General features: G+C 62.4%; 116 protein-coding genes, 11 pseudogenes and 2 riboswitches (1 of these 129 only partly in view). Of the genes and pseudogenes, 67 read left to right on the forward strand and 60 right to left on the reverse strand.

Going from position 1 to position 111578, the window contains the following annotated elements; genetic code table 11:
• Positions 1-256 precede the first annotated feature (256 nt).
• The 8 genes and pseudogenes from QNJ43_RS04320 to QNJ43_RS04355 all read left to right on the forward strand — a co-directional run bounded on the left by QNJ43_RS04320 (position 257) and on the right by QNJ43_RS04355 (position 5418).
• Positions 257-928, forward strand: a complete 672-nt coding sequence (locus QNJ43_RS04320) for a DNA-3-methyladenine glycosylase I (RefSeq protein ID WP_300467948.1) — start codon at positions 257-259, stop codon at positions 926-928.
• A gap of 291 nt (positions 929-1219) precedes the next feature.
• Positions 1220-1768 (forward strand): annotated as a pseudogene (gene dctP, locus QNJ43_RS04325) (TRAP transporter substrate-binding protein DctP).
• Positions 1747-2121, forward strand: coding sequence for a hypothetical protein (locus QNJ43_RS04330; protein WP_300467662.1), 375 nt, complete (start codon positions 1747-1749; stop codon positions 2119-2121). The pseudogene dctP and the gene QNJ43_RS04330 overlap by 22 nt, the downstream one beginning before the upstream one ends.
• Before the next feature lie 213 nt (positions 2122-2334).
• Complete coding sequence (locus tag QNJ43_RS04335; RefSeq protein WP_300467664.1) at positions 2335-2652, forward strand: TRAP transporter small permease subunit; 318 nt, start codon at positions 2335-2337, stop codon at positions 2650-2652.
• A 24-nt stretch (positions 2653-2676) separates the two neighbouring features.
• Positions 2677-2844, forward strand: coding sequence for a hypothetical protein (locus tag QNJ43_RS04340; protein ID WP_300467666.1), 168 nt, complete (start codon positions 2677-2679; stop codon positions 2842-2844).
• A gap of 103 nt (positions 2845-2947) precedes the next feature.
• The gene (locus QNJ43_RS04345) at positions 2948-3610 is read left to right on the forward strand and encodes a TRAP transporter large permease subunit (RefSeq protein WP_300467668.1); all 663 of its coding nucleotides are present in this window, start codon (positions 2948-2950) and stop codon (positions 3608-3610) included.
• Positions 3611-3618: 8 nt separating this feature from the next.
• Positions 3619-4146, forward strand: a complete 528-nt coding sequence (locus QNJ43_RS04350) for a TRAP transporter large permease subunit (RefSeq protein WP_300467670.1) — start codon at positions 3619-3621, stop codon at positions 4144-4146.
• Between the two features lie 390 nt (positions 4147-4536).
• Positions 4537-5418, forward strand: a pseudogene (locus QNJ43_RS04355) (isocitrate lyase/PEP mutase family protein).
• A gap of 113 nt (positions 5419-5531) precedes the next feature.
• Here the strand turns inward: QNJ43_RS04355 and QNJ43_RS04360 are convergent.
• Positions 5532-6125, reverse strand: coding sequence for a hypothetical protein (locus QNJ43_RS04360; RefSeq protein WP_346432853.1), 594 nt, complete (start codon positions 6123-6125; stop codon positions 5532-5534).
• A gap of 275 nt (positions 6126-6400) precedes the next feature.
• Here QNJ43_RS04360 and QNJ43_RS04365 point away from each other — a divergent pair, with 275 nt between their 5' ends.
• From QNJ43_RS04365 to QNJ43_RS04380, 4 genes and pseudogenes are all read left to right on the forward strand, one after another.
• Complete coding sequence (locus QNJ43_RS04365; RefSeq protein WP_300467672.1) at positions 6401-6874, forward strand: hypothetical protein; 474 nt, start codon at positions 6401-6403, stop codon at positions 6872-6874.
• 15 nt (positions 6875-6889) lie between these two features.
• Positions 6890-7207: pseudogene (locus QNJ43_RS04370) on the forward strand (HAD-IC family P-type ATPase); the annotation flags it as partial.
• The gene (locus tag QNJ43_RS04375) at positions 7193-8203 is read left to right on the forward strand and encodes a hypothetical protein (RefSeq protein ID WP_300467950.1); all 1011 of its coding nucleotides are present in this window, start codon (positions 7193-7195) and stop codon (positions 8201-8203) included. The pseudogene QNJ43_RS04370 and the gene QNJ43_RS04375, both read left to right, overlap by 15 nt.
• 76 nt (positions 8204-8279) lie before the next feature.
• On the forward strand, positions 8280-8714 hold the full coding sequence (locus QNJ43_RS04380; protein WP_300467674.1) for a cation-translocating P-type ATPase C-terminal domain-containing protein: 435 nt from the start codon (positions 8280-8282) through the stop codon (positions 8712-8714).
• Positions 8715-8831: 117 nt separating this feature from the next.
• Here QNJ43_RS04380 and hisG read toward each other — a convergent pair whose 3' ends face one another.
• From hisG to QNJ43_RS04410, 6 genes are all read right to left on the reverse strand, one after another.
• Positions 8832-9806 carry an ATP phosphoribosyltransferase gene (gene hisG, locus QNJ43_RS04385; protein WP_300467676.1) on the reverse strand — a complete coding sequence of 325 codons (975 nt, stop codon included), beginning with the start codon at positions 9804-9806 and terminating at the stop codon, positions 8832-8834.
• On the reverse strand, positions 9803-10945 hold the full coding sequence (locus QNJ43_RS04390; RefSeq protein WP_300467678.1) for an ATP phosphoribosyltransferase regulatory subunit: 1143 nt from the start codon (positions 10943-10945) through the stop codon (positions 9803-9805). Before QNJ43_RS04390 ends, hisG begins: the two co-directional genes overlap by 4 nt.
• 38 nt (positions 10946-10983) lie before the next feature.
• Entirely contained in the window at positions 10984-12594 is a 1611-nt protein-coding gene (gene hisS / locus QNJ43_RS04395; RefSeq protein ID WP_300467680.1) for a histidine--tRNA ligase, read from the reverse strand.
• Positions 12595-12755: 161 nt separating this feature from the next.
• Positions 12756-14063: a hypothetical protein gene (locus QNJ43_RS04400; RefSeq protein ID WP_300467682.1), complete on the reverse strand. Its 1308-nt coding sequence runs from the start codon at positions 14061-14063 to the stop codon at positions 12756-12758.
• Positions 14064-14314: 251 nt separating this feature from the next.
• On the reverse strand, positions 14315-14443 hold the full coding sequence (locus tag QNJ43_RS04405) for a hypothetical protein (protein ID WP_300467684.1): 129 nt from the start codon (positions 14441-14443) through the stop codon (positions 14315-14317).
• A gap of 21 nt (positions 14444-14464) precedes the next feature.
• A complete protein-coding gene (locus QNJ43_RS04410; protein ID WP_300467686.1) occupies positions 14465-14647 on the reverse strand; it encodes a hypothetical protein in 183 nt (60 codons plus the stop codon).
• Between the two features lie 13 nt (positions 14648-14660).
• Here QNJ43_RS04410 and QNJ43_RS04415 point away from each other — a divergent pair, with 13 nt between their 5' ends.
• The 4 genes from QNJ43_RS04415 (at position 14661) to QNJ43_RS04430 (ending at position 18555) form a co-directional block, all read left to right on the forward strand.
• Positions 14661-14831: a hypothetical protein gene (locus QNJ43_RS04415; RefSeq protein WP_300467688.1), complete on the forward strand. Its 171-nt coding sequence runs from the start codon at positions 14661-14663 to the stop codon at positions 14829-14831.
• 105 nt (positions 14832-14936) lie between these two features.
• The gene (locus QNJ43_RS04420) at positions 14937-16139 is read left to right on the forward strand and encodes a glycosyltransferase family 2 protein (RefSeq protein ID WP_300467690.1); all 1203 of its coding nucleotides are present in this window, start codon (positions 14937-14939) and stop codon (positions 16137-16139) included.
• A 3-nt stretch (positions 16140-16142) separates the two neighbouring features.
• Positions 16143-17693, forward strand: coding sequence for a glycosyltransferase family 39 protein (locus tag QNJ43_RS04425; RefSeq protein WP_300467692.1), 1551 nt, complete (start codon positions 16143-16145; stop codon positions 17691-17693).
• 85 nt (positions 17694-17778) lie between these two features.
• Complete coding sequence (locus QNJ43_RS04430; protein WP_300467694.1) at positions 17779-18555, forward strand: ChbG/HpnK family deacetylase; 777 nt, start codon at positions 17779-17781, stop codon at positions 18553-18555.
• Between the two features lie 47 nt (positions 18556-18602).
• Here QNJ43_RS04430 and QNJ43_RS04435 read toward each other — a convergent pair whose 3' ends face one another.
• Positions 18603-18815 (reverse strand): hypothetical protein, encoded by a 213-nt coding sequence (locus QNJ43_RS04435; RefSeq protein ID WP_300467696.1) that lies wholly within the window; start codon positions 18813-18815, stop codon positions 18603-18605.
• A 203-nt stretch (positions 18816-19018) separates the two neighbouring features.
• On the opposite strand from QNJ43_RS04435, the gene QNJ43_RS04440 reads away from it, so the two are divergent.
• The 3 genes from QNJ43_RS04440 to QNJ43_RS04450 all read left to right on the forward strand — a co-directional run bounded on the left by QNJ43_RS04440 (position 19019) and on the right by QNJ43_RS04450 (position 20611).
• On the forward strand, positions 19019-19246 hold the full coding sequence (locus QNJ43_RS04440; protein WP_300467698.1) for a hypothetical protein: 228 nt from the start codon (positions 19019-19021) through the stop codon (positions 19244-19246).
• 264 nt (positions 19247-19510) lie between these two features.
• Entirely contained in the window at positions 19511-19699 is a 189-nt protein-coding gene (locus QNJ43_RS04445) for a hypothetical protein (protein WP_300467699.1), read from the forward strand.
• 222 nt (positions 19700-19921) lie between these two features.
• Positions 19922-20611: a Crp/Fnr family transcriptional regulator gene (locus tag QNJ43_RS04450; RefSeq protein ID WP_300467701.1), complete on the forward strand. Its 690-nt coding sequence runs from the start codon at positions 19922-19924 to the stop codon at positions 20609-20611.
• 280 nt (positions 20612-20891) lie between these two features.
• On the opposite strand, the gene QNJ43_RS04455 is transcribed toward QNJ43_RS04450, so the two are convergent.
• From QNJ43_RS04455 to QNJ43_RS04470, 4 genes are all read right to left on the reverse strand, one after another.
• Positions 20892-21161 carry a hypothetical protein gene (locus QNJ43_RS04455; RefSeq protein WP_346432854.1) on the reverse strand — a complete coding sequence of 90 codons (270 nt, stop codon included), beginning with the start codon at positions 21159-21161 and terminating at the stop codon, positions 20892-20894.
• Entirely contained in the window at positions 21047-21751 is a 705-nt protein-coding gene (locus QNJ43_RS26750; RefSeq protein ID WP_346432855.1) for a mechanosensitive ion channel domain-containing protein, read from the reverse strand. Before QNJ43_RS26750 ends, QNJ43_RS04455 begins: the two co-directional genes overlap by 115 nt.
• A gap of 370 nt (positions 21752-22121) precedes the next feature.
• A complete protein-coding gene (locus QNJ43_RS04465) occupies positions 22122-22349 on the reverse strand; it encodes a hypothetical protein (RefSeq protein WP_300467703.1) in 228 nt (75 codons plus the stop codon).
• A 39-nt stretch (positions 22350-22388) separates the two neighbouring features.
• Positions 22389-22508, reverse strand: a riboswitch (SAM-I-IV-variant riboswitch).
• A 114-nt stretch (positions 22509-22622) separates the two neighbouring features.
• Entirely contained in the window at positions 22623-22787 is a 165-nt protein-coding gene (locus tag QNJ43_RS04470; RefSeq protein WP_300467705.1) for a hypothetical protein, read from the reverse strand.
• 197 nt (positions 22788-22984) lie between these two features.
• On the opposite strand from QNJ43_RS04470, the gene QNJ43_RS04475 reads away from it, so the two are divergent.
• Positions 22985-23380, forward strand: coding sequence for an acyl-CoA thioesterase (locus tag QNJ43_RS04475; RefSeq protein WP_300467707.1), 396 nt, complete (start codon positions 22985-22987; stop codon positions 23378-23380).
• 223 nt (positions 23381-23603) lie between these two features.
• On the opposite strand, the gene QNJ43_RS26755 is transcribed toward QNJ43_RS04475, so the two are convergent.
• The 4 genes from QNJ43_RS26755 to groES form a co-directional block, all read right to left on the reverse strand.
• Entirely contained in the window at positions 23604-23963 is a 360-nt protein-coding gene (locus QNJ43_RS26755) for a GNAT family N-acetyltransferase (protein ID WP_346432861.1), read from the reverse strand.
• 175 nt (positions 23964-24138) lie between these two features.
• A complete protein-coding gene (locus tag QNJ43_RS04485; RefSeq protein ID WP_300467709.1) occupies positions 24139-24348 on the reverse strand; it encodes a SlyX family protein in 210 nt (69 codons plus the stop codon).
• Positions 24349-24536: 188 nt separating this feature from the next.
• Entirely contained in the window at positions 24537-26159 is a 1623-nt protein-coding gene (gene groL / locus QNJ43_RS04490) for a chaperonin GroEL (protein ID WP_300467711.1), read from the reverse strand.
• A 58-nt stretch (positions 26160-26217) separates the two neighbouring features.
• Positions 26218-26505, reverse strand: a complete 288-nt coding sequence (groES, locus tag QNJ43_RS04495) for a co-chaperone GroES (protein WP_300467713.1) — start codon at positions 26503-26505, stop codon at positions 26218-26220.
• A 641-nt stretch (positions 26506-27146) separates the two neighbouring features.
• On the opposite strand from groES, the gene QNJ43_RS04500 reads away from it, so the two are divergent.
• A complete protein-coding gene (locus QNJ43_RS04500) occupies positions 27147-28088 on the forward strand; it encodes a pilus assembly protein (protein ID WP_300467715.1) in 942 nt (313 codons plus the stop codon).
• Between the two features lie 6 nt (positions 28089-28094).
• Complete coding sequence (locus QNJ43_RS04505; RefSeq protein WP_300467717.1) at positions 28095-28805, forward strand: hypothetical protein; 711 nt, start codon at positions 28095-28097, stop codon at positions 28803-28805.
• Positions 28806-29053: 248 nt separating this feature from the next.
• On the opposite strand, the gene QNJ43_RS04510 is transcribed toward QNJ43_RS04505, so the two are convergent.
• The 5 genes from QNJ43_RS04510 to QNJ43_RS04530 form a co-directional block, all read right to left on the reverse strand.
• On the reverse strand, positions 29054-29614 hold the full coding sequence (locus QNJ43_RS04510; RefSeq protein ID WP_300467719.1) for a hypothetical protein: 561 nt from the start codon (positions 29612-29614) through the stop codon (positions 29054-29056).
• 105 nt (positions 29615-29719) lie between these two features.
• On the reverse strand, positions 29720-30466 hold the full coding sequence (locus QNJ43_RS04515; protein WP_300467721.1) for a tetratricopeptide repeat protein: 747 nt from the start codon (positions 30464-30466) through the stop codon (positions 29720-29722).
• Positions 30463-30654, reverse strand: coding sequence for a hypothetical protein (locus tag QNJ43_RS04520; protein WP_300467723.1), 192 nt, complete (start codon positions 30652-30654; stop codon positions 30463-30465). Before QNJ43_RS04520 ends, QNJ43_RS04515 begins: the two co-directional genes overlap by 4 nt.
• Before the next feature lie 15 nt (positions 30655-30669).
• Complete coding sequence (locus QNJ43_RS04525) at positions 30670-31218, reverse strand: hypothetical protein (RefSeq protein ID WP_300467724.1); 549 nt, start codon at positions 31216-31218, stop codon at positions 30670-30672.
• A 580-nt stretch (positions 31219-31798) separates the two neighbouring features.
• Positions 31799-31891 (reverse strand): cation transporter, encoded by a 93-nt coding sequence (locus QNJ43_RS04530; RefSeq protein WP_300467726.1) that lies wholly within the window; start codon positions 31889-31891, stop codon positions 31799-31801.
• A gap of 344 nt (positions 31892-32235) precedes the next feature.
• Between QNJ43_RS04530 and QNJ43_RS04535 the strand changes: the two genes are divergently transcribed.
• From QNJ43_RS04535 to QNJ43_RS04545, 3 genes are all read left to right on the forward strand, one after another.
• The gene (locus tag QNJ43_RS04535) at positions 32236-32433 is read left to right on the forward strand and encodes a hypothetical protein (RefSeq protein ID WP_300467727.1); all 198 of its coding nucleotides are present in this window, start codon (positions 32236-32238) and stop codon (positions 32431-32433) included.
• Positions 32434-32636: 203 nt separating this feature from the next.
• Positions 32637-32909, forward strand: a complete 273-nt coding sequence (locus QNJ43_RS04540) for a hypothetical protein (RefSeq protein WP_300467729.1) — start codon at positions 32637-32639, stop codon at positions 32907-32909.
• The gene (locus tag QNJ43_RS04545; protein WP_300467731.1) at positions 32872-33567 is read left to right on the forward strand and encodes an EAL domain-containing protein; all 696 of its coding nucleotides are present in this window, start codon (positions 32872-32874) and stop codon (positions 33565-33567) included. The genes QNJ43_RS04540 and QNJ43_RS04545 overlap by 38 nt, the downstream gene beginning before the upstream one ends.
• Before the next feature lie 265 nt (positions 33568-33832).
• Here QNJ43_RS04545 and QNJ43_RS04550 read toward each other — a convergent pair whose 3' ends face one another.
• From QNJ43_RS04550 to ileS, 7 genes are all read right to left on the reverse strand, one after another.
• The gene (locus tag QNJ43_RS04550) at positions 33833-33991 is read right to left on the reverse strand and encodes a hypothetical protein (RefSeq protein WP_300467733.1); all 159 of its coding nucleotides are present in this window, start codon (positions 33989-33991) and stop codon (positions 33833-33835) included.
• A 407-nt stretch (positions 33992-34398) separates the two neighbouring features.
• Positions 34399-35322 carry a pitrilysin family protein gene (locus QNJ43_RS04555; protein WP_300467735.1) on the reverse strand — a complete coding sequence of 308 codons (924 nt, stop codon included), beginning with the start codon at positions 35320-35322 and terminating at the stop codon, positions 34399-34401.
• Between the two features lie 88 nt (positions 35323-35410).
• Complete coding sequence (locus QNJ43_RS04560; protein ID WP_300467737.1) at positions 35411-35566, reverse strand: hypothetical protein; 156 nt, start codon at positions 35564-35566, stop codon at positions 35411-35413.
• A gap of 274 nt (positions 35567-35840) precedes the next feature.
• Positions 35841-37190 carry a pitrilysin family protein gene (locus tag QNJ43_RS04565; protein WP_300467739.1) on the reverse strand — a complete coding sequence of 450 codons (1350 nt, stop codon included), beginning with the start codon at positions 37188-37190 and terminating at the stop codon, positions 35841-35843.
• A 213-nt stretch (positions 37191-37403) separates the two neighbouring features.
• On the reverse strand, positions 37404-38117 hold the full coding sequence (locus tag QNJ43_RS04570; RefSeq protein ID WP_300467741.1) for a hypothetical protein: 714 nt from the start codon (positions 38115-38117) through the stop codon (positions 37404-37406).
• A 90-nt stretch (positions 38118-38207) separates the two neighbouring features.
• The gene (lspA, locus tag QNJ43_RS04575; protein WP_300467956.1) at positions 38208-38702 is read right to left on the reverse strand and encodes a signal peptidase II; all 495 of its coding nucleotides are present in this window, start codon (positions 38700-38702) and stop codon (positions 38208-38210) included.
• A gap of 19 nt (positions 38703-38721) precedes the next feature.
• Positions 38722-41709 carry an isoleucine--tRNA ligase gene (gene ileS / locus QNJ43_RS04580; protein ID WP_300467743.1) on the reverse strand — a complete coding sequence of 996 codons (2988 nt, stop codon included), beginning with the start codon at positions 41707-41709 and terminating at the stop codon, positions 38722-38724.
• A 273-nt stretch (positions 41710-41982) separates the two neighbouring features.
• On the opposite strand from ileS, the gene QNJ43_RS04585 reads away from it, so the two are divergent.
• From QNJ43_RS04585 to QNJ43_RS04600, 4 genes are all read left to right on the forward strand, one after another.
• Complete coding sequence (locus QNJ43_RS04585; RefSeq protein ID WP_300467745.1) at positions 41983-42174, forward strand: hypothetical protein; 192 nt, start codon at positions 41983-41985, stop codon at positions 42172-42174.
• A gap of 709 nt (positions 42175-42883) precedes the next feature.
• Positions 42884-43366, forward strand: coding sequence for a hypothetical protein (locus tag QNJ43_RS04590; RefSeq protein ID WP_300467747.1), 483 nt, complete (start codon positions 42884-42886; stop codon positions 43364-43366).
• Positions 43303-43809, forward strand: coding sequence for a glycosyltransferase family 87 protein (locus QNJ43_RS04595; RefSeq protein ID WP_300467749.1), 507 nt, complete (start codon positions 43303-43305; stop codon positions 43807-43809). Before QNJ43_RS04590 ends, QNJ43_RS04595 begins: the two co-directional genes overlap by 64 nt.
• A 24-nt stretch (positions 43810-43833) precedes the next feature.
• On the forward strand, positions 43834-44106 hold the full coding sequence (locus QNJ43_RS04600) for a hypothetical protein (protein ID WP_300467751.1): 273 nt from the start codon (positions 43834-43836) through the stop codon (positions 44104-44106).
• Here QNJ43_RS04600 and QNJ43_RS04605 read toward each other — a convergent pair.
• Positions 44070-45083 carry a bifunctional riboflavin kinase/FAD synthetase gene (locus QNJ43_RS04605; RefSeq protein ID WP_300467753.1) on the reverse strand — a complete coding sequence of 338 codons (1014 nt, stop codon included), beginning with the start codon at positions 45081-45083 and terminating at the stop codon, positions 44070-44072. The two genes, QNJ43_RS04600 and QNJ43_RS04605, sit on opposite strands and share 37 nt — an antisense overlap.
• Positions 45084-45216: 133 nt before the next feature.
• Positions 45217-45669, reverse strand: coding sequence for a MaoC family dehydratase (locus QNJ43_RS04610; protein WP_300467755.1), 453 nt, complete (start codon positions 45667-45669; stop codon positions 45217-45219).
• A gap of 255 nt (positions 45670-45924) precedes the next feature.
• Here QNJ43_RS04610 and QNJ43_RS04615 point away from each other — a divergent pair.
• The 4 genes and pseudogenes from QNJ43_RS04615 (at position 45925) to QNJ43_RS04630 (ending at position 47250) form a co-directional block, all read left to right on the forward strand.
• Positions 45925-46313, forward strand: a pseudogene (locus QNJ43_RS04615) (response regulator).
• Between the two features lie 244 nt (positions 46314-46557).
• Positions 46558-46722: a hypothetical protein gene (locus QNJ43_RS04620; protein ID WP_300467757.1), complete on the forward strand. Its 165-nt coding sequence runs from the start codon at positions 46558-46560 to the stop codon at positions 46720-46722.
• A 24-nt stretch (positions 46723-46746) separates the two neighbouring features.
• Positions 46747-46947 carry a hypothetical protein gene (locus tag QNJ43_RS04625; protein ID WP_300467759.1) on the forward strand — a complete coding sequence of 67 codons (201 nt, stop codon included), beginning with the start codon at positions 46747-46749 and terminating at the stop codon, positions 46945-46947.
• 60 nt (positions 46948-47007) lie between these two features.
• On the forward strand, positions 47008-47250 hold the full coding sequence (locus tag QNJ43_RS04630) for a hypothetical protein (protein ID WP_300467761.1): 243 nt from the start codon (positions 47008-47010) through the stop codon (positions 47248-47250).
• Between the two features lie 130 nt (positions 47251-47380).
• On the opposite strand, the gene QNJ43_RS04635 is transcribed toward QNJ43_RS04630, so the two are convergent.
• Positions 47381-48259 carry a TIGR01459 family HAD-type hydrolase gene (locus QNJ43_RS04635; RefSeq protein WP_300467763.1) on the reverse strand — a complete coding sequence of 293 codons (879 nt, stop codon included), beginning with the start codon at positions 48257-48259 and terminating at the stop codon, positions 47381-47383.
• 213 nt (positions 48260-48472) lie between these two features.
• Between QNJ43_RS04635 and mutL the strand changes: the two genes are divergently transcribed.
• On the forward strand, positions 48473-50413 hold the full coding sequence (mutL, locus tag QNJ43_RS04640) for a DNA mismatch repair endonuclease MutL (RefSeq protein WP_300467765.1): 1941 nt from the start codon (positions 48473-48475) through the stop codon (positions 50411-50413).
• Between the two features lie 411 nt (positions 50414-50824).
• Complete coding sequence (locus QNJ43_RS04645) at positions 50825-53323, forward strand: L,D-transpeptidase family protein (RefSeq protein ID WP_300467768.1); 2499 nt, start codon at positions 50825-50827, stop codon at positions 53321-53323.
• A 316-nt stretch (positions 53324-53639) separates the two neighbouring features.
• Here the strand turns inward: QNJ43_RS04645 and QNJ43_RS04650 are convergent, their stop codons facing one another.
• From QNJ43_RS04650 to QNJ43_RS04680, 7 genes and pseudogenes are all read right to left on the reverse strand, one after another.
• Positions 53640-54215, reverse strand: a complete 576-nt coding sequence (locus QNJ43_RS04650; protein ID WP_300467770.1) for a hypothetical protein — start codon at positions 54213-54215, stop codon at positions 53640-53642.
• The gene (locus QNJ43_RS04655) at positions 54188-54370 is read right to left on the reverse strand and encodes a hypothetical protein (protein ID WP_300467771.1); all 183 of its coding nucleotides are present in this window, start codon (positions 54368-54370) and stop codon (positions 54188-54190) included. The genes QNJ43_RS04650 and QNJ43_RS04655 overlap by 28 nt, the downstream gene beginning before the upstream one ends.
• Before the next feature lie 276 nt (positions 54371-54646).
• Entirely contained in the window at positions 54647-55096 is a 450-nt protein-coding gene (locus QNJ43_RS04660) for a response regulator (protein WP_300467773.1), read from the reverse strand.
• Between the two features lie 228 nt (positions 55097-55324).
• On the reverse strand, positions 55325-56086 hold the full coding sequence (locus QNJ43_RS04665; protein ID WP_300467775.1) for an ABC transporter permease: 762 nt from the start codon (positions 56084-56086) through the stop codon (positions 55325-55327).
• Complete coding sequence (locus QNJ43_RS04670) at positions 56083-57009, reverse strand: ABC transporter ATP-binding protein (RefSeq protein ID WP_300467777.1); 927 nt, start codon at positions 57007-57009, stop codon at positions 56083-56085. Before QNJ43_RS04670 ends, QNJ43_RS04665 begins: the two co-directional genes overlap by 4 nt.
• 124 nt (positions 57010-57133) lie before the next feature.
• Positions 57134-57694: a 16S rRNA (guanine(966)-N(2))-methyltransferase RsmD gene (rsmD, locus tag QNJ43_RS04675; protein ID WP_300467779.1), complete on the reverse strand. Its 561-nt coding sequence runs from the start codon at positions 57692-57694 to the stop codon at positions 57134-57136.
• 402 nt (positions 57695-58096) lie between these two features.
• Positions 58097-58840 (reverse strand): annotated as a pseudogene (locus tag QNJ43_RS04680) (pseudouridine synthase); the annotation flags it as partial.
• Positions 58841-59023: 183 nt separating this feature from the next.
• Here QNJ43_RS04680 and QNJ43_RS04685 point away from each other — a divergent pair.
• Positions 59024-59470: a nucleoside deaminase gene (locus tag QNJ43_RS04685; protein ID WP_300467958.1), complete on the forward strand. Its 447-nt coding sequence runs from the start codon at positions 59024-59026 to the stop codon at positions 59468-59470.
• Between the two features lie 253 nt (positions 59471-59723).
• On the opposite strand, the gene QNJ43_RS04690 is transcribed toward QNJ43_RS04685, so the two are convergent.
• The gene (locus QNJ43_RS04690; protein WP_300467781.1) at positions 59724-60101 is read right to left on the reverse strand and encodes an antibiotic biosynthesis monooxygenase; all 378 of its coding nucleotides are present in this window, start codon (positions 60099-60101) and stop codon (positions 59724-59726) included.
• A 93-nt stretch (positions 60102-60194) separates the two neighbouring features.
• Positions 60195-61133: a 4-hydroxybenzoate octaprenyltransferase gene (ubiA, locus tag QNJ43_RS04695; RefSeq protein WP_300467782.1), complete on the reverse strand. Its 939-nt coding sequence runs from the start codon at positions 61131-61133 to the stop codon at positions 60195-60197.
• A 139-nt stretch (positions 61134-61272) separates the two neighbouring features.
• On the opposite strand from ubiA, the gene purD reads away from it, so the two are divergent.
• From purD to QNJ43_RS04720, 4 genes and pseudogenes are all read left to right on the forward strand, one after another.
• Positions 61273-62556, forward strand: coding sequence for a phosphoribosylamine--glycine ligase (purD, locus tag QNJ43_RS04700; protein ID WP_300467784.1), 1284 nt, complete (start codon positions 61273-61275; stop codon positions 62554-62556).
• A 63-nt stretch (positions 62557-62619) separates the two neighbouring features.
• On the forward strand, positions 62620-63534 hold the full coding sequence (locus QNJ43_RS04705) for a hypothetical protein (RefSeq protein ID WP_300467786.1): 915 nt from the start codon (positions 62620-62622) through the stop codon (positions 63532-63534).
• A 149-nt stretch (positions 63535-63683) separates the two neighbouring features.
• Positions 63684-64576: pseudogene (locus tag QNJ43_RS04710) on the forward strand (alpha/beta hydrolase).
• Between the two features lie 149 nt (positions 64577-64725).
• Positions 64726-65601 (forward strand): annotated as a pseudogene (locus tag QNJ43_RS04720) (patatin-like phospholipase family protein).
• Between the two features lie 40 nt (positions 65602-65641).
• Here QNJ43_RS04720 and QNJ43_RS04725 read toward each other — a convergent pair.
• Positions 65642-66169: a DUF6101 family protein gene (locus tag QNJ43_RS04725; protein ID WP_300467792.1), complete on the reverse strand. Its 528-nt coding sequence runs from the start codon at positions 66167-66169 to the stop codon at positions 65642-65644.
• 411 nt (positions 66170-66580) lie between these two features.
• On the opposite strand from QNJ43_RS04725, the gene QNJ43_RS04730 reads away from it, so the two are divergent.
• The 6 genes and pseudogenes from QNJ43_RS04730 to lpxK all read left to right on the forward strand — a co-directional run bounded on the left by QNJ43_RS04730 (position 66581) and on the right by lpxK (position 72358).
• Complete coding sequence (locus QNJ43_RS04730; RefSeq protein WP_300467794.1) at positions 66581-67924, forward strand: TldD/PmbA family protein; 1344 nt, start codon at positions 66581-66583, stop codon at positions 67922-67924.
• On the forward strand, positions 67911-68798 hold the full coding sequence (locus QNJ43_RS04735) for a 3'(2'),5'-bisphosphate nucleotidase CysQ (protein WP_300467796.1): 888 nt from the start codon (positions 67911-67913) through the stop codon (positions 68796-68798). The genes QNJ43_RS04730 and QNJ43_RS04735 overlap by 14 nt, the downstream gene beginning before the upstream one ends.
• Positions 68799-68843: 45 nt before the next feature.
• Positions 68844-69050 (forward strand): annotated as a pseudogene (locus tag QNJ43_RS04740) (DUF4170 domain-containing protein).
• A 276-nt stretch (positions 69051-69326) separates the two neighbouring features.
• The gene (locus QNJ43_RS04745) at positions 69327-70025 is read left to right on the forward strand and encodes a lysophospholipid acyltransferase family protein (RefSeq protein ID WP_300467798.1); all 699 of its coding nucleotides are present in this window, start codon (positions 69327-69329) and stop codon (positions 70023-70025) included.
• Entirely contained in the window at positions 70018-71301 is a 1284-nt protein-coding gene (locus tag QNJ43_RS04750; protein ID WP_300467800.1) for a 3-deoxy-D-manno-octulosonic acid transferase, read from the forward strand. The genes QNJ43_RS04745 and QNJ43_RS04750 overlap by 8 nt, the downstream gene beginning before the upstream one ends.
• Before the next feature lie 37 nt (positions 71302-71338).
• Positions 71339-72358 (forward strand): tetraacyldisaccharide 4'-kinase, encoded by a 1020-nt coding sequence (gene lpxK / locus QNJ43_RS04755; RefSeq protein WP_300467802.1) that lies wholly within the window; start codon positions 71339-71341, stop codon positions 72356-72358.
• Positions 72359-72406: 48 nt separating this feature from the next.
• Here lpxK and QNJ43_RS04760 read toward each other — a convergent pair whose 3' ends face one another.
• From QNJ43_RS04760 to QNJ43_RS04790, 7 genes are all read right to left on the reverse strand, one after another.
• Entirely contained in the window at positions 72407-72616 is a 210-nt protein-coding gene (locus QNJ43_RS04760) for a DUF2093 domain-containing protein (RefSeq protein WP_300467803.1), read from the reverse strand.
• Positions 72617-72825: 209 nt separating this feature from the next.
• Positions 72826-73899 carry a cation:proton antiporter gene (locus QNJ43_RS04765; protein ID WP_300467960.1) on the reverse strand — a complete coding sequence of 358 codons (1074 nt, stop codon included), beginning with the start codon at positions 73897-73899 and terminating at the stop codon, positions 72826-72828.
• Positions 73808-74389, reverse strand: a complete 582-nt coding sequence (locus tag QNJ43_RS04770) for a cation:proton antiporter (protein ID WP_300467804.1) — start codon at positions 74387-74389, stop codon at positions 73808-73810. Before QNJ43_RS04770 ends, QNJ43_RS04765 begins: the two co-directional genes overlap by 92 nt.
• 18 nt (positions 74390-74407) lie before the next feature.
• Positions 74408-74599 (reverse strand): hypothetical protein, encoded by a 192-nt coding sequence (locus QNJ43_RS04775; RefSeq protein WP_300467806.1) that lies wholly within the window; start codon positions 74597-74599, stop codon positions 74408-74410.
• Positions 74600-74742: 143 nt separating this feature from the next.
• A complete protein-coding gene (locus QNJ43_RS04780) occupies positions 74743-75138 on the reverse strand; it encodes an HAD-IA family hydrolase (protein WP_300467807.1) in 396 nt (131 codons plus the stop codon).
• Positions 75139-75411: 273 nt separating this feature from the next.
• On the reverse strand, positions 75412-76836 hold the full coding sequence (gene tldD, locus QNJ43_RS04785) for a metalloprotease TldD (protein WP_300467809.1): 1425 nt from the start codon (positions 76834-76836) through the stop codon (positions 75412-75414).
• Positions 76837-77001: 165 nt separating this feature from the next.
• Positions 77002-77505 carry an invasion associated locus B family protein gene (locus QNJ43_RS04790; protein ID WP_300467962.1) on the reverse strand — a complete coding sequence of 168 codons (504 nt, stop codon included), beginning with the start codon at positions 77503-77505 and terminating at the stop codon, positions 77002-77004.
• Positions 77506-78074: 569 nt separating this feature from the next.
• Between QNJ43_RS04790 and coxB the strand changes: the two genes are divergently transcribed.
• The 9 genes and pseudogenes from coxB (at position 78075) to QNJ43_RS04835 (ending at position 84897) form a co-directional block, all read left to right on the forward strand.
• A complete protein-coding gene (gene coxB / locus QNJ43_RS04795) occupies positions 78075-79019 on the forward strand; it encodes a cytochrome c oxidase subunit II (protein ID WP_300467811.1) in 945 nt (314 codons plus the stop codon).
• 160 nt (positions 79020-79179) lie between these two features.
• The gene (gene ctaD, locus QNJ43_RS04800; protein WP_300467813.1) at positions 79180-80826 is read left to right on the forward strand and encodes a cytochrome c oxidase subunit I; all 1647 of its coding nucleotides are present in this window, start codon (positions 79180-79182) and stop codon (positions 80824-80826) included.
• 114 nt (positions 80827-80940) lie between these two features.
• Positions 80941-81897: a heme o synthase gene (locus QNJ43_RS04805; RefSeq protein WP_300467815.1), complete on the forward strand. Its 957-nt coding sequence runs from the start codon at positions 80941-80943 to the stop codon at positions 81895-81897.
• Between the two features lie 5 nt (positions 81898-81902).
• Entirely contained in the window at positions 81903-82058 is a 156-nt protein-coding gene (locus tag QNJ43_RS04810) for a hypothetical protein (RefSeq protein WP_300467817.1), read from the forward strand.
• Between the two features lie 59 nt (positions 82059-82117).
• Positions 82118-82717: a cytochrome c oxidase assembly protein gene (locus QNJ43_RS04815; RefSeq protein WP_300467820.1), complete on the forward strand. Its 600-nt coding sequence runs from the start codon at positions 82118-82120 to the stop codon at positions 82715-82717.
• A 54-nt stretch (positions 82718-82771) separates the two neighbouring features.
• Positions 82772-83644: a cytochrome c oxidase subunit 3 gene (locus QNJ43_RS04820; RefSeq protein ID WP_300467822.1), complete on the forward strand. Its 873-nt coding sequence runs from the start codon at positions 82772-82774 to the stop codon at positions 83642-83644.
• Between the two features lie 139 nt (positions 83645-83783).
• Positions 83784-84159 (forward strand): annotated as a pseudogene (locus QNJ43_RS04825) (DUF983 domain-containing protein).
• A complete protein-coding gene (locus tag QNJ43_RS04830) occupies positions 84149-84745 on the forward strand; it encodes an SURF1 family cytochrome oxidase biogenesis protein (protein WP_300467824.1) in 597 nt (198 codons plus the stop codon). Before QNJ43_RS04825 ends, QNJ43_RS04830 begins: the two are co-directional and overlap by 11 nt.
• Positions 84742-84897 (forward strand): SURF1 family cytochrome oxidase biogenesis protein, encoded by a 156-nt coding sequence (locus tag QNJ43_RS04835; RefSeq protein WP_300467826.1) that lies wholly within the window; start codon positions 84742-84744, stop codon positions 84895-84897. The genes QNJ43_RS04830 and QNJ43_RS04835 overlap by 4 nt, the downstream gene beginning before the upstream one ends.
• Positions 84898-85149: 252 nt before the next feature.
• On the opposite strand, the gene QNJ43_RS04840 is transcribed toward QNJ43_RS04835, so the two are convergent.
• The 3 genes from QNJ43_RS04840 to QNJ43_RS04850 form a co-directional block, all read right to left on the reverse strand.
• Complete coding sequence (locus QNJ43_RS04840; protein WP_300467828.1) at positions 85150-85635, reverse strand: peroxiredoxin; 486 nt, start codon at positions 85633-85635, stop codon at positions 85150-85152.
• Positions 85636-85722: 87 nt separating this feature from the next.
• Positions 85723-86613 (reverse strand): protein-disulfide reductase DsbD domain-containing protein, encoded by an 891-nt coding sequence (locus QNJ43_RS04845; protein WP_300467830.1) that lies wholly within the window; start codon positions 86611-86613, stop codon positions 85723-85725.
• 124 nt (positions 86614-86737) lie between these two features.
• Positions 86738-87334 carry a TetR/AcrR family transcriptional regulator gene (locus QNJ43_RS04850; protein WP_300467832.1) on the reverse strand — a complete coding sequence of 199 codons (597 nt, stop codon included), beginning with the start codon at positions 87332-87334 and terminating at the stop codon, positions 86738-86740.
• Between the two features lie 270 nt (positions 87335-87604).
• Between QNJ43_RS04850 and tsaA the strand changes: the two genes are divergently transcribed.
• The 6 genes and pseudogenes from tsaA to QNJ43_RS04880 all read left to right on the forward strand — a co-directional run bounded on the left by tsaA (position 87605) and on the right by QNJ43_RS04880 (position 95510).
• Positions 87605-88015, forward strand: coding sequence for a tRNA (N6-threonylcarbamoyladenosine(37)-N6)-methyltransferase TrmO (gene tsaA / locus QNJ43_RS04855; RefSeq protein ID WP_300467834.1), 411 nt, complete (start codon positions 87605-87607; stop codon positions 88013-88015).
• 238 nt (positions 88016-88253) lie between these two features.
• Positions 88254-88868, forward strand: a pseudogene (locus QNJ43_RS04860) (YqgE/AlgH family protein).
• A 281-nt stretch (positions 88869-89149) separates the two neighbouring features.
• Complete coding sequence (thrC, locus tag QNJ43_RS04865) at positions 89150-90556, forward strand: threonine synthase (protein ID WP_300467836.1); 1407 nt, start codon at positions 89150-89152, stop codon at positions 90554-90556.
• 3 nt (positions 90557-90559) lie between these two features.
• Positions 90560-91891, forward strand: coding sequence for a pitrilysin family protein (locus tag QNJ43_RS04870; protein WP_300467837.1), 1332 nt, complete (start codon positions 90560-90562; stop codon positions 91889-91891).
• Positions 91892-91915: 24 nt separating this feature from the next.
• Positions 91916-92560 carry a GNAT family protein gene (locus QNJ43_RS04875; RefSeq protein ID WP_300467839.1) on the forward strand — a complete coding sequence of 215 codons (645 nt, stop codon included), beginning with the start codon at positions 91916-91918 and terminating at the stop codon, positions 92558-92560.
• Between the two features lie 46 nt (positions 92561-92606).
• On the forward strand, positions 92607-95510 hold the full coding sequence (locus QNJ43_RS04880; RefSeq protein ID WP_300467841.1) for an EAL domain-containing protein: 2904 nt from the start codon (positions 92607-92609) through the stop codon (positions 95508-95510).
• 429 nt (positions 95511-95939) lie between these two features.
• Here the strand turns inward: QNJ43_RS04880 and QNJ43_RS04885 are convergent, their stop codons facing one another.
• From QNJ43_RS04885 to ispH, 4 genes are read right to left on the reverse strand one after another with little or no spacing between them, the layout of a single operon-like run.
• Positions 95940-96821 (reverse strand): diacylglycerol kinase family protein, encoded by an 882-nt coding sequence (locus tag QNJ43_RS04885; RefSeq protein ID WP_300467964.1) that lies wholly within the window; start codon positions 96819-96821, stop codon positions 95940-95942.
• On the reverse strand, positions 96818-97393 hold the full coding sequence (gene rnhA, locus QNJ43_RS04890; RefSeq protein ID WP_300467843.1) for a ribonuclease HI: 576 nt from the start codon (positions 97391-97393) through the stop codon (positions 96818-96820). The genes QNJ43_RS04885 and rnhA overlap by 4 nt, the downstream gene beginning before the upstream one ends.
• Positions 97390-98370, reverse strand: coding sequence for a homoserine kinase (locus QNJ43_RS04895; protein WP_300467845.1), 981 nt, complete (start codon positions 98368-98370; stop codon positions 97390-97392). The genes rnhA and QNJ43_RS04895 overlap by 4 nt, the downstream gene beginning before the upstream one ends.
• Before the next feature lie 9 nt (positions 98371-98379).
• Positions 98380-99354 carry a 4-hydroxy-3-methylbut-2-enyl diphosphate reductase gene (gene ispH / locus QNJ43_RS04900; RefSeq protein WP_300467847.1) on the reverse strand — a complete coding sequence of 325 codons (975 nt, stop codon included), beginning with the start codon at positions 99352-99354 and terminating at the stop codon, positions 98380-98382.
• Between the two features lie 203 nt (positions 99355-99557).
• Here ispH and QNJ43_RS04905 point away from each other — a divergent pair, with 203 nt between their 5' ends.
• The 5 genes from QNJ43_RS04905 (at position 99558) to gcvPB (ending at position 105230) form a co-directional block, all read left to right on the forward strand.
• A complete protein-coding gene (locus tag QNJ43_RS04905) occupies positions 99558-100208 on the forward strand; it encodes a hypothetical protein (RefSeq protein ID WP_300467849.1) in 651 nt (216 codons plus the stop codon).
• Between the two features lie 130 nt (positions 100209-100338).
• Positions 100339-100429: riboswitch (glycine riboswitch) on the forward strand.
• A gap of 164 nt (positions 100430-100593) precedes the next feature.
• On the forward strand, positions 100594-101739 hold the full coding sequence (gcvT, locus tag QNJ43_RS04910) for a glycine cleavage system aminomethyltransferase GcvT (RefSeq protein WP_300467851.1): 1146 nt from the start codon (positions 100594-100596) through the stop codon (positions 101737-101739).
• 28 nt (positions 101740-101767) lie between these two features.
• Positions 101768-102139, forward strand: coding sequence for a glycine cleavage system protein GcvH (gene gcvH / locus QNJ43_RS04915; RefSeq protein ID WP_300467853.1), 372 nt, complete (start codon positions 101768-101770; stop codon positions 102137-102139).
• A gap of 164 nt (positions 102140-102303) precedes the next feature.
• Complete coding sequence (gene gcvPA, locus QNJ43_RS04920; RefSeq protein WP_300467855.1) at positions 102304-103659, forward strand: aminomethyl-transferring glycine dehydrogenase subunit GcvPA; 1356 nt, start codon at positions 102304-102306, stop codon at positions 103657-103659.
• On the forward strand, positions 103650-105230 hold the full coding sequence (gcvPB, locus tag QNJ43_RS04925) for an aminomethyl-transferring glycine dehydrogenase subunit GcvPB (RefSeq protein WP_300467857.1): 1581 nt from the start codon (positions 103650-103652) through the stop codon (positions 105228-105230). The genes gcvPA and gcvPB overlap by 10 nt, the downstream gene beginning before the upstream one ends.
• 178 nt (positions 105231-105408) lie before the next feature.
• Here the strand turns inward: gcvPB and QNJ43_RS04930 are convergent, their stop codons facing one another.
• From QNJ43_RS04930 to QNJ43_RS04950, 5 genes are all read right to left on the reverse strand, one after another.
• The gene (locus QNJ43_RS04930; RefSeq protein WP_300467859.1) at positions 105409-106209 is read right to left on the reverse strand and encodes a hypothetical protein; all 801 of its coding nucleotides are present in this window, start codon (positions 106207-106209) and stop codon (positions 105409-105411) included.
• A gap of 3 nt (positions 106210-106212) precedes the next feature.
• Positions 106213-106500, reverse strand: coding sequence for an acyl carrier protein (locus QNJ43_RS04935; protein ID WP_300467861.1), 288 nt, complete (start codon positions 106498-106500; stop codon positions 106213-106215).
• A gap of 21 nt (positions 106501-106521) precedes the next feature.
• Positions 106522-107589, reverse strand: coding sequence for a hypothetical protein (locus QNJ43_RS04940; RefSeq protein ID WP_300467863.1), 1068 nt, complete (start codon positions 107587-107589; stop codon positions 106522-106524).
• Between the two features lie 463 nt (positions 107590-108052).
• Positions 108053-109207: a site-specific DNA-methyltransferase gene (locus QNJ43_RS04945; protein WP_300467865.1), complete on the reverse strand. Its 1155-nt coding sequence runs from the start codon at positions 109205-109207 to the stop codon at positions 108053-108055.
• Between the two features lie 178 nt (positions 109208-109385).
• Positions 109386-110063 carry a DNA-3-methyladenine glycosylase I gene (locus QNJ43_RS04950; protein ID WP_300467867.1) on the reverse strand — a complete coding sequence of 226 codons (678 nt, stop codon included), beginning with the start codon at positions 110061-110063 and terminating at the stop codon, positions 109386-109388.
• 172 nt (positions 110064-110235) lie between these two features.
• Between QNJ43_RS04950 and QNJ43_RS04955 the strand changes: the two are divergent.
• Positions 110236-111578: pseudogene (locus QNJ43_RS04955) on the forward strand (AMP nucleosidase) (it continues 99 nt past the right edge of the window).

A 111578-nucleotide genomic window follows, 5' to 3' on the forward strand; every position in this document is an offset into this window, starting at 1 on the left:
ATCTATCCCCGGCCCGACGGGTTATCCCCGCCGTGTCGCGTCTTTCTTTAAGATTTCTCGCATTTGGCGGCCATTTCATTCGAATTCGACAGAAAATGCGATGAAATTTGAATCGGCCCATCAAACTCCGTCGATCACGCCGGGCATTTTCGCGCCCACGGCTTGAACCCCAGTCATTCCGGGCACCTCTGGCCAGAATGATCATGGCATGCTAGGAACAAAACAGGAACATATCAACGTGCACGGGGATAACGCGATGACGGGCGAGACGGGGGCGGAAGGAGCGCTGGCGGCAGGTCTGGCCGAGGGAGCGGACGGGTATGTGCGCTGCTGGTGGCAGGACGGTCTGTCCGACTATCAGGCCTATCACGACACCGAATGGGGCCGCCCCGTCGCCGATGACCGCCGGCTGTTTGAAAAGATCTGTCTCGAAGGGTTTCAGGCGGGACTTTCCTGGCTGACGATCCTGCGCAAGCGCGAGAATTTCCGGAAGACTTTCAAAAACTTCGAGTTTTCCGAAGTGGCCCGCTTCACCGAGGACGACGTAGAGCGGCTCGTCCGCGATGCCGGGATCATCCGCCATCGCGGCAAGATCGTCTCGACCATCAACAATGCCGCCCGCGCGCTGGAAATGGTGGAGGAATTCGGATCGCTCGCGGCCTATTTCTGGTCCTACGAACCCGACGCCTCCGCCCGGCCGAAACGGGTCACAAAGGAAGCGCTGGTTGCCAACCCGACCACGCCGGTTTCCATTAAGTTATCGAAAGAACTGAAGAAACGCGGCTGGACCTTCGTTGGTCCGACGACCGTCTACGCCTTCATGCAGGCGATGGGGCTGGTCAACGACCATCTGGAAGGGTGCTGCTGTCGGGTAGAGGTCGAAGCCGAACGCGCCGCCTTCCGGCGCCTTCTCACGCGCACCGATTGACCGGCCCGCTGGTCGACCCCCCGGCATAACGTCGCAATTGGGCGTCTGGGGGCTTGAAGAGCAGTAAAAGTCACATTTGCAATGCTAAAGCGTGTTGACGTGGAATATTATTTCCTGTTAATTAGTATCTACGACACAAAAGACCTAAAACGGCCTATCTGACATCTAGGAAGATAACCGATGAAGTTTGCTCGCACGACGCTTGCAGGCGCAGTTACTGTTGTACTGTCCCTGCCGCTCGCCGGCTTCAGCGCGTAGGCTGCCGAGACCACCTTGCGCATCACCTCGCAATTGCCGCTCAAGTCCCACATCGGTCAGAACCTCCTGGAATTCAAGAACGAAGTAGAGAAGCTCTCCGGTGGTGAAATCGCCGTCGAGATCTATGATTCCGTTCAGCTCTACAAGGACAGCGAGATCCCGCAGGCCGTCGGCTACGGCGCCATCTAAATGGGATTGGTGTCGCTCACCCGCTATGTCGGCGACGTCCCGGCGGTGGACATTTTCTATACGCCCTTCACCTTCAACACCGAGGAACTGGTGCGCAAGGCAACCGCCCCGGGAAGTCCAGTGCGGGCGCCGCTTGACGATGCGATCCTGAAGACCGGCTCGCGAGTCCTGTGGTGGCAGGCCTACGGCGGCAGCGTCCTTCTCACCAAGGACAAGCCGGTTCGCACTCCGGCCGACATCAAGGCCAAGAAGGTGCGCGTCTTCGGCAAGACGCTCGGCCTCTGGATCAAGGCGAATGGCGGCGTTCCGACGATGATTTCCGGCTCCGGACAGTACACCTCGCCTACCAGCGCGGCACGGTCGACATCGGCATGTCCGGCTTGTCGGCGGTGAAAAGCCGCCGGATGTGGGACGTGATGAACACTGTCACGCTCGCCAACAATGTCGACGTGGAATTCGTCGTCATGATCAACGAGAACTTCTGGCAGAGCCTAAGCGACCAGCAACGCACATGGATCCAGCAGGCCGCTGTGAAGGTCGAGAAGGGCGTGCGCGATGCCATGTCGAAGATCGAACACGAAGCGGCGAAGACGGCCAAGGAAAACAGCATTACCGTCTACATACCGACGCCGGAGGAAGAGGCCACCTGGAAGGCGTCGGGCAAGCCAGTGATCGATGAGTTCCTCGCCTCCTCGGGCGATCTGGGCAAGAAGGTCTACGACGCGGCGATGGCGCTGCGCGACTAGGCCAACCTGAGCCGGGACGGCACGGGATCCGTCTCGCCCCATCTGCCAATCGGCAATCAGGTCGACATTCGGGGCACCGGAAACCCGGTGCTCTCTTGTTTCAAAGGGCGCTCATTGCGCGACGCGTCGGGACCGGAAGGGGCCCCGGTCGTCGCGAGCGGCCTTCACGGCAAAGAAAAACCGCGGCGAGATCGCGGTTCCGGGAGCTTTTCCATGCTGGTCTGGATTGACCGCCTTTCCGTCCTGCTTGGCCGGATCGCGACACTGGCCTATTTCGCGACCGGGCTGATGCTCGGCTACGACGTTGCAATGCTCTATCTCTTCGTGGCGCCGACCATCTGGTCGGAAGAACTTTCGCGGCTCTGCCTCGTATGGGGCACATGGCTCGCCGCCGCGGTGCTGCTCCACCGCAGTCATCATATCCGCATCACCATCCTGACCGAACGCCTCCCCGCCGGTGTGCGCCATGTACAGGAAACCCTCGTCTTCCTGCTGGTCGCAGCATTTGCGGCCGCCGTGGTCTGGTACTGAACGCCGCTCGCCTATGACAGCTTCGTGCGCGGCCGCACCACCGGTTCCATGCTGGATATTTCGATCGTCTGGTCGGAAATGGCGGTTCCCGTCGGTTGCACCGTGTTGTGCCTGCAGGCGCTGGTGGAAGCCGCGCGCACGCTCATCACCGGACCTCGGACACAGCCCCATGGCGGCGGCGTAATGCCGTGACCATTGCTCGCTGATACGTTTAAAAGATGAATAATTTCAATTATTTGAACCTGCGCGAACTGCCCCGACCCGTGCTCGACAGGTTTCAAGAAGGCAAGCCAAGATGACCACCATCGCCATTCTCGCAGGTCTTTTCGCGTTGTTGCTGGTGGGTGTGCCCATCGCGTTCGTGCTGGGTGGACTTGGCCTCCTGCTGCTCATGCTCGGCGGCTTCTCGCCCCTGATGGTGCCTCAGGGATTGCCGTCGGCCGCCGACAGCTTCATCCTGCTTGCCGTGCCGCTCTTCATCCTGATGTCGAACATCCTGCTGAAAGGAGGCGTGGGGCGCGATCTCTTCGTCGCCATTTCCGGCTCTTCCGTCGCGACCGCTGCGACCATCGGCACGATCGCGATTCCTGAGATGACCGAACGCGGCTATCCGCGCAAATTCGTGCTGGGGCTTTTGGCGGCAGGCGGCACGCTCGGCATTCTCATTCCGCCCTCCATTCCGATGATCGTCTACGGCGTGATCACCGAGGAATCGGTCATCAAGCTGTTTTTCGCCGGTATCGTCCCGGGCTTCGTGCTTATGGCGCTGTTCATCGTCTTCGCGGTGCTCTACGCGCGCTTCTCTTCCAACTACACGCCAGCCCCAAGGTCGACTGGTCGGAACGCGGGCGCACCGCCCTGCGTGCCCTGCCGACGATCCTTCTCGCCGGATACATCATCCTGGGCATCTACGACGGCTACTTCACGCCGACGTAGGCCTCGGCCATCGGTTTCCTAGGCGCCCTGTTGATCACCGGCGTGGTGCTGCGCACCCTGAGCTGGTGCAGGCTGTGGGACGCGATGGTGGAATCGATGACCACCTCCGTCGCCATCCTGCTGATCGTCGCCGGAGCCAAGGTTTTCGGCAAGGCGATCACGCTCTATCGCATCCCGCAGGACATCTCGATGGCGATTTCCTCCTCCGTCGACACGCCGGGCCTGTTCATTCTGCTGGTGGCTGGGGTCCTGATCGTGATGGGGCTGTTCATGGAAACCCTGTCGATGATGCTGATCATGGTGCCGGTCCTCAGCGGTTCGGTGTTGGCGCTCGGCCTCGATCCGGTCTGGTTCGGCGTCTTCTTCGTGGTGATGGTCGAACGCGCGCTGATCACCCCGCCGGTGGGGATGAACCTCTATGTCATTCAGGCGGTGGGTCGGGCCGGGCTCGGCGAGGGCTTGCTGGGCGTCCTGCCCTTCATCGTCCTGATGCTTGCAACGGTCGTGGCGCTGTATGTCTGGTCCGATATCGCGCTGTGGGTGCCGTTCAAGACGTGAGTCGCACTCGGCTCTCACCTTCCCGGGCTTGCCTCTCTCGTTCCTAGAGTGCTTTCCGTTCAGGCGGGATCGCCTGAGCAACAAGAAATCGCTCAAGATTCAATATGCTCCAGGGTGTGTCCCCATAAATGAGACCGGAATGGCGATGAAACGGCGAAGAAATGCAAGGAGAGACGTGCAGAGCGGGCTTCGTGCCCGGTCAAACGTCTCGACGTGGCAGATCGAAGCCGTTTCATCGTCCTGTCGGATTTGGCTGAGCAGTTCGGCAACGTTGTTGCAACCCTTTGAAAACCGGACGGTTTCCTGCAGACTTACGCCTCGTATCCGAACCGCTCAGCCAAACCATTCCAATCTCATTTATGGGGACACACCCTAGTGAAAGGCCCTCTCATGTCCCAGTGTTCTCAGTCTCCCGCTGCCCGCCTTCGCGCCCTTCTGGCCGAACCGAAGCTGCGCGTCATGCCCTGCTGCTTCGACGGCCTGTTCGCCAAATTGGTCGGCGATGCCGGTTTCGACCTCACCTTCATGTCCGGCTTTTCCGTTTCCGCCGCCCGTTTCGGCAAGCCGGATACGGGCCTGATTTCCTATGGAGAGATGGTCGACAGCGCCCGCGACATCGTGGCCGCCACCTCCATTTCGGTCTTGGGCGACGGTGATACGGGCTATGGCAATGCGCTCAACGTCAAGCGCACGGTGAAGGGCTAAGCGCAGGCCGGAATGGCCGTCGTGATGATCGAGGATCAGGTCACACCCAAGCGCTGCGGCCACACCAAGGGCAAGCTGGTGATCGATCGCGCGCAGGCCGTCGACCATATCCGCGCGGCGGTCGACGCGCGCGACGAGGGGGCCGATATCCTGATCCTGGCGCGCACCGATGCTCGCCACGGCCACGACCTCGACGAGGCGATCGCGCGCGCCGCGGCTTTCAAGGAGGCGGGGGCCGACATTCTCTTCGTGGAGGCGCCGAAGTCGCGCGAGGAAATGGAGCGGATCTGCACCGAGATGCCGGGCATTCACATGGCCAACATCCTGGAAGGCGGCGAGACGCCCGCTCTGCCGCCTGCCGAACTGGAAGCCATCGGCTATCGCATCGCGGCCTATCCGCTGACGCTGCTCTCCGCCGTCACCCGCGCCATGACCGAGGCGCTGGCCGTGATGAAGGCCGGAGGCCACCCCGACGACATGCTGCTGCCCTTCCCCGAATTGAGAAAGCATGTCGGCTTCGATGTCTATTACGAGGAAGAGAAGCGGTATTTGGATCGGCGGGACTGAGGGAGCGGGCTATCGGGTTTGGGGCTCAGGGCCCACCGTGCTCTGGGCCCATCCTTCGAGACACCTGCTTATGCAGGCTCCTTAGGATGACGTTGTGTGGGTTGCGCGTTTCTTCAATAACGACAACACGATAACGTCATCCTGAGGAGACCGAAGGCCGTCTCGAAGGATGGGCTGCATACTCCGCAGCTCGCCCAATCGCCAACTTCCCCCCAACTACCCTTCGCGCCAACGCACGACAACCGCGCAGACGACACCGAAGACCAGGTGGCCGACGAGGAGGCCGCCCAGGTCAGTGGAATGAAGCCCAGGAAGGGCGGCTGCCCGGCAAAGAAATGCGCCATGATGTAGAGCGCGAAAACCCACAGCCCCACGCCGAAGCCGAGGCCGACGATCCACCAGGGCAGGAACGGCGTCACGACCCGCGCAATCGGCCGCGCGATGAAGAGATAGCCCAGCGGATAGAACACCACGCCCACGACGAGGTGGATCACTTCCGCCACCGGACGGCTCACCAGTCCGAAGACGCCCTGCACCAGCGCCGCCGGTTCCAGCGGCCCGCCCACCCAGAACGGGGTGATGAAACGGACCCATATTTCCCAGGAAACATCCGCCGCAATGCCTGCGATGACAGCGGTAATCAGCGTTGAAAGCACAAGCGGGGGAAAGAGCGCGCCTGCGTCGGAACGTATTTGCGTGGTGGCCATGTCGCTTCCCTCAAGGTATCGACGTATATGACGAGCGATATTTGACGCAGGTGATCTTTGGTCAAATCACGAGGTGATGAGGCATCCGTGATCCGCGACCATTTATGAGGGTGTCACATCCCGGCGTTCGAATAGGATGAACGGAGCGGAAGCCGCGTCCGTGAGGAGAAGGTCGCGGCCCCTGCGATTTGCGGCCAGAGCATTGAGGACGTTTCCGCCGTGTCGATTTCCCCTTTGCAAAGCGCCCGGTCCGTCTCCCTTTCGTCGGGTGTGTCATGACAACTCCCGTTTCCGGAAAAGCTCCGGCCTGGCACGCCCTGTCGGACGAGGATACTGCGCGGCGACTGAAAGGGGCGTGCGATGTCGACCGTCCCTCCAACTGGGTGCTTCTCGCACGCCAGTTCAAATCTGCGTTGATCGCCGTGCTCGTAGCCGCCGCCATGTTACCGGCCGTGGTGGGGGAGGTGACCGATACGGTGGTGATCCTCGCCATCGTGGTCATCAACGGAGCGCTGAGATTTCTGCAGGAAGCCCGCGCCGAGCGGGCCTTGGAGGCGCTGACGCGCATGTTGGCACCCAAGGCGGACGTGATGCGCGACGGTCATCCCTTGCAGGTCTCCGCCGAAACGCTGGTGCCGGGGGATCTCGTGCTGCTCGGCACGGGCGACACGGTGCCCGCCGATCTGCGGCTCGTCTCCGCCGTCGATCTCTCGGTCGATGAGGCCGCGCTGACCCAGTCGATCGATTAGGAAGAGACGCCGCTTCAGCGCGAGCTTGCCGTGCTCGGCAGAACGCTCGGCGCGGTGGCGCTGGCGATTGCCGCGCTCGTCGTCGTTCTGCGGCTGGCGCGCGGCTATCCCTTCGAGGAAATGCTGTTCTTCGGCATCTCTCTTGCCGTGGCGGCGGTGCCGGAAGGCTTGCCCGCCGTCGTGACCGTGACGCTTGCCATCGGCGTTGCCGCCATGGCGCGCAAGCGGGCGCTGATGCGGCGGTTGGTGGCGGCCGAAACGCTGGGTGTGGCGAGCATCATCTGCACCGACAAGATCGGCACGCTCACGCGCAACGAAATGACCATCACGCGCATCGAATTGTCCGGCCTGTCGGTGGCGGTGGAGGGATCGGGATATCTGCCCGAGGGCCGGTTCCTGAAGGACGGTGTGCCATTCTCGCCCATAGACGAGCCGCGTCTGGCAGAACTCCTGCAAACCGGATTGTGGTGCAACACCACGCAGATGATGGAGGGCGAGGACGGCCCGCGCCCCCTGGGCGAGCCGACGGAAGCCGCCTTCCTGGTGGCCGGTGCCAAGGCGGTCATCTCGGTCGATCGGGAACGGGTGTGCGGCGAGGTTTCGTTCTCGTCCTCCAGAAAGCGCATGAGTGTTCTGGTGAAGGAGCCTGACGGGGCGGTGACCGCGCATGTGAAGGGTGCGCCGGAAGTTGTGCTGGCGCGTTCGACCCGTATCCTGAAGGCGGAAGGTGTGCGTCTTCTCGATGAGGTGGCGCGTGCGGAGATCGAGGCCCGGTTCGCGGCGCTCGGGGAGGGCGGCATGCGCGTGCTGGCGGTGGCGCGGCGGAGCTTTGCCGATGGCCAGTCGGAGGTTGTCGATGAGAGTCTGGAGGAGGAGCTGACCTCCATCGGGCTCGTCGGCATCATTGATCCCCCGCGCGCCGAGGTTCGTGATGCGGTGCGTCTTGCCCACGATGCTGGGCCGACGGCTGCTGCGATCGCGCACTCCATCGACATCGATGCCGCGCGTATCGTCACCGGCTCGCAACTGGACGACCTGAGAGATCAGGAACTGGGGGCCGCCCTCGGCGAAGGCGCGGTCTTTGTCCGCGCCCGGCCGCAGGACAAGATCTGCATCGTGGAGGTGCTTCACGATCTCGGCCACGTAGTCGCCATGACGGGCGACGGCGGATACCCCGGCGCTCCGGCAGGCGGATGTTGGTATCGCCATGGGCATTCGCGGCACGGATGTCGCGCGTGGGGCCTCCGAAATGGTGCTCACCGACGACAATTTCGCCTCCATCATCGGCGCGGTGGAGGAGGGGCGTCGGCAATACGACAACATCCGTAAGTTCGTCGGTTGTCTGCTGTCGTCGAACGCAGGCGAGGTGATCGGCATCTTCCTGGCCGTGTTGCTGGGATGACAGTTGCTGCTGCTGCCCATTCACATCATCTGGATGAACCTCGTCACCGACGGTCCGACCGCGCTGGCGCTCGGCGCGGAACCTGCCGAGAAGGTGATGAAGCGCTCGCCGCGCAAACCCGGTGCGGGCCTGCTGGGGCGCGGCGACGGGCTGCGGGTGACGATCCTCGGCGGCTATATCGCGCTGGTGGCGCTGGCGCTTTTCTGGGGGGAACTGGCGGTCGGCGGCACCAAGCTGCACGCCCAGACGCTGGCCTTCACCGCCTTCGTGGTGCTGGAAAAGGCCAACGTCTTCAACTTCCGCCATCTCGATGACGGGTCGTTCTCAGGCCTCAGCCGCAATCCGTGGCTTCTGGTGGCGGTCGCAACGGTACTGGTGTTGCAGGTGGCGGTGGTGCAGGTACCGCTCTTTAACGACTGGTCTCCACCGTGCCGCTGACGGCCATCGACTGGGCCCTGCTGGTCGCCGCCGCGACAATCCCGATGGTGGCTCTCGGCTACGTCACGCGCCCGCTCGCCCGGCGGTGAAGGGAGCGGGCCGCACGTTCGTAAATACCTATTTCGCCTCGATACGAGCCGCCAGCGGATCGTAAAGCGGGTTGGTCGTCTCGAAGACGTAGTCGAGCGTGGAGATCGAAACCGAGGTGGCCCCCGCATCGCGAAGATAGGTCGCGCAGGCTGCGACCTCGCTCTGTGGGCAATGCAGCACCAACGGTTGACCGGCCGTCGTGCCCAAAGGCGCCGTCGTGCCGTAGCTTTCGCCGGCCACCTGCGCCACTTCCTTCGGATCGTCCACGAGCGCGCGGATCTCCTTCACCGAGCGCGCCTTCTCCTCCGCCGCGATGCGGTCGAGAATAGCGCGCGCCGCCGAAAGCGCCTCGCCGGACCATGTTGCCGTCATCGAGGCGATCAGATGCGCCGTGCTCTTCAGGATCACGCCGTCATCGAGGATCTTCAGGTTGTTGGCTGTGAGGGTGGAGCCGGTCGTCGTGATGTCGACGATGAACTCCGCCGCACCCACCGCCGGAGCGCCCTCCGTGGCACCCGCCGATTCCACGATCCGGTAATCGACGATGCCGTGGGCTGCGAAGAACCCGCGCGTCAGGTTGACGTATTTGGTCGCGATGCGCAGCCGACGGCCGTGCCGACCGCGGAAATCTGAGGCGACGTCGGAGAGATCCGCCATGGTGACAACGTCGATCCATGCCTTCGGGACGGCAACCACCACGTCGGCCGGGCCGAAGCCCAGCGAGGCGACCAGATGGGTCAGCTCGTCCGGCCGGTCGATGGTCTCGTGCACCAGGTCGAACCCGGTAACGCCGAAATGGACGGAGCCTGCCGCGATCTCTCGGGCGATCTCGGAGGCCGACAAGAAGGCGATCTCGACATCGTCGAGCCCCTTGATCCGGCCGCGATAATTGCGGTCGCCGCCTGGACGCTGGATGGCGAGGCCCGCGCGCGCGAAAAAGGCGTGGGTGTTTTCCTGAAGCCGCCCCTTGGAGGGAATGGCGATGATCAGATTGTCGCTCATTTGCCCGCTCCTTCGATAGCGCCTTCGGGGCTTGAGATGCGTTCAAGCCAGATTGAAAAGCCGACGGCGGGAACGTCCTCGCCCGCGCCCAGAAGCGCCAGCAGCTTGTCGTAGCGCCCGCCTCTGGCAAGCGGCGGCTGGCTGAAGGGGCCGGGGCCTTCGTGCAGCTCGAATACGAAGCCCGTGTAATAATCGAGACGGCGGCCGAAATCGGCTGCAAAGGTGATGGCATTGGCGGCAAGTCCGCGCTCGGAAATCAGCCGCGCGCGCTCGCGGAAATCTGCGATGGGGCCGGAAATATCGAGCCCTGCTTCCGTGGCGAATGTTGAAAGCGCCGTGCCCGTCTCTTCCAGCGTGCCGGAAATGTCGAGAAAGCGGGTCAGCGTGTCGGCCGTCATCGGCCCGATGCCTGCGCCCGAGGCAAGCGCCGTCTGTTCCAGAAAGCGCTCCGCGATCTCGCCTGCCGTGCGTCCGCCCACAGCCTCGATGCCTGCGATGCAGAGAAGATCCTCCACCACCGCATGTGCGGCCGTCGGATCTGCGCCCTCAAGGGTTGCGAGAAAGCCGAGCCGGGCATCCTTTTCGCCCGCCTCATCGCCCGCCATGCGGGCAATCGCCCGGTCGAGCCGCGCCCGCTCTCCGAAGAGATCGCGCAGTCGCCGCCGCCAGACCTTCGGCAGGCCGAGCGCTTCCACCACACCGGTAAACAGCGCCTCGTCGCCGATGCGGATGACGGGGGCCTTGTCGCCGAGCGTGCCGACCGCGTCCACCGCCAGCGCCAGCATGTCGGCGTCAGCCGCCAGCCGGTCGGTGCGGCCGATATTCTCCGTGCCGACCTGCGGGATCTCGCCGATCTCGCCGGGCCTCTGGCGGAAGATAAGGCCGGAATAGCAATAGGCCGCCTCGCGCGCTGCCGTGCCACCCGCAAGGTGGGTGCGGGCCACGGGAATGGTGAAATCGGGCCTCAGACACAGGTCCAGCCCGTCCTGGCCGGAAGTCAGGAACAGGCGGCGGCGAATGTCCTCGCCTGCCAGATCCAGAAACACGTCAGCCGGTTGCAGGAGAGGGGGCGAGATATGATGGTAGCCGCCCGCCTGAAACAGCGGTGCCAGGGCATCGAAGCGGTCGTCTGCCATCATCTTCCTCTTTCGAACTGGTTTTACGTGTACGTGTTCACTTATGCGGACGGCGCCTGCCGGGCGCGGTCCTCTTTCTGATCCGCGAGCATCTTTTGGACCGTGGCTACGAGATTCTTGGCCGCCACGGTCACCTGCGCAGGTCGCGCCTCGCGCCAGGCGGCATTGTCCCCGATGGTTTCAGAAATACGCTTGCCCTCGATCAGATCCTTGATCTGGATCTCGCCGTTGGAGCGCTCGTCCGAGCCCTGAATGATGGCAAGCGGGCAGCCGCGCTTGTCGGCGTATTTGAGCTGGTTGCCGAACTTCTTCCAGTTGCCCTGATAGAGCTCCGCGCGAATACCGGCGGTGCGCAACTGCTGCACGAAAGACTGGTAATTCGCCTGAGCCTGAGCGTCGTTGCCGTCCATCACGGTGACGAGCACGGGGGCGATCACCTCGTCCGCATCGAGCTTGCCGAGGTTCTTCAACACCGTCATCAGCCGCGATACGCCGATGGAGAAACCGGTCGCTGGCACGTCCTGCCCGGTGAAGCGCTTGACCAGCCCATCATACCGCCCGCCGCCGCTGACGGATCCGAACTGCACCTTTTCGCCCTTCTCGTTGGTCACGTCGAAGAGCAACTCGGCCTCGTAGACCGGGCCGGTGTAGTATTCGAGGCCGCGAATGACGGAGGGATCAAGCTTGACCCGCTCAATGCTGTCCGCGCCCGCCTTGACGTAGCCTGCGGTTGCCACCAGACGGTGCAGGGTGACGAGTTCATCGACACCCGCCGTTAGCGCCGGGTTTTCGCCCAGGAACGAGAAGCCTGTGCGGACCTCGGCATACTGCGCGTCGGCTGCTGCGATGTCGCTTGCCAGCAGGAGCGCCGCCTCGGGGAAGAAGGTCTCGGCGATCTTGATGGAGTGTTCGCGGAAGCGCTTGATATCGTCGATCTGCTGCGCGCTCAGCTTGGCGCCCGGCGTGAAGTCGCCGCTCTCGTCCTTGCGCCCGTTGCCCAGAAGCTTCGCCACTTCTTCCCACTCGAACTTGTCGAGCTTGTCGAGCGACCGCAGCACCACCAACCGGCTTGCACCGTCCGTCTCGCCGGAAAGTCCGATGGCATCCATCAGTCCATCGAGCACCTTGCGGTTGTTGACCCGGATGACGTAGTCGCCACGCGCGATCCCGACGACTTCCATCGCATCGGCCATCATCATGCACATCTCGGCATCCGCCTGAACGGAAGGCGCGCCGACGGTGTCGGCGTCGAACTGCATGAACTGGCGGAAACGGCCGGGGCCGGGCTTTTCATTGCGGAACACCCAACCCGCGCGATAGCTGCGGAAGGGGAGCTGAATCTCGTTGATGTTTTCGGCCACGTGACGCGCCAGCGGCGCGGTCAGATCGTAGCGCAAGGAGAGCCACTGCTCGTTGTCGTCCTGCAGCGAGAACACGCCCTCGTTCGGCCGGTCCTGATCGGACAGGAACTTGCCCAGCGCATCGGTGTATTCGAACATCGGCGTTTCCACCGGATCGAACCCGTAGCGCTCGTAGACTTCCCGGATCTTGGACATCATCGCGTCGGTCGCGCGGATATCGGCCGGGGAGCGGTCAACGAAACCGCGCGGTAGGCGGGCTTTGAGTTTCTGGGGGTTCTTTGTCTTGGCCATCGCCTGAGGACTTTCCGGAAAACGCGTTCTGAATCACGTGCAAAATCATCATCGCTCGCCGCATGGGGACAGGCAGCGGTTTCCTAGACGAAACAAGGGGGGAGGGCAAGGATCAGGGGCAAAGCCGCGTGCCCGTTTCTCCTCGCTGACGATGAGGAATCCTAGGATGGGCTTCCGCATGCAGGCGATAGCGCTCTTCGCGCCCGATAGAACCGGCCGATCCGGAGAGTGTCGCTCTCACCGTTGCGCATCTGAAACGGTATTTCGAGCCAATGTCCGTCCCTGATCAGCTCGCAGTTGCGCTGATGCAGGAGATTGCCCGTGCCCAGGACATGTCTGAAGGCGCCTGGTTTGATGCGGACGATGGGACCGCCAAGTGTGCCGATCTCATTGTTGCCGGATCCCAGTATCGGCTTGCCCACTTCCGTTACGAGGTCGGCGGCGAAGGAATCGTTGAACAGGATATCGATGGAGGCAAACGTCGCGATCTTGCTTCCGCTGCCCGGCCAGATAATCACACGTGCCGACAGATTTTTGCATCTGGATTTGACGCCGAAAGCTTCCCTGTAGCCGCGCGCGAGCGTCCAGTCGGCGCTATAGGCGGCAAGGTGGGGACTGTCATGAGACGTTTTGACGGGAGCTGCATCGTCACGCTTGCCGGGAGAGGCGGTCGTCTCGCGTTTCTGCTGGAGCTTTGTCACGGACAGTCGCAATTCAACGACCTGTCGGGGCACGTCGTCGTTCTCTGAACCGGGGGATGCCTCCGTTCCGGGCGCGGTTTTTGGTATGGGCATCGTAACAGACAGGCCGGGTTTGGAACGCGGCAGGACAAAGTGGTTTGCCTCCCGTCTCCGTACCTCGCGAACCCTCCGCATCTGATAAGCGTGCATCACGTTGTATTCACGAAGCTCATCGAGAGACAGAACGTGCATTTCGTCATGCGGCGTTTCGAACATCAACTTGAGGATTTCGGGAGAGACGCCGTAGCTCGATAGAGCCCCGACAATTCGAGACAGCTTCTTTTGAGCCTTCGCAACGCGGACTTTACTGTGACGAAGGTACTTGATCTGATGAACGTCGAGTTCTCCGATCGCCCAGCGTGTTTCCCCGGCCAGGAATATGAATGCACAGGCGGAATAACACTTCGCTGTCGCGGAGATCAGCGTCTCGAGATGGTGGTCATGCAGAATGTCTGCGATGTCGAAGGCGGCGTCGATATCGCCGTCGGGGCTGTACAGTCCCATGCGTCTGATCGCCGGGTAGTATTTCAGCGCCCTTTCAAAGGATTTCGTTTTTTTCTGGGTAATTTTCCCTTCAATGAAGGCGCCGAGGCCGCTGTTGCCTCTCAGGACAGAGACGCCGTTGTCCCTGAAGACGAAAAATTTCTCATTGACGTTAGCGGAAAATGTCGAATGACTATTAAGAAGCAAAATCAGCGCAACAAATGGCGCAAGCCGAGGACCGGTCACATTTAAACCTGATTTCCAAAAAAATCAAATCAGGGTACTCCGGAGGTGTCCTCGAATGCTTTAATATATCTCGTTCAAGCCATACTATTACGTTAGGGAAATTTCGGCAATTCGGCGTGATCCGCACCGGTTAGACAAGGCGTCGGAAATGACCTTGGAACCGTGGCCGCACCGGAAAATGATGACCAACGCGCAGCCCTTCGGGGATCTCGATCCTCCGCGCCAAATCCCCTTCGCCCTCGTGACTACCCCTAGCTCTTCAGATAATCCGGCGTCTTGTCGAAGGGCGTGGCGGACATGGCCATCCAGAGGCTTGAGGCGATGCGTTCGGCCTGGGCAATGACGATTTTCGCCGCTTCCGGCCCAAAAACCTCGTGCACAACGGGGCGGAAATTCTCAAGTCAGATGCGGAAATCGTCGGCCGCCGCTTCTTTCATGACGAAATGCGCCGGAACGGGCTTGCCCTTGTATTCGCCGGTCTTCAGAAGCACGGAGGCCCAGAAGCGTTTCATCCTGGCAAGGTGAGGATCCCAGTCCTCCACCCGCCCGGCTAAGATCGGGCCGGGCCGTTCATCGGCCTGCACCCGGTCGTAGAACGTGTCGATAAGCGCGGAAATCTATGCCCGCGTGATGGAAGGGTGCGCCGGGGTGCGCGGAACGGCGGGGCGGATATCGAGAGAGGACATGGGTGCCTGCGGGCTGGCTGTGATCGATCGTTTCAACTATATAGGGCGCACGGCCGCGTTTGACCACCGCGAAGTGCCTTAACGGGAGCGACGTCGCGTCTCTCGGGCCTGTTGTCTTTGTGCACCTTACTCTGCTTTGCAAAAGTCCGATGTTTGACTACGGTCCGCGCGACCTGGGTCCTGAGCCTTGACGCATCGGGATGCCGAACCGGCGCGCGCCGCCACCAATGGACGTTCCATGCAATTGACCGAGAATGCCTCCACTGAGGCCGAAACACAGTCGGGCGAGGCCAAGCCTGCCGCTTTTGTTCCGGCGGAACTGACCGTCGTGCTGCCCACCTATAATGAGCGCGCCAACGTTCCTCTGATCGTGGAAAAGCTTGACGCCGCGCTCGCCGGAATTGCCTGGGAAGCGATCTTCGTCGACGATAATTCGCCCGACGGCACCGCCGAGGTCGCCAAGAACATCGCCCGGCGCGATCCGCGCATCCGCTGCATCAAGCGCGTGGGACGGCGCGGCCTTTCGGGCGCCTGCGTGGAAGGCATGCTGACCTCCTCTGCGCCCTTCGTCGCCGTGATGGATGTCGATCTGCAGCACGACGAAAGCCTGCTGCCGCGCATGCTGGGGCTGCTTCGCGCCGACGAGGCGGATCTGGTGGTCGCCAGCCGTTTCGTGGAAGGCGGCACGGTGGGCGAGGGCCTATCCGCGACCCGTGCCTGGGGCTCGGGCGTTGCCAACGGTCTAGCGCGCGTGCTGCTCGGCGTTCAGCTTTCCGATCCCATGAGCGGCTTTTTCGCCATCCGCCGCGAGAAGGTGGACGAGGTCGCGCCGAAGCTTTCCAGTCAGGGCTTCAAGATCATGCTCAATATCGCGGTCTCCGCGAAGGGGGCCTTGCGCGTGCGTGAGCTGCCTTTCGTCTTCCGCGAGCGGCTGCATGGAGAAAGCAAGCTCGATACGCTGGTGACCATGGAATATCTGGGCCTGCTGGTCTCCAAGCTGACCCGTGATCTGGTCTCCGTCCGCTTCCTGATGTTTGGCATTGTCGGTGCCTCGGGTGTGGTGGTGCATCTGGTCTCGTTGCGCACCGGACTTGTCGGCCTGTCGTTCAACTATGCGCAGTTGCTGGCGACCTTCATCGCCATGACCTGGAACTTCTTCCTCAACAACCACCTGACCTATCGCGATCGCCGCCTGAGGGGCTTTGCCGTGATCAAGGGGCTGGTGAGCTTCTATCTGGTGTGCTCAGTCGGCGTTGTCGCCAATGTGGGCGTGGCGGACTGGATCTACGGCATGGATTCCTCCTGGTGGCTGGCCGGTACGGCCGGTGCCGCCATGGGTGCGGTGTGGAACTACGCCGCTAGCTCCGTTCTCACCTGGCGGAAAAACTGATCCATGGCCGCGCGCCCATCCGCCGATGAGCCGCAGGACGCTCTTGGCTGGTGGCTGAGATCGCCCGCGCTGATCCTCTTCGTGCTCGTGCTGACGGCTATCCGCATCTGGGCGGGCGGGCATTCCTGGCTGTCGGAGGATGAAGCCTATTACCGGCTGTGGGGGCTGCACCCGGCCGCCGGTTACTACGATCACCCGCCGATTATCGGCTGGTGGATCGCCGCCGGTCAGGCGCTTGTCGGTGATACCGCGCTGGGTGTGCGCCTCATCGGCATTCTGGCGACCGCGCTGGGCTCGCTGGCCTTGTGGCGCACGGGCTGCCTGCTCAACGGGCGGCGGGCGGCCGGATGGGCGGTGCTGTTCTTCAACACCACCATCCTGATCGGCATCGGCAACCTGATCGCCACCCCCGACACGCCTTCGGTGTTCTTCTGGGGGCTGACGCTGTGGGCGCTGGCGGAATGGCTTGATCGCGGCAATGCCAACTGGTTCCTGGCCGTCGGGCTCTTCGCCGGGCTGGGGTTGATCTCCAAATATTCGGTCCTGTTTCTGGGCGTCGGCATTATCCTTTGGCTGATCTTCACGCCCCGGGCGCGCGCAGCCTTCACCGCATGGCAATTGTGGGTGGGCGGCGTGCTGGCGGTTGTCATCACCGCTCCGGTCGTCTGGTGGAATGCGGGCCACGAGTGGATCTCGTTTACCAAGCAGTTCGGCCGTGCCGTGCCGTATGGCTGGACGAGCCGCTTCATCGCCGAATTCATCGGCGCGGAACTGGGCCTGCTCAATACGGCTATCGCGTTGATCGTGCTTATCGGCATCGGGATTGCGGCGCGCGCGCTCGTGCGCCGGCACGATGAGACTTCGGCGGCCTGGACTTTGCCGCTTCTCACCAGCGTGCCGTTTTTCGCCTATCTGCTGTTTCATTCGCTGCACAACCGGGTGCAGGCGAACTGGCCCGCGCCGCTTTTCCCCGCACTGGTGCTGCTGGCGGCCTTCGTTGCGGCCGATATGGACCGGAGCGACGGTTGGCTGGCGAAGGCCGTGCGCGTGTTGCGTGCCGTCGCCGTGCCGTTGGGCGTTGTCCTGTCGCTGGTGATCTACGTGCACGCCGTCTCGCCGTTGACGGGCACGTTTGCGCGCAAGGACCCGACCTTCCAGTTGCGCGGCTGGCCGGAGGTCGCCCGCGAGATCGAGGCGCTGTCGGTGCGCGAGGGAACGAGATGGGTTGCGACATCGGCCTACGGTATGACCGGGCAGCTCGCCTTCGCGTTGCATGAGGCAGGCTCGCCGCTTCCCGTCTTCCAGCTCGACCAGCGTCTGCGCTATGCGATGGATCCGACGCCCGATTCGGCGGTGCTGTCGGCGCCTGCGCTATATGTCGCTGTTTCACGGCGCGATCATTCCGATAAGCTCGCCGCGCGCTTTGCCGAGGTGGAACGTCTCGCCACGATCCCCCGTCAGGTGCGCGGCACGGTCCTTGAAAAAATCCACATCTACCGGATCGCGGGCGCCAGAGGCGGTGCGCGAGGTGTCTTTTCGCAAGACACCGAGTAACGTAACCGGGTAAGGGAAGAGGAGGCGATTCGATGGGTATCGGTCCTGGCAAATCGCTCCAAGCCCGGGAAATGGTCTGAAAGCCATGAAACGCATCGTCTTGACCGTGCTCGACTACGGCACTGCCTTCGGCGTCGACAGGGCAATCCGTACGCTTCTGGCCGATAACCGGTTGACCGCGGTAGGCTGCGTTGCCGCTTCCGATCGATGGCCGCGCGAATATCTGCCGTTACGCGATCAGGTGAACATGGTGGTCCAACGCACCCGCGTCGGCTTGACGCTTGCGCTCTCCCGACCCTTCGCTTCCATCTCGGACCCCGCGCGCGAGGTGTCCGGCCCGCGTTTTCCCGCGCCCCGCTACTATTCGGCGCGCGGCATGCTGGGGCTCCTGCCGAACTTGGCGCTGAAGATGGAAATCGAGGCGCAGCTCAGCCGGTTCGAAGAATATTACGGCCGTCCCCCGGCCTTCATCGCGCTCCACGACGGTCTTGATCACAAGCCCGGCGTCGTCAAGCTAGTGGTGGAGGTGATGGGGGAACGCTTCCGCTCGGACTGGCCGGATTTCCTGTTCAGCGCACCGGAACGCCTGCGCTCAAAGCTGCTGGCCCGCCAGATCCGCAAGCTCAGCGGCGATACGAACCACGAAGCCGTCTCCCTGCCGCTGACCACCGAGCCGGGCGCTCTCCATCGCTTCTTCTGGCGCGGACTTGAAGGGCGGCGTGACGGCACATCCGTGTGGTGTGCCCCCGCCCAGAGGGATGATCATTTGCGCAAACTCGCGCCCGAGGCGGAGATCGAGGCGCGCGATGCGCAATTCACCTATCTCGACAGCCCGGATTTCCTGCTGGCGCTGACGGAATAAGGACATCTTCCTTTTCTGAAGGTCGTTCTGTTCTGAAGAGCCCGCGACTACGCGCCCTCGACCAGGGCATCGGAGGTGCGCGTATGAGCGAAGCTGCCGATCCAGGCGCGCAGCTGGTCGATTTTTTCCTCGCGCAGTTCCTTATCGCCGTCATGCAGCATCAGGTCGATCTTGGCGCGCTGTTTCTCCAGCCAGCCCCTGAGCTTGCGCGTTTCCTCTTCCGACGAAATCGGATCTTCCGTCCCTGAGGTGATCAGCACCTTGCGGCCCGCGATCTCCGAATTGGCGCGCGGGAGATAGGGGATGGAGGGATGCAGCAGCGCGTATCCCGCCAGGACGCGCGGTTGGTTGAACAGAAGATTGGCCAGGATGTTGGCGCCGTTGGAATAGCCGGCGCCGATGGTATGCGCGGGGTCCCCTGTCGTGGCGTCTCAGCGCATCGCAGAGAAAGGTCGCCAGATCCTTGGAACGCTTTTCCAGATCCTCGAAATCGGGAACATCGGCCGATAACCCGACGATAGAAGCGGACGAGACCCTGTTCGTCGACATTGCCCTCAAGGGCGATCAGTGCGGCGTGGGGTGCGGCTGCGCGACCGAGCCGCATGAATTGCGCCGCAGCGCCGCCCGTACAGTGAAGGAGAACGAGCGTGTGGCGTCCTTGCCGTCACCGCCGTCGTACATGTGTTCGTAAGGGTCTATCGGTCCGCACCTTTTCGCAGTTCGTCCGCCTTCGCAGCAACGCAGGTCGGTCGTCCGGTTCCGCGAGCGGCAGGAGATTTTGCCTTAATAATACGTCCATTCAAATCCAGGGATATGGCACGGTGCGGGGCTGCTATGCACATTGGTGGGAGTACGTAAGCTGCGTGCAGATCGGGATCGGGGCGCTGAAACGCAAAACGCTTCCCGGCGGGTGCGGGGAGGCGTTTCGCATTCTGACCGGCTTGGGGGCCCGGTCATGCCGAAACCGATCGGGGTCGAGGGTTTCGGCGTGGGGGAGATCGGCGGGGGAGCGGGTCTCGACTACTCTGCCGGCGGGAAGACCGGCGTGTTGCGAACGGTCGGCGATACGCCGAAGCCGATCAGCTGCTTTGATCTGGAGTGCTCCGGGGGATCCTCTCGGTGGATCGTGTCGCCGTTGCGTTGACCACTTTCTAGGCCGATCCGGCGATGCGAACTGTGATGACCATCACAAGGCGATGCTTTAACTTGTCGCCGAGTTGCGGCACTCTCACTGACGAGTCGGTATCGTGCTGGTGAAACGCACATGGCGGGTGAGGGTTTCATGTGTTTTCAGTGTTTCGGAAAAGGCACGTCATTTGCGAAAAGGCGCGCTGTCTGAGGACGGCGCGATCGGGGAGAAGAGTGCGTGGCCGAAATCGAGGAATTCCTGAACAGCAGCTTCTCGCTGGTCGACCTGGCGCCGGATCTGGCCGCCGGGCTGGAGGCTCTTGCGCGGCCGATGAAGCTGAAGGCGGGCACGATCCTGTTTGAAACCGGTGATCCCGGCAACGGCTGCTATGCGATCATGGAGGGTTCGCTCCGGGTCTCGTTGCTCTCAGCCGAAGGCGACGAGCAATTGCTGGCGGTGCTGGGCCCTGGGCAACTGGTAGGCGAAATGGCGCTTCTCGACGGTCGTCCGCGTTTGGCAACCGTGACAGCGCTGAAACCGGCCCGGCTCGCCTTCTTCGACAAGGTCGCTTTCGACCGGTTCGTGGAAGAAAACCCGGAACTCTACCGCCACATGCTGCGCATCGTCGGCGGTCGCCTGCGTCAGGCCAACGACGTGCTGGCCACCCGTTCCTTCCTGCCGTTGCCCGGCCGCGTCGCCAAGACGATGCTGCTTCTGGCCGACAGTTTCGGCAAGGAGGTGGAGCAGGGCCGCACGCTCATTCACTACAAGCTGTCCCAGGCCGACATCGCCAAAATGGCCGGCGCGGCGCGTGAGAACGTCTCCCGCGTGCTCAACGAATGGAAGCGCGCGGGAAAGATCAGCCAGATCTCGGGCTATTACTGCATCGAGAAGAAGGGCCGGTCGGGGGATGCTGCCAGCATTTGAGGGCTGCTCCGGGAGGGAAAGGCGTGGCTTCGCTGCAGCTTGTTGTGCTGGATTCCGGTCTGGCCATGCGGCTTTCGCCGCAGACCGCCCGGAATGAGAAGCAAGGGGAAGCTTGTAACCCCAGACGCGAATGATGCACGAGCAGCATGCGGTGTTAGCGTGTGCTTACAACTCAGCACACATTACCCTCATTCCGGACAAGAGAGGCGAAAGCCGAGCGCTGATCCGGAATCCAGAAATCAGCGGCGCGACAGCGCCTTCTCTTTATCTTTCCCGTCCTTCAGCTCACGCCATGCGTCTCGGCGTTTTGCGCCACCAGCTGCATGTGCGGGTAGGGAATGGTTATTCCGGCCTCGTCGAACGCTTCCTTCAGCCGCTTGATCAGGAACCAGCGCACCGACCACAGGTCATCGGCGGTCGTCCAGACGCGCAGGCTCACGTCAACGGAGCTGTCACCGAGATTGGTGATCTCCACGAAGGGTTTCGGATCGAGCAGGATGCGCGCATCCTCGCTGATGACCTTGCGAAACACCTCCTTGGCCTTGTCCATGTAGTCGTCGTAGGAGATGCCGACGGTAATGTCGCAACGCCGCGTCGGATGGCCGGAATAGTTGGTGACCGCCGAGCCCCCACGTCGCTGTTGGGAATGATGATCTTCACGTTGTCGACGGTGGCAAGCTCGGTAAAGAACAGGGCGAGGTTCTTCACCGTGCCCGTGTTCCCGGCAAGATCCACATAGTCGCCCACCTGGAAGGGCCGGAAGAACAGCAGCATGATGCCCGCAGCCAGATTGGACAGGGTTCCCTGAAGCGCAAGACCGGTGGTCAGGGATGCGGCATCGATAACGGCGACCAGCGATGTCGTCTGGAAGCCGAAGGGCTGCAGCACCGTGATGATGACCAGTGCGATGATGGCGTAGCGCGTGATCGAGGCGGCGAAGCCGGTAATCGTGTCGTCGATATGATCCGTGCGCTCGCAGGCGTGCCGCACCACGGCCGAAATCTTGGCCGCCCACCACCACCCGACGATCAGCAGCAGGATCGCGTAGATCACCGACAGCCCGTAGGTGGTCAGAACTTGCATGAAGGCTGTGAGCTGCAATTCGATCAGGTCATAGGTCTGAAGAATCTGGCTTTCCATGGTGGGTCGGTCTGTCAAAAGCGTAGGCGAAGATTGCGGTAATCGACGCGCTCAGGGATGCGAGATGGTGGCGGTTCCAGCTATCCGAACGCACGGCGACAGCAAGGGCGGCTGTGTCCGCAGACGCGCAAAGTGAATGTGCCGGAATTGTCCCGTCGTCCCGCGACTCCGTATCGTACCAGTAGAGCCTGAAGACGTCGCGGCATCAAGACGCCAGGCGCGCGACAAGCCATGTCATTCTTGAAGAAGGTAGGAAACGTCAGCTCTGAGCGGAGCGGCGATGGGCGGCATGGGCGAGGAAACGGGACCCGCGCCGAGCGATGAGATCGGCAACCAGGCTTTCGTCGATGATGCGCGAAGAGCAGGTTTGTCACAGCCGGATGAGGGCGGCGCGGCGTTGCGTGCGCGTATCGGCATCGAGCAGCGTCGGCGGGCAGGGGCGGCAGCGGGCGTCCTGAGAGGCGGCGGCGAGCAGGGGGTCAAAGACCAGGCCTGCCGATTCTCCCGAAAGTTCCGCTGGAAAGGCGAGCGCAGTTTCCCGCGCGTGCTCCGCGGAGCTGCCGGGTTGACGATTGAGGGCGATACGGGGCGCAGACACAAAAAATTCCTCCGTCAGCACGATGCCGAGGAGGACTGGCGAGAACCGTTGGGTTGCCTGAGCGATCGGATCGTCAGACCACATCCCTTTTCGTCGGGTACCACCTTGCCGCGGATGGGCAGGTTGGCGAGGGCGCCAGCCCTTCTCTTGATGCTCCTTGCCTTGTGACACGACGCTTTCGCGAAATCAAGCCTTGCGGCCGCGCGGATCGCGCTGTGCGACATCGAGCGCACGGCGGGCAAGCGGCAGGAGTTCATCCACATCTTCCAGCACCTAGTCCGGCACGGAGACGAACCGCGCCACCTCGATCAACCTTTCACCGCGCGCATAGGTGAAGGTCGTACCGCCCAGCTTTTCCAGTTCTGCTCGCAAGGAGGCATCGGAAACGAGATAGAATGTCCCGCCCGACAAGAACGGCGCCGAAATGCTAGTCGTCACAGCGCACGCTGAGGCCGCCGAACAGGCGTTTGGTGTCCAGAGGTCTCAGCACGCTCAACTGGTCGAGCACGTAATCACGGAATTGTGGCGAAACGGCCATTGTGTCTGCCTCTTGCCCAGTCTGCGGTTTTGCGGCTTGCCAGTCCCACGTGCCGCCCGGTAAGATCCTCATACATCATGACAAGGAGCGTCAGGAAATGGCTGGTGAAGAAATGGCAGATGACACCACGCGCGGGGAGCTGACGACGCGCATCCTGGCCATGCCGGCCGACACCAATCCCGCCGGCGACATATTCGGTGGCTGGGTGATGTCGCAGATGGATATCGCGGGCGGTCTGGCGGCCAATCAAGCCGCACACGGCCGGGTCGTGATGGTGGCGGTCGATGCCATGCATTTCATCCGCCCGGTCAAGGTCGGCGACGTCTTGTGCGTCTATACCGAACTGGGAAAGGTTGGCCACACGTCCATGAAGGTGCATGTGGAGGCCTGGGCTCTGCGCGCGCTTTCCAACGTGCGCGAAAAGGTGATCCACGCCCAGTTCACCTACGTGGCCGTCGATGCCGACGGCAAGCCGCGGTCCGTGAGGGGGTAGGCGCCCATTGCGAAACCGTGTGCCGCTGGTTTCTCACGATATAACAACACGATAACGTCATCCTGAGGAACCCGCGCAAACGGGCATCTCGAAGGATGGGCCGCCAATACCTTTCACGAGGCTCCGCGCACCCTCACAGCGGCTTGTACATGATCGTCGTGCCGTCCAGCCGGTTCTCGATCGCATCGCGGCAATAGCCCGGGATTACGCCGACGGTGATGTATCACATCGACGTGTAGAGCGGTTCGGCCGCATCGCCCGTGCGCGTATCGAGCGTGAGCAGGGTGCGCCCGGCTTCGTGCGCGCGGTCTTCCGCCTGTTCCATCAACACCCGCGCAATGCCGCGACGACGGAAATCGGGGTGCACCAGCAGCTTGAAAATTTCCGCCCGGTGCGCCTGATTGGGCGGGGTGTCGAAATCGATATTGACCGTCCCGGCCAGCCGACCGTCGGCCTCCGCGCCACCAGAACGACCCGTTTCCTGGCGGCAAGATCGGGCAGGATCTTCGCCCGCCAGTAGTCCTCCGCTTCCCCGTGAGAGAACGGCAGCACGAAATTGACGCTCGCGCCCGCCTCCAAGCAGTCCTTGAGAAGCGTGCCGAACTCGCCGAGGCGCTGCTCGAAGACATCCGCGGCAAGGGCGGTGATGGTCAGGCTGTCATTGGCGTCGGGGAAACGGGTGCGATCGCTCATCGGTGAACATTACCGGGAGATCTCGCCGGTTGTCGAGACGCAAGAGCGTCTGCCTTCGCGCAGGATCAATAATGCGGCGGCGGCTTGGTCACGGGAATTTCGGTGGCCTCATCTAGTTGGGCGACGAGGTTTGCCAGCGCCTTCAGATGGCGCTGCAGGTGGGCGATTTCGCCGACCTGGCGTGTGACGACGGAATCGAGATCCTCGATCCGCTTTTCCTGTTGCGCGATGTGGATTTCCAGATCGGCAATGCGGGCTTCGAGATCATCGGACATGCGTGGCTCTTGTGTTCGCCAGATGATTTAGTTGAAATCGGACGACGGCGAAAGCTTGGTCCATGGGGGAGGGGAACGGCGCAACAAGCTGCGGCGAAGTCGCTCCGAAACACTTCCTCCGGCATGGGCAAACAAAAAGGGCGGCCCGAAGACCGCCCTTTCCGTAATCCTTGAGGGGAGGGCTATATTTAGAAGCCCATGCCGCCGCCGCCGGGCATGGCTGGAGCGTCCTTCTTGGGCAGCTCGGCAACCATCGCCTCGGTGGTGATCAGCAGACCGGCTACGGAAGCCGCATCCTGGATCGCCGTGCGCACGACCTTGGTCGGGTCGATGATGCCGGTCTCGATCATGTTGACGTACTGCTCGGTCTGGGCGTTGAAGCCCATGGAAGCGTCGCTCTCCAGAACCTTGGCAACCACGATGGAGCCTTCCACGCCGGCGTTCTCGGCGATCTGGCGGATCGGGGCCTCAAGGGCGCGCAGCACGATCTTGATGCCCGCCTCGATGTCCTGGTTCTCCGAGGAGATCTTCTCGACCGCAGCCTTGGCGCGCAGAAGCGCGGTGCCGCCGCCGGTCACGATGCCTTCCTCGACCGCCGCACGGGTGGCGTTCAGAGCATCGTCGACGCGATCCTTCTTCTCCTTCACCTCGACCTCGGTCGCACCGCCGACGCGCAGCACCGCAACACCGCCGGCAAGCTTGGCCAGACGCTCCTGCAGTTTCTCGCGATCGTAATCGGAGGTAGTCTCCTCGATCTGAGCCTTGATCTGAGAAACGCGGCCCTTGATGTCTTCCTTGGAGCCGGCGCCGTCGACGATCGTCGTGGCTTCCTTGGTGATCGTGACCTTCTCGGCGGTGCCGAGCATGTCGAGCGTGACGTTCTCAAGCTTGATGCCGAGATCCTCGGAGATGACCGTGCCGCCGGTGAGGATTGCGATGTCCTCAAGCATGGCTTTGCGGCGATCACCGAAGCCCGGAGCCTTGACGGCGACGATCTTCAGGCCGCCACGCAGCTTGTTGACGACGAGCGTGGCCAGAGCCTCGCCTTCCACGTCCTCGGCAATGATGAGGAGCGGACGCGAAGACTGCACGGCGGACTCGAGGATCGGCAGCATGGCCTGCAGGTTGGAAAGCTTCTTCTCGTGCAGGAGAATGTAGGGCTTCTCCAGATCGGCGAGCATCTTCTCGGCGTTGGTTACGAAGTACGGCGACAGGTAGCCGCGGTCGAACTGCATGCCCTCGACGACCTCAAGCTCGGTCTCGGCGGTCTTGGCTTCCTCGACGGTGATGACACCCTCGTTGCCGACCTTCTGCATGGCCTCGGCGATCATGTCGCCGATTTCCTTCTCGCCGTTGGCGGAGATGGTGCCGACCTGGGCGACTTCACCCGAAGTGTTGATCTTCTTGGAGCGGGCGGTCAGGTCCTTGACGACCTCGGTGGTCGCCAGATCGATGCCGCGCTTCAGGTCCATCGGGTTCATGCCGGCGGCAACCGACTTGGCGCCTTCCTTGACGATGGCCTGGGCCAGAAGGGTCGCGGTGGTGGTGCCGTCACCGGCCAGGTCGTTGGTCTTGGAAGCGACCTCACGCACCATCTGTGCGCCCATGTTCTCGAACTTGTCCTCAAGTTCGATTTCCTTGGCGACGGTGACGCCGTCCTTGGTGATGCGCGGGACGCCGAAGGCCTTGTCGATGACGACGTTGCGGCCCTTGGGGCCCAGCGTGATCTTCACGGCATTGGCGAGGATGTCCACACCACGCAGCATGCGCTCGCGTGCGTCAGCGGAAAACTTAACGTCTTTGGCACTCATCGTGTCTTATCTCGCGAATTAGATTGAAAGGGGATGTCGCTATCGCGGGGTGCGCCAATCAGGCGAGCACGCCCATGATGTCGGATTCCTTCATGATCAGAAGTTCTTCGCCGTCGATCTTCACTTCGGTACCGGACCACTTGCCGAATAGCACGCGGTCACCGGCCTTGACGTCGAGGGCAACAACCTTGCCGGAATCGTCACGGGCGCCGGGGCCGACGGAAACAACCTCGCCTTCCTGCGGCTTCTCCTTGGCGGTGTCGGGGATGATGATGCCACCGGTCGTCTTTTCCTCGGAGTCGACGCGACGGACGACAACGCGGTCATGCAAAGGACGAAAAGTCATTATCGGGCTCTTTCCTCTCTCGGAGCGCCCTCCTAATGAGCAGCGCCCCTCAGTGATACCTTAAAGATTGATGGATTTAGGCCATCGCCTGTCTCGTTTAGCACTCACTCAATGAGAGTGCTAACGAACGCGCACCATGTATGGTCTCATATGGCCCATGTCAATGAGAGGCGTACGTGATTTTTAGCAGTTCGTGCCCCGATGGGATCCGCAGCGCCAGCTTGTCCCGCCCGCTGTGTCGGGATCGATAACAAACCGTTAACGCCGCAACCCTGCCGATCTGGCGATTTCCATTTTGCACGTCCGCGGTGACGCATGATCGCGATCGGTATTTTCCCGACCTGCCCTTCAAGAGCGCTCCGCCGGAACTCCCGCAAACCCGTATCTCCGCGCATTAATTGGGAAATGGCTCGTCGTCTTCAAGGGACGGACTGTGAAGAAGATATCTGATAAAAATAAAACTAAAATTTTAATCGAATAAATTATATTCGGAAAAAAATTCGAAAAGAATTAGAAATATCAAGAAGTACAAGCAAAAAACAGAAATAAATCTGCAATAGAAATAAATCTGTAATATTGATAAGTACATACGGGCACCACCAATGTGAGCATGGCGGTAGCGTGCCTATGAGGACCATGCAATGATCCGCAAGTTCATGGGAAACCGGCGTGGCAATGTCGCCATGCTGTTTGGCTTGACGGCCGTCCCTATCATGTTCGTGGTGGGGGCGGGAATTGATACGGCGGATGTCGTTGCGGTCAAGCAGCGCGCCCAGATTGCCCTGGATGCGGCGGTGCTTGCTGCGAACACCAAGAGTTTCGGTCTGACCGATGAGGAAGTGGCCTCCCGTGCGGGCTCGGCGTTTGATGCCAATTTCGTCGCCGGTTCGGCAACGATTGCCAGTTTCAGTGCGGTTCCCGACTGGGACGGCACGGTGGAAATCACCACCGAGGTGAGCGTTCCCGCCTCCTTCACGCCCCTTCTGGGGATCGACGATTTCACGTTCCAGATCACCGCGGAAACGCGCGTCGGCAAAGCCAGCTTCGACGTGGTCATGGTTCTCGACAATTTCAGCTCCATGGGCGGAACGAAGATCTCGACGTTGGAGACCTCGGCCAAGGACCTGACGGCGACGCTCCTTGCGGCCAATTCGGTCGGAACCATGAGCGATCGCGTCAAGGTGGGCATCGTGCCCTTCACGGCCTTCGTCAATGTGGGCTCGGAGAATGCCGACGCGGCCTGGATGGACGTAAACGGCTTGTCGCCGTTGAACGACAACAACATGGAGACGTCCGGGGTTTCCCGTTTCACCCTGTTCAATCAGATCAGCGGCGTTTCCTGGCAGGGTTGCGTGGAGGCGCGCGCCTACCCCTATGACGTCAACAATACGGCGGCCTCCGACGAGGTTCCGGAGACCCTGTTCGTTCCTGAGTTCGCCCCCGACGAGCCCGATGACGGCAGCTATTACACCCACGATAACTGGCAGTCCTATCGTTATTCGAACAACTGGATCGACGACGATGGCGGCACCTGCACCAGCAGCATCGAGGAGGTTGGCGAAGACGGGCATGACCTGAAGTAGAAGCGGTTGTGCAAGTATAACGGCGCCACCTTGAGCACCTCGAGCAACGGTGTGTCGAGCGGGCCGAACTATTCGTGCAAGACCGAGCCGATCACGCCGCTGACCACCAGCGCCACGAAGCTCGACACCGCGCTCTCGGCTATGGTCGCGGACGGCTACACCAATATCCATCAGGGCGTGATCTGGGGCTGGCGAACCCTGTCGCCGAGCGCACCTTTTACCGAAGGTCGGTCACTGGACGATCCCAACTATCCGGGGCACCGCCGCATCATGATCCTGATGACGGACGGCGCGAACACCTACGAGTGGTACGACAAGAACCCGAACGTCTCGAAATACAACGCCTACGGCTATGTCCCCGAGGGGCGGGCCGATACCACCGACAGCTCCTGGACCGTGCATGAAACGATGAATGCGCGTACCGCGGAGGCCTGCAGCAATGCAAAGACCTACGGCGGCGTGGAGATCTACACGATCGCCTTCCAGGTCTCCGACGAAGACACGCTCGACATGCTGGAGAACTGCGCCACCAAGCCGAGCATGGCCTACAAGTCGGAATCCAATTCCGAATTGACCCTCGCCTTTTCCACCATTGCCACGGAGATCACACGCCTCAGGGGTGTCGCGGTAAGAGCAATCCCGCCGTCGCGGAGCCTGCGGCGACGTGATGGGGCGGACCGCGGCGACACTCGGCGAACGCTCTCTCTTCCCTCGTAGAGGAGCGGGCGTCGTTCGTTTGGGGAGTGGCGTTCAGGAAAAGGGGAGGCGCTGGCCCGAGGAGCGGATTGCAGTGTGCGGCCCATCCTTCGAGACGGTCGCGCCGCGACCTCCTCAGGATGACGTTTTGTGTGTTGCGCGGTTCTTCGCGAATAACAACGCGATAACGTCATCCTGAGGAGGGCCGTCAGACCCGTCTCGAAGGATGGGCTACTTGTCTCAAAACCCCGGCCCCGGAGAGCCCCGGCCTACTTTTCCTCGACCGAGAACGGCAGCGAGAATGATCCCGACTTGTCGGAGTTGGCGTCGTCGAGCCGGGTCACCAGCACGTAGTCGCCGGGGGCAAGGCCGTCGAAACGGTAGGACAGGATGGCCGGGAATTCGCGCACCGGATGGCGCGTTTCCGTCTTCAGGCGGGCGAACTCCTCGCCCTTTGCCAGAATTTGCCCGGTCGTGTTGCGCAATTCGGAACTGGCGGTGAGCTCGACCGTAACCCGGTCGCCGTCGCTGCCGTATCCGAAGGCCACGGGCTCGGCATAGACATAAAGCGGTTCGTCGGGGGCAAACTCGGCCTGCGGCTTGGGCGTGAAGCGTCCGTAGCCGCGCGCCTTGCCTTGCGTGAAGGTCGCGGCGGTGAAGCTCAATGCGGATTGCGACCACGCGGAGGCCAGGCTTTCGCGCGCTGCTGACAGGTCCGCAGAGAGCCCCCGCGTCTCAGCAAAGCCCGGCGTCGTCGCCATGCCGGCCAGTACAGCCGCCAGAACTGCGGATGCCGTTGCCGCGCGGCGAAAGGCGGTCGGATTGCTCATGATTGCTCAGTCCCCCGTCAAGCAGTCGTTACCTTCTTGTTTGTCCGCTATAGATCGGACGCGGCAAATGCTCAACACGCAACCGCCGGCGGGTAAAGCTCACCGTTAACAAGGAACGTTTCGAAACCGGAACGGTGGCAGTGGTGCCGGTCGGCTCAAGGTTGCGTGTTCTGGGCCGTGTGAACCGCCGCAAGAAGGTGTGCTTGCAGGGCTGGCGAGGGCAGAGCAAAGCGCAGGGCGGACTTCGGATCCTCCGAAAAAGCCGGAAAACCGGCGTAAAGCGCGCGTCAGCATGCGCACTCGGCCGCGATCCTCGGCGGCTTGCGCGACGAGAAGCCGCGCCAGAAGAGCGGACAGGCTGCCGGACCGCATCAGGTTGCGTGCCTCCGCCTCCGCCAGGTTTTGCCGCCCTGCTCCCACCGCGCCGAAGACGGTCATGACCGTGTACCATTCGGGATGGTCGGGGCTCAGCCGATCGGCGCGGATCAGCAGCGCAAGACCATCCTTGTAGTTCCCGTTCATCACCAGAGCCCCGCCGTGGGTCGCCATGATGTCGGGGTCGTTGGGATTGAGTTCCAGCGCCCGCCGCCCCGCTTCAAGCGCGTCCTGCGATTTGCCGAGAAGAACGAGGACGGCTTCAAGCGCCTGATGGGCGTGCGCACTTTCCGGCGTGAGAGCGACCGCGCGCCGGGCGAGCGCCAGTGCTTCTTCCAGATCCTCGGTCCTGCGCGGTCCTTTGTCGCCCGAGCGCGCGTCCTCGGCATAGGTCAGCGGCAAAAGCGCATGGAAGGCCGCCGGAGCGCGGGCGCGTGCCGCGAGCCCCGCAAGACAGGTGCGGCTGCGCGCATTCATGTCGGGCGAGAAGCGCCTTTGCGCGGTGAAGGTGCGCAGGCCGGTCCCTCCGGCCCCGTCGGTCCGTCCGTGCCCGTGCGGGAGGCGGCATGGTTAAAGATGACGCCGTAGGGTTGGGTAATGGCGGTGGCGGCATTGCACGAGATGCGTTCCTGCACGAGGTCCGGCGTCTCCTCGGCCCCCGCCACGTCGAACAGCGACGATCACACCACCGTGCCGGTTTCCTGATAGACGAGATGGAAATTCAGGAAGAGCCGCGCACCGTCGCGCGCTATGGGGCCCTCAAGCCGGTAGTCCGCCGGCTCTTCGCCTTTCGCAACGGTGATCTCGTCGAAACGGGAGAGCGCATGGGCGAGCTTGTCACGCAGAAGCACGCCGGAAAATTCATCAGGCAGCGCGGCGCCCGGATCTTCCTCGATCGTCGCGACATGGACGATCGGCAGGTCGCCCTTGTAGCCGGTTTCCGTCTGCGCGCCTGGTTTGGACGGCACGGTTGCGACCGCAAGCTGAGCATCCGGGATGTCGGGGCGGGGCAGCAGATGAATGACGAGCCCCGCAACGCGATAGCGTCGAGGCTGTGTTGATGAGGAGGGGACGGGTTGTTCCGGGGCGGGAGCCTGACCGGCGGTCTGCGGCGTGAAACGCGGAATATAGCCGCCCTTGGGAATGTCGATGCGGATCGGCTCGTCCGCTCCGCTCGTGTCGAAATACTCCGTCAGCATGCGTCTGAGGCGGGCGGCTTTTACGCGCACGATCGATCGGTGGAGGGATCGAAGGACGCATCGCGTCCGAGCGCCTCCACGGCGATGGTGTATCCCTTGATGCGCTCCGGCGCGCCTTCCAGCCACCGCTCGACCACTTAGGTCAGGAACGCGCGCAACTGCGGCGAGGTGGCAAAACCCGGACTTTCCAGAATTCGGACCAATGCGGCGCGGACAGCGGCCGGCCGTCGGGTCGTCCTCGACGTCGCTCCTGGCGTTCACGATGTCCTCCTAAAAGGTGCGCGATCTTGTTCGTTTGCCGCCAAGGATACGGCAAATCGTACGTAACGGAAAATTCCGCTTTCGACCGATGGGAGGGAAGGGGAAAAGGCGCGCGCTGTGCGCTATGAGAACGGGGCAGGCAGATGCGCCGGGGGAATGTGCGGCCCATCCTTCGAGACGGCCTTGCAGGCCTCCTCAAGATGAGGTTATCGTGTTGTTACATAGAAAGAAACTATCAACACACACGACGCCATCCTGAGGAAGCCTGCAAGGCCGTCTCGAAGGATGGGCCACACATTCAAGCCGTAGTTCAGCCCGAGTTCATAGAGAAAGCCGGGGCAGATCAGCTTCAGGCGGCCTTGGGATCGACTTCCGCAACGACGTTTTCCACGGCCTTCTTGCAATGTTCGCAGGACATGCCTTCGACGTCCAAAACAATCATGATCTTCTCCGCTCGTTTTGTGTGCGGTTAAATTTGACGTTGTCGCGAGGATGGATCTTGCAGCGACTGGAAGGTCAACGGCCAAAATGTCGCGCGCGTTCCTTTCTTTTCTCCCGCTCCTGTCCGGAGGCCCGTTCGAGTTTTCCCCTGCGACGGAACGAACAATATCGGGGGAGATCGGCAATCCTTAACGCATATTTACGTTTTTCCGCTGCCGACGACATGGGGCCATTGGGCTATGCTACGTCTTCCGGGCAGAATTGCTTGAAAATCGAAATGATTCGACCTGCGACAGCGGTTGACGCGGACATGGCCTGGGTATCGGCGCTATTTATCGGAAGTGCATGGTGGTGATCGCCGGCTCGGCGAGCGCCGTCCTGTATTTTCTGTTAGGGACGAGCCTGGGTGACGCGGCGATCGTGGGCACCACGATTCTGGTTGCGGAATTTCTGGTCAATCTCCAGGTTATGCGCACGCGCGACAAGAACCGTACCCAGCGCCAGGTAGATATGGTCAGCCGCGGCGTGGTGCAGATCAATTAGGAAGTCCAGAACCTCGAAAATCGCCTGAGAGCCTTTGAGAACGGCTTCCCCGCCCGCCCGCGCGACGAGATCGAGTCGATCTTCGTCGAGGTCGAGGTGCTGGGAACGCTCGTCAAGCAGATCGCAGAGGCGGTGGCGGATCTGGAAACCCGTGTCACCGAAATGCCCGCACTGATGAACGCACGGGCCGGCGGTGGGGCTATGTGGCTCCGCCGCCTCCCGATCTCGGCGCCCCGCCGCGCGCATTGTCGGCGGGAAGTGCGACGGCCAACGGGGTCAATGGTTACGAGCAGAACTGGCAGAACCCCGACAGCGCGTTGTGGAGCGTGGGCGGGGGTACGGATGACCCGGCGCTGCGAGATGCCGTTTCGCGCGCGGTGGAGGCCAACCGGATCAATCTCTACCTGCAAACCCGTCGTCACGCTGCCGCAGCGCCAGGTGCGCTACTACGAGGTGCTGACGCGCCTGCGCACTGAGGATGACGAGGTGCTCCTGCCGCTCCACACGGTGCCGATGACGCTGACGGACGAGAAGTTCTTCCCCGGGTTCATGGACTACATGGACAAGAACCGCCAACTGGCGGAACTGATCGTGCTGGAGTTCACCCAGGCCGGGGTGGAGGCGATGGGGCCGCTAGAATACGAAACCCTGTCGGCGCTGCAGAATATCGGCTTCCGCTTCTCCATCGATCAGATCACCGATATGGGCGCCGATTTCCGCAGCCTCAGCCGGCAAGGCTTCTCCTTTGCCAAGATCACCGCTGATCGCCTGCTTGGGCGCCCGCCCGCCGTGGCCGGGGATATCCACCCGCACGACTTCGCCGACCTTCTGGTGGGCTACGGCATCGAGCTGATTGCCGATCACATCGAGACGGAAGCGCAGGTGCTGGAGATCCTGGAATTTGGCATCGGCTACGGCCAGGGCTTCCTGTTCTCGCCCCCGCGCCCCGTGTGCGCCGACGTGCTGCAAGGGCGGCTCCCTGTCCGGTTCAGGCGACCGTCGCCGCGCTGCGGTCTGATCCGGGGTCTGATCCAGCCCGTCGGAGCCGAAACCGGCGGCTCCTCCCACCTGGTCTCTCCGTCGTCATCCCCGGCTTCGTCCGGGGATCCAACGTCTTTCGCATATGCAGGTTGATCGTTTGGCGGGACGAACGGCCTGCATGACGGCGATAACTCCCGTACGCTCCGTTGACCTATCCCTAAAAAGAAAGAGGCGGTGACTATGTCGTCACCATCTCTGTCAAATCTGTACCGTGCTGTCTGATCGCAGTCGTCCGGGGTAGGCCTTGTGGCCCATCCTGCGAGACGCTTGGGGACTGGGAAACCGGATCCTTCGGCGTTTCGGAGGATGGTCGCGTACGTCAGTCCGACGCCGGAACCATCACGAAAAGACCGCCGGTTTACTCGTCCTCGGTCGCCCGCTGGACGTTATGGAACAGCCCCATCGCGCAGATGCTGACCGTCAGGGCGACAACCAGATCGAACGTGGAACTCATAACGGAAGCACCGACCGCGTCACCAATGCTGAGACCGAGGCCCATGGCAACTCCTTGACTCATCGTACTAGACCTTTCTTCAATAAACAGGAGTGGGGCAGCTATGCTTCAATCGTGGTCGAAAAGTGGCAAGAAAGCGGAATAAATGTGGATTCAGGGTTCTGCATGGCAGGGTCCTGGAATCGGTGGAACTGGCAGAATTCGACCATTTGCAGCGTCATTTTGACGCGACGGTCTGTCTAGTCGCTTCTGGCGACAGGCAAACCGATCGGACAACCGCAGATAGTGAATAGCCTGAGCGGGGAAGTCCGCAGACGGGGCGGAACCCCGTGGCAGGCTTTTTGCCTCGCTGTGCGTCGCCGGGCGCGGACAAGGGGCGGATACGAAAACGGGCAAGGCGGCTGGCTGCCGTCTTGCCCGTCATCGTCCGTCGGAGAGAAGGGCGGTGGGGGGGAGAGATCAAGCGCGGATCAGGAGGCCGGGCGGCCCACGGTCACGATCGTCGCTTCCTTGCCGTCCAGAAGCTCCTTGGCCGCGCGTTTCACGTCATCGAGCGTCACCGCCTCGATCATGCCGTTACACTTGTTGATGTAGTCGATACCCAAATCTTCCATCTGAATGCCAACGAGCTGGCTGGCGATCTTGCCAGAGGTATCGAAGCGCAGCGCATAGGAACCGATCAGATAGCTCTTGGCCTTCTTCAGTTCCTCCGCCGTCGGCCCGTCCTTGGCCATGCGGGCGATCTGATCCTCGATGATCTTCAGCGTCTCGCCCGCGCTCTGCGCCTTGGTGGCCGTCTCGGCCATCAGGATGCCGGAGTGATCATATGGGGCGAGATCGGACCAGACCGAATAGGCCAGCCCGCGCTTCTCGCGCACTTCCTCGTAAAGGCGGGAGGAGAACGACCTGCCGCCGAGAATGTGGTTCATCACATAGGCAGGGATGAAATCGGGATCGGAACGCTTCAGGCCGGAAAGACCGAGCCGGATCGCCGTCTGCGGCACGTTCATGTCGACATTCTCGACGACGCCGGTCTTCACCGTGGCGTCCGGCACCTTGACCAGATCGGCCTTGGCGGGCAGGTCACCGAACGTCTTGTCGAGAAGTGGGCCGAGCGTTTTGGCGTCGATGGCGCCGACCACGGCGATCTTCAGGTTGTCGCGGGCCATCAGCCGCTTGTGCAGCGCGACGAGATCGTCGTGGGTGATGGTCTCTAGCGTCTTTTCCGTGCCCTCGGGCCGACGGCTGTAGGGATGGCCGGGGAAGGCAGCGGCGAACCATTGGTCGCCGGCAACCGAATTGGGATCGCGGCTGTCGTTGCGAATGCCCGCAATCAGCGCCGTGCGCATGCGATCGATCGCATCCTTGTCGAAATGCGGGTTCGGTGATCGCAAGCTTCAGCATGTCGAAGGCGGCATCGCGATTGGTGGTCAGCGTCTTCATGCGACCGGTGAAACTGTCGCGTCCCGCACTGAAGCCGACCTAGACGGAGAGATCTTCCAGCCTGGTCTGATAGGCCTGGGAATCGAGATCACCCGCCTCCTCGTCGAGCAAGGTCGACATCAGGTTGGTGAGCCCTTCCTTGCTTTTCGGGTCCTGGGTCGCGCCACCCTTGAAGGCGATGTCGACCGAGATCACGGGAATGGTCTGATCCTCGACGACCCACGCCTCGATGCCGCCGGGGCTGACGACGCGCTGGATTTCCGTTGCATGGGCCGGCCGGGCGATCAGCGCCAGGGCCAGCAGAGTGACCGCGACGGCGAGCTTTTGCCTGAACGCACCGGTATCCGCCAGCGCGACGGCGCGCGCACGGATTTAGCGAATGGAGATGGGTCATCACGATTTTTTCTCGTCCTCTTGCGGCTTGCCGGTGAGATAGGCGGTGACGGAACGGTCGGCGTCCAGATAGGTCTTAGCCGCCGCCTTGACCTGATCGGCGGGTCACCTTGGAGATCCGCGCCGGCCATTCCTGCACGTCCTTGATGGTGCCGCCGGTGGTCAGCGTGCTTACGAAGATGCGCGCCAGCGTCGCCTGGCTGTCCTGGGCGTAGATCGCATCGGCCAGCACCTTGCGCTTGGCGCGGGCGAGTTCCTCGTCGGTGATGCCGTTTTCGGCGATATCGGCAACGATCTTGAGCGCGGCCTCACGCACCTCGTCGAGGCTCACCTCGTCACGCGGAACGCCGTAGACGATGAAGTCGGTGGGCCCGAGCTGCGTGCTGGAATAGTAGCTGCCCGCTGCGGTGGCGACCTTGTCGTTCACCACAAGCTGGCGATAGAGCCGGCTGGTCGATCCGCCGCCCAGAATGTCGGCGAGCACGTCGATCGCCTCCGCCTCGCCGGGCTTCGCGGTGGCGTAGCTCGACACGATCCAGGCATCGCGCACGCTCGGTTGCTTGACCCGGGGATCGGCAAGCCGCACGAGCCGGTGGCCGGGAAGCGGCGGTTCTGCCGGGCGGATGCGCTTGGGCGGATCGGCACGGCGCTTGACCTTGCCGTAGGTCTCTTCCGCCAGCTTTCTGACCCCGTCCTCCGTCACGTCGCCGGCGATCACCAGCACCGCGTTGTTGGGCGTGTAGAAGCGATCGTAGAAGTTCATCGCGTCCTGGGTCAACAGCTTCTCCATTTCTCTCCGCCAGCCGATGATGGGCACGGAATAGCCGCTGTTATTGGCGTAGAGGATGCTGTTCAGCGTCTCCGACAGACGCGACCCCGGATCGTTGTCGACGCGCATGGAGCGCTCTTCCAGGATAACCTTACGCTCCGGCGCCACCACGGCGTCGGTGAGCACGAGGTTTTCCATCCGGTCCGCCTCGAACGACATCACCGTTTTCAGGTGCTGCTTGGCGACACGCTGGAAATAGGCGGTGTAGTCGGAGGAGGTGAAGGCGTTTTCCGAGCCGCCGAGTTCGGAAACCACGGCCGAGAATTCGCCTTCCGGGTGCTTCTTGGTGCCCTTGAACATCAGGTGTCCGAGGAAATGGGCGATGCCGGACGTCTCCGGCCTCTCGTCGGCCGCACCCACCTTGTACCAGATCATCTGCGTGACGACCGGGGCTCGGTGATCCGGGATGACGACGACCTGAAGGCCGTTATCGAGGGTGAAGCTGGAAACGTCCGCGCCGATCTTCACGTCCGCAAAAGCGGCCTCGGGCGGCGGGGCTGCCGTTTCGGCGCGGCCCGGCAGAGGGGAAAGGAACAGGGTGAAGGCCAGGGCGGCGGCACATCTCGCCTCCATGAACCGGCGTTCGATAAATGACACGAATTGAGGCTCCTTCGCTGGTCGCGTGTGCACTCTTGCGAAGGATATAGGAGCTTTGCGGGCGAGGGGGCGAATGAATTATCCGTAAGGATGCGTGGGTAAAGCCACGTAAAACGCCCGACATTGCGCCCGGTCGGGGACCGCGCGCATGTCTGATTTTCCGAAAAGGGCAAGCGATATCATGACGCTACGATATCGCGGGAGCCAATGCGCTTAGCGCGCCTTGTCGAGCCGGGGATTGTAATCGTCGATCCTGTCGATCGCCGGCTTGTCCTTGTCCTTCTTGATGCTCTCCACATCGGGAAGGGCCGCGGTCTTGGCCGGGGTCGAATAGGCGACCGGAGGTTCGATCAGATAGCGGCGCGTCGGCTTGCCGTCCTTGTCCAGGAGCTGAGCCGTGGCTTCCGGCTTCACCACCTTCTGACCCTTCATCTGATCGATGGTCAGACGATTCTTCGAGTGCTCCCACGAGCCGTCGTCACGCACCGAACCGGGGCCGTCGGGCAACTGGGTGTTGCTGCCGACCATCGTTCCCTTCTTCCCCTCCTGAATGCCGAGGCGGTGATTGCCTGATTCGATGTTGATGTTGGCTTCCGCCTCGCGGCGATCGTTCACCTTCTGGATTTCGGCGAGCTCCGCATCCTTGTCGCGCGGCCAATTGGCCGGCGTGGCCAAGGCCGTCTCCGGATTGGGCAGATCCTTCTCGTCGCTCGGCATGGCGAGCGGCGCGCGCAGCTGATACTCGATCGGCTTTTCGTTGGGATCCACGGCACCGATCGACTTCATGAGTCCCTTGACCAGCGCCACATCCGGGGCATCGCCGTCGGAGCTGTACATGGCGCCACTGGACACACAGCCTGCAAGGCCGAGGCCCAGGGCTGCCACAATGACGAGGAGGGCGACCGAACGTGGTCGGATACTCGGCACGGCTATTGTCCTCAGGTTTCCTGTTTGCCCGGTTGGCGTGGGTTTCGGAAAAGCTTTAGCTCTGCCCGTGCGGTTAGCTGGCAATCACGCCTATTTTGTGGCATCTCCGCCGCGATCCGTTGCCCAGTCATATACAAGGCCGAGCGCGCCCGCAACGATCCAGACGTCCGCAATATTGAACACATACCACGAAAACGATCCCACGTGGAAATGCACGAAATCAATGACGGCGCCGAAAACCAGCCGGTCGATGCCGTTGCCGATGGCGCCCGCCAGAATGAGCGCCAGCGACAGAGAGGTGATGAAACGCCGCGCCGCCGCCGCCCAAAGCCAGATCGCAATCGTCGCCAGCACGGCGAAACCGGCCAGCGCCCAGCGCTCCAACTCGCTGTATTGCTGGAACAATCCGTAGGAAATTCCCCGGTTCCAGACCAGCACAATGTCGAGAAAAGGCGTGAGCGCCACCGGGCCGCTCATGCCAAGGCCGTAGCCGAAAAGAAGCCAGAGCTTCAAGGCCTGATCGAGCGCAAGCCCGACCAGGGCAATGAGCGCGACGAGGCCGCTATGCCGTTCCCAAAGGGTCATCGCGCTCACCGGTTCCGTTTCAGGCCGTTTCGCCAAGCGCGTTGAGTTCGCGCATGGCCTTGGCATCGCGAAGGGTCAGGTCCGGATAGTCCGGATCGCTGCCGATTTCCGGCAGAACCTTCCACGAACGCGCACATTTGGTGCCTTCCGCCAGCCCGGACACGACGCCGACGCCCGGTACCTCATCGAGCTTGAAGGCATTTTCCGGCGCATCGCCCGCCACGGTCGTGAGCTGGCTGGTGATGCAGATATCCGCCATGTCGCGCCCTTCGAGCGAGGTAAGCAGCTCCGGATCGGCGATGTAGACGGTTGGATGGGCTTCCAGCGAGGAGCCGATGCGCTTTTCCGCACGCTCGATTTCCAGCGCGCCCGTCACGACGCGGCGCACCGTGCGGATCTTTGACCAGCGCTCGGCAAGTTCCTCGTCGCGCCATTCCGCGGGGAAGGAGGGGAACTGGCGGCGATGCACCGAGCCCGCTTCCTCGCCGTGACGCGACCACCAGCTCTCTTCCATCGTGAAGGGCATGATGGGCGCAAGCCAGGTCACCACCGCATCGAACAGCCGCTCGATCACCCACAGCGCAGCCTTGCGCCGGGTGGACGAGATCGGGTCGCAGTAGAGCGCGTCCTTGCGGATGTCGAAATAGAAGGCCGACAGGTCCACGGTCATGAAGTTGAAGATCTGCGCGAACACCCGCTTGAAGTCAAAGGCGTCGTAGGTCTCGCGCACGACATCGTCGAGCTCGGCAAGCCGGTGCAGCATCAGCCGCTCCAGTTCCGGCATGTCCGAATAGGCCACGTCCTCGTCCTTGGCATGGGCCAGCGAGCCCAGCATCCAGCGGATCGTGTTGCGCATCTTGCGATAGGCATCCGCATTGGTCTTCAGGATTTCCGGACCGATGCGCTGATCGTCGGTGTAGTCGGCCGAGGCCACCCACAGCCGCAGGATATCGGCGCCATACTGCTTGATGACGTCCTGCGGGAAGGTCTGGTTGCCGAGCGACTTCGACATCTTGCGCCCGTCCTCGGCCATCGTGAAGCCGTGGGTCAGGACGGCGTCGTAAGGCGCATGGCCGCGCGTGCCGCACGATTCCAGAAGCGAGGAATGGAACCAGCCGCGATGCTGATCGGAGCCTTCGAGGTAAAGGACGTAATCCTCGCCGCCGTCGCGCGCCCGCTTGGGGTTGAGGTCCGGGCGCTTTTCCAGGCAGAACGCATGGGTGGAGCCTGAGTCGAACCAAACGTCAAGAATGTCGGTGACCTGCGTCCAGGCGTCCATGTCATTGACGAGACCGCCCAGCAGCCGCTCCTTGGCGCCTTCCTTGTACCAGGCATCCGCCCCTTCGGCCCGGAAGGCGTCGGAGATGCGGGCGCTGAGTTCGTCGGACCTGTCGAAATCGGCTCCCGGTGCAAGACGACCGTCCTCGTGACGGAAGACGGTGATCGGCACGCCCCAGGCGCGCTGGCGCGACAGAACCCAGTCCGGCCGGTTCTCGATCATGCCGTGGAGACGGTGCTGACCGGAAAGCGGAACGAAGCGCGTCTCGCCGATTGCCTTCAGTGTATGGCCGCGCAGGGTGGAGCCGTCGGAAAGCTCCTTGTCCATATAGACGAACCACTGCGGCGTGTTGCGGAAGATGACCGGCTTCTTGGAACGCCAGGAATGCGGATACTGGTGCTTCAGCCGGCCACACGCAAACAGCGCGTCCGCAGCGATCAGCGCTGCGATGACCCGCTTGTTGGCGTCGCCCGTGGCGCCCTTGGCTGTGATGACCTGGGCCGGTCCGCCTTCCGCATCCGGACCGAAGCCCGGCGCGTCCTCGGTGTAGTAACCGGCGCCGTCCACCGTGAAGGGGATCTCCGACGAGATGCCGCGCGCCTCGATCTCCACGTGCTTTTCCATCCAGATCTCGAAGTCGTCCGCGCCGTGGCCGGGGGCCGTATGCACGAAGCCCGTGCCCGCATCGTCGGTGACGTGATCGCCGTCGAGAAGCGGAACGTCGAAATCGTAGCCGAGATCGGCCAGCGGATGGGCGAGCGTCAGCGCCGCGAGTTCGTTGGCCGTGACGTCGCGTTTGCGCTCCATGGTCAGTTCCGCCTTGGTGGCGCATTCGCCCGCCAGCGTATCGGCGAAGATCAGCTTTTCGCCCGCCTGAGGTTCGAAGTCGTTCTCCGCGTCCGTGACCTCGTAGAGGCCGTAGGAGATACGCGAGGAGAAACAGACGGCGCGGTTGCCCGGGATCGTCCAGGGCGTCGTCGTCCAGATGACGACATAGGTGTCCAGCAACTCCTCCGTCGCCGCCTCGTCGGTGCCACCGGCTTTCGTGATCGGGAACTTCACCCAGATCGTATCGGACTCGTGGTCGTGATACTCGATCTCGGCTTCCGCCAGCGCGGTCTTTTCCACCACCGACCACATGATCGGCCTCGATCCGCGATAGAGCTGGCCGGAGCGGGCGAACTTCATCAGTTCCTCGGCGATGATCGCTTCCGATTCAAAGTGCATTGTCAGGTAGGGATGGGTCCAGTCGCCCTCGATGCCGAGCCGCTGGAACTCCTCGCCCTGCACGCCGATCCAGTGCTTGGCATAGGCGCGGCATTCCTGACGGAAGGCGATCATGGCGGCAGGATCGGAAAGGTCCGGCTTCTGCTTGCCCTTGGAGCGGTAGTTCTCTTCCTCGATCTTCCACTCGATCGGCAGGCCGTGGCAGTCCCAGCCGGGCACGTAGTTGCTGTCCCAGTCCATCATCTGCATGGAGCGGGTGATGATGTCCTTCAGCGTCTTGTTGAGCGCGTGGCCGATATGGATGTTGCCGTTGGCATAGGGAGGGCCGTCGTGAAGGATGAATTTCCGCCGCCCCTGTCCGTCTTCGCGAAGACGCTTGTAGAGGTCCATCTCCTTCCAGCGCTTGAGGATCTCGGGCTCCTTCTTGGGGAGCCCGGCGCGCATGAGATAGTCGGTTTTCGGCAGGAAGAGTGTTTTCGAATAGTCGCGAGTTTCGGTCATCGATCGGGTCTGCTGGTCTTAAAGCCGGAGCGCGGTGGGCGGCGCAAATACGCTGGGCCCTGCGTTGGCACGAACGCGAAAGGAATAGGTGGAGCGGCCGGCAGTCATGCAGGCACTTTCATCCCGGTCCCTCGGGTTGAGCGGTTTTCCGCTTCAGCCGAAGGCCGGGCCGGTAATTCGTATGCAGAGCAGCGGCACGATGCGCTGTGTCGACGGCTTTGAACCAAACATGGCCCGGGGTATTACCAGCAGATGCCCCCGGAATAAAGAGGCTTGCGCGCGAAGATCGGGCCCGACGGTCCCTTAGTGCGACGAAAAAAGCCGATCGCCGAACATGAAAACGGCCAGCCCGACGAGCATGACTGCGAGGCCCGCAAATTTCCACCATTCGGCCGGTCGCATCGGCATCTGAACCAGCCCGAAGCTGTCGATCAGCAAGCCCCCGGCGAGCTGGCCGAGAATTGAAGAGGAACATCATGTTCGCGATGCTCAGCTTGGGCGCGAGGAAGATCGATGTGAACAGAAAATCGGCGCCCAGCACACCGCCGAGCCAACGCCACCACGGCTGCTGACCGAGATGGGAAAGGGCGATCGGCCAGTTGGCGGTCGCAAAACAGACCGCGCCGAGAAGGATCGTTCCGACCACGAACGAGATGAAGGCGGTGAAGATCGGCTGTCCGCCGATACCAAAGGCAAGTCAGCTGTTGACCCCCGATTGAAACGCCGGACCCATTCCGGCAACAAGCGCGATCAGGGGATAGAGCAGAGCATTCATGAATTTCTTTCCAGGCGATTGAGTGTCTGCGGGACCTTGTCCTCCCGTAGGCCGCAGAGTGTCGAAGTGGGGACGATGATGAGTTGCCGCCGCAATGCTCCCTCATGCGGCAGACGGTTCGCTTTTCCGGTGCGTGCTGGCCGGGCGAGACCAGCTTCGCTGGAAAGGCAGTCGTTCAAGCGACGATATTGCTTGCTTTGCGCAGCCGAGGTCGGGAACCTGCGCGTGTAAGGTGGGGGTGCTCGTAGGGCATCAAGGCCGGGATGTATAGCTTCTCCGGGGAAGCTTGGTAAGGCGCTTGTTCGCGGCCGTCGTGCTATGGCTTGCTGAAACGGCACAATCTCGCCGATAGGTTGGGGCGCCTCAGGTGCGGCAAGCAGGGACGAGACGGGAGACGCGATGAACCGGGTATGGGGCGCACTGCGCGAGGGCACATGGGTGCGTGCGGGTCTTGTCCGCTTCGCGGCCGTCCTGGCCTTCGTGGGAAGCGTCGGGGTCTTTGCCGCGATGATCCTCGTTCCCAACGCCTATCAAAGTCCCTCCGGTAAGACGCTGCTGATCTATTTCCTGAGTTTCTGGTCGGCGGCCCGCGAGGCCGTGGCGGGCATGCCTGCGGCTCCCTACGATACTGTCGCCTTCCAGGCCTACCAGATCGCCGTCACGGGCGATCTGGAGATGTTCTCCTCCTTCCTCTACCCGCCGACCTGGCTTCTCGTGCTGGTGCCCGTCGGGACGATGGCCTTCGTGCCCGCTTTTATCCTCTTCTCTCTCGTCGGGCTCGGGCTGTTCGCCTTTGCCATGCGGGCGGTTTCGGGGGCATGGCGTATCGCGCTGCCGCTGCTCGCCGCGCCGATGGTGCTGAACACGGTGCTTCACGGATAAAACGTGCTTATCTCCGCGACCCTGTTCGCCTTCGCAATGGTGGCGATGGAGCATACAGTTTCTTTCTCGCGGGGATCGTCATCGGCCTTCTGACCTACAAGCCGCAGCTCGGCGTTCTGATTCCCGTCGCTCTTCTTGTCGCCGGCTATTGGCGCACGATCTTCGGCGCGGCGGTCTCAACCCTGCTCTTCGCGCTGGCAAGCTGGCTTGCGTTCGGGTCCGAACCTTGGCTGGTCTTCATTGCCCAGGCCTATGTCGGCGGCGAGATCCTCGAAAACGGCTGGGTGGATTGGGAGAAGATGGTGTCCGTCTACGTCGCCGCGCGGGTTCTAGGCCTGTCGAGCAATTCCGCCTGGATTTGCCAGGGGGCAGCGGCGCTAATTGCTCTGGGCGCGGTGGTCGCGACCTGGTGGAGGGCCGGGGATTTCACTGCCTGCGTCTGAGTTCTCATCGTCGCAAGCGTGCTGGTGACGCCCTTCGCGCTGACCTACGACCTGACGGTGCTGCTTGTCCCGGTCGCTTTCCTTATTCGGGACGGTCTTCGCAACGGCTTCCGCTCATGGGAGGTGTCGTGGCTCGCGCTTCTCATCGCGGTTGGCGCGGTGACGGGCGGTATCGGCCTTCATTTGGAAATTCCGGTGGCGCCGCTTCTGGTCGCGATCATGCTCGCTCTGGGTCTGCGCCGTGCGTTCGGCGCTGCACCTCAGTCCGCGGTGCCGTCCGTACGCGGAATGTCATAGAGCGGCGACAGCGGCCGGAGCGAGGCGAGGGCCGCGCGTGCCTTTTCGCTGTCGCGATCCATCTGCGCGATCAGCGCATCCAGACTGTCGAACTTCTCCTCGCCGCGCAGATAGCTGGCAAAGGAGACGGTCAGCGTCTTGCCATAGAGGTTGCCGGAGAAGTCGAAGACGTGCACTTCGAGAAGCGGGGCGCCGTTATCGAAGGTCGGCCGCTTGCCGAAATTCGCCACCCCGTCATGCAGCACCCCGTCGATGACGACGCGCACCGCGTAGATGCCGTAAGCCAGCGTGCAATCGGCATCCAGCGCGATATTGGCCGTGGGATAGCCAAGCTCGCGCCCGAGCTTGTCGCCGTCGCGCACCGTGCCCTCGGTAAACCAGCGATAGCCAAGGAGCGCATTGGCGAGTACGATTTCCCCTTGCGAAAGCGCATCGCGGATGCGGCTTGAGGAGATCGTCTCCCCGCCCTCGTCATGGATACGATCGACGATGGAGACGCCGAAGCCGTGCTCTTCCCCCGATTGCCGGAGGTAATCCGGGGTTCCGGCGCGCGCGCGGCCGAAATGGAAGTCATAGCCGGTGACCGCGTGAACGATCCCGAGCCGTTCCACCAGAATGTGGGTGACGAATTCGGACGCCTCGTGCAGCGCAAAGGATGCGTCGAAGGGCAGCACCAGCATTCCGTCCAGGCCGAAGGCTTCGACGATTTCGGCCTTGGCATGGGGCGGGGTGAGTCGGAAAAGAGGATTTTGCGGCGTGAAGACGGACCGCGGATGCGGTTCGAACGTCATCACGTAGCCCGGCACGCCCAGGCGATCGGCCTCCTCGCGCACCTTGTCCAGAACCGACTGATGGCCGCGATGAACGCCGTCAAAATTCCCGATACCGACGACCCCGCCTTTCAAGGCGTCAGGAAAGGCATCAAGGGAATAGGCGGTGTGAAAGGCTTTCGGCGCCGGCGCGAAGGACTGCGGCATTCGGACGAACCCCGATGGGTGTGGTGAGGTTGCGGACCGTGACGACTTCGCCGTCAAAGGTCAAGCGCGGAAACGTGCCGCACCGAGGTCGCGGCCGGTCGCGTACTTGAGTGTCGGAGGGATAGGCTGCGCCCTAGTCGACCCCGCCGGGATCGCCGCGCCCGGGCACTTTCACCACGGCCTCGCCTTCTAGCACCACCGTATCGCCGACCTTGGCCTCGCAGGTCAGGCGTGCCTTTCTGCCGCGCTCCGTCAGTTCGGCAACGGTCACGGTGACGTCCAGCACGTCGCCAATCCGCACTGGCGCCTTGAAGTTCAGCGTCTGCGACAGATAGATCGCGCCGGGGCCGGGCAGGTGGGTGCCGAGCACGGCGGAAATCAGGCTCGCGGTATAGAGACCGTGGGCGATGCGGGTGCGGAACGGCGTCCGTGCGGCGAAATGCTCCGACAGATGAATCGGATTGCGTTCGCCCGATACCTCTGCAAATCCGATGACGTCATCGCTGTTGACGGTCTTGGTCAGCGTCTCGCTCATTCCGACGTTCAAGTCTTCGAAATAGAGCGTACGCAGAGGCGGTAGGGACATTGCCAAGTTCCGGAAAATGTAGAGACGGGATATGCAGGTTAGAAACGTTGAAGGCGGCGCTCAATTCGGCTTTGGGAGCATACACTGAAGTCGCGAACGTGGATTGGCGGATTTTAACTCTCTTTTCAGTCCCCTCTGCTTATTGTAGCGCCATGCGTGGGGAGCCGGGGTACCGGCAGCTCTCTTTCCTGGATTGTCACAACGCTGTTCGGCCGCCATGGCCATGGCTGTTCAGGTGAGTGTATGGAGTAGAATATGGCCCTTAATTTTTCGATGCCGGTTCTTATTGTTGATGATTACAAGACGATGATCCGCATCATTCGCAACCTGCTGAAACAACTGGGTTTCAGTGACATCGACGATGCTGCGGATGGCACCGAGGCGCTGGAGAAGATGAAGCAGCGCAAATCAAATACGGTCTCGTGATCTCCGGCTGGAACATGGAACCGATGACCGGATCCTAGCTGCTGAAGCAGGTCCGTTCCGATTTGGGGCTTTGCAAGACGCCCTTCATCATGGTCACGGCGGAATCCAAGACCGAGAACGTCATCGCCGCCAAGAAGGCCGGCGTGAACAACTACATCGTGAAGCCGTTGAATGCGCAGACGTTGAAGGGCAAGATCGACGCTGTCTTCAACGACTAGCGATTGCGATCGGCAGACGGGCACGCGCGAGCGGTCGCATGACATGTGACAAGCGCCGCCGCCCGCCACACCAAAAGAAAGTGAACCGGATCAGGCGGCCCCGACTTGAGGCAAGTCGGGCTTGATCGGGTATTCGCCGCCGCCGGCACACGAAAGTGAGCTTGATGGGAGGAGAAAAAAGAGATCGCGCGGGACCACAAGAGGGTCGACATGCGCGATAGACAGGGAAAGTACCATGGTGCCGATGGCGAAACATGACGTCTTGGGCGTAATCAAGTTTCTTCAGGACAACAAGCAGCGCGACGGAGAAGTCTCCTTGGGCGACGTCATGCGTCTTACGGAGGTGATGGCCGGCGACTTCAAGAGCGTCCTCCATTTGTACGCACCGTCCATGCGGCAGGAATTCTAGGATATCGCGTCCGAGATCGCGCGGATGAAGCAGCACGTGGTGCATCTGCGCGCCGCAGACATGAAGCACAACCGCATCCCCGAGGCCGGGCGCGAGCTGGACGCCATCGTCGAGGCGACCGAAGAGGCAACGCAGACGATCGTGGCCGCGGCCGAAGAGATCATGGCCGCCGACACCACGGACACCGCCGCCTATCAGTCGATGGTCGGCGACAAGATGATCTAGATCTTCGAGGCCTGCGCCTTCCAGGACATTACCGGCCAGCGCATTTCCAAGGTCGTCAAGATGCTCTCCTACATCGATGAGCGCGTCTCGAACTTCATCGAGCGCCTTCGCATCATCGAGAACGAGGACGTGGAGATCGAGGAAACCGAGGACGAGCGGCGCGCACGCGAACTCATCCTTCACAGCCCGCAGCACGCAGGCGAGGGTGTTTCCCAGGCCGATATCGACGCCATGCTGAGCGGCGATGATTCGGAAGGCTCCGCCGAATCCGATCAGGCGGATATCGACAAGCTGTTCGATTGACGGCCCAAACCGACGGCGAAAGCCCGAACTCACCGACATTCGACGAAAAGGCCCCAGGCGCAGCGCGCAGGGGCCTTTCGTGTATTCGGCGCAAGATCCCGGTTCACGGGGCCGTTGACGGCAAAGCGATTTACCAGGAAAGCCGGGGCATTGCCGCGCGCGCCGAAAGCCCTTCGTCGGCGAGTCGTTCCTCGACGCGCCGGCAGTCGGGCATTTCGGCTGCGCCAAAATCGGCGGCGTGAATGCCCGCGGTGATGAAGAGGACGTCGAGCCCCTGCTGGCAGGCACCCTTGATGTCGGTCGGCAGACCGTCGCCGATGGCCAGCACCTTGGAACGGTCCTGCGTGTGTCCCGAAAGTCGCTCCAGTTCGCCGATCGCGCGGTCGTAGATTGGCTTGTAGGGCTTGCCGAGGATCTGCACCTTGCCGCCCATTTCGCCGTAATCGCGCGCCAGTGCGCCCGCGCACCAGATTAGCGTGTTGCCGCGCTCAACGACCACGTCCGGATTGGCGCAGATCATGGAAAAGCCGCGGTCGATCAGATACTTAAAGCGCTCGTGATAGTTTTCCGGCGTCTCGGTCACACCGTCGTAGAGCCCGGTGCAGACGATCAATCCGCCATCCTCGGTCTTGGAAGCGTCCTCCACCAGGGTCAATCCCGTGCCCTCGTAGAGCGTGTAGTCGCGCTCCGGCCCGATATGAACGACCGTGTCGCCCGCATGGGCGGCCAGAAGTGCGTGGGTGACGTCGCCGGACGTAACGATGGAGTCGTAGGCCTCGCGGGCAAAGCCCAGACCGTCGAGCTGATCGTAGATCGGCGCGGACGGGCGCGGCGCATTGGTGATCAGAATGACCCGCCCGCCGCCTTCGCGAAACCGGGTCAGGGCATCGGCCGCACCCGGATTGACGCGCACGCCGTTATGCACGACACCCCAAACGTCGCACAGGATGCCGTCATAGTCGGATGCGATGGTCGAAAGTCCGGGAAGAAGCAGGCTGTCGGCGGTCATCGGGGCCCGGATCTGATAGGATGAAGGTCACAAAAGATTCGGCCGTCGGAAGCGGTCGTCCGCGTGTCGAGAGGATCTCGAGCTCGGCGGCCGTGCGGCGGCGTGCGGCACACCATAGTCGAACGACCGTCCCCCGCAAGTCCGCAATTACGGGCATACGGGTCGTGTTCGGTGCATGGACCTCGCACAATGGCAAACCCTCAGGAACTTGGCGTGGCAGTCAGGCAACTTTCAGAAACCGTCATCAATCGCATCGCGGCAGGCGAGGTGATCGAACGCCCGGCCTCGGTCGTTAAGGAACTCGTCGAGAACGCGCTTGACGCAGGGGCGTCTCGTATCGAGATCGTGACGGCGGCGGGCGGCAAGACCCTGATGCGCATCACTGACGACGGCCTGGGCATGACGGCCGCCGATCTGGCGCTCGCGGTGGAGCGGCATTGCACCTCCAAGCTCGCTGAAAACGACCTGATGGATATTTGCACGCTCGGGTTTCGCGGCGAGGCGCTGCCGTCCATCGGCGCGGTCGCCCGTCTGACCATCGCCACGCGCAACGAGAGCGAGCCGCACGGCTGGGAGATCAGCGTGGATGGCGGCGAGAAGAGCGAGGTCATGCCCAGCGCCTTGAACCGCGGCATGCGGGTCGAGGTGCGTGATCTCTTCTTCGCAACGCCCGCGCGGCTAAAATTCCTGAAATCCGACCGCGCGGAAACGGCGGCGATCACCGAGGTCGTCAAGCGCATCGCGCTTGTGCATCCCCATGTGCGCTTCTCGCTGTCCGGTCCCGACCGTCGACAGCCGTTCGATCTTCCCGCCGCAACCGGCTCCGATGCCCGCCTTGTCCGTATCGGTCAGGTTCTGGGCTCCGATTTCGTCGACAACGCCATGGCGATCGAGGCGGAGCGCGAAGGCGTACGGCTCTCCGGCTTCGCGGGGCTCCCCACCTATCACCGCGCCAACGCCCTGCAGCAGTTCTTTTTCGTCAACGGTCGCCCGGTGCGCGACAAGCAGCTTCTCGGCGCGCTGCGCGGGGCCTATTCGGACGTTCTGGCGCGCGATCGCCATCCCATCGTCGTGCTCGATATCGATCTCGATCCCCATCAGGTCGACGTGAACGTCCACCCGGCAAAAGCCAACGTGCGTTTTCGCGACGGACAGCTGGTGCGTGGCCTGATCGTCGGCTCGATCAAGCGCGCGCTGGTGGAAGCCGGGCACCGCGCCTCCACGACCGGCGGGCACGAGGCGCTCGATTTCGCCCGGCCGAACGGCATTGATCCGCGCGGTCGCCCGACAGCGGGGTATTCAGGTGCGGGGGCCGGGTATCGCAGCGGCTATGTCACCCCGGCGCGGCCTTCAGGCGATGCGCAGGACTGGCGCCTGTCCGCCTTCTGTCCGCTTCAGGGCGGGGCAGGCGAGGGGGCTGGAGCCGCCACGCTTGAGGCGGCGCGCGGAGACGTGGTTGCCATGTCATTTGGCGGCTCCGATCTTGCCGAGGAACAGGTTCCCTTTTCCGGTTTCAACGGGTTGTCGGCGGATACCCGCGCCGACGCCGCACCGCTCGATCACGAAGTGGAGGCCCGGCCGCTGGGGGCTGCCCGCGCTCAGATCCACGCCAACTATATCGTCGCGCAGACCGAGGACGGTCTCGTCATCGTGGACCAGCACGCCGCGCACGAGCGTCTCGTCTACGAGCGGTTGAAGGAGGCGTTGGCGGCCAAGGGCGTGTCGAGCCAGATGCTGCTCATTCCCGAAGTGGTGGAATTGCCCCAGGAGGATGTGAACCGTCTCCTGGAGCGCGCCGACGAACTGTCGGAATGCGGGCTCGTGCTGGAGGGATTCGGCCCCGGCGCGGTTGCCGTGCGCGCCTCGCCCGCCTTGCTGGGTGATACCGATATCCGGGGACTGGTGCGCGATATCGCCGACGACATCGCCGACATGAATGCGGCCACGCGGTTGTGCGAGCGGCTCGATCACGTCGCCGCCACCATGGCGTGTCACGGTTCGGTCAAATCCGGTCGCAGGCTCCGGCCGGAAGAGATGAACGCGCTCTTGCGCGAGATGGAGGCGACTCCGCTCTCGGGGCAGTGCAATCACGGCCGCCCGACCTGGATCGAGCTGAAGCTCGCCGACATCGAGAAACTTTTCGGCCGACGCTGACCTTGCGTTCGTCAGGTTGACGCCGGTGCAAGCCTGTGGCGCGCGCGACACAAGAGCCGCCAAAACGCATTTTTCAGAGCGTGTATACAGGCGGAAACATGGCGGAAAACTGCGCAAAAGGTGACCCGCTACCATTTTTCACGGGCATCGAGATGGTGCAAACAGTGATACAGATCACCGGAACTTGCACGCGCCTGCTGCATTAATGCCGAAATGTCGGGTGTAGAAGCAGGCCGCGCATCCCTTGCAGGGATTCTCCCCCGACAAGGGCGGCCGACCGTTGGCCCCGTGATCGGTCAAGATAAGCTCGCTCTAATGTGAAATCCGATCGCGGTCGGTGTCGTGTTTGGTTAACTTCGTTCAGGTGATTCTGGTTTTTGAATGACGATGAAGAAATCTGGTAGGTTCCTAATGACGTTCACGATACGCGGCCACCAGACGGCGCTTGTTTCCGCCCTGCTCGCCGGCGCGGTGATAACGGCCAGCCAACCCGCAGCCGCCCAAGGTGCGGACCGCTTCGCTGGGGCCCGCAGTGCCGAACGCATGCGCGTGGAAGATCAGGGCCGCGACTATCGCGATCCGCAGGATCATCGCGCACCGCGCGGCTATTGCGAAGAGCGTCGCGGCGGGGGCTTTTTTGGATGGGCCGGTTGGGGTAGCAACCGCGCCGATTACGATTACGACCGCTACGATCCCGAGCCGGTCAAGGCGCACGTTTCCAGCCCGCGCTATCTCACCTACAAACCGGATGAATTGGAGACGGTCTCTCTCGAGGTCCTGTCGCGCGCCGTGGCTGAGGCGGCCGTCAAGCGTCAGCAGGCGGCCGCGGAAGCGGAAGCCGAGCGCAAACAGGTCGCAGCCGATGCCGCAGCAACTGCTGCTGCCAAGGATGCCGAGGCGCAGCCCGAGAACGTCGCCGCAGCCGATGATTCCAGCCAGGGCGTGCAGCCTGAGCAGGCAGCCGCGAATGCCGGTGTCGCCGTCAACGACGCCGACGCTCAGGCCGGGAACGCGGAAACGACCGACGTCGTGACCGGTTCCATCGCCACTTCCGGTGATAATCCGAACGAGGCGACTGTCGCGTCCGACGATACGGCTTCCGAAGGTACGCCTGCCAGTGACGTGGTCGCTGCCGAGGATGCTTCGACCGATCCTGCCCCGCAGCAGGTGGCGACGGCCGACACCGGGACGGACGCAACCGCGACCGATGCCGACACACCGGCGGCAGCGCCGGTTGTCGAGACCCCGGTCGATCCGAGTGCGCCCACGCCGTTTGAGCGCGATGCGAATACGCTCGCCTCTCTCAAGCTTCGCGCGCTGCCCCAGGTGATCGACGCCATCGAGGCGCACTACACCAAGCAGACGTCGTTTGTCTGGGTGAAGGACGGTAAGGTGTCCGACAAGGCGCTCGCCGCGATGAGGGTTCTGGCGGCCGCCGATACCGTCGGGCTCGATCTGAGCGACTACCGGGTGGAACTGCCGCACGATACCGTGGCGATGCAAGCCGCAGACGTGGAAGTGGCAAGCAACAACACGGGCAATGACGGCATTCTGTTCGATGCGGACGATACGCTGGGCGCATCCGGACTGAAGGCACGCACCCACGAAAGCGAGCTGATGCGCTTCGAGATGGAGCTGTCCGCCGCCGTTCTGACCTACGCACTCGATGCCGAGCGCGGCCGTATCGCCCCCGATCGCATTTCCGAGTACCACGATCTGCCCCGTCACAAGGTCGACCTCGATGCGGTCATGACGGAATTTGCCTCGAGCGAGGATGTCGCGGCCGATCTTGAGGCGCGCAACCCGACCAGCAAGGAATTCAAGGGGCTGGTCGCGACCCTGGCCGAGCTCAAGGCATCGGATGCTCAGGCGACTGTCTCGATCGCGCCGCACACGCTCATCAAGCCGGGCGAGAGCGATCCGGAGATGGCGAACGTGATCAAGGCGATCAGCCTGAAGGCCTCGGACGATCTGAAGGCCGAGCATGTCGACACGTTCGACACCTATGACGGCGGCGAAACCTACACGCCGGAGCTGGTGCCTCTGGTCAAGGACTACCAGCGCGAAGCCGGATTGTCGGCCGACGGTGTGGTCGGTCCCAACACCGTTCGCTCGATGGTCGGCATGACGAATGCCGCCAAGATCGAACGGGTGAAGCTCGCCATGGAGCGGATGCGTTGGCTGCCGCGCGATCTGGGCGATCGCCGCGTCTTCATCAACCAGCCGGCTTTCACCGCCACCTACGTGCAGAAGGGCCGCGATCCGCTGTCCATGCGTGTCGTGGTGGGCAAGAAGTCCAACCAGACGAACTCCTTCTACGACCACATCGAGACGGTGGAATACAACCCCTACTGGGGCGTGCCCTACTCGATCATCGTCAACGAGATGCTGCCGAAGCTGAACAAGAACCCCTACTATCTCGACGATGCGGGATATGAGGTCACCACGGTCAACGGCCGCGAGGTCTCTTCCGCCTCCGTCGATTGGCGCGCTGTGGTCAACAAGCAGGAATCGATCAATGTCCGTCAGCGCCCCGGCCGCTTCAATGCGCTGGGCCAGCTGAAGATCCTGTTCCCGAACAAGCATCACATCTACATGCACGACACGCCCGCCAAGTCGCTGTTCAACCGCGCCAACCGTGCTTTCAGCCACGGCTGTGTGCGTCTGCAGGACCCGCAGGCGATGGCCGCGGCGGTGCTGGGCAAGGACAAGGCCTACGTGAACGAGCGGATCGCCGAGGGCAAGAACGAGGCGGATCCGGTGAGCGGGAACATCCCCGTCTACGTGTCCTATTTCACGGCTTGGCCGGACGCCAAGACCGGGACGGTTCGCTACTTCCCGGACATTTACGACCGCGACATGTACCTCTCCCGCGCCATCGAGGCGACGCGCGAGGCTCGTCACCGCTAAGTACGGGACGTCCTGCGATGAAGTTGAGATGAGGCGCCTTCGGGCGCCTCTTTTCGTTTCAGGACATGGAACGGGGCGACGGTTCTCCGAGGCGGGGAAGGGCGCATGCCCGGCTACGCCTCCCGTCTCGCTCAGGTGGGCCGTCACCGTGATGCGAGGGATGCGCGGGGACGGGGTGTACTTGATCGCGTTGCCGATCAGGTTCTGGAAGATCTGGCGCACAAGAAGCGGATCGCCCTTGGCGAAGACGTTCTCCACGTCGATATCGAGCGTGCCGTTGCGCGCGGCGACCGGCTGTTCGAACAGGTCCGCCGCCTCATGGATTGCATCGCCGATATTGATCGGGGGGGGGGGGTGCGAGGGGTCGTACTGGCTCATCTTGGAAAAGCGCAGCAGATCCATGACCATCGTGCGCACCTGTACCGACATCTTGCGCAACCGGTTTGCCGTGTGGCGGGCTTCCTCTATGTCGCTGCGGTCCATCCGCCTGTTCCAGAAGGTCGGTATAGACGGAGATTTTGCGCAGCGGCTCCTGAAGGTCGTGCGAGGCGATGTGGGCGAAGCGGCGCGGGCTTTCATTGGCCCGTTCCAGTTCCTCCGCCTTGGTTTCCATTTCCTGCGCACGCACGCTCATATGCGCGCGCAACTGATCCTGAACCCGAATGAGGTCGCGATTGGTGCGGCTGTGGCTGTCCACTTCCTCGATGAGCTGAAGATTGGCCTCGTGCAGCATCGCCGGACTGGGAAGGCGCAGCGCCCTGGGGATGACGAACCACGTCGCCACGACGGCCGCCGCCGAGGAGACGGCGGCGGTAATCAGCTTGACAACGGCTTCCAGACCGTAGATCGGCTCCCACAGGGTGATCAGGGAAAACAGATGGTAGTGCCGCACGCCAGAATGAATGCCGCGAACAGGGCGAAGATCCATTTACGGGCAAGGTCGCGGCGTTTGCGCACGAAGTAGAGCATCGCCACGGGGATTGAGACGTAGCAGACAAAGATCAGAATGTCGGAATGATGTGCATGGCGACCAGATCGCTGCGCCATGTCAGGCAATAGCCATGCGGGGCCAACTGTGTCGTATGAAACAGTGTATCTAAATAATTCAGCATCTTGGCGGTTCCTCCCGGATGCGCGACAGGACCGCTCATGCCCGCTTCGCATGCCGAATATGACGTAACGGATATCTGAAACGACGCGCCTCCGGTTCGTCATGATCAGTATATATCCGAAATAATAATAGTATATTATTACGATAAGCGCAGGTGAGAAGCCGATATTGAATTGTCTTTTGGAGGGATATGGGAGGGTTTTGAAGGAGATTTAAGGGTGTGTACGTGAAAATACGACACGTATATTCACGTTATGTCGAGAATAACTGAAATCAGTTCCGACATCTTCTGAAGGTTGTCGGATTTTACGCAAAACGGATTTCGTGCCGCTGGCAAGGGCGGCCCGATGGGTGTCCGGGTCGGAAGCGGTGGTGATCACGACGACGTCGACCTTGTCCAGGATGTTTTGCGACACGCAATGCTGCAACACGCCCATTCCGTTCACGCCGGGCATGTTGAGATCGAGGAAGATTTTGTCGGGCAGGGTGTCGTCCAGAAGATTTCGGTCGATTTCACCGAGCGCTTCGGAGCCGGAGAGAACGAACGTCAGGTCCAGATTGACGCGTGCCGCTTCCTGAAGTCGTGCGATCGCCTTTTTCATCAGATAAATGTCATCTTCATCTTCATCTTCATCTTCATCTTCATCGTCATCGATGATCATGACCTTGTTCTGATTGGCGCTCTGTCTCTTCATGGGTAACATTTTTCTGTTAGCCCTTATTCCCCTCCGGAGTTAATCCCGGCGTTTGACGTTTCTCTGTTGTCAGTAGATTTAAATTGGAAGTGTTTTTGGCATGTTATAAATATTGAATAAAAATTACCCTAGGTCAATATACGTCAAATTACAATAATTATTGGAATATTTTATTATGTTAAATATTTGATTCTCTCAGGTCTTCAGGCGCCAACCGGTGCGGAAGATCCACCAGATCGCGGTGAGACACAGAGCGAGGAACAGTCCGGTCATGGCGAGCGAGATTCCGACCGAGACATCCGCCGTTCCGTAGAAGCTCCAGCGGAAGCCGGACACGAGATAGACCAGCGGGTTGAACAGCGTCGCCGTGCGCCAGAAGGGGGGCAGCATGTCGATGGAATAGAAGCTGCCGCCCAGAAACGTGAGCGGCGTGACGATGAGCAGCGGCACGAGCTGCAGCTTCTCGAAACTGTCGGCCCAGATGCCGATGATGAAGCCGAACAGCGAGAAGGTGATCGCCGTCAGCACCAGAAAGGCGAGCATGACGAACGGGTGCTCGATCCGGATCGGCACGAACAGGCTGGCCGTGCCCAGAATGATCAGGCCGAGGGTGATCGACTTGGTCGCCGCCGCCCCCACATAGGCGATCACCACCTCCACGAAGGAGATCGGAGCGGACAGGATCTCGTAGATGGTGCCGACGAATTTCGGAAAATAGATGCCGAAGGCGGCATTCGTCAGGCTCTGGGTCAGAAGCGACAGCATGATGAGCCCGGGCACGATGAAGGCCGCGTAGGACACGCCGCCGATCTGATCGATGCGCGAGCCGATGGCCCCACCGAAGACGATGAAATAGAACGAGGTGGAGATGACCGGCGAGACGACGCTTTGCAGCAGCGTGCGAAAGGCGCGAGCCATTTCATAGACGTAGATTGCGCGTACGGCGTGAAAATTCATCGCTGGTTCCTCACCAGATTGACAAAGATCTCCTCCAGCGAACTCTGGCTGGTGGACAGATCCTTGAAACGGATGTCGTTTTCCGAAAGCACCGACAGCAGTCTGGTGATGCCGGTGCGCTCGCCCTGGCTGTCATAGGTGTAGATGAGTTCGCTGCCGTCTTCCCTGAGTTCCAGCCCGCGACCGACCAGCGCCTCGGGAAGCTCGGCAAGCGGGGCGAGAAGCGCCAGGCGAAGCTGCTTGCGCCCGAGCTTGCGCATCAGTTCCGCCTTCTCCTCCACCAGCATCAGTTCACCCTTGTTGATGATGCCGACCTGGTCGGCCATCTCCTCGGCTTCCTCGATATAGTGGGTGGTCAGGATGATGGTGACGCCCTGATCGCGCAGTTCCCGGACCACGTTCCACATGTCGCGGCGAAGCTGTACGTCGACCCCGGCCGTCGGTTCGTCGAGAAACAGGATGTCGGGTTCGTGCGCCAGCGCCTTGGCGATCAGCATGCGCCGTTTCATGCCGCCTGACAGCGTCATCAGCTTGGCGTCGCGCTTGTCGTAGAGGCTCAGCGCCTTCAGTACCTTCTCGATATGGGCCGGGTTCTTGGACTTGCCGAACAGCCCGCGTGACAGGCTGACCGTCGCCCACACGGTCTCGAAGGAATCGGTGGTCAGTTCCTGCGGTACCAGCCCGATGATCGAACGGGCGGCGCGGTAATCGCGCACGATATCGTGGCCGCCGGCCAGAACCGTGCCGTTCGTCGGTTTGACCAGACCGCAGATGATCGAAATGAGTGTGGTTTTGCCCGCACCGTTGGGCCCGAGCAATGCGAAGATTTCGCCCTTCTCGATTGACAGATCTACCGATTTAAGCGCGGTGAAACCGCCGTCATAGACCTTTGAAAGTCCGGAAATCTCAAGTATCGCAGCCATGAAAGCCTTGGATGGGTTTGGTGGGCTCAGGGTGCCCGTCTTCGTGTGGGCACATTTGGGGCTGCGGCGCACAAAGGCAATGCGTGAGGTTACGATTTCGAACCGATTGCTTGCCGACGTCTGCCTATTTGCCGGAAAGACGTAGGAACAGAACCTTGCTGTCGCCAATGCCGCGCTCTTCGACTGTCTCGAACCTGGCCGGAACCTCGACGATCGAATCCGCGGCTTCCTCCAGGACGCAGAGCGCTGTGGGCTTCAGCCAGCCGCCGGCAAGCGCGCTCGAAAGTGCCTTCTCGCCGAGCCCCTTGCGATAGGGCGGATCGAGAAAGACGAGATCGAACGGTTCGATCGTGCCCGCATCGCCAAGCCTCGTGGCATCGCGGCGAAAGATTTTGGTCGCGCCGGTCAGCCCCATCGTCTCGCTATTGCGGCGGATCAGTCCGCGCGGCTCCACCGCCTCTTCGACGAACACGCAGGAGCGGGCCCCATGGCTCAGCGCCTCCAGCCCGAGCGCGCCGGTGCCCGCAAATAGATCCAGCACGCGCGCATCCTCGGCGGCATCGTCAAAGCCGTGGGCGAGAATGTTGAACACGGTTTCGCGCAGACGGTCGGAGGAGGGCCGTGTGGCCGCGCTCTTCGGCGTTGCGAGATGGGTGCCGCGAAAACGGCCGGAGATAATACGCATGAAACTCAAGCCTTACGATTTCGGAGAGCGACCACCCCGAGTCCTGCCTCCAGGTGTCCGGCCGCCCGGAGCCCGGCCGCCTTCGTCCCGTCGATTGGAGCCGCGCCCCGTCGCGCCGCGTCCGTCCGTGCCGCCGGGACGCGCATTGGCGGGAAGACGGCTTCCCGCGCCGCGCCCCTGAACGGCGGGCTTGCCGCCCGTCGCCTTGGTCTCGGCCGCACCGGTTACGCGCTTCTGGCCCGGCTTTGCGTCCTGTTTGTGGTTGGTATGGGCCTTCGCGTGCGCCTGCTCGCCGTGCTTTGCGCTGATCCAGCCCGGCTGGGCCTTCTCGCGCTTCTTGCCGCTTTTCTTGTCGGCCTTCTTGTCCGGCGCTTTCTTGCACTGGTCTTGAAGGCGCTGGTTGATCGGTGCCTCGAAATCGGCCCCCGACTCGCGCGCGAGCTTTTCGCCCAATTGGTCACGCAGCACCCGGCCGCGGATCTCGCGCACCGTGCCCTCGGGCAAATCGGCAAGCTGGAAGGGACCGAAGGACATCCGGATCAGCCGGTTCACCGACAGGCCCAGATGCTCCAGAACGCGCTTGACCTCGCGGTTCTTGCCTTCGCGCAGGCCCAGCGTCAGCCACATGTTCGAGCCCTGCTCGCGGTCCAGCTCCGCCTCGATCGCCCCGTAATAGACGCCGTTGATGGCGATCCCCTTCTTCAGCGCATCGAGATCGGTCTGCGTGACCTTGCCATGCGCGCGCACCCAGTAGCGCCGCAGCCAGCCGGTCGCGGGCAGTTTCAGCACGCGGGCAAGTTCGCCGTCATTGGTCAGCAGCAGCAGACCCTCGGTGTTGATGTCGAGACGGCCGACGCTGAGAACGCGCGGCAGATCCTTTGGCAGCCAGGAGAAGACCGTCGGTCGCCCCTCCGGATCGCGCGTGGTGGTGACCACGCCCTTGGGCTTGTTGAAGAGCCATAGCCGCGTGCGTTCGCGCGCCGGCAGCGGTTCGCCGTCCACCAGCACCTTGTCGCGCGGGCCGACGGTGACGGCGGGGGTTTCAAGCTTGCGGCCGTTGAGTTCGACGCGCCCGGTGGCGATCCACGCCTCCACTTCGTGACGCGAGCACAGCCCGGCGCGCGCCATCACCTTCACGATGCGCTCGCCCTTGGGGCTTTCCTCAGCCGATTTCGATGTGTCCTTGACCATGCAGCGCGTGATAGCAGAGCGCGCGCGCGGCGGAAGCGAAATAGCGCGCTCATGGAGGAAAATGAGTGGGGATGATAATCGCGCCATATCGCGGCAACGCTTCCCGATCCGGCCATATCCCGCTAGTTTGGCGCCATGATGAAGACCCCCACCTTCATGGACGAAGCGCTCCGCCAGGCGGAAGCGGCCGCCGCTTGCGGCGAGGTGCCCGTCGGCGCGGTCGTGGTGCGGGACGGCGAAATCATCGCATCGACTGGAAATCGGACGCTCACCGACAACGATCCGACCGCGCATGCGGAAGTTCTGGTCATCCGGGAAGCCGCCGCCCGGTTGGGATCGCAGCGGTTGATCGATTGCGATCTCTACGTGACACTGGAGCCGTGTGCCATGTGCGCGGGTGCAATTTCGTTTGCTCGTATCCAGCGGCTCTATTTCGGGGCCGGAGATCCCAAGGGCGGGGCGGTGGAACACGGTCCGCGCTTTTTCGTGCAAGCCACCTGCCACCACGCGCCGGAGGTCTATTCCGGCATCGGTGAGATGCGTGCGGCAACGTTACTGAAGGACTTCTTCCGCGACAGGCTGTGAGAGTGGGGGCTTCAGTGCTGTTTGTGTCTGAGCGACTTGCCACAAGTACGATTGTCATCCCCGCGAAGGCGGGGATCCAGTAACCACAGAATTCTGCTTGTGGAATGAAATGCGCAGGTCTCACGGGGTGCTGGATCCCCGCCTTCGCGGGGATGACAGGTATGGACAAAACGTGCCAATCCCACTGGGCCTTCAGCAGAGAGAAAATAGCTGCCTGTGTTGCGGGCGAGGCCGTCTTTCGACCGAGCCTCAACTACCACGCAAAACCGTCCAGTTCGTGCATGAAGGTCGCGTTCAGGCGCTTCAGGGGGGCGGTTACCGTCTCGTCCGGGGCTCCGTAGACAGTCATGCGGGTCGGTTGCGCATATTGCATGAAACGACCGGCGAACTTGGTGCCGAAATTGTTCAGGTGCACCATCGTGGCCGGTGAATCCGCATAGCGCTCGTAGATGTGGCAGGCAGTCTCCGCCTCGTCGAAGGACCATTCGTAGATGAGCGCGCCCGGCGCGTCCTTCTTCGTCGCCTCGACCATCTCGTGCATCAGGGCTTTGAAATCCTCCGCGGCCCCGTTCTTCAACGCGACTTCCAGCATCCAGTGGACATGCTCGCCCATCATTCTTTCCCCAACCATTCCTTGCCCCGACGATGTCTCACCTGAAACCGAGCCCGGATTTCCCAAAGCCTATTTCACAAGTCAATTAGGTTGGAGCGTTCAAGGCAAATCTTAAAAATTGGCGATCAGAGCATCCGCCACGAAACCGGCAAAGACGATCCAGCCATAAATACGGTTCGAGCGGAAAAGCTTCAGACACTGATCGTTGTCGTCGATATCGAGCACTATGATCTGCCAGATGAAATGAATGGCACCCACGGCAAGCCCGATGAATGCCAGCGGCCCGGCATCGGCCAGCGTCGCCGCCAGCACGAAGAAGGCGGTCGCCCCTAGATAAAGGATAGAGACGGCGGTCTTCGTCCAGGCGCCGAACAGCCGTGCTGTGGATTTGACCCCGATCAGGGCATCGTCTTCCTTGTCCTGATGGGCGTAGATCGTGTCATAGCCGATGGTCCAGAGAATACCGCCCGCATAAAGCGCGACAGGGGCCCAGTCGAGATGTCCGATGACGGCGATCCACCCAACCAGCGCGCCCCAGTTGAAGGCGAGCCCCAGCACCGATTGCGGCCAGTAGGTGATCCGCTTCATGAACGGGTAGGCCGCCACCACGACGAGCGAGCAAAAGCCCAGCACGATCATGTAGGTGTTGAATTGCAAGAGCACGACTAGTCCGGCCAGCGCTTGCGCCACCGTGAAAAGGACGGCCCGCGTCGTGGAGACCTGACCGCTGGGAATCGGCCGCGACCGCGTTCGCTCGACCATGCCGTCATAGTTGCGGTCGACGATGTCGTTATAGGTGCAGCCCGCTCCCCGCATGGCGATGGCGCCGATCATGAACAGCGCCAGATGCCAGAAATTCGGCAGCCAATAGCCTGCGGCCTCACACGCCAGCGCCGAGGACCACCAGCACGGCCACATCAAGAGCCACCAGCCGATCGGCCGGTCCCAGCGTGCCAGCCGCGCATAGGGTTTCTGCCATTCAGGGGCAAAACGGTCGACCCAGTTGCCCGAAACGGCGTCGGCGACGGCGCCCGCAATTTGCATTTTCATGTTGCGTCCGCGTGCATGGTGACAGGGTGTCCCATGGGTTCGCTCGGAAAGCGGGCAAGGTCAAGTGCAGAACCGATTTGCGTAGGCCGCGTCCCGTGCTAGACCGCGCGCAACTCGACTCCGCGACGGGAACATGCCAATGAACGTCCTTCTCATCGGCTCCGGCGGCCGCGAACACGCGCTCGCCTGGGCGCTCGCCAAATCGCCGCTGATCGAAGCGCTTTACTGCGCCCCCGGAAATGCGGGCATCGACCAGGTTGCCGTTCACGCGGCCCTTGATGTGACTGATCATGCCGCGGTCGCCGCCTTCTGCAAGGAAAAGGCGGTCGACCTCGTGGTGGTCGGCCCGGAAGCGCCGCTGGTGGCTGGGCTCGCCGATGATCTGCAAAAGGCAGGGATAGCGACTTTCGGGCCGAATGCGGCCGCTGCCCGGCTGGAGGGCTCCAAGGGCTTCACCAAGGATCTCTGCGCGAAATACGACATCCCGACCGCTGGATACGGCCGCTTCACCGATGCCGAGAGCGCCAGCGCCTACGTGCGCGAACACGGCGCGCCCATCGTGGTGAAGGCGGACGGACTGGCCGCGGGCAAGGGCGTTGTCGTCGCCATGACCAACGAGGAAGCGCTGGAAGCCATCGCCGCGTGCTTCGAAGGCGGCTTCGGTGCGACGGGCGCGGAAGTCGTGGTGGAGGAATTCCTGGAAGGCGAGGAGGCGAGTTTCTTCGCCCTGTGCGACGGCACGACGGCGTTGCCGCTGGCCACCGCCCAGGATCACAAGCGCGTCTTCAATGGCGACGAAGGTCCCAACACCGGCGGCATGGGGGCCTATTCGCCGGCTCTCGTCATGAGCGAGGCCTTGATCGAGCGCACGATGAAGGAAATCATCGAGCCGACCATGCGCGGCATGGCCGATATGGGCTGCCCCTTTACCGGTATTCTCTATGCAGGGTTGATAATCACGAAGAAGGGACCGGAGCTGATCGAATACAATGTTCGTTTCGGCGATCCGGAATGTCAGGCGCTGATGATGCGTCTTGAGAGCGACCTTCTGGGCCTCGTGCTGGCGGCGGCCAAGGGGGAGTTTGAGGGCAAGTCCGTCGCCTGGCGGCCGGAAAGCGCACTGTGCGTGGTGATGGCGGCCAAGGGCTATCCCGGTGGATACGAAAAGGGCACAGAAATCCGTGGGCTTGAGGCCGCTGGAAGCGATGAGGCCGTGGAAATCTTCCATGCTGGCACCAAGGTGGACGGCGAGCGGATTCTCGCCAATGGCGGACGTGTCCTCGGCGTCACGGCGCTGGGCGCGACGGTGGCGCAGGCGCAGACGCGGGCCTATTCGGCAGTGGATGCGATCGACTGGCTCGAGGGCTTCTGTCGGCGCGATATCGGCTGGCGTGCGGTCGAGCGCGAAAAGAACACTCGCTAAATTTACCTTGGGTAAATAAGCGTTTTCTCTATCCTCCCCGATGGATTTCATCGGGGAGATACCATGTCGTTCGGTGACGATGAGAATTTCAATTCAAATGTAGAACGTATCGTCAAGGAAAGGCTGGATCCGTGCGAGCGGACTGTACTTGAGACGTACTACATAATCGATAAGTTTGTTATCTACGAAGCCGATGATGCGATCACTTTCGACGAGAAACAGGAAGAAAGCGAAAGCAACAAGAGCCTATACGGCGCGCTGGAATGGATCTGGCGCGGTATCGTCGACTCTCCGTCGGCAGAACCTGCGCATCCGAGAAGTCAGGTCCGTTACTACATCAACGGTGACTACGATGTCGGGAAGGAATTCCGGCAGAAGACTTTCTGTTCTCTTGCACGGTTGTGCAATGACGTCAACACCCTGGCCGTTGGCAAGGTGTGGGCCGGTCGAGAACTCGCCCGGGCTTTCCTGTTCGTCTTCGAGAAGGAGCCCGTGGAGAAGCCTGTCTCCTTCCTCCTGGAAACGCAGAACCGCCTCGAGGCGCAGATCAAGAGCCGTCTGCGCAAACAGTATGTTTTCTCCAATCTTTTTGCATTCATCGGGCTGTCGATCGTGCTCTGCCTGATCTACGCCTATGGGTCGTTCTATGGCGTGCCCGTGGATGTCTCCAGATATGTGAGCTACACCCTGTTCGGGGGAACCGGGGCGCTCCTTTCGGTCAGTGTCGGTACCCGCAAGATCGACCCGGATATAGACCTGCGCCGTTGGGAGCATCGTTTCACCGGCATGGCGCGGATCATGATCGGGGCGATCGGTGCCATCGCGGTCTCCGTTGGCCGTCGATTCCGGCTTGATCGGAACCTGGAGCGAGGCGACCGCCGGGACCTCGACGCGGCTGCTCATCGCGTTCATCGTAGGGTTCAGCGAATCTCTTGTGCCCAACCTGATGGCGCGAGGCGCCGACAAGCTGGGGGGTAAGGAGGAAAAGGAAGCGGAAAAGTGAGCGCAGCCCCGGGGAGACGGAGAGCCCGGTCACAAGCTATCTGTGACCAAAGAAGGACGAAAACGAAATTCCGATGGGCCGGAAGAGGGTTGTAATCGGCGAAAAGACATTGTCTCATCGGTCAATGACTGATCTTCCAGAGCTCTTTCCGGATTTCGAAACCCGCAAGGTGGAAGGCGATGGCGCCACGCTGCACGTGCGCATCGGCGGGGATGGGCCTCCTTTGGTGCTGCTGCACGGCTATCCCGAATGCGGGGTCATGTGGCATAAGTTGGCGCCGGAACTGGACCGCGATTTCACTTTGATCATCCCGGATCTGCGCGGTTACGGGCAAAGCCCCGTGCCGGAGTCCGAAGGCGGGCAGGCCTACTCCAAGCGCGCCATGGGCAACGATATCGTCGCGATGATGACGCGGCTCGGCCATCAGATCTTCGCGCTCGCCGGTCATGATCGCGGGGCGCGTGTCGCCTATCGCATGGGCCTCGATCATCCCGACCGCCTGTCGCGGCTCGCCGTTCTCGATATCCTGCCGACCTACGAATACTGGCAGCACATGGATCTCAAATACAGGCTGAAGATGTACCACTGGCTGTTCCTGGCCCAGTCGAGCCCGTTGCCGGAAAACCTCATTGCCCGCGCCAGTTCTTTCTATTTGGAACACACGCTGGCAAGCTGGACGGCGAGCGGCAATCTGTCCACCTTTGACAAGAGGGCTCGGAGCACTATCGCGCTTTTTTTGCCGATCCCGAGCGTATCCACGCTCTTTGCGAGGACTACCGGGCCGGAGCCGGGATCGACATGGATCTCGATACCGCCGACATTGAAGCCGGGCATACGATCGACATCCCGGTTCTGGGGCTGTGGCGCGGGTTGTCGCCGGAAGAAAGCCCCCTTGAGACCTGGCGCAAATGGGCGCCTCAGGTGGAGGGCTCCGCGCTCGAAGCCGGTCATTTCCTCGCCGAGGAAGTTCCCGAGGAAACGCTTGCCAAGCTCCGCGCCTTCTTCAAGCCTTCGTGACACTGCCGATGGTGGCCGAATGGCCGATGTGGCAGGAATTTGCAAGCGGCGCCGGTCGTTCCTAAGTGAATGAATGAGCGTTGCGCACGACGCGGCATCCTGCGCGCGTCCCGGCACGCTTGCCATCTTTGCGAAGGAAATTCCGTTTCATGACCACACTGCGTATTGGACTGGTGCTCGGCGGCGGAGGCGCGCGCGGGCTGGCACACTTTCCCGTGCTGGAAGCGCTCGACGAGATGGGAGTGGTGCCGACCGCGGTCGCGGGAGCCTCCATCGGCTCCATCATCGGGGCGGGCTATTGCGGCGAACTTTCGGGTGCGGAAATCCGCGAGATCACTACGGCGATTTTCCGAAAGCGCACCGATGCGCTGGGCCGCATGTGGTAGCTCAGGCCGCGTCGCTTCGCGGATCTGTTTGCCGGAGGAGGGCTTGCCCAGTCGGATGCGACTCGCGTGCTGGAGCTCTTCGCAGGTCTGTCAATCCCGCGCGATTTCGCCGATCTGCGCATTCCGCTGAGTGTCGTCGCAACCGATTTTTACGATTGCCGGCAGATCGCGATTCGCTCCAGCGATCTGCATCAGGCGGTGGCCGCCTCCATCGCCATTCCGGTTGTCTTCAAGCCGGTAACCTTTCAGGACCGGGTGATGATCGACGGCGGCGTGGTCAATCCGCTGCCCTTCGACATTCTTCCCTCCGGCCTCGATATCATCATCGCGGTGGATGTGATCGGCTCGCCGGTGCTGCGCAAAGGCCGCCGCATTCCGTCGGCCAGCGATTCCATCTTCGGGGCGACCCAGATCCTGATGCAGACGATCACGGCGGATAAGCTGAAGACGCGCCCGCCCGACATCCTCATCCGCCCCGACATAGACGGATTCCGGGTGCTGAATTTTCTGAAAGCCGATGAAATCCTGCGCGCCGCCGAACCCGTCAAGGACGAGGTGCGACGCAAGCTGGAAGGTTTGCTAGAGAAACAGGGCCGCCGTGTGAGTCTTCGCTCACTTGAGACGGCGGACCTGAAATAAATCTCGGAGAGGCGTTTTATCCGTCTGATCGGAACGCGCGCTAGCTGCGTGCGATGATCTCGCGTTCGTTGTCGTGAACGGGCATCAGCCCGGCGATCCCCGCCTTGCGGCGAACGAAAAACCGGGGGCGGCGCCCACGCAAGACAGAAGAGCGCCGCCGGGGACAGGGTCGCCCGACCGTGATCCGATTGGGGGAACCCGCGATTTCGTGCAAGGAATCGTCCGGCTCGATCATCAGAAGAGGCAGCGCCAGACGACGCGCCCATGCCTGCCAGTCCGCGACCACGTTGCCCAGATCGCCCGCTTCCATCAGCACCAGCGACAGCGACGGTTCCGCATGAACCAGTTCCAGCCGCACCTCGATGCCGCCGGGAACGTCGATTGCCGTTGCCCGGGCCGCCACGCCCACATAGTCGCGAAGCTTGAGGAAGATCTGATTGCGCTGCCCGTTCTGGCGGCGCGTGACGATGACCGTACCGTGCTCCAGATGGATATCCGCGCCCGCCAGACCACCTTCACCGGCAGCAAGGCCGACAGTGAAGGTGGAAGGCAGTGCGAGCGGGTCCAACTGCGCGCACGTTTCCTGTTCCGCGGAGAGAACCCGGCAGGTTGCTGTTTGACGCCTCAATTTGCATCTCCCGTGGCCGGTTTTGTTTTTTATCCGGCCGTCCTGTTTGACGCTTTCGACAATAGCGATCGGCGGTTCGAGGCTGCTTAAGAAACCTGGTTAAATTTTCCTTATTTCTAAAGAGGGTTAGGAATGGTGAGCGACGCGGTAAGGCTTCGTTTACGCTCTACGTAAGCCTCATCGGCTTGCCCGCGCGCGGGATGAAGCATAGACAGGACGCGCGGCAGGGGAGGCGGCGGCGGCCTCGCGCGGGAAATCCGGTCTACGCCATCCTATATAGAGCGCACCGACAGATCCGACCCGATACCGTATGGGAGACGGTCGAAGGCTTGTGGGAACGAAAGGACATCAATGACACTCTCGATCGATCAGCAGGATCTGGAAGCGCGCGCCGCACGTCTTGTGGAAGCCGCCCGGACCGCGGGCGCCGATGCGGCCGACGCGGTGGCGATTACCGGCCAGTTCCTCGGCGTCTCCGTGCGCGAAGGCAAGGTTGAGGAGACGGAACGCTCCGAATCCGACGGTTTTACCTTGCGCGTGTTCGTCGGTCAGAAGGTGGCGAGCGTTTCCGCCAATGCGCTGGACGACCTGCCGAGCCTTGCCGTGCGCGCCGTCGCCATGGCCCGCGTCGCGCCGGAAGATCCTTATGCCGGTCTCGGCGATGAAACCCGTCTGGCCCGTTCCCTGCCTTCGCTCGATCTGCTCGACGAGAGCGAGGTGAGCGCCGACGAGCTGCGTGAGGCCGCTCTTGTCGCGGAGGCCGCGGGCCTTGCGGTCTCCGGTGTCTCCAAGTCCGGCGGCGCGTCCGCCTCCGTCGGCGTCGGCGGCGTGGTTCTGGCGACCAGCGCCGGGTTCAGCGGCTCCTACCTTATTTCCCGCCATTCGCTTTCCATGACCGCGGTCGCCGGAGATGGCACCTCGATGGAACGCGACTACGATTTCGATTTCCGCACCCACCGCCGCGATCTCGATGATCCGGTCGATATCGGTCGGCGCGCGGGGGAACGCGCGGTGCGCCGGATCAATCCGCGCAAGGTCGATACCTGCACCACCGCCATCATCTTCGAACCGCGTGCCGCGCGCACGCTGGTCGGGCACTTCGCGGGCGCGGTCAACGGGGCATCCGTTGCCCGCAAGACCAATTTCCTGTGCGATCAGATGGGCAAGCGCATCTTCGCTCCCGGCATTTCGATCACCGACGATCCCTTGAAGCCGCGCGCCACCGGCTCGCGCCCCTTCGATGGAGAAGGACTGGAAATCGCACCGCTCACTATGGTCGAGGACGGCGTTCTCAAGGCCTGGTTCCTGGACGGTCCGACGGCGCGCGAGCTTGGCCTTGAGACAAATGCCCGAGCCACGCGCGGCGGAGCGGGCACATCGCCGAGCCCCACCAATCTGGCGCTCGCACCGGGCGAGATGTCGCCGGAAGACATGATCCGCGAAATCGGCGAGGGGCTCTATGTCACCGACTTGATCGGCCACGGCGTCAATCCGGTTACGGGTGATTACAGTCGCGGCGTTTCGGGCTTCTGGATAGAGAACGGGGAACTGACCTATCCCGTGAGCGAGGTCACAGTCGCAGGCAATCTGAAGGACATGTTCGCGCGGCTCAGGCCCGCCAATGATCCGGACCTGCGTTTCTCCACCAGCGCGCCGACGGTCGCCATCGAAGGATTGACCCTTGCTGGACGCTGATACGACAAGCGCACCCAGCGCCGCACAGGATCTGGAACTGATTGCCGATGCTGCCCGCCAGGCGAGGTGGCTGGCGATGAACTATTTCGGTCGCGATCCGCGCGTGTGGAACAAGGAGAATAATTCTCCTGTCACCGAAGCGGACATGGCGCTCGACGACTATCTCGGTCGCGAGTTACGCGGTGCCCGTCCCGGCTATGGCTGGCTGTCGGAGGAAACGACCGACAACAAGGAATGGCTTTCGCACGGCCGCCTGTTCTTGGTCGATCCGATCGACGGTACGCGCGCCTTCATTCGCGGCGAAGAGGACTGGATGGTGAGCGTCGCGGTCGTGGAGGCCAGACGGCCGATCGCGGCTGCCCTTTATGCCCCGGTCGTCGAGGATCTCTATGTCGCCACGATCGGTGATGGCGCGCGTCTGAATGGCTTTCTGATCGCCGTGAACGAGCGCAGCGCGCTGGCGGGTGTGCACGTGGCCGGGCCGCGTTCCCTGCGCGAGCGGGAGGCTCTTCTGGAAGCCGGTATCAATCAGGAACAGCCGATCCGCTCTCTGGCGCTGTGCATCGCGCTTGTGGCCGCCGGGCGGCGCGACGCGGCTATCGCGACGGCACGTTCGCACGACTGGGATCTTGCGGCCGCCGATCTTTTGGTGCAGGAAGCGGGCGGCCAGCTCACGGATCTTGACGGGCGTGCGCTTCGTTACAACCGCTCCGATGTTCGCCATCCGGCGTTGATCGCCTCCTCGCAGGTGCTCAGGAGCGCTCTGGAAGCTATCGTGCGCAACGCCCTGGAAGTAGAAGACACCGAACCCCGCGCATCCCGTGTCGCGGATTGCGGGGCTGGCCTGCAGGCATATGCCATTCAGGCAAGATGAACTCAGGCAGGACGGATCATGAGCGAATAGGATAAGCCCAACCAGTTGTTGCACCTCGTATTCGGCGGTGAACTGATCGAGATCGACAAGGTGGAGTTCCGCGATCTCGACAAGCTCGACATCTACCCGAACTATGCCAAGGCATATAACGCCTGGAAGTCGAAGGCTTAGACCTCCATCGACAATGCGCATATGCGCTATTTCATCGTTCATATGCATCGCTTGCTGGATCCGGAAGAACCCAAGGCGTGACCGGCTGAGCGCGCCGCGGCGTCTGGGCTCTTGCCCGCGCGCGGCCGGAACGCTATTGCCCACACCCACCATCGTTAACGCGAGAAGATTTGCGGCGGGGATCTCTCCGCCGTCCGGGCACTGCGAACATGAAGTTCCGATTTCCTTGAGAGGCGCCCCGTCCTTGAAACGTTGTTCGATTGCTCGCCCGCACGGCCCTGCCGTGTCCCCTAATCTCGTCCGGCGGCTTGAACGCGCGTTCGTTGTGCAGATCGCAAGTGATCGTCGGGGGGGTGCATGCTGAAAAGCATCGGGCGCAATCCCGCCGTCCTGCGTTTTGTCGGACGGATGCTGGCCCGCTACCTGGTCCTTGTCCGCAAGACCTCGTCGTTCAAGATCGAGCCGCAGGATCTCTACGAGCGATACGATGCGCACCGGCCGTTCATCCTCGCCATGTGGCACGGCCAGCATTTCATGATGCCGTTTGCCCGGCCCGATGACTGGGACGCTCGGGTGATGATCTCGCGTTCCGCCGACGGCGAAGTGAACGCGGTCGCCGCCGAAAGGCTCGGCCTCGGGCTGATCCGGGCCTCCGGGTCGCAGAAACGCCGCCAGATGCGCAAGCGCGGCGGCATGCGGGGATTCTTTGAGTCGCTCTCCGCTTTGGAGGAGGGCGCGATCGTCGCGCTCACCGCGGATGTGCCCAAGGGCCCAGCGCGCGTCGCCGGGCCTGGCATCTTGCAGCTTGCGAAATATTCCGGTTGTCCGATCCTGCCCGTGGCGATCGCTACAAGCCGCCATATCGATCTCGACACCTGGGACCGGGCGAGCATCAACCTGCCCTTCAGCCGGATGGCATTGACGGCGAGCGAATTGATCCACGTGCCGCATGATGCCGACGACGAGACCCTGGAGCAGGTGCGACAGGCAGTGGAGACCGGGCTCGATGCGGCGACCGCGCGTGCCTACGAATTGACGGAAAAAGGCCATGGCTGAAGCGGGCGGAGTCCTGCTCGCGGCCTACCGCCTCGCGGGACGGTTCTCCGTCGCGGGGCTGAAGCTGCTGCATGCCCGCCGGGTCCGGTGCGGCAAGGAAGATCCAGCCCGTCGCGGGGAGCGTTTCGGTGTGCCCGGCCTCTCGCCCCGGCCGGGGCCCCATGTCTGGGTGCATGCCGCCAGCGTCGGCGAGACCAATGCCGTGTTGCCGCTGATCGAGTGGCTTGTCGGACGTGGGCTGAACGTCGTCCTGACCACCGGAACCGTCACCTCCGCACATCTTGCCGCCGAGTGTCTGCCGGAAGGGGGCGTGCACCAGTACGTGCCCTATGACGTCGTGCCCCTGGTCGAGCGGTTTCTGGATACCTGGCGCCCGAAGCTGGCGATCATGGTGGAATCGGAGATCTGGCCCACCACATTCAGCGAGCTGGCTGCGCGTAACATTCCGACCGTCGTGGTCAACGGGCGCATGTCGGAGCGCTCGTGCCGCGGCTGGCTGCGGTTCGGCTCCGGCGCGCGCGGTGTCTTTGGCTGTCTCACGATGTGCCTGGCCCAGTCGGAGGCGGATGCGGAACGTTTTGCTTGTCTCGGCGTGCGCGAAGTGCGTGCGATGGGCAATCTGAAATTCGACGTGCCCGCTCTGCCCTACGATGAGGCGGCGCGCGCGGCACTCGCCGCAGAGATCGGCGACAGGCCAGTCTGGATCGCCGCCTCCACCCATCCGGGCGAGGAGGAGATGCTTGCCGCGATCCACAAGGCGCTACGCGAAACGGTGCCCGATCTCCTGCTGATCTCGGCCCCGCGTCATCCCGAGTGCGGTCCGGAGGTGGCGGATGTCTTCGCCCGCGCCGGTCACGACGTGAGCCTGCGCTCGCGCGCCGAGGCGATCCGGGGCGGTACCGACGTCTATGTGGCCGATACGATCGGCGAGTTGGGGTTGTTCTATCGTCTGGCCCCCATTGCCTTTATCGGCGGATCGCTGGTGCCGCATGGCGGCCAGAACCCGATCGAGCCCGCCCAGATTGGCTGTGCCATCCTGTCCGGCTCCAATGTGCGGAATTTTTCGGGTATCTATCGGTCTCTGCGTGATGCTCGCGGCGCGCTCCTCGTGAAGGACGCGGCGGACTTGCGTGAGGAATTGACCAGGCTTCTGAATGATGACGCCGCCATTGCCGATCTCGCGGAAGCCGCGCGCGGATGCGCCCGGTCGGGACAGGGCGCGCTTGCGGCGGTGACGGAGGTCCTCGAAGGTGAGCTTGAGGGGCCGCTGAAATAGGGTGCGCCCGGCGGGGCGAAGGAACGAGGATGAGCACGTGCGGCGAGCACCCGAATTCTGGTGGCAACAGCGAATTTCGGCAAAAGCATTGGCCCTGGCGCCGGTGGCCTATGTCTATGGCCGCATCGCCGGTCACCGCATGCGCAAGAAGCCTCGCGGCCGGGTCCGCGTCCCGGTCATCGTCGTCGGCAATTTCGTCGCCGGAGGTGCGGGCAAGACGCCCACGACCATCGCTCTTGCCAGGCTCCTGCGCGAGGAGGATCGCAACCCGGTCATCCTGACCCGCGGCTATGGCGGCGCGCTGGAAGGACCGGTTCTGGTCGATCCCGACACGCACAAGGCGGGCGAGGTGGGCGACGAGGCCCTGTTGCTGGCCGAAGCCACCCCGACCGTCGTCTCCGCCGACCGTGTGGCGGGAGCTGAGGCCGCGGTAAGTCACGGCGCAAACGTCATTCTCATGGATGACGGGTTCCAGAACCCGTCGCTTTTCCGCGATTTTTCCTTCGTCGTCGCGGAGGGGGCGGTCGGAATCGGAAATGGTCTGCCGATACCGGCCGGGCCGCTGCGTGCGCCGTTACGCGATCAACTGGTGAAGGCGAATGCGTTGATCGTGATTGGTGCGGGCGAGGGCGGGGAGAAGCTCGTCCGTCGCGGCGCGCGTCGCGGCCTGACGGTGCTGCGCGCAGACCTCACCCCGCGCCACAATCCGGACGTCGCCGGTCGGCGCGTGCTGGCCTTTGCGGGTATCGGCCGTCCGAAGAAATTCTTCGATACGCTGGAATCCATGGATGCGGAAATCGTCGAGCGTCGCGAATTCCCCGATCACCACGTTCTCACTACGGCGGAAGCGCAGGAAATCCTGACCACGGCGGAGGCAAAGAACCTCGTGCCGGTCACCACGACCAAGGATATGCGGAGACTGGAGGGGGCCGAGCCGGAGCTTATGCGCTGGCTTGCGGGGGCGGCACGTGTCGCCGAGGTCGATCTCGTCTTCCGCGATCCGCACCGGGTGCAGGAATCGCTGCACCACGTGATCCGCGATCATCTCTTTCATTAGGGCAGCAGGCCCATCCCGAAGGATGGATCTCGAATTTCGGGCCGACGCCTATTCCGGACGCATGCGGCTCATGGCGGCGGCGGCGTCGATATAGGCTTCCTGGCGTTCCGCGCTCCAGTATCTCAGTTCATCGAGCGGGATCAGCTGGCCCGTTACCACGCAGCGCACGAAGTTGCCCGGCGAAAGAATCTGGAAATCACCGTCGAGATAACGGATGCGGGCTTCGCCGCCGGAGCGGGGGGATTCGTAGCGGTTCATAAATCTAGCGCCTGTTGCACCGGAAAAGACCCGGTATCGTCTGTAGCGCGATGATCCGGGCATATGGTCAACCCTGGGTGTCGGGTTGCGGGTTTGTGCTCAAGGACGTTTCGCTTCGCTCGCGGACAAAGGAAGCGGTCCCTTCTTGATGGCGAAGATAGTCATGCGCGCCCGCCGTTGCTAGCGTAAACGGCTTGCATCCTGCCTCTTCAGACATCCTCACTGTGTTCGACCTTCTTGCGCGGCGTGCATGCATGCAGGATATCGGTGCCCGCGAAGAGCCCGCCGGTCAACTGCAATTGCAGTCTTTCGGTATCGCGTCGGCGCACGTCCTCTTCGATGGTCACGATTCTCTCCGGCGGAATGGCTAGCGCTTCCAGCGCCGCGCGGCCGAACAGGATGCTGGATTCGAAGGTTTCGCGCACATGGAAGTCGACCCCCATCTTGGTGAGGTCGATGGCATGAGCCTGGTCGGTCGCCCGGCAGTAGATCCGCGCGTGGGGAAAATTCTCGCGCACGTATTCGATTGCCTTGTGCATGATGTCGTCGCGCTCCACGCACAACGCGATCACCGCCGCTTCCTCCGCCCCAGCCGAGCGCAACACGTCGGCGCGGGTGATATCTCCGTAATAGACCTTGTAGCCGAGCTTCCGGGCGTAATCGATACGGCGGGCGTTGCGGTCCATGGCGGTGATCGAGATGCCTTCCGCCGCCAGCATCTGCGCGGCAACCATGCCGAAACGACCGAAGCCGCAGATCAGAACGCTCGCCTTCGCCTCGTCGAAGCTTTCCACGATTTCCGGCGCAACGCCGCGTGCGCGCAGGCGCTCGGCAATTCGGTCGAAGACGGCGCAAACGATGGGCGTCATCATCAACGACAGGATGACCACGGCGATCAGGCCGGACTTCTCGTCCCTGCTCATCAGATTAAGCACCGTGGCGGAGGAAAACAGCACGAAGGCGAATTCACCACCCTGCGGCAGCGTGGTGGCAACCCGCAGCGCATCCGTGTTGGAGGCTCCGAAGGTCCGCGACAGGCCCCACAGCAGCACGCTCTTGACGCTCATCACGATGATGACGCCGGCAAGGATCAGCGGCCAGGCATCGAAGACGACATCGAGCGCGAAGGTCATGCCCACGGTCATGAAGAACAACCCCATGAGCAGCGAGCGGAATGGCTCGATATCGGCCTCAAGCGTGTGACGGAAGGAGGATTCTGCCAGCAGCACCCCGGCGATGAAGGCACCGAGCGCCATGGAAAGCCCGACCACATGCAGCAGCATGGCGCTGCCCAGCGCGACCAGAAGGGCGGCGATCAGCATCACATTGCGCGCGCCAATAGGTCAGGAACGAGAAGAGTGGGTTGAGCCCGTAGCGCCCGACGAGCAGGATCCCCGCCACGGCCACTGCCGCGATCGAGGCTTTCTGGCAGATCGGAATGTCGGACTCGCCGCTTCTCGGTGCGATCAGTGACACACCCGCCAGAAGCGGCACTATGGCGATATCCTGCAGGAGCAGGATGGCGAAGGCGCGCTGGCCGTAGTTCGTCTGAAGCTGACCGCGCTCCTGCAGCAGTTGCAGGGCGAAGGCGGTGGAGGAAAGCGCCATGCCGAACCCGGCCACCGCCGCCACCTGCCATGTGTCGGCCACCAGATAGATGACGGCGCTCAGCACGATGCCGGTAAGGCCGACCTGTGCGACGCCGAGTCCGAAAATATCGCGCCGCATGCGCCACAGCCGGGCGGGATTGAGTTCCAGCCCGATCAGAAACAAGAGCAGTACGACGCCGAGTTACGAGATCTGAAGAATGGTTTCCGGGTTGTGGAAGAGCGCTGTCCCGTGCGGTCCGATCAGAATGCCTGCGCCCAGATAGCCGAGCACTGCCCCAAGCCCCAATCGCTTCGCCAACGGCACGGCGACAACGGCCGTACCGAGCAGGACGATGGATTCCAAAAGGAAAGGGGGAGTGGCTTCCGTTGCCATTGGCACCTTCGAACATGATCTAAAGGGATGCAGTTATGGTAGCAGACTAAATCTGTCCGGAGAACGCCGCGCGCGAGAATTATTTGTATCCCGCGCGCGCATTGCGTTGGAATGACGAAGCGGCAGAATTGTTTGAACGTCGTTCAGAACAGCCGTGCCCGCCGTTGCCGTGAGGAAAACGGCATGATGTCCTTCACCAGGGACAAGCCCTTGAGTTCCGTTTCGAGCGCGATCGCGTTGGTGTAGAAGATGCCGGTCGCCCCGGCGCGTCGGGCGCCGTCCACGTTCTGGCGCAGGTCGTTGATTAGGAAGGCGTTTTCGGGTGCGTGGCCGTGCAGGGCGCAGATCTTGCGAAGGACGGCCGGGTCTGGCTTGCGGGCGCCGAATTCCGCCGAGGATCCGAAAAGCGCGACCGCCTCGGGCGCGCACTCGGCAAAGGTCTCCTTCAGGAGGATCGGATTGTTGGTGAGGATCGCGATGTCGACGTGTCGCCGGAGACGGCTGGCAAGCGCGAAGACACGTGGCCTCGCGCGCACCATGTCGCGCCGGATTGCGACCCAGATCTCCCGGTCGATCTCGCAGCCGAGCCGCTCGCAGAAACCCTGGAGATAGGCGGCCCCGGTCGATGGATCGCCAGCCTCCGCACGGGCCTCGAAAGAGGAGTTGAAGATCGCCTCATTAGATCTCGCGCGAATCCCGGCCGCTCAGGGCCGAAAGCGCGCGAAGCCGGACGCCGGCGTTCTTGTCGTAGAGCACGCCGTCCATGTCGAAGATAACGAAGGTGATCGGGTTCGCCATCTCCGCCTCTTTGGTCAGGCCGCCGTGCCGCCCACGGTCAGCGCGTTGATGCGCATGGTCGGCTGGCCGACGCCCACCGGCACGCCCTGGCCCTGCTTGCCGCAGATGCCGATGCCCGGATCTAGCGCCATGTCGTTGCCGATCATCGGCACGCGGGTCAGCGCGTCGGGGCCGTTGCCGATCAGCATCGCACCCTTGACGGGGGCGCCAATCTTGCCGTTCTCGATCCTGTAGGCCTCGGTGCAGGAGAAGACGAACTTGCCCGACGTGATGTCCACCTGGCCACCGCCGAAGGAAATGGCGTAGATGCCGTCTTTCACCGAAGCCAGGATTTCGGCCGGATCGTGCTCTCCGCCCTGCATGATCGTGTTGGTCATGCGCGGCATCGGGATATGGGCAAAGGACTGGCGACGGCCGTTGCCGGTGGGTTCCCTGCCCATCAGCCGGGCGTTCTGTCGGTCCTGCATGTAGCCGACCAGAATGCCGTCCTCGATCAGCACGGTCTCGGATGTGGGCGTGCCCTCGTCATCGACATTGAGCGATCCGCGCCGCCCCGAAATCGTGCCGTCATCGACCACCGTCACCCCCGGAGAGGCGACGCGCTGGCCCATGAGACCGGCGAAGGCGGAGGTCTTCTTGCGGTTGAAATCGCCCTCAAGCCCGTGCCCGACCGCCTCGTGCAGCAGGATGCCGGGCCAGCCCGGGCCAAGGACCACGTCCATCGTGCCCGCAGGCGCGGGGATGGCGTCCAGATTGACGAGCGCCTGCCGGAGCGCCTCGTCCACTGCATGCCGCCAGTTGGCTTCTGCGATGAACTCACCGTAAGGCTGACGACCGCCGATGCCGTAGGACCCGCTTTCCTGACGATCCCCTTCGCCGGCGATGACCGACACGTTGAACCGCACCAGCGGGCGGATGTCGTGCACGCGGTGGCCGTCGGCGCGCAGGATGTCGACCACACGCCAGGATCCGGCCAGCGACACGCTCACCTGGCGCACGCGCGGATCCTTTTCACGCGCATAGGCGTCGATGTGCTGCAGAAACTGGACCTTTTCCTCAAAGCCTGGTGCTTCCAGTGGATTGGTCGTGCCGTAGAGCATGGCGTTGGTGCGCGCAGGAGGGGCCGCATAGGTGCCCGCATGGCCGGACTTGACCGCCTGCACCGCATCGGCCGCGCGCTTCAGCGCGCCTTCGGAAATCTTGCCGGAATGGGCATAGCCTGCCGCTTCGCCCGCAACCGCGCGCAGGCCGAAGCCTTGCGAGGTGTCGAAGGTGGCGAATTTCAGCCGGCCGTTGTCCCATGCCAGCCGTTCGGACTGGGAATATTCAAGGAACAACTCGCCGTCATCGGCCCCGGAAAGCGCATCGCCGGTAATGCGGAGCGCCGTTTCCAGGCCGACGCCGGAACTCTCCAGAAGGTCGATGTCGTTGCTGCTCATGGCGATCTCCGGAAATGATGAAAGGGGGAGCGCTTTCGCCGCTCCGTTGCGCTCCAATATGGAGCCGATTGCCCCATTCAACCAGAGGCAGGGCCCGCAGGGCCGTCTTGAAGGATGGGCAACGCACTCCAATTCGATGGTCGGTTCGATGCCCGCCCACCGCGCCTATTTCAGCGCGTCGAAGCCTTCGGTGAAGCCATTGAGGGAGATCGGGATGCCGATGCCTTCTTCCGGGGTCTGGAAGATGATGAAGGTGGCGAGCTTGCCGGTGCGCATCTTCTTCAAGAGTTCTTCCTGAAGGATCACTTCCGCGATGCAGCCATTGGGCAGGCAGCGCACGAAACCGGCGCGGCCGATATCCGTGTCGTCGACCTTGAGGCCCAGGCCGAAGGGCAGCAGCACGCCGAGCGGCGCCAGAACGCGCAGGATCTTGGCTTCCTTGTCCGCAGTTTTCAGCACGATGATCGACAGGCCGACATTCTCACGGTCTTCCGCGGTGACGTTCTGGATGAGGGCGCATTGTTCGGACTTGGCGCCGGGAGGCGTATCGCAACGGATCTGCCAGTCGCCGTGAACCTCTTTCACCGCACCCTGCGCCATGGCCGGCGTGGCAAGGCCCTGAAGTGCTGCGCTTGCCAGAAGAAGGCAGGCGAGGCCCGCCCGGACCATGCGCATGGACGAATCGAACACGTGAACCTCCGAATCGGATCTCAGTCTTTGAGGCGGATCAAACGGCTGCGAATCACTACAGCCGGAAACGCCTGATCTGGTGCGACATTGCCCGAGATGGTTGTTCCGTTCCAGTCCCCAACCGTGCTCGCCTGCCGCCGTGGCGGAATTGAGGCCGTCTCCTCGTCGCAAAGCACAGGCGAGACTTGTGGCGCTCTGGGCTTAATGAAGCGTTTTGCGGCCAAAACGCGCGTATCGGTGGACAACGCAAGCCGGATGGGAAAATACCCCTATTGGCCGATTGGAGGAGGCAATGTTTGCTTGGGGCCCCTGCGACAATATGCTAGAGGTGCGGCAAATGGACGCCGTCCAGAGCAAACGTCTATGGTCCCTCCGGATTTGTGCCGTAGTATCGCGTCTTCGTAAGGTTGACTTGATGTTATGGGCGAATTGTCGTGACGGAGGGGCGTAGTGTGGTGTCAGGTATTGAATAGAAATCGAATAGAATCCGGTCGCCCGAGGGGGCGGAGGCCTGGAATAGGCACCGAGATGAAAGGGAGCGCATCAAGGTGAATTATCCGCTTAAGCGTATCTCGGATGGGGGGCGGGTCGGCGGTGCGGCATTGGCTGCACTTGCAGGGTCTGCCGCAGCGGCGTCGGCTGCCAAGCCTGAGCCGTGGAGCGTCAACCTGCAGCCAGCCGCAACCGACGTGATGCGCGACATTCACGCCTTTTCCAATTTTACCCTGTGGATCATCATCCCGATCGTGGTGCTGGTCTCGATCCTTCTGCTGATCGTCATGGTGCGTTTCAACGCGCGGTCCAACCCGAACCCGTCGCGCACCAGCCACAACACGCTGATCGAGGTGATCTGGACGGTCGTCCCGATCCTCATTCTGGTGGCGATCGCCATTCCTTCGTTCCGACTTCTCTACAAGGAGCTGGTGGTTCCTCCTGCCGACATCACGGTGAAGGCGACCGGATATCAGTGGGCCTGGGGCTACGAATATACGGACGACGCCTATGAGGGCATTTCCTTCGACGCCTACATGCTGAGCGACGCCGACTGTGCCGAGCGCATCGCCGCCGGCGCCAGCAAGGCCTCCCTGCCGCGGCTTCTGGCCACCGACTACGACGTGGTGGTTCCGGTCAACAAGGTGGTGAAGGTGCAGGTCACCTCCACCGACGTGATCCACTCCTTCGCTCTTCCGGCCTTCGGCGTGAAGGTCGACGCCATTCCCGGCCGGTTGAACGAGACCTGGTTCAAGCCGGAAGCGCCGGGCGTCTATTACGGCCAGTGTTCGGAGCTGTGTGGCAAGGATCACGCCTTCATGCCTATCGTCATTCGCGTCGTGACCGACGAGCAGTTTGCCGCCTGGACGGATGCCGCCAAGGAGGACGTCGATCAGGCGAACGAGCTTCTGGCGAAGATGACCGCGAATGCCGAACCCAAGACCGCTGCGAACGATGCGGGCGCGTCTGACGGCAAGGAACTCGAGGTCGTGGTCCGCTGAAGAGCGGGCCCGCCCGTGAATGAGTGAGGGAATCCGGCGGAGCGCCCGCAGGTCCGAAGTCGGATTTGCGCATTTGGCGATCCGCCGAAAACAAGATCTGGTTCGCGCGCTGGAGCGGGCGCTTGCGACCGGGGACGAGGTTTAAGGGGAGAAAGGCACGATGGCGGCTTCACAGGCCCATGCAGAGCATGCCCTTCCGCATGGATGGCGGCGTTACGTCTATTCGACGAACCACAAGGATATCGGCACGATGTACCTGATCTTCGCCATCGCGGCGGGGGTCATCGGCGGCTTTCTCTCGGTGATGATGCGCTGGGAGTTGCAGGAGCCGGGTATCCAGATCTTCCACGGCCTCGCCGCTATGGTCTACGGCGCCGAAGGGGCGGCGGCGACCGATCTTGGTAAGTCCATGTACAACGCCTTCACCACGGCGCACGGCCTGATCATGATCTTCTTCATGGTCATGCCCGCGCTGATCGGCGGCTTTGCCAACTGGTTCGTGCCGATCATGATCGGAGCGCCCGACATGGCGTTCCCGCGCATGAACAACATCTCCTTCTGGCTGCTGCCGTCGGCTTTCCTGCTGCTGCTGCTGTCCATGTTCGCGCCCTCCGCACCGGGAGCCTACGGCGTCGGAGGCGGCTGGACGATCTATCCGCCCTTGTCGACCTCAGGCCAGCCCGGACCGGCGATGGATATGGCGATCCTGTCGCTGCACATTGCCGGAGCGTCCTCTATCCTGGGCGCGATCAACTTCATCACCACCATCTTCAACATGCGCGCGCCGGGCATGACGCTGCACAAGATGCCGCTGTTTGCCTGGTCGGTGTTGGTGACGGCGTTCCTGCTGCTGCTGTCGCTGCCCGTTCTGGCCGGTGGCATCACCATGCTGCTGACGGATCGCAACTTCGGCACGACTTTCTTCGCGCCCGCAGGCGGCGGTGACCCGATCCTGTTCCAGCACCTGTTCTGGTTCTTTGGTCACCCGGAAGTGTACATCCTGATCCTGCCGGCCTTCGGCATCATCAGCCACATCATCTCCACCTTCTCGCGCAAGCCGATCTTCGGTTATCTCGGCATGGCCTATGCCATGGTGGCGATCGGCGTCGTCGGCTTCATCGTGTGGGCGCACCACATGTACACGGTCGGTCTCGACGTCGACACGCAGGCCTATTTCATCTTCGCCACGATGGTGATCGCCGTGCCCACGGGCGTGAAGATCTTCTCGTGGATCGCAACCATGTGGGGCGGATCGATCTCCTTCCGCACGCCGATGCTGTGGGCGCTGGGCTTCATCTTCCTGTTCACCATCGGTGGCGTGACGGGCGTGCAGCTTGCCAATGCCGGTCTCGACCGCTCGCTGCACGACACCTATTTCGTGGTTGCCCACTTCCACTACGTGCTGTCACTGGGGGCGGTTTTCGCCATCTTCGGAGGCTGGTATTACTGGTTCCCGAAGATGTTCGGCTACATGTACAACGATACCATCTCCAAGCTGCATTTCTGGGTCACCTTCATCGGCGTGAACCTGATTTTCTTCCCGCAGCACTTCCTCGGTGCCAACGGAATGCCGCGCCGCTACATCGACTATCCGGAAGGTTTTGCCAACTGGAACTGGATCTCGTCGATGGGCTCCTATATTTCCGCGGTAGGCGTTCTGATCTTCCTGGTCGGCGTCATCGAGGCTTTCGCCAGGAAGCGGGCTGCGGGCAACAATCCCTGGGGCGAAGGTGCGACCACGCTGGAATGGACCCTGTCCTCTCCGCCGCCCTTCCACCAGTTCGAGACACTGCCGCGCATCAAGTAGCGCGGTCGGCACGACCGTTAAGAAACGATCCGGCGCTGGGTGTGTCCTTCGGGCCCCGACGCCGGTTCAACAGATCTCAGAGCCTGTAAGGCCAATAAGAATAGGAACTTGCGTATGTCGCTTGTCGAGCGTCAGGACAGTACGATCGCAACCGCCGCCTGGGAGGGCGGTACCGGCTCGGTGGGCGATTATTTCGCTCTGCTGAAGCTGCGCGTCATGTCTCTGGTCATATTCACCGCGCTGGTGGGCATCATTCTCGCCCCCGGCGGGGTGCATCCTGTTCTGGCGGCCACTGCGCTTCTGTGCATCGCCATCGGCGCGGGTGCGTCCGGTGCGCTCAACATGTGGTACGACGCCGATATAGATCGCGTGATGTCGCGCACCGCCAAGCGGCCGATCCCGGCGGGGCGGATCACGGGTCATGAGGCGCTCGCCTTCGGCATGACGCTGGCCTGCGGCTCCGTGCTGATGATCGGGCTGGCACTCAACCTGCTGGCCGCCGGGCTGCTGGCCTTCACCATCTTCTTCTATGTCGTCGTCTACACGATGTGGCTGAAGCGCTCCACGCCGCAGAACATCGTCATCGGCGGGGCGTCCGGCGCGCTGCCCCCGGTCATCGGCTGGACGGCCGTGACGGGCTCCGTCAGCCTGGAGAGCATCGTCCTCTTCCTGATCATCTTCATGTGGACGCCGCCCCATTTCTGGGCGCTCGCGCTGTTCAAGTCGGCCGACTACGAGACGGCGGGCGTGCCCATGCTACCGGTGGTGCGCGGTCCGCAATCTACCCGCAATCACATCCTCGTCTATTCGCTGCTGCTGGTGTCCGTCGGATTGATGCCCGCACTGCTGGGCTTTGCCGGTCCGCTTTATGGCGTGGTCGCGGGAGTGCTGGGCGCGACGTTCGTCTGGCTTGCGGTCGATGTCTGGCGTCGGCGCGAGGGCGTGCTGGCGACGCGGGCGGCCTTCCGCCTCTTCGTCTTCTCGATCTTCTATCTTTTCGCCTTGTTCGCGCTGCTGCTTGTCGAACGGGTGGTCACGCTGACCCTGCAGCTTCTGGGGTGGGGAGGATGAGTGTCATGACCGACGACCGTATCGAACTGAGCCCGGAACAGAAGAAGCGACGGCGCACGCGATCGGTCGCGATCGCATTGGTGCTCGCCGCGCTGGTGATCCTGTTCTACGCGGTGACCATCGCCAAGATGAGCGTCAATCTCGAAGGCATGGGAGGCTAGAGGGAGGAATGTCGGGGAGGGACAATCCGGGAAGCGGCGCGCGGGGAGAGGGACCCGATGTGCGGCCGGGCGCAAAGCGCGATGCCGGAAAGCGCAACCGCACGCTAGCGCTGGTCTGCGTGGCCTTCGTCGGCTGCATGGTCGGGGCCGCTTATGCTGCCGTGCCGCTCTACCAGATCTTTTGCGCTGTGACCGGATACGGCGGCACCACCCAGCGTGCCGAAGCCGCACCCGTCACGCCGATCGACCGGCGCATCAAGGTGCGTTTCGATGGCAATGTCGCGACCACGCTGCCCTGGTCCTTCAAGCCGGTGACGCGGCAGGTCGAGCTTCAGCTCGGCGAAGTCGCGACCGAGCGCTATCACGTCGTTAACGAAAGCGGACGGAAGACGGCGGGCACCGCCACCTTCAACGTCACGCCGTTCGAGGCGGGCGCCTATTTCAACAAGCTCGATTGCTTCTGTTTCACCGAACAGGATCTGGCAGGCGGAGAAGCGCGCGACATGCCGGTCGTCTTCTTCGTCGATCCGGCGATGAACGAGGATCCGAACCTCGCTCACATCGACACGATCACGCTGTCCTACACGTTTTTCCCGGCCGAGACGCCGGAACAGCCCGTCGCCTCCGCGCCGGGTCCGCAGAATGCTGGAAAACTCTGACAAGACGGGGTTGATTTCCGCACGCTTAGACTTGGTAAACCTGGGGGAGACAACATGGCCGAGGCCCATACCAAGAACCATGATTACCATCTTGTAGAGCCCAGTCCGTGGCCGTTTCTTGCCTCTGTCGGCGCCTTCGTCATGGCGCTGGGCGCGATCGGCCTGATGAAGTGGAACGTGGAGGAGACGTTCCAAGTCCTCGGCCTCGACCTGACCGGCTGGGGCATCTTTGCGGTGGGGCTGCTGATCATCCTCTACACCATGTACGCATGGTGGCGCGATGCCATCCGCGAGGGCCGTCAGGGCCACCACACACGCGTGGTCTCCCTGCATCTGCGCTACGGCATGATCATGTTCATCGCCTCGGAGGTGATGTTCTTCGTGGCCTGGTTCTGGGCTTATTTCGGTGCCGCCCTGTTCCCGCATGAAGCGATCCAGTACGCGCGGGTGGAAGCGACCGGCGGGCATTGGCCGCCGGAGGGCATCGCCATCTTCGATCCCTGGCACCTGCCGCTTTTGAACACGCTGATCCTGCTGACATCCGGCACCACCGTGACCTGGGCGCACCACGCGCTCCTGCACAACGATCGCCAGGGCCTGGAGTGGGGGCTGACTTTCACCGTCGTTCTCGGCCTGATCTTCTCGATTTGTCAGGGTTACGAGTATGCCCACGCGGCCTTCTCGTTTTCCGGCAACATCTATGGCGCCACCTTCTTCATGGCGACCGGGTTCCATGGTTTCCACGTCATCGTCGGAACGATCTTCCTGGCCGTTTGCCTGGCGCGTGCGACGGCGGGCGATTTCACCCCGAAGCATCACTTCGGCTTCGAGGCGGCGGCCTGGTACTGGCACTTCGTCGACGTGGTGTGGCTGTTCCTGTTCGTCTGCATCTATGTGTGGGGCGCGGGCACACCGGCCGCGCACTGATCGGGTGTCCGACAGGACGCACGGCACTTCGCAAGTTGTGCGACACGATTCCGACAGCGACGGTTCCCGCCGTCGCTGTCGCCCGGCACGCGCCGAAAATGGCGCCGACCGACCGACCTGCCCGTGAAGGGACATTCCCATGACCAATACCCCGCCCCGTCTGCTGTATCCCCCATTGCCTGCGACACAGACCGGCCTGCGCGGCCGTTGTCCGCGTTGCGGTCAGGGCACAAGCTCTTTGACGGTTTTCTCAACACGGCGAAGCGGTGCGAGGTGTGCGGGCTCGACTTCGAATTCATCGATTCCGGCGACGGCCCGGCCGTCTTCATCATCCTGATCATCGGTTTTCTGGTGATCGTGCCGCCCTTGCGGTGGAGGTGGTCTTCACGCCGCCGATCTGGCTGCATCTGGTGCTCTGGACGCCGCTTACCCTCGGCCTGCTGCGCCCGTTGAAGGGGCTGATGATCGCCCAGCAATACAAGCAAAGCGCGCAGGAAGGCCGGATTGGCGAATAATCCCTCCCGCGCCACGGCGCTGCCCGGCATCCTGCTGCTCGTGGCACTCGCCGTGCTCGTCTCGCTCGGCAACTGGCAGATGCGGCGCCTCGCCTGGAAGCTCGATCTGATCGACAAGGTCGAAACCCGCCTCGGCGCCGACCCCGTCGCCCCGCCCGGTCCCGCAAACTGGAACGGGCTCGATCAGGATGCGATCGATTATCGCCAGGTCCGCCTGGCCGGCCGCTATCTCGACGGCGAGACCCATGTCTTCACCGCGCTGGGCGATCCGAAGGGGCGCTACGGCGGACCGGGCTATTGGGTGATTGTGCCGTTCGAAACGGATGAGGGCTGGACCGTCTTCGTCAACCGCGGTTTCGTGCCCCAGGATCTGAAGGATCCCGCAAAACGTCCGGGCAGCGCCGCGCCTTCGGGTATCCAAACCATTACGGGCACGATCCGTCATGCGGAGACGGACGGTGTTTCGCTGGAGGTGGAACCGGAAAAGAACATCTGGTATCGCCGCGATCAGGCCGAACTTGCCAAGGCGGCGGGGCTCAAGCCCGACGATGTCGCTCCCTACACGATCACCTCAATGCGGGGATGACGCCAAAGGGCGGCCTGCCGCAGCCGGGTGAAACGCAGGTGATCTTCAACAATCCGCATCTCGGCTACGCGATGACATGGTACGGGCTCGCGGCCGGAGCGCTCGGCGTCTTCGTCGTGTTTGCGTTCGGACGGTTGAGGCGGTCCGGGTGAGGGCTGTTTTTCGGAGAAGTTACGGGCTGCGGTGGCGCAGTGCGGATGCCGATCCTTCGAGACGGGCCTGTCGGCTCTCCTCAGGATGATGTTATCGTGTTGTTGTCTTTGAGGAAACTCGCAACAAACTCAAAGTCATCCTGAGGAGGCGCGTCAGCGCCGTCTCGAAGGATCGGTGACCCACACGATCCCGCTAAATCAGCCCCCTGGTAACGGCGGCGAACCGCGATTGGCCCGCCGCCTCGAACCGGCTTACAACTGGTTCAGAATGCCCGCCGCGCCCGAAATGGCGGCCTGGCCCGGGGTGTCTTCCACGTTGAGGGAGGTCACCTTGCCGTCTTCCACGATCATCGAATAGCGCTGCGAACGCATGCCGAGCCCGGCGAGGGAGGCGTCGAGTTCAAGCCCGATATCCTTGGCGAAATCGGCGCTGCCGTCGGCGAGAAAGACGATCTTGCCCTCAGCACCCGTCGCCTTCGCCCAGGCATCCATCACGAAGACGTCGTTGACCGCCGTCACCGCCACCGTGTCGATGCCCTTGCTCTTCAGGGCGCTGAGATTTTCCAAAAAGCCGGACAGGTGATTGTTGTGGCAGGTCGGTGTGAAGGCGCCCGGCACCGCGAAGAGAACGACTTTCTTGCCCGCGAAGATATCGCTCGTGCTGACCTCGCCGGGACCGTCGGCGGTCATGATCTTGAAGGTCGCATCCGGCAGTTGGTCGCCGATCTGAATGGTCATTGAAGTCGTCTCCCTTAAAAAAACAGGCGCTCTTGAATGCGCCGCCGCAAGGGACATAGCGCGCAAGGGCAGGGGCGTCGAGGTGGGCTATTCGAGGGCCGAAAGATCCACCGTCCAGCTCTGATCCGCCGCGTGCGAGCCGTTGACGAGGGTTAGGCGCAAAACGGCCGAATTCGTGTCATGAACGAGCCCTTCGGTCGGCAAGGTGAATATGGCTTTGGCTCCGTCGCGCTCGGCAAGCGTGGGGACGCTGAGATAGGAGCCCTGCGGTCCCTCCACGAACAGATCCGCCGGAGCATCCGCATCGGACAGATGGGCGGTAAAACGGAAGGCAGGTTCGTCGCCGGGCTCCAGGGAGAGAACCGTCACCGACAGCGGATCGCCCGCATCAACTGGTTCCGGAACCCGCGCCTCCGCCGCCGCGATAGCCTGCGCACTCACCGCATCCGCCGGGGCGTCGGGATCGAGTGGAATTTCCAGGCGCGTGGTGACGGGAACGCAGACCTCCCGGCAAAGCCCGAGATTGACATCGGCGACGAGCGTTGCCGGATCGCCCGTACTCTTCATCTTTGCCGTGATCGGCAGAACCGCGCCGCCTTCATAGCCGATGGTGGTGGAATAGGGATCCTCGTGGCGCTCGGGCGCGGGAAAGGCGAGTGCGGTGGAGGCGACATTGTCGGAAGCGGAGAAGTCCGCCGACGTTCCGATGCCGCTGTCGCCGGGAAAGCGCCAATAGGTCTTCCAGCCGGGCTCGGTGCGGATTTCCAGCGCAGCCTTATAGGTTCCCTCTCCATCCGGCACACCGCCTGCCATGATCAGTCGAATTTCGCCGCCCGTGGCTGTGAACCACGGACCGACCCCCGCGAAGGCCGGACCCGACAGCACCATGCCGAGCGCGGCGGCGGAAAGGGCGAGGCGGAAAGTCCGCCTTGCATCCGCGCGGAGGTGGCGTCTGGAAATCTCTGTCGTACCGGTCATCGCTGCGGGTCTCGTTCGCTTTGCTGTCGCTTTTGTGGGGATGCAGCCTAGAGACTGGGCGCGCATGTTCAAGTCGCCTGATCCTCTAGTGGTTTCATTTCCGCGTGACGACGATGACAGGCTCTCAGTCCGGTGCATCCTTTGCACCGCGCAACAGCAGATCGGTCGCGGCGTGCGCATGATCGGCGATTTCCTGCTCCGTCGGCGCTGGGCCGCCCACAGGAACCGTGTTCCTGAACGCAAGCAGCATGGCCGTCCAAAGCCGGACCGCGGTTTCCGGATCGCCCATGGCAAGGCGATCTGCGAAGAAACGGGTCAGCCGGGAGGCGGTATTGTCGGGGCCGACGGTCCGGAAAACCTGCGCCATTTCCGGTGCCGTCGCGCTTTCGCTCACCAGAAGCCGGTAGGTACGAAGGTGCTCCTGCGACAGGTGAGCTCGCATGAACGCGACCGCGAACCGGCTAAGCGTGTCGCGCTCATCCGGCAGGTCAAGATACCGGGAGAAATCCTCGCCTCCATCCTTGCGGATGTGCATTAGCGTGGCCTGAAATAGGTTCATCTTGGAGGCGAAATATCTGTAGACCGTCTGTTTCGTGACGCCCGCAAACGCGGCGATTCTGTCCATGTTCGCCGCGACATAGCCGTCGCTGAGGAAGATCTCGCTCGCGGCATCCAGGATCGCGTGCCGCTTTCTTTCCTTGTTCTGTTCGATCTTGCCCATTTCATCCTGAACTGTCTGATAATCATACTAATTGGTATGATTATATTGACACCTCTGCCGCGTCGCCTCTGCCGCGTCGCCTCTGCCGCGTCGCCTCTGCCGCGTCGCCTCTGCCGCGTCACAATATCCATACTCATGGGTATGATTTCTGATGCTGCCCCGTCAATGCCGAACGCCACCGCAAGCCCCGCGCCTTCACGCCCCGCCACGGCCAAGCGATTCGCATTGTTCGTCCGATTTTCTCGAACAAACCGACAGGCAAGGTGAACCATGACGGCCGAACTGAAATTCATCGGGCATATCGAGACCCCCTACAAGGATCCGAGCGAATGCCCGCGCAACATCAGCCTCGACGGGCCACAATGCACGATCATTCTCGATCCCGACTATCACGAGGGGCTCACCAGCCTTGAGGTCGGACAGCATATTCTGGTGCTCTACTGGTTTGAGAACACGGACAGATCCCGCATGCTGCAACGCCCGGGCGGACGCCCGACGGGCGATCTGCGCGGCACATTCGCCCTGCGCTCGCCCCATCGCCCGAACCCGATTGCTGCTGCGGTCCTGCCGATTGCGGAGATCGGGGAGGGACGGATCACCGTCTATGGGCTCGATTGCTGCAACGGCACGAAACTGCTCGATATCAAACCGGCCATTCACCTGGAGAAACCGACTGAGTGACCGCCCGAGGGCCGATAGGGACAGGGCCGCACCCGCGGCCTTGTCCGTAATTGTCCTTGCTGCCGGGCTTGATGTGGTAACAGGAGACGTAACTGTCTGGCCTGACCCATCAATATGTCTTCACGCGCACTCAGCCTTGGTGACAGGCGCGCCATGAATGCTATCCTGTCTTACCTGTGATCTGCCGCGTCCGGGATGCCTCATGGTCGCGCAGTGCGGGCAAGCAAGGAAGGTGCAAATGGCGTTGGAGACGGGAACGTTTGAACCTGCGGGCGGCTACCTGGACGGTCACATCCTGATTGCGATGTCGGGCATGATGGACGACCGGTTCGAGCGTGTCGTGATCTATTCTGTGCGCCCATTCGGCCGAGGGTGCCATGGGGGCTTATCCTCAACAAGCTCATGAACAATCTTTCCTTCCCCGAATTGCTCTCCCAGCTCGGTATCGTGGGTGAGGACAGCCCGATCCGTCTGCCCGAGGCGGTGGAGACGATGCCGGTTCATCGCGGCGGGCCGGTGGAGACCGGGCGCGGTTTCGTGCTCCATTCCGCCGATCATTTCGTTCAGGACTCCACCATGGCGATCGAGAACGGCATTTGCCTGACCGCCATACTTGAAGTGCTCAAGGCGATCGCCGACGGCAGGGGCCCGGAAAACGTGCTTCTGGCGCTAGGCTATGCGGGCTGGAGCGCGGGGCAACTGGAAAGCGAGATCCAGGCAACCGGGCTGGCTGACCTGTCCGGCGGACGAGGCGCTCGTCTTCGGGGGTGACCTCAACGGCAAATATGACGCGGCTCTCGGTCGGCTCGGTATTGCGCCGGGCATGCTTTCAAGCGACGTGGGCCACGCCTGAGGAGATTTGCGGAGTATTCCTTTCTCGCCGATATCCCATATGGGTGTTATCGGCGTGGAACAGCCGGTGTGTGCGTACGAATTCGGTTTTCGTTCGTCGTCGGTTGATTTAGGGTCGGCGCGAACGCGGCATTACCCGCGTGGACGCTGCGCGGGCGCATCAGACAGTCGCCCGCTGCGCGCGATTGGGGTGTGTAGCGGCGAGCGAACAGGCTCAGCCAATAAAATTGAAACCGGACACGGACTTCATGCATCCAAACCGTGTCGGGGAAGGAAACCGGTTTGAAGTATGTCAGCACGCGCGGCGACGCACCTGAATTGGAATTCACCGACGTTCTGTTGAGTGGCCTTGCCCGCGACGGCGGCCTCTACGTGCCAGCCGAGTGGCCGCAACTGGATCGCGAGACCATCGCGGGGTTTGCGGGCCGGCCGTATCACGAAGTCGCGTTGGAGGTGATTCGTCCCTTCGTCGGCGATGCGATCCCCGAGGACGTACTGGCGACGATGCTGCGCGAAACCTACGAGGGCTTCCGCCACCCCGCCGTCACGCCGCTCGTTCAGGTCGCCGACAATCGTTTCGTGTTGGAGCTGTTTCACGGGCCCACGCTGGCCTTCAAGGACGTGGCCATGCAGCTTCTCGGCAGGCTGATGGATCATGTCCTGGCTGGGCGCGATCAGCGCGCCACCATCGTCGGCGCCACGTCGGGCGACACGGGCGGCGCGGCGATCGAGGCCTTCCGCGGTCGCGAGCGCACCGACGTCTTCATCCTGTTCCCCGATGGCCGCACCTCCGACGTGCAGCGTCGGCAGATGACTACGACGAGCGAGACCAACGTCCACGCCCTGGCGTTGGAAGGCAATTTCGACGATTGCCAGGCCATGCTGAAGGGGATGTTCAATCACTTCTCCTTCCGCGACAAGGTCGGGCTGGTCGGGGTCAATTCGATCAACTGGGCACGCATCGTTGCCCAGGTCGTCTACTATTTCGTGGCAGGCGCCGCCCTGGGCGCGCCGCGCCGGCCCGTCTCCTTCACCGTTCCCACCGGCAATTTCGGCGATATCTTCGCCGGCTACGTCGCAGCCCGCATGGGTCTGCCGATCGAGAAGCTGGTCATCGCCACCAACGTCAACGATATCCTGGCGCGCACGCTGGAAACCGGGCGCTACGAGATGCGCGGCGTGACGGCGACCACCTCTCCCTCGATGGATATTCAGGTCTCCTCCAATTTCGAGCGGCTGCTGTTCGACGTGGCGGGCCGGGATGCGGATGTGGTGAAGCGGCAGATGAGCGGGCTTTCCCAGTCCGGCGCCTTCGATCTTTCGTCGGAAAGTCTGGCCGAGATCCGCAAGCTCTTTGCCGCCGGTCGCGCCGATGAAGCGGCGGTCGCCGACACAATTGCAAAGACCTGGCGCGAGGCGGGCTATCTGGCCGATCCTCATACGGCCGTCGGCCTGTTGGTCGCCGAGGCACAAGGAACATCAACCACGCCGATGATCGTGCTCTCCACTGCGCACCCTGCGAAGTTCCCACAGGCGGTGGAAGCGGCCTGCGGCGTGACACCGGCCCTGCCGGACTGGTTGTCGGATCTGATGGAGCGCAAGGAGCGTTTTGAAGTGGTCGCAAACGATATCGCAACCGTGGAAACGCTCATCGAAGAGCGGGCCCGCGCCGTCTCGGCGGAGGCCTGATCCATGGATGTTCGCATAAGTCATCTCGACAACGGCCTGACCATCGTCACCGATCGCATGCCGCATCTGGAAACGGCGGCCCTCGGCGTGTGGGTGCGGGTCGGCTCGCGCAACGAGACGGAAAGCCAGCACGGCCTGACGCATCTGCTCGAGCACATGGCCTTCAAGGGCACCCGCCGCCGGAGTGCGCGCGACATCGCCGAAGAGATCGAGGCGGTGGGCGGCGAGCTCAATGCATCTACCAGCGTCGAGAACACGGCCTATTACGTGCGGGTCCTGGCGCAGGACGTGCCGTTAGCCGTCGATCTCCTGTCCGACATTCTGGGCAATTCCGTCATCGATCCGCAGGAACTGAAGCGCGAGCAGCACGTCATCCTGCAGGAAATTGGCGGCGTGCAGGATTCGCCCGAAGACTGGGCCTTCGACCTGATGCAGAAAACCGCCTGGCCGGGCCAACCGCTGGGGCGCACAATCCTCGGCACGCCGACGACCGTGCGGGCCTTCACGCCGGAAAGCATCCGCGAATATCTGGATACGCACTACCGGGCGGGCAGCATGGTTCTCTCCGCCGCCGGAAAGGTCGATCACGACGAGATCGTGAAGCTCGCGAAGGAACGGTTCGGGGATTTTCCCACCGGTCCCGGCGTGCCCTTCCTGCCCGCGCAGTATCACGGCGGTGAGAACCGCCGCGTGCGCGACCTGATGGAAGCCCAACTCTTGCTGGGGTTCGAGGGCAAGCCCTACAAGCACCCCGACTATTACACGATCCAGATCCTGGCCGCCGTTCTCGGTGGGGGCATGTCGTCCCGCCTCTTCCAGGAGGTGCGCGAGACGCGCGGCCTTTGCTACGCGGTCTCTTCCTTCCACTGGCCCTTCACCGATACGGGGCTGTTCGGCATCTATGCGGCTTCCGGCGAAGACGATCTGGAAGAGCTGATGCCCGTGCTACTGGGTGAACTCGCGCGCGCAGGCGACGCGATCAAGGAAGACGAAGTCGCCCGCGCCCGGGCCCAGATCCGCGCCTCTCTGATGATGGCGATGGAAAGCCCGGTGATGCGTGCAGGACAGATTGCGCGGCAGATGATGGTCTACGGCTATTGTCTGGAGCCTTCGGAGATCGTGGAGCGGATCGATGCGGTGACGGCCGATGATGTGCGTCGCGTTGCGGCCGAGACCTTCGGCGGCAAGATCCCGACGGTGTCCGCGGTCGGTCCTGTGAGCAAGCTCATGGGTGTCGATGCGATCGGCGAGCATTTGGTTGGCACCACGAAGGCGCAATCCAGGGCAGCGAAAGCAGGCAGCTTCATCGACCTTGGTGCCGGCCGGCACTGCTGATCGGAAACGGAAGGGGGGCGGGCAATGGCACTGCTGGGCTCAATCGGCTACAGCGAACCTAGCCCGATCCTGCGTTGCGAGCGTCTGGTCTTGCGCATGCCGACAATGGCGGACCACGCCGCCTGGGCGACCTTGCGCGAATCCTCCTACGGTTTCCTGAAACCCTGGGAGCCGACCTGGCCGGTCGACGATCTCACCCGCGCCGCCTTCCGTCGGCGGCTGCGTCGCTATCAGCGTGAGGTTCGCAACGACAGCGGCTATCCGTTCTTCGTTTTCCTGCGCGGCAGCGGTGAAATTGTCGGTGGATTAACCCTGTCGAACGTGCGGCGTGGAGTCACCCAGTCCTGCGCGCTCGGCTACTGGGTCGGCCAACCCCATGCGCGGCAGGGATACATGAGCGAGGCGGTCGCCTGTGTGCTCGGCTTCGTCTTTCAGCGGCTGGGCCTGCAGCGTGTGGAAGCAGCCTGTTTGCCCCACAATAACGCCTCAATCGCTCTGTTACGTCGCACCGGCTTCACGCAAGAGGGCTACGCCCGAGCCTATCTGCGCATAGATGCGCAATGGCGCGATCATTTTCTGTTCGCGCATCTGGCTGAAGATCCTGAGTCGCCGGCGTGTCCCCAAGTGGCGAGTGATACCTATGGGGAGAGCGAGAAACATCGCTTGTGAAGGTCCCGGTAAGCCGTTACTTCTTGCCGCCATGTTCGCTTTCCGAATGGAGTTTTTGGTGCATCGTCTGTATCTCGCGCTGATAGCGCTTCTCCTGTTTGGCGTGACCGGCGTGGTAACGCCGGCGCGTGCCGTGGAAGCGATATCGGTGCCGCCGAACGTCAATGCGATCGACCTGACCCATTCCGTCGAACGTTACGTCAATCACGGTGCGAGCCTGCAGGTTTCCACCGCTCCCGGGGCCGACGGCATCGTCCGGCGCATCGAGGTGACCTCGCGCGACGGCTCCAATACCGATTGGATCGTCTTCGCGCTCTCCAATCCCTCCGACGAGCAGATCGACCGTCTGCTGATCTCTCCCTTCTACCGGCTGGTTGGATCGGGTATCGCCTGGCCGGATCTCGGCCGTTCGCGCGTGGCCTCGCTGTCTCCCAGTCAGGGCATCGTGCCGGAACGCATGCCGAGCCCGGAGGCGGACGTTTTCCGAATCACGCTCGATCCCGGCGCCGTCATCACCTTTGTTGCCGAGCTGCGCACCCCCAACGTGCCGCAGCTCTATTTGTGGCAGCCGGAGGCCTACAAGGACAGCGTCAACGCCTACACGCTCTACAAGGGCATCGTGCTGGGCATTTCCGGCCTGCTGGCGCTGTTTCTCACCATCATCGTGGTGATCAAGGGAACCATCATGTTCCCCGCCACCGCTGCGCTTGCCTGGGTGGTGCTCGGCTATCTGTGCATCGATTTCAGCTTCTGGAACCGCGTCTTCGGGATCGGTGCAGGGGGGGAACAGGTTTACCGCGCGGGCGGCGAGGTGTTGCTGGCCGCAAGTCTGATCGTCTTTCTCTATGGCTATCTCAATCTCAACCGATGGCACATTCACTACAGCCATGTCGCGATCGCGGCTCTGGTGCTTTTGCTCGGGCTTTTCGGCATCGCGATCGCCGATCCGGCGATTGCGGCGGGCATCGCCCGGCTGTCGCTGGGCGTGATCGGCCTGCTCGGCTTCGGCGTGGTGCTGGTGCTGGCCTTCCAGGGCTACGACCGGGCGATCATGCTGATCCCGACCTGGGTGCTGTTGCTGACCTGGCTATTCGGTGCAGCGCTGGCAGTGAGCGGCAGCCTCTCCAACAATCTGGTCCAGCCCGCGCTTGACGGCGGCATGGTGCTGATCGTGCTTCTGATCGACTTCACCGTGATGCAGCACGCTTTTGCCGGCGGGGCGCTGGTGCAGGGTGCCATCGGCGACGTGGAGCGCCGCGCGCTGGCGCTGACAGGCTCCGGCGACATGATCTGGGACTGGGATGTCGATCGCGACCGCATCCATACCGCGGGCGAGCTTGAGGCGCTGCTGGCGCTGAAGCCCGGCACGCTGGAAGGCCCGGCGCGCGAATGGCTCGACGTCATCCATCCGCAGGACCGCGACCGCTTCCGCGCGACGCTCGATGCGATCATCGATCAGCGGCGCGGCCGGATTTCGCAGATCTTTCGGCTCAGGTCGGAGGACGGACATTTCCGCTGGTTCCTGCTGCGCGCGCGCCCACTCCTCGGAGCCGACGGCGAAGTGGTGCGCTGCGTCGGTACGCTGCACGACGTGACCGAGCAGAAGACCTTCGAGGAACGTCTGCTGCACGATTCCGTCATCGACAATCTGACCGGCTTGCCCAACCGGCAGATCTTCGTCGACCGCTTCGATGCCGCCATGGTCCGCTATCGGGTGGAAGGCACGGGCCGACCGACGGCGATTGTCCTCGATATCGACGGCTTCAAGCAGGTCAATGACAACCAGGGCATTTCGGTCGGCGATTCCATTCTGCTGACCATGGCGCGCCGTCTGGCCCGTCAACTCAAGGCGCAGGATTCGCTGTGCCGTCTGGCGGGCGACCAGTTCGGCATCGTGCTCCTGTCGGAACAGCAGCCCGACCGGATCGCCGGTTTCGGCGAGGCCTTGCGGCGCACCTTGCGTGCTCCGCTGACATTCGGCGAACACGAGATCTATCTGACCGGCTCCATCGGGCTTGCCATCGGCGACGAGGCCAACACCACGGTGGAAGAGGTCGTGTGCGATGCGGAAATCGCCATGTACCAGGCTAAGATGCTGGGCGGCGATCGGCTCGAGGCCTACCGAGCGACGCTGAAGACCGTGACCGGCGGCCGGGTGGTGCTGGAAAACGATCTGAAATCGGCCATTGGCAACGGCGAGCTGCGCATTCTCTATCAGCCGATCGTTCGCCTGAACGACCGCACGATCGCCGGGTTCGAGGCTCTGGTGCGTTGGCAGCATCCCAAACAGGGGTGGCTTGGTCCGCACGAGTTCATTCCGTTGGCCGAAGAGTCCGGCATCATCAACGAACTCGGGCTCTATGTGCTGGAGCGTGCCGCCCGTCAGCTTGCCTACTGGCAGCAGCAGAGCCAGGAGAACTACCGGCTCTTTACCAGCGTCAACGTCTCCTCGCGCCAGCTCCTGCGCCACGACCTGATCAACGACGTGAAGGCGGTGATGGTGCGCACGGCGCTGACGCCGGGCACGTTGAAGCTGGAGGTGACGGAGTCCCTGGTGATGGAGAACCCGGAATTCTCCGCCAAGGTGCTGGAGCGCCTGCGCTCCTTCGGTGCGGGGCTCTCGCTTGACGATTTCGGCACCGGCTATTCCAGTTTGAGCTACCTGCAGCGGTTCCCCTTCGACACGATCAAGGTCGACCAGTCCTTCGTGCGCAACGACCACCGGAACCACAACGGTGCGGCCCGTCCGGTGATCCTGCGCTCCATCGTGACGCTCGCCCACGACCTCGGCATGGATGTTGTCGCGGAAGGGGCGGAGACAGAATCGGATGCGCTGGAGCTTCTGCAGATGGGCTGCGAATACGCGCAGGGCTTCCTGTACGGCCAGCCCATGCCCGCCGAGGACACAGGCAAGATGCTCGCCAACCAGCTTACGCGCATGCAGGGCTGAGCCCGCGATCAACGTGTTCGAGATGGAGCGCGTGGCCCATCCTTCGAGACGGGCCTGACGACCCTTCTCTCTGTCTGGCCCGCAGTTGATGTTGGGCTATTCCAGCTATAATTCCCTCGTCATTGCCGGCTCCGACCGGCAATCCATGCTGTGCTGTCTCAGTGCGATAAAGGGCTGATATGGATGAAGAAATTGAATTCATTACATGCCGATAGATCACGGAATGGATCCCGACCCAGATCTCGATCATGGGGCCGGGATGATGCGCGGAGAGTATTGCGAGTAAATCGATACCATTTTCGGGGCAGACACTCAGAATGACGTCGTGTGTCGATCGTTTCTTGCTATGGAACAATACGATGACGTCATCCTGAGGAGGCGTCGCAGACGCCGTCTCGAAGGATCGACGGCTTGTTCCGTCGCCTTTTCTCAGGGAACCATCATCGTCATCGAGTGCGGACCCGGCTCGATCGTGATCGGCGTCGTGCCGAAGGGGTCGCCGTCGATCTGTGCGGCGGTGAGGTCAGCCGCGGTGAGCGTGGCGCGGCTGAGCGGGCGCACGATCACATCCCGGCAGCGGTCCATCCGACCTCGCAGAAAGGCAAGGCTCGCCCGGAGCAGCGACGGCACGCGGTCGTCCGTCAGGGCGACGAGATGAAGTCCCGGCTCGCTCACATTCGCATCCCGGCACACCACGAAAGGTCTGCCGTAATGGGCCACCTTGGTGATGACGGCGAGCCGACAGACGATCCGCTCCCCCTTCGTCTCCACCACGATATCGCAATGGCGCGGCCTGAACGCCTGACGCAGAGCGGTGATGACATAGGCGAGCTTGCCGAGCCGTCGCTTCAAAGCGAGCAGTACCGTGTGGACCACGAGAGCATCGAACCCGGCCGATACCATCAGCAAAAAGGGCCGGCCATCGGCCAGCCCATAATGGAGATTTTTAGTACGCCGCCTAAGGATCATGTCGGCGATCGCATCGGGTTTGGACGGCAAACTCAATTCCTGAGCCAGCACGTTCGCCGTGCCGCATGGCACAACGGCGAGCGCCGGTGGAGCAAGGATCGACTGGAACCCGGTCAACGCCTTGTTGATGGATCCGTCGCCGCCCGCGATCACCAGAACGTCCACGGCAAGCTGGGGGTCGGAACAGATCTCGCCGATCCGGCCCGCATGAGCCGTCAGGCGCAATTCCACCGAACGTCCGGCATTGCTCAGCCGCTTGGCGATCCGCTGCAATGCCTTGAGGTTGAAACCGCTCGAGGTCGGGTTGGCGAGGATCAGGGCACGCCGGGTTTCCTCCTTCAGATCGCTGTAAGCGGGGCGGCGGTCTGCGAAGCCGCTCGGCCGCTCGAATCTGCCGCCGGTCGGCGAAGGGGAAACGGGGGTGCCGCCGCTCTTAATGCCGGGGCATCTCCTGAGCCGTTCGAACGGCCGCGGCGCATCTTGAACGGGGCCATGCCGGTGCGGGCCAGTTCGTCGGCGCGTTCGTTTTCCGGGTGGCCCGCATGGCCCTTCAGCCAGTGCCACTCCACGTCATGCCGCCGCCGCGCCTCGTCCAGCGCCTGCCACAGCTCCGCGTTCTTCACCGGCTTCTTGGCGGCCGTCTTCCAGCCGTTCTTCTTCCAGCCGAACATCCACTTGCTGATGCCGTCGCGCACATAGACGGAATCGGTGAAGAAATCGACGGTACAGGAGCGCTTCAGCGCATTGAGCGCCTCGATCGCCGCCATCAATTCCATGCGGTTGTTGGTGGTGTTGGCTTCCCCGCCCTTGAGCTCGCGCTCATGCTTGCCGAAGCGCAGCACCGCGCCCCACCCGCCGGGGCCCGGATTGCCCGAACACGCCCCGTCCGTATAGATCTGCACCCGATCGCTCATGAAGCAATATCCACGGAGCCGAGACCGTAGTCGCTGGCGTTGGTGACATCTCTGTGGAAGCGGAGTTTCTTTATGTATTCCATCGGATCTTTCGGGGTGACCAGAGCACCTTTGGGCACGGTCAGCCAGTCATAGAGACGGGTGAGCAGGAACCGCAGCGCCGCACCCCGCGCCAGAAGCGGCAGGGTATGGAACTCCGCCTCCGTGAAGGGGCGAACGCTCGAATAGCCCTTCAGAAGCGCGCGAGCCTTTGTGACGTTGAAGGATTCGTCCGGCTCGAAGCACCACGCATTCAGGCAGATCGCCACGTCATAGGCGAAATAGTCGGTGCAGGCGAAATAGAAGTCGATGATACCCGACAATTCGTCGCCCAGAAAGAACACGTTGTCGGTGAAGAGATCGGCATGGATCTCGCCGGAGGGCCGATCCTTGGGCCAGTTTTCCTCCAGCATCGACAGTTCGTGTTCGATCTCGCTTGTAAGACCGTGGCAAACCGTGTCGGCGCGATCGCGCGACAGTTCGAACAGCGGTCGCCAGCCATCGATGCTCAGCGCGTTCTTGCGGTGCATGGAGAAGTTCGCACCGGCCAGATGCATCTCCGCCATCGCCTTGCCGAGTTCCTGGCAATGGGTGGCTTTCGCCCGGCGGATCGACATCCCGTTCAGGAAGGTGTAGATCGCCGCCGGCTTTCCCGCCAGCGTGCCGAGCGTCTCACTGTCGAGATTGGCGATCGGCGTCGGGCAGGAGATGTCCGCGGCTGCCAGATGTTCCATCAGGCCGATGAAATAGGGCAGCTCGGCCGGGTTCACGCGCTTTTCGTAGAGCGTGAGGATGTAGTAACCGGCTTCCGTGTGGAGCAGGAAGTTGGAATTCTCCACGCCTTCGGCAATGCCTTTGAAGGCGAGAACGGAACCGATGTCGTAATGGGAGATGAAAGCGGCTAGCGCTTCGTCGGGAACGTCCGTATATACGGCCATGAATCTATGTCACTCGGCGGCGGCGATCCGGAGTTCGCGGGGCAGGTTGAAGGCGATCGTTTCCTCCGCCGTGCGCACCGTTTCCACGGTGACGTCGAAGCGGGCGGCGAAGGCCTCGATGATTTCCTCCACCAGCACCTCCGGCGCCGATGCTCCGGCGGTGACGGCAAGTGTCGATATGCCGGAAAAGGTCGTCCAGTCAATGTCCTCGGCGCATTGGAGGAGAACGGAATGAGGGCAGCCCGCCCGTTCCGCCACTTCGCGCAGGCGCTGCGAGTTGGAGGAATTCGGCGCGCCGACCACAATCATCGCATCGGCCCGCGGTGCGACCTCCTTCACCGCCTCCTGGCGGTTGGTCGTGGCGTAGCAGATATCGTCCTTGTGCGGGGCGACGATATCGGGAAAGTGCTCGCGCAAGGTGGCGACGACGGCGCTGGTGTCGTCGACCGACAGCGTCGTCTGGGTGATCCAGGCGAGATTGTCCGGATCTCTGGGCTGGGAGGCGCGCGCATCCGCCTCCGTCTCGATCAGGGAGACGATGCCTTCGGGCAACTGCCCCATCGTGCCGATCACCTCCGGATGTCCGGCATGGCCAATCAGCACGATATCGCGCCCGCGCTTGTGATGGATCTGCGCTTCCTTGTGCACCTTGGAGACGAGTGGGCAGGTCGCATCGAGAAAGAACATGTTGCGCGCAGTCGCATCGGCGGGAACCGATTTCGGCACCCCGTGCGCGGAGAAGATCACCGGCCGGTCGCCCGCCGGAATCTCGTCCAGTTCCTCCACGAAGACCACGCCCTTGGCGCGCAGGCCTTCCACCACGAACTTGTTGTGCACGATTTCGTGGCGCACGTAGACCGGCGGGCCGTATTTTTCCAGCGCTAGTTCTACGATCTGAATCGCCCTGTCGACGCCCGCGCAAAAACCGCGCGGAGCGCACAGCAGCACCGTCAATTTCGGCTTTGCAGTGCTTTCATCGGCCATCGGGTGTTCCTTGTGCGTTTCTGAAAGGCAATAGAGGAATGTGACCGTTACATGTCAAGAGTTGGGAAAAACTCAAGCCCTCTCGATTGCCTGTCTCCGTGCTTCCGTTCCCATATTGCCTGACTGTCGCCAAACTCGCGATGCCCTGATATAGAGGCAAGCTTGTACGGACGGAACCGACGGTTCGGCGTCCGGTTTGCGTCATGGTTCATTCGACGGGTGGTACGATGCGGTTGAGGATCTCGGGACGGTTTCTGGCAGCGCTGACGGGCGTGCTTTGTGTGGCTTCGCTGGCCGGATGCGGCAGCATCTCCAAGCTCACCGGAGGGTCGCAAGATTCTGCCCCCAGCAGCAGTCGCAGCGGCGACGACAGCTTCACCAAGACTTTCCTGTCCGGCGGCGGAACGACCGGGCCGGATGTCGATCCCTCCATCTTCGCCTCTCAGGTCGCCTGCCCGCCCATCGAAGTGCGCGCCGATACCTACCTGCTGGCCGTCTATGAGCGCGGCAAGGAAGATGATCCCCAGGCGCTGAAGTACCAGGGCTCGATCCGCAAATATGCGCGTGAATGCGATCGCCTGCCCAACGGCGAACTGGCGATCAAGGTCGGCGTTTCCGGCCGCGTCGTCGCCGGACCGGTTCCCACCAAGGGCCCCGTGGTCCTGCCCGTTCGCATTGCCGTGACTGGCGCTGACAACAAGGTTCTGGTCTCCCAGCTTGTTCTCATCGAGGTTGGACTGGCGGAATCCGACGGTTCGGTCGGTTGGGCGCGCGTCGTGGATGACATCCGCGTGCCAGCGGAAGGCGCGAGCAGGGTCTATGTCGGTTTCGACAATAAATCTTCAAAGCGTTGATAGTCAACGATAAAAGTTTGAAATTGCGGGAATTGCCGACGAAAGGGCAAGGTGTCGGCAATTGACTCCCGCCTCAGGCCTCTGGATTATGCCTGCCGCCGACGGCAGGTCGCGAGTCGGCGCCGATGGAAATGGCCAAGCGGGAGAGATCGGAATTATTCTCCGGCGCCGAAGGAGCAACCGCCCCGGAAACTCTCAGGCAAAAGGACCGCAGGGCAAGCGACACTCTGGAAAGCGGCCGCGCAGGATGCGTGACGGCTCACCGAAGGAAGTAACCGGCACCCGCCATAGGGGCGGACCGGGAAATCTCTCAGGTACTCGGACAGAGGGGGCGCGAGTGGATTTTTCCATATCGCCCCCGTGACTCTGGACCGAAGGTGAGCTTATGGCCGATCCCGCCGCGAGCGAAACGCTGCTTCAAACGCCGCTGTATGATCTTCATGTGGGGCTTGGCGCCCGTATGGTGCCCTTTGCCTGCTACGACATGCCGGTGCAATTCGAAGGCATCATCGCCGAACATACCTGGACGCGTGAAAACGCCGGTCTGTTCGACGTTTCCCACATGGGTCAGGCCTTCCTCATCGGCCCCGATCACGAGACCATCGCGAAAGCGCTGCAGGCGATCGTGCCCTCCGCCATCACCACGCTGAAGCCGGGCCGCGTCCGTTACACGGTGCTGCTGAATGGCGAAGGCGGCATCGACGACGACCTGATGGTCACCCGGCCCGCGGAAGAGGGGACGGACGGCCGTCTGTTCCTCGTCGTCAACGCCGCGCGCAAGGATGTCGATTTCCCGATGATCGCGGCCGCGATGCCCGAGGGCGTGCGGCTGGAAATCCTGGACGATCGCGCGCTGATCGCGTTGCAGGGTCCGAAGGCGGCGGAAATGCTGGTCAAGCACGTGCCGGGTGTCGACGAGATGGCTTTCATGTCCTCCATGGATGCGGCCTTCGACGGTCTCGACGTCAAGGTTTCTCGCTCCGGCTACACGGGCGAGGACGGCTACGAGATCTCGGTTGCCGCCGGTACTTCTGAAGCCGTGGCCCGCGCGCTTCTCTCCCATGACGAGGTCAAGCCGATCGGTCTTGGCGCCCGTGACAGCCTGCGCCTGGAAGCGGGCCTGTGCCTCTACGGTCACGACATCGACGAGACGACCTCTCCGGTGGAAGGCGACATCACCTTCGTGATGCAGAAAAGCCGTCGCGAGGCGACCGATTTTCCCGGTGCGGCCCGCATCATGAAGGAATTCAACGAAGGCGCGTCGAAAAAGCGTGTCGGCTTCCGTCTGGAAGGCCGTGCTCCGGCGCGCGAAGGCGCGGACGTGCTTTCTGAAGACGGCACGAAGATCGGCCACCTCACGTCTGGCGGCTTTGCCCCGAGCGTCGGCGCCCCGATCGCCATGGGCTATGTCGATGCCGCTCACGCGGAAGTAGGCACGCCCGTGAAGATCGTCGTGCGTGGGCGTGAACTGGCGGCATCGGTTGCCGCCATGCCTTTTGTCGAACAGCGTTACTACCGCAAACCCGCCTGAGAACGGCACCTCCCAGGGAGAGAAGAAAATGACTACCTACTATTCCAAGGATCACGAATGGGTCGCCGTTGAAGGCGATACCGCCACTATCGGCATCACGGACTACGCCCAGAGCCAGCTCGGCGACGTCGTCTTCCTCGAGCTGCCGGACGTCGGCAAGACGCTCGCCAAGGGCGACGAAGCGGCCGTAGTGGAATCGGTCAAGGCCGCTTCCGAGGTCTATGCGGCGATTTCCGGCGATGTCAGCGAAGCCAACGACGCGCTGGCCGACGAGCCCGCGAAGGTCAACGAGGACCCGGAAGGGGCTGCGTGGTTCATCAAGATGACCATCGCCAACAAGAGCGAGCTTGACGAACTGATGGACGAGGTCGCCTACAAGGCGTTTCTGGAAACGCTGTAAGGCGCGTCCTTTCCGCGCGCCTTGCCCGATCAATTCACGGATGCGCTTCGCCCGTCAGGGGGGCGTCGGTGCATCCGGGATTCCCGGGCCGACACGGATGAAGGCGGTAAACGGCGGGCGTGCCGCGCATTGCACCGCGCCCAACAGAAAACGGATATTATTCTATGCGTTATCTTCCTTTGAGCGATCAGGATCGCGACGACATGCTGGCATGCATCGGTGTCAAGTCGATCGATGACCTGTTCGCCGATATCCCCGAAGTGGCCCGGCTGACCGCCCCGATGGATCTGCCGCGGCGCAAGAGCGAGCTTGAGGTGGAACGCCATCTCTCGCGCCTCGCCGCCAAGAATGTTCCAGCTTCCGACGTGCCTTTCTTCGTCGGCGGCGGTGCCTACAAGCACCACGTGCCGGCGACGGTGGATCACCTGATCCAGCGCTCCGAATTCCTGACCTCGTATACGCCGTATCAGCCCGAGATCACCCAGGGCACGCTGCAGGCGCTGTTCGAGTTCCAGACTCAGATCGCCGATCTGACCGCCATGGATGTGGCCAACGCCTCCATGTATGATGGCTCCACGGCCGCTGCCGAAGCGGTGCTAATGGCGCACCGGGTGACCCGGCGCAACAAGGCGGTGATCTCCGGCGGCGTGCATCCGCATTACCGGGCGGTGATCCGCACCACGTCGGAACTTGCCGACGACACGTTCGACATCCTGCCCGCCGATCCGATGGGCACGAAGGACATCCTTTCGCGCATCAACAAGGAAACCTCCTGCGTCGTCGTGCAGTCGCCGTCCTTCTTCGGCCAGTTGATCGATCTGCAGCTGATCGCTGACAAGGCGCACGAATGCGGCGCGTTGCTGATCGCGGTCTTCACCGAGGTCGTCTCGCTCGGCCTGATCGAGCCGCCGGGCACTCAGGGCGCGGATATCGTGGTGGGTGAAGGCCAGTCCATCGGCAATCCGCTGACCTTCGGCGGACCCTATGTCGGCCTCTTCGCCACGCGGCAGAAATACGTTCGCCAGATGCCGGGACGGCTGTGCGGCGAAACGGTGGATGCCGACGGCAAGCGCGGCTTCGTGGTGACATTGTCGACCCGCGAGCAGCACATCCGCCGCGAGAAGGCGACGTCCAACATCTGCACCAATGCCGGGCTGTGCCAGCTCGCCTTCACCATTCACATGACGCTGCTCGGCAAGACGGGCTTCGAGAAACTGGCGCTCGCCAACCACGCGGCCGCCGTGAAGCTGGCGGAAATGCTTGAGGGCATCGACGGGGTGGAGCTTCTCAACGATGCCTTCTTCAACGAGTTCACTCTTCGCCTCAAGGGCAAGGACTCCGAGGCTGTGGTCAATACGCTGGCCGAAAAGGGCATCATGGCCGGTGTCCCGGTCAAGCGGATCGATCCGATTTCCGAGGGCGTCGGCGACCTGCTAGTCGTGGCTGCCACCGAGATTAACACCGACGAGGACCGCGCCGCCTTTGCCGCCGCGCTGAAGGAGGTGCTGGCATGGGCATGAACAGTCAGGGCCGTCTGAGCACGCCTGCGGAGACGGCAGCCGTTGCCGAGCACAAGACGTTCACCGGCAACAAGGCGCTGCAGATCGAGGAGCCGTTGATCTTCGAGATCGGTCGCAACGAGGTGACCGGCGTCGATATCGACGTGCCGCTCGACTTCAAGCCGCGTCTGGGCTCCCACCGCCGCAAGCAGCCGATCGACCCGCCGGGGCTGTCGGAGCCGGAGGCGATGCGCCACTACGTGCGGCTTTCGCAGAAGAACTGCGCCATCGACATGGGGCTCTATCCACTGGGCTCCTGCACGATGAAGCACAACCCGCGGCTCAACGAGAAGATGGCGCGGCTTCCCGGGTTTGCCGATGTGCACCCGTTGCAGCCGTTGTTCACGGTTTCCGGCGCGGTTGAGCTGATCGCGGAGCTTGGCAAGTGGCTGCTGGTCACCACCGGCATGGCCTCCGTCGCCATGAGCCCGAAGGCCGGCGCCCACGGTGAGCTGTGCGGCATGATGTCGATCAAGGTCGCACTCACCGCGCGCGGCGAGACCCGCACCAAGGTTCTGGTGCCCGAAAGCGCCCACGGCACCAATCCGGCGACCGCGGCCCTTCTCGGCTACAAGGTCGTGACCATCCCCGCGCGCGAGGACGGCACTGTCGATCCGGCGTCCGTTCGCGAGCTGCTGGACGATCAGGTCGCCGCGATCATGCTGACCAACCCGAACACGTGCGGGCTGTTTGAGCGTGACATCAAGGAGATCGCCGACGCCGTCCACGAGGCGGGCGCCTATTTCTACTGCGATGGCGCGAACTTCAACGCCATTGTCGGCAAGGTGAAGCCCGGCGAACTCGGCGTCGACGCTATGCACATCAACCTGCACAAGACCTTCTCCACCCCGCATGGCGGCGGTGGACCGGGTGCCGGTCCCGTTGTGCTGTCGGAAAAGCTCGCCCCGTTTGCGCCCGTGCCTTACGTGCGTTTCGAGGGTGATACGGCGGAATTCGTCGAGACCCGCGCCAAGGCCAAGGAGCACGGCGATACGCCGTTTGGGCGCATGACCGCCTTCCACGGTCAGATGGGCATGTTCATCCGCGCGCTCTCCTTCATGCTGAGCCACGGCTGCGACGGCCTGAAACAGGCCTCCGAGGATGCGGTGCTGAACGCCAACTACATCCGCGCCAGTCTTCAGGACCTGATGAGTCTGCCCTTCGGCAAGCGTCCGAACATGCACGAGGTGCTGTTCGACGACAGCTTTCTGAAGGATACGGGCGTCACCACCCTCGATTTCGCCAAGGCGATGATCGACGAGGGCTACCACCCGATGACCATGTACTTCCCACTGGTCATCCACGGGGCGCTGCTGATAGAGCCGACGGAATCGGAAAGCCTGGCGAGCCTCGACCTGTTCGTCGCCACGCTGCGCGATCTGGTCATGAGCGCCAAGCGCGGCGAGACGGAACGCTTCACCGGCGCGCCCTATCACAGCCCGCGCCGTCGGCTGGACGAAACGGCTGCCGCCAGAAAGCCGATCCTGAAATGGGTTCGGCCGGAACCGGCCACCGCCGAAGCCACGGAATAGCATCCGTCCTGTCCCGGGGTGCCGGGGCAGATTGAGCCCGAATGCACGAAATCCCGCCTTTCCGCATAAAACGGGGAGGCGGGATTTTCTATGTGTTGAGTGAGCTGGGGCTCCCGGGAGGCAATAACGGAGATGATTTGCCGAGCTACGGCTTTGCTTCGGTGCCGCGCCACCGTCGTCAGGCGGCGCTCTCCGTCATCCCGGAGGACTGCTCGCCTGCTTCGACCCGAGGCCAATCGCTGCTGATGCGGCCGGTGCGGCTGAAATAGGCGGCGGCATCGTTCACGAACGTCGCCAGTCTGGCGATCGTCAGCTGGAGGAAATATCCGCCGTGGTCGGCCGCCAGGAGCCCCCAGGAGGCATTCCGGGTCAGCGTCTGCGAGTGGGCAACCGAATCGCGCGCAAAGCGGAACGGATTGTAGTTGCTCTGTCGCCCGAACATCAGGAAGACCGGGCCGTCGAAGCGCTTGCGCAGCGTATATTCCAGCACTAGCAATAGCGGTCGCATTCCCCGTTGCTCCAGATAGCGGATCGCCATGATCTCGGCGATCGCTGCCGCCTGACAATTGACCGCGATAATGGGCGATTTCGGAAGGTGGATCTGAAGCAGGGCTTTCAGATAGGTCTCGGCCAGGTGCTCCATGTAGCCGATGTTGGTTGCCCACGTGTCGACGAAACGGGAGAACGAGATCATGCCATAAAGCGGCTGCTCGGGATCAAGCACACGGGCAAGCAGGACCGGCTCGACCCAGTTGTTGAAGCACCAGAATATCGGCCGCCGCGACCCGGAACGGTTGAACACCAGAAAAGATCCGATCCTCTCGCCGCCCGCGCCTTCAACCCGCGCCATGTCAACTGACACCCGTGACACGATTCCGGCGACGACGGTTTGCTCGCTTTCGCAAAGCGGCGTTCGGGAAAGCATCTCGGGGACAGCCTCCCAGAAGCTGAAGGCGTCGCGGTCGGTCCCGGCCTGCATAGCCTACGCCGCCGGGGTCTTGCAGATGAGATCCGCGACTTCGACGAGGGACTTGTCGGCATTGAGGAAAAGCTCCGGGTGAACCGGTACTGAAAATCGCTTTTCCAGATCCACGGCCATCATGACCGAGTCAACGGAATCCAGGTCGAATTTCGTCAGGGGCACGTTCACGTCGACAGCTTCGGAACTCTCACTGAGCGCCGTGGCGACGTGGAGGTGCAGCCAGTGGACAACCTCATCGCGGTCGGGTTTGGGGGGCGTTTGCAAGGATAGCTCCTGGATGATGGACACGTGCGGCCCGAGGGATTCGCGTCATGTGGCGAGTTCGATCAGTCGGTCGACGAGGGGGGAGAGGACATCGATCTTCTCGCCTCCCCATGGGTAGTAGTAGGTCGCCGCGCAGGGACTGGCGTTGACCTCGAGGATCCAGTGATTGTCGTCGCTCGGAGCTTCGCGCCTGTCGCGCAGGATGACGTCGATCCCGGCGAACTGAAGGCTCGGGAAGAGATCGCAGGCTTGTGCCATGAGGTCGAGGTAGCCGGGATGAACCTTATCCAGGCAGTTGATCGAGACGGTGCCCGCCGACCCGTTGCTGACACGGCTGAAGCGCACAACCTCGCCTTTTTCGGGGATGTTCTCCGGGGCGTAACCCTGCAGGGCGAGGGCGCAGCACATGTCGTCGTCGTTTATGTCGAGTTCGGTGTGGAGCGGCAGGTTCCGTTCCCGCCGTTCCGCATTCAGCGCTTTCAACAGGTCGGCGACCGTGGATTTTCCGTCGCCGGTTGCCCGCGGCGGGCAAAGCACCTTGACCGCGACGACATGCGGGCGGACGTAGAAAAAGCGGTGAACGGCGCCCTCGACGCTCTGCTCCACGAGGATCCTGCAATAGCGTGCGGCGACCCGGTACAGTGCCGCATTGTACCAGCGCCGTTCCGTAATCCGGGGAAAGGTGCAGTCGCCGTGAGACCCGTTGTTCGGCTTGACGCAGAGCGGCTTGGGCAACTTGCCGAACGCGGCGCGTGCGTCCTGGATGTTCTTGCGCCGGAAAACCTTCCCGCGCGGGGTGCTGAACCCGTGGCGGGCCAGCATCTCCTTCGTTCCGTTCTTGTCGGCAATCAGGGCGTCGTCGTCTTCGCTCAGGTAGCGTTCGAGCCGATCCCAGCGATCGCGGCCGCGTTCCAGCAGGTGCCCGTCATGGAAGAGATATTCCTGCCCTCCGATTTCGAAACTCAGCCAACGCCTTGGCTCCGGGTCTCTCGGGCTGTAGCCGAGGTTCTCGTAGTGACTGGCAATGCCTCTGGATGTCAGCAGGCTTTGCAGGACGGAGGATACGACGTCGGCGGCAGCAGTGCCGATATCCGCGGCGGGCAGGGGAAACATGGGAACTGAGGCTCGATTGGGCGGACAAATTATGAATGCCGCACAGGCGATGACATGCCTCCGAAAGTAGTAAAAAATATCAGAAGTCAATATTCATATGTAAATATTGGTATTTGTAAGAATTTTAAGATTTGAAATACACGTAAAAATTGATGGGTAGATTGATTAGTTATATTAATTAGAAATTAATATAAAAAATAGTTAAGAAGAAAATATCGTAATAATATTTGTATATATAGAAAAATAATGCGGAAGATGCATTATTTGCTTGAAATAGGAGATTTTTAGCTGAGTTCGTCATCGTTGATGACGACATATTCCGCATCAACGTCATATCCGTCGCGATAGACGTGCGCGGATCAGCTTGTGCGTTGGGTTTCCCAAACAAACGCCCCCTCACCGTTGCGGGCGAAGGGGTGTTCATGTTCGCGGGGATGCGAACGGCCAGCGTGCCTGTTACTCATTACCGCGGCATGCTGGATCTGATTTCCTGGCGCAGCGTATCGATCGGCTCCAGAACGTTGCCGCGCGCGAAATGCCAATAGGTCCATCCGTTGCAGGCCTCGGCGCCCTGAACGAGCGCGCCGACCTTGTGGATCGAGCCGGTGAACTCGCCGGAAACGAGAGAGCCGTCGGCCCGCACCACCGCGCGGTGCTTGCCGCGCGAACAGGTCAGTTCTGTGCCCGGCTTCAGGAGCTCCGCCTCCAGCAATGTGCCGAAGGGAATGCGCTTTTGCGCGCGCTTGCCCTTGGTGATCTCCAGCATCTCGCCTTCGCCCGGCTCGATTGCTGCGATGCGCTTTTCCGCAGCCTCGATATAGCTGCGCTGGCGCTCCACGCCGACGAAGTGACGGCCGAGTTTTTTTGCCACCGCCCCGGTCGTGCCGGTGCCGAAGAAGGGATCGAGCACCACATCTCCCGGATTGGTCGAGGACAGCAGCACGCGATAGAGCAGCGTTTCCGGCTTCTGGGTCGGGTGGACCTTTTCGCCGTTCTCGTCCTTCAACCGCTCGCCGCCGGTGCAAAGCGGCAGATGCCAGTCAGAGCGCATCTGAAGGTCGTCGTTGAACGACTTCAGCGCCTCATAATTGAAGGTGTAGCCCTTGGCGTCCTTGGACGGTGTCGCCCAGATCATCGTCTCGTGGGCATTGGTGAACCGTTTGCCGCGGAAGTTCGGCATCGGGTTCGACTTCAGCCAGACGACATCGTTCAGGAGCCAGAAGCCCAGATCCTGTATCTTCGCGCCGACGCGGAAGATGTTGTGATAGGAGCCGATGACCCACAGCGTCCCGGTCGGCTTGAGAACGCGTTTCACGGCGAGCAGCCAGGCTCGTGTGAAGGCGTCATAAGCTTCGAAACTGGCGAATTGATCCCAGGCATCATCGCACGCGTCGACCTTCGAGTGGTCGGGCCGGTGAAGATCGCTGCCGAGCTGAAGATTGTAGGGCGGGTCCGCGAAGACCACGTCCACCGAATGCTTCGGCAGCTTCTCCAACGCCGCGACGCAGTCGCCAACGAGGATGGTGTCGAGCCAATCCGGCTTACGGTCGGAACCGGTGCCGGGAAGAGAGGGGTAGCGGGGCGCCGTTGCCGACGCCCCTGTACGCAGTACACTCATTGCGACGCAATACCTTACGCAATTACGAGTGTTATGGTTACCGGATTAGGTAAATCGAGTGTTAAAGACGAAGGAAAAATTTTATTTTTAATCAATCATTTATTTATGGAAGTTAAACTTCCTGACTAAATTGTTAAGCGCCTGTAAAACAACCGGGCGTTTAACACGACGTCCGCCTTCATTCCTCGACCGACAGCGCCAGAACCTGGCTCACCTGCATCATCGGACGGCCGGATTCCCGGACCCAGCCATTAAACGCGCCCTGGACCGAGGTCAGTGCGTGGCGGGAAAAGACGGCGCGTTCGACAACCTTTTCGCGAGCGAGAGCGGCAATGACGGAGGTGCTCAGGATGAAGCCGTCGCGGCCCATGAAGCGCAGCGCACGCTGCCCCGTCGTTCCGCCCAGTCGGCTGCCCTTGTGTTTCATGAGATCCGTCAACCCGATGTGATCGGCAACCGGCCAGCGTCCGAGCAGCTCCGCCGCCGAGCCGTGTTCGTCCGCCAGCTCGCACAGCATTGCCGCGTTGTCGCGCACCGACATGATCTTCACCGCGTTGCGCACCATCCGCTTGTCGGAAAGAAGAGCGTCGAGATCGTCATCCGACATCATCGCGCAGCGCCTGGGGTCGAAATTCCACAGCGCCTCCTCGAAGCCCGGCCATTTGGCTTCGATTACCTTCCATGAGAAACCTGCCTGGAAAACGCATTTGGAAATCATCGACAGCCAGCGGTCATCAGGAATGGCAGCGAGTTCGTCGGGTGCTTTGGGAACCAGATCCGCGATTTTCGCCTCCACGGCTTCGTTACCGTCGTGCCGTTTGGCAGCCAGTTCGAAGATCTCGTCGAAGCTGTTCATAGTGCTCCTCAATTCAGATTAAACGCTCGCGTTCCGGTGGAGAACGCTTGACCCTGCCGCTATTGTGTCCGACCCCTGCGGGCCAAGATCGACAGCCGGAGTGTTTATTGTGGCCGACCGCTGGACCCAGCCCTCGCAAGTCGTCTCGTCGAAGCCTGAGCAGCCTGCGACGATACCGTTCGAAGCATTCAGCGATGCGCGCGCCGCCATCGAACGCCTGCAGCAGATTTTTGACAGAAACACGGCTTTTCTGCGAGAGCGCTTCGCGCAGCTCTCCGCAGGCGTCGTGCCGCAGGCCAAGGTGCGCGCCTGCTATCCGGAAGTCCGCATGACCACCTCGAGCCACGCGCGGCTCGATCAGCGGATTTCCTACGGTTCTGTGGCCGGTCCCGGTCAACACGGCACCACTATCACGCGACCCGATCTGTTCGCCTCCTATCTGGAGGAGCAGATCGAGCTGTTGATCCGCAATCACGGCGTGCCGGTTGAAGTGGGAGAATCGGAAACCCCGATACCGTTAAATTTCGCCTTTATAGACGGAACCAACGTGAACGGGGCGGAGAGTTACGAGCACGAGAGGCTGCTCGCCGACCTGTTCGACGTGCCGGATCTCGCCATCATGGACGATGGCGATCGCCAACGGTACCTGTGAAGTCCCGCCCGGCGGATGCTATCCCCTGGCGCCGTTCACAGCCCCGCGCATCGATTATTCGCTCCAGCGCCTGCAGCACCACGGCCGCGGAGCATTTCCAGAACTATATGCTCTTTACCGACTACCGGTTCTATATCGACGAGTTCTGCCGGACCGCCCGTGCGCTGCTGAGCGAGGGAACCCACGGTTACGAGAATTTCGTGGAACCCGGCAATCTGATTACCCTGCGCGGTGAAGAGGCGCCTTCATCAAGCGTCGCGCCGGCGCGTCTTCCCCAGATGCCCGCCTATCACCTGACGGCGCCCGGCGGGCGCGGCATCACGATGGGTCAATATCGGCGTGGGGCCGTCGAACCCAAGACGATCACCGACCATATCGCGGTGCTTCGGCCCCATGCCTGGCTGATGCTCGGCCATTGTGCGGGCTTGCGAAACAGCCAGAAGCTCGGCGATTATGTGCTGGCCCACGGCTACGTGCGCGAAGATCATGTGCTCGACGACGACCTGCCGACCTGGGTGCCGATCCCGACTCTGGCGGAAGTGCAGGTCGCGGTGGAGGAGGTGGTCGCAGAAGTCACCGGGCTGGAAGGCTATGAGCTGAAGCGCGTCATGCGAACGGGTACGGTCGCCTCCATCGACAATCGCAACTGGGAACTGCGTGACCACCGCGAGTCGGTGCGCCGGTTTTCGCAGTCGCGGGCCATTGCGCTGGACATGGAATCGGCCACCATCGCCGCCAACGGTTTCCGCTTCCGCGTGCCTTATGGCACGCTTCTCTGCGTCTCCGACAAGCCCCTGCACGGGGAACTGAAGCTGCACGACATGGCGACGGAATTCTACAAGCGCCAGGTCGCCCAGCACCTC

Origin of the sequence: Breoghania sp. (assembly GCF_030066895.1) — a bacterium.
In the GTDB taxonomy this organism is placed as follows: domain Bacteria; phylum Pseudomonadota; class Alphaproteobacteria; order Rhizobiales; family Stappiaceae; genus Breoghania.

Coding starts and splice junctions, on each gene's coding strand:
- QNJ43_RS26750 (WP_346432855.1), bottom strand. CDS start 21,751: ATGGAAAGCCAGATTCTTCAGACCTATGACCTGATCGAATTGCAGCTC.
- QNJ43_RS04790 (WP_300467962.1), bottom strand. CDS start 77,505: ATGGTCCGGGCGGGCCTCGCCTGCCTTCTTCTGGCAAGCGCAGCACTT.
- QNJ43_RS04445 (WP_300467699.1), top strand. CDS start 19,511: ATGCCGAAACCGATCGGGGTCGAGGGTTTCGGCGTGGGGGAGATCGGC.
- QNJ43_RS04930 (WP_300467859.1), bottom strand. CDS start 106,209: ATGCAGGCCGGGACCGACCGCGACGCCTTCAGCTTCTGGGAGGCTGTC.
- QNJ43_RS04730 (WP_300467794.1), top strand. CDS start 66,581: ATGACACTCTCGATCGATCAGCAGGATCTGGAAGCGCGCGCCGCACGT.
- QNJ43_RS04895 (WP_300467845.1), bottom strand. CDS start 98,370: ATGGCCGTATATACGGACGTTCCCGACGAAGCGCTAGCCGCTTTCATC.
- QNJ43_RS04530 (WP_300467726.1), bottom strand. CDS start 31,891: ATGATTGTTTTGGACGTCGAAGGCATGTCCTGCGAACATTGCAAGAAG.
- QNJ43_RS04515 (WP_300467721.1), bottom strand. CDS start 30,466: ATGAATGCGCGCAGCCGCACCTGTCTTGCGGGGCTCGCGGCACGCGCC.
- QNJ43_RS04945 (WP_300467865.1), bottom strand. CDS start 109,207: ATGAGTGTACTGCGTACAGGGGCGTCGGCAACGGCGCCCCGCTACCCC.
- ileS (WP_300467743.1), bottom strand. CDS start 41,709: ATGACCGAAACTCGCGACTATTCGAAAACACTCTTCCTGCCGAAAACC.
- tsaA (WP_300467834.1), top strand. CDS start 87,605: ATGACGGCCGAACTGAAATTCATCGGGCATATCGAGACCCCCTACAAG.
- gcvPB (WP_300467857.1), top strand. CDS start 103,650: ATGGGCATGAACAGTCAGGGCCGTCTGAGCACGCCTGCGGAGACGGCA.
- QNJ43_RS04780 (WP_300467807.1), bottom strand. CDS start 75,138: ATGGTGCGCGCGAGGCCACGTGTCTTCGCGCTTGCCAGCCGTCTCCGG.
- QNJ43_RS04510 (WP_300467719.1), bottom strand. CDS start 29,614: ATGAGCAATCCGACCGCCTTTCGCCGCGCGGCAACGGCATCCGCAGTT.
- QNJ43_RS04805 (WP_300467815.1), top strand. CDS start 80,941: ATGTCGCTTGTCGAGCGTCAGGACAGTACGATCGCAACCGCCGCCTGG.
- QNJ43_RS04605 (WP_300467753.1), bottom strand. CDS start 45,083: ATGCCGCAGTCCTTCGCGCCGGCGCCGAAAGCCTTTCACACCGCCTAT.
- ispH (WP_300467847.1), bottom strand. CDS start 99,354: ATGGCCGATGAAAGCACTGCAAAGCCGAAATTGACGGTGCTGCTGTGC.
- QNJ43_RS04345 (WP_300467668.1), top strand. CDS start 2,948: ATGACCACCATCGCCATTCTCGCAGGTCTTTTCGCGTTGTTGCTGGTG.
- QNJ43_RS04750 (WP_300467800.1), top strand. CDS start 70,018: ATGGCTGAAGCGGGCGGAGTCCTGCTCGCGGCCTACCGCCTCGCGGGA.
- QNJ43_RS04670 (WP_300467777.1), bottom strand. CDS start 57,009: ATGGCTGCGATACTTGAGATTTCCGGACTTTCAAAGGTCTATGACGGC.
- gcvPA (WP_300467855.1), top strand. CDS start 102,304: ATGCGTTATCTTCCTTTGAGCGATCAGGATCGCGACGACATGCTGGCA.
- QNJ43_RS04880 (WP_300467841.1), top strand. CDS start 92,607: ATGGAGTTTTTGGTGCATCGTCTGTATCTCGCGCTGATAGCGCTTCTC.
- QNJ43_RS04430 (WP_300467694.1), top strand. CDS start 17,779: ATGAAACGCATCGTCTTGACCGTGCTCGACTACGGCACTGCCTTCGGC.
- tldD (WP_300467809.1), bottom strand. CDS start 76,836: ATGAGCAGCAACGACATCGACCTTCTGGAGAGTTCCGGCGTCGGCCTG.
- purD (WP_300467784.1), top strand. CDS start 61,273: ATGAACGTCCTTCTCATCGGCTCCGGCGGCCGCGAACACGCGCTCGCC.
- QNJ43_RS04820 (WP_300467822.1), top strand. CDS start 82,772: ATGGCCGAGGCCCATACCAAGAACCATGATTACCATCTTGTAGAGCCC.
- hisS (WP_300467680.1), bottom strand. CDS start 12,594: ATGGCCAAGACAAAGAACCCCCAGAAACTCAAAGCCCGCCTACCGCGC.
- QNJ43_RS04475 (WP_300467707.1), top strand. CDS start 22,985: ATGGCTGGTGAAGAAATGGCAGATGACACCACGCGCGGGGAGCTGACG.
- QNJ43_RS04590 (WP_300467747.1), top strand. CDS start 42,884: ATGAACCGGGTATGGGGCGCACTGCGCGAGGGCACATGGGTGCGTGCG.
- QNJ43_RS04840 (WP_300467828.1), bottom strand. CDS start 85,635: ATGACCATTCAGATCGGCGACCAACTGCCGGATGCGACCTTCAAGATC.
- QNJ43_RS04850 (WP_300467832.1), bottom strand. CDS start 87,334: ATGGGCAAGATCGAACAGAACAAGGAAAGAAAGCGGCACGCGATCCTG.
- QNJ43_RS04765 (WP_300467960.1), bottom strand. CDS start 73,899: ATGCTGCTGCATGTGGTCGGGCTTTCCATGGCGCTCGGTGCCTTCATC.
- QNJ43_RS04845 (WP_300467830.1), bottom strand. CDS start 86,613: ATGACCGGTACGACAGAGATTTCCAGACGCCACCTCCGCGCGGATGCA.
- QNJ43_RS04760 (WP_300467803.1), bottom strand. CDS start 72,616: ATGAACCGCTACGAATCCCCCCGCTCCGGCGGCGAAGCCCGCATCCGT.
- QNJ43_RS04390 (WP_300467678.1), bottom strand. CDS start 10,945: ATGATGGCAGACGACCGCTTCGATGCCCTGGCACCGCTGTTTCAGGCG.
- QNJ43_RS04905 (WP_300467849.1), top strand. CDS start 99,558: ATGGTTCATTCGACGGGTGGTACGATGCGGTTGAGGATCTCGGGACGG.
- groL (WP_300467711.1), bottom strand. CDS start 26,159: ATGAGTGCCAAAGACGTTAAGTTTTCCGCTGACGCACGCGAGCGCATG.
- QNJ43_RS04620 (WP_300467757.1), top strand. CDS start 46,558: ATGGCGAAACATGACGTCTTGGGCGTAATCAAGTTTCTTCAGGACAAC.
- QNJ43_RS04375 (WP_300467950.1), top strand. CDS start 7,193: ATGACCATCACGCGCATCGAATTGTCCGGCCTGTCGGTGGCGGTGGAG.
- QNJ43_RS04425 (WP_300467692.1), top strand. CDS start 16,143: ATGGCCGCGCGCCCATCCGCCGATGAGCCGCAGGACGCTCTTGGCTGG.
- lspA (WP_300467956.1), bottom strand. CDS start 38,702: ATGACCCTTTGGGAACGGCATAGCGGCCTCGTCGCGCTCATTGCCCTG.
- QNJ43_RS04535 (WP_300467727.1), top strand. CDS start 32,236: ATGGTGGTGATCGCCGGCTCGGCGAGCGCCGTCCTGTATTTTCTGTTA.
- QNJ43_RS04550 (WP_300467733.1), bottom strand. CDS start 33,991: ATGAGTCAAGGAGTTGCCATGGGCCTCGGTCTCAGCATTGGTGACGCG.
- QNJ43_RS04665 (WP_300467775.1), bottom strand. CDS start 56,086: ATGAATTTTCACGCCGTACGCGCAATCTACGTCTATGAAATGGCTCGC.
- QNJ43_RS04690 (WP_300467781.1), bottom strand. CDS start 60,101: ATGGTTGGGGAAAGAATGATGGGCGAGCATGTCCACTGGATGCTGGAA.
- QNJ43_RS04610 (WP_300467755.1), bottom strand. CDS start 45,669: ATGTCCCTACCGCCTCTGCGTACGCTCTATTTCGAAGACTTGAACGTC.
- gcvT (WP_300467851.1), top strand. CDS start 100,594: ATGGCCGATCCCGCCGCGAGCGAAACGCTGCTTCAAACGCCGCTGTAT.
- ctaD (WP_300467813.1), top strand. CDS start 79,180: ATGGCGGCTTCACAGGCCCATGCAGAGCATGCCCTTCCGCATGGATGG.
- QNJ43_RS04685 (WP_300467958.1), top strand. CDS start 59,024: ATGAAGACCCCCACCTTCATGGACGAAGCGCTCCGCCAGGCGGAAGCG.
- rsmD (WP_300467779.1), bottom strand. CDS start 57,694: ATGCGTATTATCTCCGGCCGTTTTCGCGGCACCCATCTCGCAACGCCG.
- QNJ43_RS04660 (WP_300467773.1), bottom strand. CDS start 55,096: ATGATCATCGATGACGATGAAGATGAAGATGAAGATGAAGATGAAGAT.
- QNJ43_RS04745 (WP_300467798.1), top strand. CDS start 69,327: ATGCTGAAAAGCATCGGGCGCAATCCCGCCGTCCTGCGTTTTGTCGGA.
- groES (WP_300467713.1), bottom strand. CDS start 26,505: ATGACTTTTCGTCCTTTGCATGACCGCGTTGTCGTCCGTCGCGTCGAC.
- QNJ43_RS04705 (WP_300467786.1), top strand. CDS start 62,620: ATGTCGTTCGGTGACGATGAGAATTTCAATTCAAATGTAGAACGTATC.
- QNJ43_RS04500 (WP_300467715.1), top strand. CDS start 27,147: ATGATCCGCAAGTTCATGGGAAACCGGCGTGGCAATGTCGCCATGCTG.
- QNJ43_RS04625 (WP_300467759.1), top strand. CDS start 46,747: ATGAAGCAGCACGTGGTGCATCTGCGCGCCGCAGACATGAAGCACAAC.
- QNJ43_RS04950 (WP_300467867.1), bottom strand. CDS start 110,063: ATGAACAGCTTCGACGAGATCTTCGAACTGGCTGCCAAACGGCACGAC.
- QNJ43_RS04330 (WP_300467662.1), top strand. CDS start 1,747: ATGTCCGGCTTGTCGGCGGTGAAAAGCCGCCGGATGTGGGACGTGATG.
- QNJ43_RS04875 (WP_300467839.1), top strand. CDS start 91,916: ATGGCACTGCTGGGCTCAATCGGCTACAGCGAACCTAGCCCGATCCTG.
- QNJ43_RS04835 (WP_300467826.1), top strand. CDS start 84,742: ATGACGCCAAAGGGCGGCCTGCCGCAGCCGGGTGAAACGCAGGTGATC.
- QNJ43_RS04775 (WP_300467806.1), bottom strand. CDS start 74,599: ATGGCAACGGAAGCCACTCCCCCTTTCCTTTTGGAATCCATCGTCCTG.
- ubiA (WP_300467782.1), bottom strand. CDS start 61,133: ATGAAAATGCAAATTGCGGGCGCCGTCGCCGACGCCGTTTCGGGCAAC.
- QNJ43_RS04940 (WP_300467863.1), bottom strand. CDS start 107,589: ATGTTTCCCCTGCCCGCCGCGGATATCGGCACTGCTGCCGCCGACGTC.
- QNJ43_RS04360 (WP_346432853.1), bottom strand. CDS start 6,125: ATGGCCACCACGCAAATACGTTCCGACGCAGGCGCGCTCTTTCCCCCG.
- QNJ43_RS04365 (WP_300467672.1), top strand. CDS start 6,401: ATGACAACTCCCGTTTCCGGAAAAGCTCCGGCCTGGCACGCCCTGTCG.
- QNJ43_RS04630 (WP_300467761.1), top strand. CDS start 47,008: ATGCTCTCCTACATCGATGAGCGCGTCTCGAACTTCATCGAGCGCCTT.
- rnhA (WP_300467843.1), bottom strand. CDS start 97,393: ATGAGCGATCGGGTGCAGATCTATACGGACGGGGCGTGTTCGGGCAAT.
- QNJ43_RS04870 (WP_300467837.1), top strand. CDS start 90,560: ATGGATGTTCGCATAAGTCATCTCGACAACGGCCTGACCATCGTCACC.
- gcvH (WP_300467853.1), top strand. CDS start 101,768: ATGACTACCTACTATTCCAAGGATCACGAATGGGTCGCCGTTGAAGGC.
- QNJ43_RS04645 (WP_300467768.1), top strand. CDS start 50,825: ATGACGTTCACGATACGCGGCCACCAGACGGCGCTTGTTTCCGCCCTG.
- QNJ43_RS04635 (WP_300467763.1), bottom strand. CDS start 48,259: ATGACCGCCGACAGCCTGCTTCTTCCCGGACTTTCGACCATCGCATCC.
- QNJ43_RS04335 (WP_300467664.1), top strand. CDS start 2,335: ATGCTGGTCTGGATTGACCGCCTTTCCGTCCTGCTTGGCCGGATCGCG.
- QNJ43_RS04810 (WP_300467817.1), top strand. CDS start 81,903: ATGACCGACGACCGTATCGAACTGAGCCCGGAACAGAAGAAGCGACGG.
- QNJ43_RS04455 (WP_346432854.1), bottom strand. CDS start 21,161: ATGGACAAGGCCAAGGAGGTGTTTCGCAAGGTCATCAGCGAGGATGCG.
- QNJ43_RS04595 (WP_300467749.1), top strand. CDS start 43,303: ATGGCGTATCGCGCTGCCGCTGCTCGCCGCGCCGATGGTGCTGAACAC.
- QNJ43_RS04655 (WP_300467771.1), bottom strand. CDS start 54,370: ATGGCGCAGCGATCTGGTCGCCATGCACATCATTCCGACATTCTGATC.
- hisG (WP_300467676.1), bottom strand. CDS start 9,806: ATGAGCGACAATCTGATCATCGCCATTCCCTCCAAGGGGCGGCTTCAG.
- QNJ43_RS04485 (WP_300467709.1), bottom strand. CDS start 24,348: ATGTCCGATGATCTCGAAGCCCGCATTGCCGATCTGGAAATCCACATC.
- QNJ43_RS04320 (WP_300467948.1), top strand. CDS start 257: ATGACGGGCGAGACGGGGGCGGAAGGAGCGCTGGCGGCAGGTCTGGCC.